We start from the raw sequence: 113,999 nt of genomic DNA, 5'->3' as shown, positions 1-113,999 counted from the left end.
GATCCCCGACGCGCGCCACTGCTTGGCCAGGTCGCGCCCGCCGGTGCCGGTGATGTCCAGGTAGTCGAAGGCGTCGGTGACGTGGAAGCCGGTGCCGAGGATGATCGCGTCCACCTCGTGCTCGACGCCCGCACTGTCCACAATGGAATTCTCGCGGACCTCGGCGACACCGTCGGTCACCACCTCGACGTTGGGGCGGGTCAGCGCTGGGTAGAAGTCGTTGGCGATCAGCACCCGTTTGCAGCCCATGACGTAGTCCGGCGTGAGCTTGCGGCGCAGTTCGGGATCGGCGACCGCGCGACGCAGGTGCGCCAGGGCGATCCGCTGCGCCAGGCGCATCAGCCCCGGCCGGCCGTTGAAGCCGATCGCCCGCGCCTCCAGCATCCAGTAGAGCAGGCTGCGGTAGAGCCGCTGCGCGCCCGGCACGCCCCGGAAGACCCGCTTGGCCCACTCCGGGATCGCGACGTCGGCCTTGGGCATGATCCACGGCGGCGTCCGCTGGAACACCGCCAGCTTCGCCACCTCCGGCGCGATCCTCGGCACGAACTGCACCGCGCTCGCCCCGGTCCCCACGACCGCGACCCGCTTGCCGGCCAGGGAGTACTCGTGGTCCCAGCGCGCGGAGTGGAACACCGTGCCGGCGAAGTCCTCCAGCCCGGGCAGTCGCGGCACGCGCGGGATGTGCAGCCCGCCGATGCCCGCCACCAGGTAGCGGCCGACGTACTCGGTGCCCCCGGCGGTGGTGACGTGCCAGCGGTGCTCGTCCTCGTCCCAGCGCGCGCCGGTCATCTCGACGCCGAAGTGGATGTGCCGGCGCAGGTCGTACTCGTCGGTCACCCGGCGCAGGTACCGCCAGATCTCCGGCTGCGCCGAGTAGGACCGCGACCAGTCCGGGTTCTGGGCGAAGGAGAACGAGTACATGTGCGACTGGATGTCGCACGCGCAGCCGGGGTAGGTGTTGTCCCGCCAGGTCCCGCCGATGTCGTCGGCCTTCTCCAGGACCACGAAGTCCTCGCGGCCGGCGCGCCGCAGTTCGATGGCCATCCCCAGACCGGAGAACCCCGTACCGACCACGATTGTGTGGAACTGCCTGGTCATCCCCATGATGGCGACCTCCGTACCGTTGCTCCGCACTACCTTACTGGGAGTAGGTTACTTCCGGTAGTGTTGACCGGTGAGCAGCACACGGCAACCCCGGCGCCGCATGCCCCGCGCCGAACGCGAACGGCAGATGATCGCCGTCGCCGAGGAGATCTTCGCCGAACGGGGCTACCAGGCGTCCTCGATGGACGAGATCGCCGAGGGGGTCGGGGTCTCCAAACCGATGCTCTACGAGTACTTCGGCTCCAAGGAGGGCCTGCTGGTCGCGTGCATCCGCCAGGCACGCGCCGAACTGCTGGCCACCACACTCGCCTCGGTCGAGGGCGTCCTCTCCGCCCGCGAGGCGCTGGAACGGGGCCTGGTGGCCTTCTTCGGCTTCATCGACTCCCACCGGCGCTCCTGGGCCCTGCTGCGCCAGGAGGCCGCCGTCGCCGGCCAGGCGGCCATGGACGAGATCGAGGCCGTCCGCCAGCAGCAGACCGAGGTGAACGCCACACTCTTCGGCTCCTACCTCGTCGGCGTGCCGGACCGCGACCTCCAGGCCTACGGCGAGATCGTGGTGGGCGCCTGTGAACGACTCGCGCAGTGGTACGTGACAAGGGAGGATGTGACCGCCGAGGACGCCGCCGAGCTGATCATGCGCATGGTTTGGCACGGCCTCGGCGGAGCAACCGGCACACACAGTCACGCGTGATCGATTACGGTATGCGGAGCGTGTCTTTCCTGGAGGAAAGACGCGGGGAGTGTGTGAGCGACCGAGGAGGGGCGGGAGCTGTGCGAGAAGCGATCGAGGTCAACTACGAGCCCGACGGCGATGACTGGAAGGTCACCGTCAACGGGAAGGGACAGCAGAAGAGGGGGAAGGCGACCGGTCTGATCGCCGCGCGGGACCGGGCCGACCAGCTGGTGGCGAAGATCGAGCCCGCCGAACAGCGCCGCACGGTCGTGCACCTGCTCAACGGCGACGCGCTGGCGTTCACGTCGGCCTACCTGTCGGCCAGGCTCGCCCGGCCCACCCGGATGCCCGACGAGCAGCCGGCACCGGCCGACGAGAAGCCGAAGGCCAGGACGTCGGGCAAGGCGGCGAAGTCCGCGAAGACCGCGCCGACCTCCGCCGCCAAACAGGCCCCCGAGGTGCCGGCGCCGACCAGAAGCGCGGACGAGCCGCAGCCCGCCTCGACTAGCTGAACAACTTCTTCAGCACCAGCAGGACGAGCAGCACCCCGGCACCGATCAGCGGAATCTTCACCTTGGGTTCGGCGAGCGTGTTCCGCGCGCTCGACCTGGCGTCGTCGACCAGCTTCTTCGGATTGGCCTTCGTGCCGAGCTGGTCGAGTGTCGAGGCGAGTGCCTCACGCGCCAGCTCGATCTCACGCTGAATGGTGTCGGGGTCGCGGGCCACTGTTCCTCCTCTGCGGCAGCTCCAGGCGACAACCGTAGATCACGGAGTTGATCAGGGCACGCGCGGCCGGTCAGTACCGGGACAGTCGCGTGTACATGCCCTCGCAGGAACGCACGACGACCCGCGCGGCGCGCCGCTGGCCGTGACCCAGGGCGTGGTTCTCGGCCTGCTCACGCCAGCGCAGCAACGCGTCGGCGACCGCGCCGTGCAGCTCCTGGCCGCTGGGCTCGCCGACCAGACCCAGCCGCGCCGGCAGCGCGGTGCCGTTACCGCCGACCAAACGGCGGGCCTCGCCGGCCAGGGGGTCGGGCAACGTCGTGCGCCCGCCGTGCAGCGCCGCCAGCAGGCGCAGCTCACGGAACTCGTGCGCGCTGGTGACCACGCCCTCCAGCGCGTCGACCAGCGCGCGGGCGGCCGGGCGGGGTTCCCGGCGCAGCACGACCTCCATCGCCAGCAACGCGGAACGGGCCTTGAGCACGTCGTGCCGGTCGGTGAAGCACTGGGCGAGCGACTCGCGCAACTCCAGCACCCCGCTGCGGGCCACCAGGTCCGTGGCGAGGTCGCCGGCACTCGCATGGCCCTGCCGCACCAGCGTGGTCGCCAACCGCACACCGAACAGTCCGAACCGGTCCAGCAACGCCACCCTGGTCCGCGCGTCGACCCGCACCGGCGCGCTCTCGCCGGCGAACCGGTCGGTGGAGAACAGACAGCTCTCCAGGTCCTGGCGCGGCGCGGCCGCCAGCTCGCGCAGCGCGTCGAACTCCTCGGCGGTCATCGTCGCGCCGGTGGCCGCCAGCAGCCCGGACACCGCGACCACGTTCTGGCACAGCGACGCCAGCGCGGGATCGCCCCGGTAGCGGCGGGCGATCCGCCTGGCCGAGGTGAGCGCGTCGATCCGGCCGCCGCCGACCTCGTCCGCGCGGGAGAGCACGACCAGCGCGTTGACCGGGGTCTCGCGGGCGATCGGATGGTCCTGGATCGACCGCAGGAAGCCCAGATCGGTCTCGTGCAGGTGCCGCATGAGGTAGAGCACGGCGTCGGCGTCCATCGACACCCGCGACCCGACGTCCGGTGTGGACTCCAGGGCGGGGGTGTCGATCAGGGTGCTGTCGCGCAGCACGCGGTTGGGCCAGTCGACCACGATCCGGTCCAGGTTCTGCGCCTGCCAGCCCTCCAGGTCGATGTGCAGCTGGTGGTCGACCTTGGCCGCCGGCACGTCCCGGGGCGGCGCCTGCGTCGGGTACAGCTGCGCCCGTGGCGAGCGCCCGGCGCGGTACCAGGTCAGCACCTGGCCGCCGTCCTCGACCAGCAGCGGCGCGATCTCCTCGCCCACCAACGCGTTGACCAGCGTCGAGCGGCCGGTCGACGCCAGCCCGACGACCGCCACCCGCAGCGGCTCGTCGAGCCGGTCGACGTGGCGGCGCAGCCAGTTGGTCGCCCGGGGGCTGTCCCGGTACAGCTCCAGCGCCTCGACCAGCATCGAACGCACCCGCCCGGCGAGCGTCACGCGGTCAGTCCCGGTCGCGGAGTCGGCGAGGTCAGCGCCTGGATCCGCTTGTCGAGGCCGACGAGCTTGTCGACCTCGGCGGCGATCTCCTGGGTGCGCCGGCGCCGGTCGGCCAGGTCGGCCTCGGCGGCCCGCTTGGCCTCCACCGCGCGTTCGGCGATCCCGGCCTGGACCCGTTCGACGACCGAGGAGAAGTGGTCACGCAGCCTGCGTTGGATGAGCCGGGCGGTGTCCCGGCTCTCCTTGCCGTAGGACAGGAAGAAGTCGTCGACGTGGCGCTGCGCGGCGGACTTCGCGGTGGCCTGCCGGCGTTTGAGCCGGCTGCCGCGCTCGTCCCACACGCTCTTGGCGCCGAACGCCGCGCCGGCGCCGATCGAGATCGGGTTGATCAGCGGCATCCCGGCCAGCGTCGTGGCCAGGCCGAACATCAGCAGCCCGCCGTAGGAGCCGCGCAGCCCGACGAACAGCTGCTGGCCGACGGTGAACTTCTCCACCCTGGGCGCCCGCAGGTCGCCGATGTGCTCGAACAGGTCCTCGGCGGCCGAGGCGTCCGGGATCGACTCCTCCAGCGCCACCTGCCGGGCGATCTTCTCCGACACCCACTGGAACCGTTCGACCAGCCAGGCGAAGTTGGCCTCGGCGGTGTCGGCGAGGCTTTCCCGCAGCCAGTCGGCGAACTCGTCCCAGGTCCTGGCCGGGTCGGCGACCTCGAAGAACTCCTCGGCCGTGCGGATGATCTGGCGGGTGCGCTCGCGCAGGTCGTACTCGACGTCCGACATCAGGTCGGCGACCTCGTCGCCGAGCATCGTCTGCCAGCGGCCGGACCGTTTGCGCAGCTCGTCGAGGTGGCCCTGGGCGGCCCGGTACTGCACCTGGGCGGCGCCGAGCGTGCCGCCGCGCGCCTGCGCGAGCTGTTCGCGCAGCGGTTCGAGCAGCTGGCGGGTGACCATCGCGGCCAGCGCGGCGGTGCACCGGCTGGCGAGAGCCTCGCCCTGGCCGAGCACGTCGCGGCGCAGCGCCGCCACCAGCTCCACGAACCCGGACTCGCGGTTGAGGTCCTGGTCGCCGGTGCGCGCGGCGGCCAGCCGCACGGACGCCGAGACCGCCACCAGCTCGACGTCCAGGCCGGCGGCGGCCAGCCGGGCGCGGTTGCGGTCGGCGACCCGGCGCCAGCGCGGCACCATGTCGATCTTCGTGAGGACGACGGTGACCGTCGGGCAGAGCGCGACGACCTGCCGGATCAGGTCCAGCTCGGCCGGGCGCAGCTCGTGGGTGGCGTCGGAGATCACCAGCACGGCGTCGGCGTTGGCCAGCGCGGCGAACGTCGCGGCGGTGCGCACCGGGCCGCCGCCCAGGCCAGGGGTGTCGATCAGCACCAGGCCGCCGGCCAGCAGCTCGCGCGGCACGCCGACCTCGGTGTGCACGTCCGTGCGGCGGGTGACCAGCGCCTTCGTGGCGACCTCGGCGAAGGGCACGGCGACCCTGGCCGGCTCGGCGCCGGCCGGGCCGATGGCGCGCCGGCCGGTGACCGGGACGTCGGCGACGACCGAGGCGGTGGGCGTCTCGGCGTGCTCGACGGTCGTCGGGATCGTGGTGGTGGCGTCGTCGCCCACGGCGCAGACCGGGGCGTTGACCAGGGCGTTGACCAGTTGGCTCTTGCCCTGGTTGAGCTCGCCGATGACCGGGACCCGCAGTTTGGGGTCGAGCAGCAGGGCGCGTCTGCGCTCCAGCTTGCCGGCCAGGTCAGCGCGGTGGTGAGCGATGCAGGCCGCGATGGTGTCGTCCAGAACGGTGAGCCAGGGCGGAGTCCTCACGCGGGTGAGTGTGCCGTGCTAACCCGTATGGGTGAAAGGGGGGCCGGGGCCCGCGATCCGACAATCGCGGGCCCCGGCCGCCTCCCGGGGATGGGGCAATCCCCTATCCAGGCCTCAGAGGCCGAGGTCCAGATCGCCGACGACCGGCAGGTTGTCGGTCACGCCGCTGACGGTGTCGGTGAGCCCGCCGACCGGGCTGTTGGACACCACGTCGCCCACCGGGCTGTTGGACACGACGCTGGTGACCGAGTCGACGCCGAGGTCGGGCAGCTCGACCGGCAGCTGGGGCAGCTGGGCCGGCAGGTCCAGGTCGCCGAGGTTGGGCACGTCGCCGATGCGGCCCTCGAGGTCGGGCAGCTCCGGCAGCTGGACGGGCAGCGAGTCGACCGTGGGCACGGCCACCGGCAGCGCGTCGACCGTCGGCACGTTGGCGACGGCACCGTTGACGGCGCCGGCGCCGGTGGCCACGACCTGGTTGACGGTGTCGGCGCCGGTCTCGACGACGTCGGCGACCGGGGCGGCCGGCGTGCCGGCGAGGAAGCCGGCGAGGGTGTCGGCGCCGGTGTCCACGGCGCTGGTCAGCGTGCCGGCACCGGTCCCGATGAGGGTGGTGGCGGTCGCCGAGACCGAGCCGGTGCCGTCGGTCAGGTCGTCGAGCAGGTCGGCCGGGTCGGCGGTGGTGACCAGGTAGTCACCGTTGCTGTTGATGCCGGCGTAGGCGACCGGGGTGGAGACGCCACCCTCGGCGAAGCCATCGTCGACCTGCGCGACGCCGGCCACGCGGCCGCCGACCGACTGGACGCCGGCCCACAGGTCGGAGCCGTCGGCGTCCTGGTTGACCAGGCCGCCGACGTAGGCGAGGTCCTCGACCGAGGCGACCCCGGTGAGGCCGGTGAGGTCACCGGAGGCGTTGGTGAGGTTGGTGACGTCCAGGTCGACCAGGTCGCTCACGAGCGGCAGGTCGGTCGGCAGGGCGTCGGTGACCAGCGGGATGACCTCTTCCACGTCCTGCGGGGTCAGGTCACCGAGGCCGGCGTCGGCGAGCGCGCCGGTCGGGTCGGCCGCGTAGGCGGCCTTGGCAACCTCGTCGTTGAGCAGATTCGTGACGAAGTCGTGCAGGGTCTGGAACGAGTACAAGAGTTCTCCTCGCGGAACGTGCGGTGTGGCGCTCTGCGGCTGGTGGTTCTGCCACGGCGCGGTGCGTTGACGACCGTAGGAACTCCGACCCCCCACCGACATCGGGGATGACTCCGAGTCGTGACAGCACCTCATAGGGCGATCAATCGTTCACCCGTTAGGGGGTTAGGGGATGGCCAACTAACCCACTCGGGGTTGCCCGATCCCGGGTCACCTTTGGTACGAACTACGAGCCTGAAGGTCACGGAGAGGACACGACCGCATGCCCTATGCCCTCGGGATCGATCTCGGCAGCGGCCGTGTCACGGCCGCGATCAGCCGAAACGACCACGAGCGCTGGCTGCCGCCGGAGGTCGTTCCCCTCGACGGCGACCCGGCCGGAGTGGCGTCGGTCCTGCACCTGACCGACGAGGGCGCGGTGGAGGTGGGGGCGGCGGCGACCGCCGTCCTCCCGACCAGGGCGGCCTGGGTGGCCCGGGGTGTCCCCGACCGGGTGGGCGACGAGATCCCCGTCACACTGGGCGGCCAGCCCTATCCCGCCGAGGTCCTGACCGCGGCGGTGGTGGGCTGGGTCGTGGACCAGGTGGAGGCGGCGGAGAGGGCTCCGGCCAGCCAGGTTGTGGTGACGCATCCGTCGAGCTGGGGTCCGCATCGGCGGGCGCTGTTGCTGGGCGCGTTGCGCGAGGTCGACCTCCCGGATCCCACACTGCTGCCCAGGCCGGTGGCGGTGGCCGAGTCACACGCGTCGACCCAACGCGTGGAGATCGGCGAGCACGTCGCGGTGTTGTCGTTGGGCGCGACCCGCTGCGGCACGGCGGTCCTGCGCCGGGGCTCGTTCGGCTTCGAACTGCGCACCCACACCGACACCGACGACGACGCCGCCGGCAACCAGTTCGACGACGTGTTGGCCGAGCACGTACTGAGCGCCCTCACCACGGCCCCGCGCACGAACGCCATGGCCACGTTGCGGGCCGCGTGCACCGCGGCGAAGGAGCGCCTGTCGACGGAGAAGTCGGTGTCGGTCTCCGGGGTTCGCGTGACCAGGGCCGAGTTCGAGGAACTCATCCGCCCGACGGTCGAGAACGCGGTCGAGTCGCTGCGCCGCACCATCCGGTCCACCCCCGACGCCCAGGTGGCGACGGTGGTGATGGCCGGCGCGAGCACCCACATCCCGCTGGTGGCCGAACTGACCGCCGCCGCCACCCGAGCCCGCGTGGTGATCGACAACCCCGAGACGTCGACCGCCCGTGGCGCCGCCGTCGCGGCGTCCCGGGTGGCCAAGCCCACGGTCCGCGCCACCGCCGTGACCATGGCCCCCGAACCCATCCCCCGATCAGCGATCACCCACACGGACCTCCTGCGCCTTGAGGACCTCCCTGAGGAGGACCTGACCGATCTGGGCCCGCCGCCCCCCAGGCCTCCCGTGGACATAGCTCCCCTGGATCCCCCCCGGCGCCGCCTCCTGGGCCTGCTCCCACCCCGCGCCCCCGCCCCTCCCGACACCGACGACGAGACCCCCGGCCCCAGGTCACGCAAACGCACCACCGACCACCTCTCCTCCTCCGACGACGAGGACCGCGGCATCTCCACCCGAGACGGCGAGTCGGACTACTTCTCCGCCCTGGGCGAGCGGGACCGCCGCACTCCGCCTCGCAGGCCCCCCACCCACGACAACCAGCCCGACCAGTTCCCCCTCCCCGACAACGAGAACCGCCGCACCCCATCACGCAGGACCTTCGCCGGGGACGACCAGGACCGTCGCCGCACCCGGTCACGTCAACGCGCGCCGTCCACCGCCGACGACCAGGACCTCCTCGCCCGCTCCCGCGACGACCGGACCATCGAGCCCGAGCTGGAACCCGAACCCCCACTGCTGACCCACAACGACTTCCCCGGCCTCGACATCGAGCCCCCCGCCGATGCCCCCGAGGGCCCGCCCCACCGGCCACGAGCCCACTACCCCGACGAACCGGACCTGGATCTCCCCGCGACCCACCCGCGCCGAAGGCGTCCCCCGATACCGGAGCCCCCCACCCCACAACGCCACCACCCCAGGTCCCAGCACCCCCACGACCCCGACCCGTGGGACCCCACCGACCCACCCGAGCCCCCACCCCTCCACCGCCGCCCCCGGGACACCTCCCCCCAACCCACGAACGAGCCCCCCATCAACACCGAAGCACCAGACCTGGCCGACACCACCGTGCACCCGTCCACCCCCCTGGACCGGCCCGCCGACCCCCCACTCCACAACGTCACCGAACCCCCCATCCCGCACCGCCGCCCCGCCCCCGACGACCCCCCGCCACGCCATCACCGAACCCCACCCACCGACCCCGCACCTCCCCATCCCCGCCACCACAGCACCAGCCCCGAACAACCACGCCACCCCACCGTCGCCGCCCGGCCAGCCGACGACAGCCCGCCCCACACCACCCGGCGACACCGAACCCACCACCGAACCGACACCGCCGCCCCCTCCGCCAACCACGCCACCGACCCCGACGCCCCCTACCCGCCCCACGCCGACCACACACCCCCTCTGGCCGACACCAACCACCCCGACATCGACAGCCCGGACCGCACCCACCACCCAGCCGACACCCACACCCCAAGCCACACCCACCACCCAGCCGACACCCACACCCCAAGCCACACCCACCACCCAACCGACGCCCACCCAACCCACCACACCGACACCCCAAGCCACACCCAGCCCAACCCACACCACCCGGCCGACACCGTCGCCCCCGACTCGGCCCACTCTGACCACCCACACCACACCCACCACCTGGCCGACGACCCGTACGGCACCCCAGCCACCGACGACCCACGCCGCGCCCGCTACCCGTCCGACGCCGGTGAGCAACGCCAGGCGCGGCGGACGGCCGGCGCGCGCGGCACCCGTCGAACCGCCGACGCCCCGGAACCGTCCCGGCACCGGCAGGTGGACGTCGACGAGGGCCGGCATGCCGTGGCCCCCGAGCCCCGGCGCCACCGGTACCGCGACCCCGAGGACACCGTCGAGCCGGCCGACCGCGACGGGGGCCACCGACGATGAACCCGATCCTCACCCCCGCCCTCGCCGAGCGGATCGCCGCGATCGCGGGTGACCGGCGGCCCGGCGCGCATCTGGGCATCGTCGCGCCCGGCGGGTACGGCAAGACGACGCTGCTGCGCCGCGTCGGGGCCGCGATCCGGGAAGCCACCGGTGTCGAACCGGTCATCGGGCTGCCGCCGTTCGACCAGGTCAGCGGCGAGGTCCTGCTCGTCGACGACGCCCACCAGCTCGACGACACCGACCTGCGGGAGCTGCGCCGGCTGGCCACGGCGTCACCGGTTCGGCTGGTGGTCGCGGCGCGGCCGTGGCCGCGGGCGTCGTCGCTGGCCGAGCTGCTCGACCTCGCCCAGGACCACCTGCTGCCGACCGCTCTCGACCCGGCGCAGGTCCGTGAGCTGCTGCCGAAACGGTTGCGCACCGACCGGCACGTCGACTTCGTGCACACGCAGACCGCCGGTGTCCCCGCCTTCGTCGCCCGGTTGGCGCGCACGCTGGACACCGATCTCGACGTGCCGGCGCCCGCGCTCGCCGAGTTCCGTCACGAGCTGAGCCGGCTCGACGAGCGGGTGCTGCGGTTCCTGCTGGCCGCCGACGCCGGGGTGGGGCTGAACCTGGATCTGCTCGCCGACCTGCTGGACACGGCCGCCGGCACGGTGAGCGAGGTCGTCGAGGCGGCCAGGGCGACCGGGCTGGTCGGCACGGCCGGCAGCCTGGTGCCGATCGCGCAGCGGGCGATCCGCGCCCAGGTCCCGGTCGAGCGCCGGGTGTGGATCAGGCAGCGGCTCGCCGAGGCGCGGCTCGCGCGCGGCGGGCAGGTCCTGCCGCTGATGCGTCCGCTGGTGAACACCGGCATCGGCGGGGACAACGCGGCGGCCGCGTTCGAGGCGGCCGCGGCGGAGGCGTTGCCGACCGATCCGGCGCTGGCGGCGAACCTGTACGCGGCGGCGGTGACCGCCGGTCGCGCGCCGGTGGCGGTCGGGGCGCGGCGGGCACACGCGCTGGCCCTGGCCGGTGACCTGGACGGGGCCCTGCGGCTGGCCGACCAGGTGCTCACCACCGAACAGGCACCCGACCGGACCACGGCCGCCACGGTCGCCGCCGCCGCGCTCGCCCACCGGGGGCAGTTGGGGCGCAGTGCCGAGCTGTACCGGTGGGCCGGGTCGAGCCAGTTCGCCGCGCTCGGCTCGACCGGTGTCGGTGAGCTGGTCGACGCCGCCGGCGAGACCGGCCCGCCGACGTCGCTGTCGAGTGCGATTTCCCTGATGGCCCAAGGACTTCACGAGTCGGTGACCGGGCAGCCGACGACCGCCCTGTCCACGGTGGTCCGTGCGGCGACGACGCTGGAGCCGGTGGGCCGGGCGGTGTTGCTGCCGGACAGTCCGGCGGCGCTCGGCGCACTGCTTGCCCTGCACTACGCGGAGCTGGGCACGGCGAAGTCGTTGCTGGAGCGGGCGATCGCCGCCGGCACCGGCGGTGCGCCGTTCGTCGTGCGGCACCGGCTGCTGCTCGCCTGGACCGCGATGGCCGGCGGCGACCTGCCCCGGGCGGCCGAGGGGCTGGCCGCCGCGTGCCGCACGCGCGGCGGTCTCGAACCGAGGGACCGGCTGTTCGCGGTCGCCATCGAGACCGGGTTGGCGCGGCGGGCCGGGGACGCCGCCGCGCTCGGGCATGCCTGGTCCCAGGCGGGGGAGGCGATCCTGCGGCACCCGGTCGACCTGTTCACGTTCCTGCCGTTGGGTGAGCTGGCGATGGCCGCCGCGAAGCTGCGCGACGAGAGCCGGCTGGTCGCGCAGCTCACCGAGGCCCGCACACTGCTCAAGTCGCTGGGTGATCCGCCGCTGTGGGCGATGCCGCTGTGGTGGAGCGGTCTGCACGCCGCGCTCATCGCCGGCCGGCCCGAGGTCGCGGCCGAGCACGCCGAGGCGATGGCCTCGGCCGCGGCCGGTGACGAGCAGTTCGCGGTGCTGGCCGGGGCCGCGCGGTGTTGGCTGGAGGTGTCCGCCGGCGCGGTCGAGCCGGACGCGGTGGAGGGGGCGGCCCGCGCGTTGCAGGGCATCGGGTTGACCTGGGACGCCGCCCGGCTGGCCGGCAACGCGGCGACCAGGACGACCGACCGCGCGGCGATGGTCCGGCTGCTGGACTGCGCGCGGATGATCCAGGGCAAGCCGGTGTCCGCCCGCCGGTCGGTCACCTCGGAACGGCCGGGTGACGAGCAGTTGGCGGTGAACCTGAGCGACCGGGAGCTGCAGGTGGCCGAGCTGGTGGTGTCCGGGCTGACCTACAAGGATGTGGGTGACAGGCTGTTCATCTCGGCCAAGACGGTGGAGCACCACGTGGCACGGATGCGTCAACGGCTCGGCGCGTCCAGTCGCAGCGAGTTGCTCTCCCAGCTGCGGAGCCTCGTGGGGAGTGCCGGTGTACGGGAGTGAGCGGGCGCGGCTGGTCGCCGCGGGACGGCGGTTGGCCGAGGGCGGGCTGGTGGTCGGGACGGCCGGGAACCTGTCGGCGCGTGTCGGTGACCACGTCATCGTCACCGGTTCGGGCACCGATCTCGGGGCGCTGACCCCCGAGCTGCTGTCGGTGGTCGACCTCGACGGCACGGTCGTCGCCGGTGACCGGCGGCCGACCTCGGAGCTGCCGCTGCACCTGGCGATCTACGAGCACACCGAGGCGCGGGCGGTCGCGCACGCGCACGCGTTGTCGTCGATCGCGGTGGGCCTGTGCCACGACGTGCTGCCGCCGGTGCACTACATGACGGTGATGGTGGGCGGCGTGGTGCGGGTCGCCCCGTACGCGACGTTCGGCACGGACGAGCTCGCCGACGGGGTGCGCGCGGCGCTGGCCGACCGGAGCGCGGCGTTGCTGCGCAACCACGGGTCGGTGGCCTACGGGGCCGGGGTGGAGCAGGCGTGCGAGCGGCTGGAGCTGGTCGAGTGGCTGGCGGAGGCGTATCGGCGGGCGGCGGCGATCGGCGAGCCCCGGCTGCTCGACGACGCTGAGTTGGCTGCCGCGCGGGCCCAGTTCACCCGGCTTGACTACGGCCGCCGGGACGGGTGAGCGGATAAGCTCGATCGTTGACCCACTCGCCAACACGACGGAGGCGACGATGGTGTCCGTGCTGATCGTCGGTGCCGGCTTCGGCGGCATCGGGGTGGCCGTCGAGCTGCGCCGGGCGGGGTTCACCGATGTCACGGTGGTGGAGAAGGCCGACGAGTTGGGCGGGGTGTGGCGGGACAACACCTATCCGGGCGCGGGGTGTGACATCCCGTCGCCGTACTACTCGTACTCCTACGCACCGAACTCCCGGTGGCCGACGCGGTACTCGGAACAGCCGGAGATCAAGGAGTACCTGGCGCGGGTCGCCGACCGGTTCGGGATCCGGCCGCGCTACGGCGTCGAGGTGACCTCGGCGGAGTTCACCGACGGCCGCTGGCTGGCGCGCACCGCGGCGGGTGGGCGGCTGGGGGCCGACGTGCTGGTGTTCGCTCTCGGTCAGCTGTCGCGCCCGGCGATGCCGGACATCCCGGGCCGGGATTCGTTCGCCGGCAGGAGTTTCCATTCGGCGCGCTGGGACCATGACTGTGATCTGACGGGCCGCCGGGTGGCGGTGGTCGGCACGGGGGCGAGCGCGGTCCAGTTCGTGCCGAAGGTGCGGGAGCGGGCGGCGACGCTGACGGTGTTCCAGCGCAGCGCGCCGTGGGTGCTGCCGAAACCGGACGTGGCCTACGGCGATCGGTGGCGTCGTTCGCGGGTGGCGCAGCGGGTGGAGCGCGGGTTCTTCTGGTCGCTCGGTGAGGTGGCGGCGTTCGGTCTGCGCGGCAACCGGGCGGTGACCAGGACGGTGGAGTGGCTGGCGGGGCGGCATCTGCGCCGTCAGGTCGCGGATCCGTGGTTGCGGGACCTGCTGGTGCCGGACTACCGGATCGGCTGCAAACGTGTGCTGTTCTCGAACGACTATCTGCCGGCGCTGCAACAGCCGAACGTGTCCCTGCGCACGGAGGCGATCACCGAGATCACCCCGGCGGGCCTGAGAACGGCCGACGGCACCGAGCACGCCGCGGACGTGATCGTCTACGGCACGGGTTTCCGCGCGACGGAGTTCCTCGCCCCGGTCGACGTGCGTGGTGCGGGCGGCCGGTCGCTGGCGCAGGCGTGGACCGGTGGGGCGCGTGCGTATCTCGGGATGACGGTGCCAGACTTCCCCAACATGTTCCTGATGTACGGGCCGAACACGAACCTCGGCTCGGGCTCGATCGTCTACATGTTGGAGCGGCAGGCGCGCTACGTCCGCCAGGCGGTGGAGCGTGTCGCCGCCGAGGGGTCCTGTCTGGATGTCCGCCCGGAGGTCGCCGACCGGTTCGACGCCGAGGTGCAGCGCCGGCTGGCGAGAAGCACGTGGTCGTTGTGCCGCAGTTGGTATCGGGAGGCCGACGGCCGGGTGTCCACGAACTGGCCCGGCCTGGTGAGCGAGTACCACCGGCGAACCAGAACCCTTGACCCGACGGACTTCCGGTGGCGGCGATGAGCGCACCCGAGCCGCGCTGGCGGCGCCTGGAACCTGACCAGCGACGCGAACAGATCCTGGCCTGCGCCACGGAGTTGTTCGGCGAACGTCCGTTCGCGTCGGTGTCGACGACGGAGTTGGCGGCGCGCGCGGGCGTGGCCCGAGGGTTGATCAACCACTATTTCGGCACCAACGGGCCCTGTACCTGGAGGTCGTCCGACGCATGGTGACGATTCCCCAGGTGGCGGTGGATCAGCTGCCCCACGGGACGGTGGAGGAGCGGATCGACGCGTCGGTGTCCTGGTTCCTCGACGGCGTGAGCCGGCACAGCAGGACGTGGTTGGCGGCGGTCGGCGCGGAGAGCGCCGACCCGGACGTGCAACGCATCCTCGCCGAGGCCGACGAACGCGCCGCCGACCGTGTTCTCGACGCGACCGGCCTGGCCGACACCGCCCCGCACCGCGACGAACTCCGCGCGACGATCCGCGCCTACGGCGGCATGGTGAAGGCGGCGGCCCGGGAGTGGCTGGTGCGCGGCTCCCTGACCCGCGACCAGGTGCATCTGCTGCTGTCCAGGACGCTGCTGTCGATCGTCCGGGACACCGCCCCGAACCTGTCCGCCCGGTGAGGCGGTACCCGAAGGAGGACCAGCGCGCCCTGGCCACCTGGTCCGCCGACTGCGCCGAACGCGTCCTTCCCCTGTTCGAACAGGCCCACCCCGACGACCGGAGACCGAGACAGGCCATCGACGCGTGCCGCGAGTGGGTACGCACCGGTGTCTTCGCGATGTCGACCATCCGCACCGCGTCCCTCAACGCCCACGCCGCCGCCCGGGCGGCCAAGCCGACGAACGAGGCCGCCTGCCTGGCCGCCCGCGCCGCCGGCCAGGCCGTGGCAACGGCCCACGTCCCACAACACGCCTTCGGCGGCTCGTACTACGCCCTCAAGGCTCTCGCCGCCGCTGCCGCCGACCGGGCCGACGCCGAGACCACCGCCCGGGCCGAGCGTGAGTGGCAGGCCAGCCAGCTCCCGGCTGACCTGAGGCAGGAGTTCCTCGAGCGCATCGTCGTGGAAGTCCGCCGCAACGGCGTCGTCGTGACCCTCCGGAAGGACGGCGACTTCTGACCAGCTCCCCCCGCCTTTCCGCACCGTCGCCCTCACACACAGCCGTCCGGCGCGAGACCCGGCCGGCTCACCCCGCCCGCGGCCCCGGATGCCCTCCGGTCCGCCACGATCACCACGCCACCCCTGGTTAACCCGGGTGCCCTCCGGGGGCGGTTGTGCGACAGTGTCCAGCGTGTTGATCAGGCGTGAGCTGGCAGATGATGTCCAGGCCGTTGATGCGATCCACCGTGCCGCTTTTGACGGCGAGGTGGAGGCGAAGCTCGTCACCGCGCTTCGCGCGGACGCCGGTTGGCTGCCGGCGCTGTCGCTGGTCGCCGTCGACGAGGGCGAGGTGGTCGGCCACGTCGTGTGTACGCGGGCGACGGTCGAGGACGTGCCGGCTCTGGGCCTGGGCCCGCTCGGCGTGCTGCCGGCGCGGCAACGCGACGGTTTCGGTTCGGCACTGATGCACGCGGTTCTCGGCGCGGCGGACGCGTTGGACGAGCAGGTCGTGGTGTTGCTCGGCCACACCGACTACTACCCGCGTTTCGGCTTCCGCCCTGCTCTCGAGCTCGGCATCACACCGCCCGACCCCACGTGGGGAGCCCATTTCCAGGCGCGACCGCTGACCGCCTACCGGCCAACGACGCGCGGTTCGTTCACCTACGCTGCTCCCTTCCAGGAATTGGACTAGGACTTTCGTCCCCACGGCTTTCTTTCCAGCGGTTTTCTTCCCAGCCGGATGAGCTGGGCGCACACCACAGCTGGCCGGGATCTCCCCGACGGCGTCGAGTTCCAGCACGCTCCGAAGACTCGGTCTTTCTGTTTCGGCTCCCGTGCGCGCGGCGGCCTGATCACCTCCTTCCAGTTTGATGTCGACGTCGCCGGCCCGCTCCGGACGCTTCGCAACGGGTCACGCGGGCCGAGTGGTCCTGTTTCTCGCCTGTTCGTCCAGAAACTAGATTGAGCGGTCGTGACCCACTCCCCTGTCGCGCCGCCCATCACTCAGGATGATCTGGCCGCGTTCGCCACGTGGTTGCTGGGCGACCTGCGCGACAACACCGACCGCGCCAAGTTCGCTGAGTGGCTGGTCGCACGTGCGCTGGGTGCGGACACCACCCACCCACGCGATCCCTGGGCCGGCTGGGACGTCCTGACGCCTGACGGCATCACCGTTGAGGTCAAGTGCACCGGCCTGCTGCAGAGCTGGTCGTCGACCACACCGAGCCCACCTGGCTACCACCGCCTGATCACCCGCGCTCCCGAGGCGTCCCAGGGCGAACCGCCCGCTGTCCGGGCCCAGGTGTACGTCTTCGGTGTGCACCTCTGCCGAGACAGCACCGCCTACAACGTCCTCGACGTGACGCAGTGGGAGTTCCGCGTGGTTCCTGGCCGTGTCGTCGCCGCCTGGAACCAGAAGAGCATCCGCCTCGCGGTCCTGCAGGAACGCGGCTACACCGCCATCACCTACGCCGACCTGGCCCAGGCGGTGACAGCCGCGGCGGCCACACCGCGCTGAACCCAGTCCGGCGGTGGCAGCAGCGAGATGCGCACCGCCGCACCGCCGCACCGCCGCACCGCCGCACCGCCGCACCGCCGCACCGCCGCACCGCCGCACCGCCGCACCGAAGTGTGTGCTGGGTGGGGGATGTGTCCGCAACGGCGGCCCTGGTCGGGGCAGGAAGGGATTCGACTGTCCGGGCAGTCGAACCGAATCCCGTCCTCATCGCGCTGAACATCGTGACCAGCCCGGTCATCCACGCCCGGTGGGGTACCAGGGCCCAGCCGGCCGAGCCCAAGCCCGGGGCCGGGGCCGCGCTCACGCGCCAAGCGTGCCCACCACGTTGCCCTTGCCTGCAGACGCGGCGCTGTTCGGTTTCGGCACCTGCGGGATGGTCGGCTCGGATGGAGGTGTTGTCGGACAGCTCTGGCCCGGGTGCGGAGGCAAGGTCACGGGGGTGGATCTCAGGCCGGTTCGGGAATCAGGGACAGTTCAGATAGACCTCCTCGGTGTGGGCGAATTCCGGTTGGGTGTGGGCAGTGCTAGCAGAACGTGGTTGTCAGGGCGGGTAACAGGTTGACCGGTGGGATCGGCAACTCGTTGGCCAGGTCCGCTCTGATGTCGTACAGGTTCAGGGCCAGCACCAGTTGGTGGTTGGCGTCCTCGGTGATCAGGGAATAGCTGTGGTAGCCGGGGCCGCCTCCGGTGTTGCCCCAGAGTGATCTCGTGGTGCCGTCCGGGCAGGGCAGGGTGCGCCGTTCGACGCCGAGTCCGTAGTCGGTCAGGGAGTTGACCGGGACTGTCGTCTTCAGCTCCCGCAGGAGATCTGGCGGTAACAACGTGCCGTCGAACAGTGCGCGGTGGAACCGTGCCAGGTCGTCCACTGTGGAGATCATGGCGCCCGCCGTCCAGTCGTAGGACGGGCTGAAGATCGTGACGTCCTTTCGTGCGAAGTCGTAGCCACGGAGGTGCCGGCCGTGGATTCGGGGGTCGGACAACGGGAACGACGTGTGCACGAGGTGCAGCGGTACCAGGATTCGCTGGTACACCTGCAACACCGCGCTGCGGCCGGTGACGTGCTCGATCAGCATGCCGGCCACCAGGTAGTTGGTGTTGGAGTAGCTGTGGCGGGTGCCGGGCGGCGCGGTCAGCGGGTGAGCCGCCGCTGCCGCCACGATGTCGCGCGGTCGGTAGACGTGGGCCGGGTCAGCCAGAACGGGCTCCCAGAACTCGGGGTTGTCCGTAGGGTCGCGGAGTCCGCTGGTGTGGTTGAGCAGTTGGCGCACGGTGATCGGGCGATCGCCGACCACACCGGGTAACCAGTGTTCGACCGGGGTGTCCAGCGTCAGGCGTTGTTCACCGACAAGTTGGAGGACGACGGCGGCGGTGAAGGCCTTGGTGTTGCTGGCGATGCGGAAGCGATGGTCCGGGGTCGCCTTCTCACCGGTGGCCAGGTCGGCGAAGCCGGCCACCTCGTGGCTGCTGTCGATACCTGATCTCGTGTAGGCGATCGCGGCCGGGAAGCCGGCGACCACCATGTCGTGGACCGCGTGCCGTAGCGGCAGGTCCGGCACCGGTGTGCCGGACACTGTCGCCAACGCGGCGAGTACGCCGACCATCGCGAGCATCTCCTTCTCCCCGCTGTGGAAAGGCCCGGGGTGGGCTTCGGTTTCCACTGTGCAGGGTTGGGGCGGCTCGGACCATGGGGTAAACCGCAGACTTGGGGTGTGGTTTACCGTAATTCTGGGGAGGGGATTTCCCTACTCCACAATGGACGATAACGGGGTTTCGGCCGCCCCTGCCCACTCCCGCGTGGCCCTCACCTGGTCGAATGAGCTCATGAACTGGCTTCTGTTCGACTATGGCGAAGTGCTCACCCGCCCGCCGTCGCCCGAGGTCGGCGCGCTGATCGCGGCCGAGTTCGACGTTCCGGTCACGCGACTGTGGCCCGCGTACTGGCACGACCGCGAACGCTACGACCGTGGTGTCGTGGACGCCGGGACCTACTGGCGTTCGGTGGCCGACCAGTTGGACACCGACGCCCCCCTCGGCGCCGACCTCGACCGGGTGGTCGACCTCGACCAGCGGGCGTGGCTCGACGTCGACCCCGACATGATCGCGCTGCTGGAGGAACTGGCCGCCGAGACCCCGCTGGCGATGTTGTCCAACGCGCCGACCGAACTGGCGGACCGGGTCGACGACGCGCCGTGGGCGGGCCTGTTCAGACACCGGTTCTTCAGCTCCCGGCTCCGCCTCACCAAGCCCGACCCCCGGATCTTCACGCAGGTCTGCGAACGGCTGGACACCACCCCGTCGGAGGTGCTGTTCGTCGACGACCGCGAGGTCAACGTGGCCGCGGCCACCGAACTCGGGATGCGCGCGGTGCGGTTCACCGGCGTCGAGCGACTGCGCGCCGACCTGCGTCGATGACCACCCGGCTCACTCGTCCCGCGGGCTGGTCGGTACGGCGGTGTCGCTGAGCGGGTTGAGCGTGGCCCGTCCGGCGCTGGTCATCCGGACGCGGGCGCCCGAGCGTGTTGACCCTGTCGCGACGTCAGGGTCTTGACTGGGCGTATGCGTATCGGGGAGTTGGCGGCGGCGGCCGGGGTGTCGGTCCGGGCGGTGCGGCACTACCACCGTCGCGGGCTGCTCCCCGAGCCGCCTCGGCGGGCGAACGGCTACCGGCGGTACGGCCTGCGGGACGTGATCACGTTGGCCAGGATCCGCCGGCTGGCCGAACTCGGCCTCAGCCTCGACGAGGTCGCCGACGCGCTCGCCGACGACACCGGCCGTGACCTGTTCGAGATGCTGGTCGAGCTCGACGGCGACCTCGCCAGGCAGCAGGAGGCTCTGGCGCTGCGCCGGTCGCGGCTCGGCGAGCTGATCGAACGCGCCCGGGAAGGCCGGCTGCACGCCGACGACACGGTGTCCGCCGAGTTGCGTTCGGTGCTGGACACGGTCGCGCCCACGCCGCTGGCGCCGAGGGAACGTGAGCTGCTGACGTTGCTGGACGGCAACCCGGACCGTGACCGGGTCGTCGCCGCGATGCCGCCGGCCGACCCTGACCTGCACCGCCGCCTGGAGGCCCTGGCCGACGCGACGGTCGACGACCCGCGCATACCGACCCTGGCCGACGACCTCGCCGCCTCGTTCCCCCCGGACCTGCGGGCGATGGTCACCGACCCGGCCAACCCCCTGGACGCCTTCGGCGACGCCGTCCTCGACTCGCTGCGGCCGGCCCAGGCCGAGGTGATCCGGCGCGCCCTGCACCAGTTGGCCCGGCCGTGATCCCGTACGGGCAACCAGCGCGCCGTGGCGGGTTGTCCGAGCCGGCAGAGCGGCCGCGGATGTGGTCCAGTCCCGAACCAGCGAGCGGTCGACCACCGAACGCGGCTCGATCGGCAGCCCGCGCCGACTCCGTCCCGCCGAAAGCCGGAGACATGCTCGCGACCCGGTTCGCCGGGCCTACCTCAACTCTGACCGCGGGCCGGGGACTTCGGTGGTGCCGGCGCCAGGGCAACCGGACCGTCCCGGGCGAAGCCGACTGCCGGCCACGTGAGCGGGACGGTGGCGTCATGAGTGGATTTCCGAGGGGTGTGACGGATGCGGATCGGCACGGTGACGGCGGCGGCGGTGCGTGTCGCGCGGTCGCAGGCGGCGTTGTGGCACTGGGTGCGTCGCCGGCGGGTCGGGGTCGGGGCGCGGGACGTCGCCATCGGGCACGCCCGGGAGCGGACGCCGATGCTGCTGGCGCTGGCCGGGGTCCTGACGCTGGAGACCGCCGTCGTCGGCATGCTGGTGCCCTGGCCGGTCGTGCATGTGCTGGATCTGGTGGCGTTGCTGCAGGTCGTGGGGATCGCGGCGGTGGGGGTCACGTATCCGCACGTTGTCGGGGGCGGAGAACTGGTGGTGCGCGACGGCGTGTCCTTCGCGTTTCGGGTGCCGCTGGAGTTGGTCGTCTCGGTGCGGGTGTCCGGCCGGTCGCACACGGGCCGGGCACGGCACGTCACCGACGGGGAACTTGTTGTGGCCGTGGACAATCGGACGGATGTGGTGGTGTGTCTGGCCGAGCCCGTCGCGGGGGTGGAGCGGGTGCGGTTCCGGGCCGACGACCCGGCTCAGGCGGTCAGCGCGATTGCGGCAGCCGTACCGAACCGCGCTTGACCGAGCGGGCTGACGGCGGCGGCACGACCGGGCCGATGTCACCGTCCGGGGCCTCGTCGAGGTCGACGATCAGCGGGGCGTGGTCGCTGGGGCCGGTGCCCTTGCGGGCGTGCCGGTCCACCCACGCGGCCCGCACCCGCCCCGCCACCGGCGACGTCGCCAGGACCAGGTCGATCCGCATGCCCAGGTCCTTGGGGAACATGCCGGCGCGGTAGTCCCAGTAGGTGAACACGCGCTCGTCGGGCCACCGGTCGCGGACGACGTCGTGCAGGCCCAGCTCACGCAGTGACGTGAGCGCCGCGCGTTCGGGCTCGGTGACGTGTGTCTGGCCGACGTAGGCCGCCGGGTCGAACACGTCGGCGTCGGTGGGGGCGATGTTCATGTCGCCGCACACGATCGTGTCGGTCGGGGCGGCGGCGACCACGTCACGCAGCGCCGCCAGCCAGGCGAGCTTGTAGCGGTAGTGGTCGGAGTCCGGTTCGCGGCCGTTGGGCACGTACAGACAGTGGATCCGCACCCCGCCGCAGGTCGCCGCCAGTGCCCTGGCCTCGGGGTCCGGGAAGCCGGGTGCGCCCTCGACACCGCGCACCACGTCGTCCAGGCCGACGCGGGACAGGATCGCCACCCCGTTCCACCGCGCCTCGCCGTACGCGGCGACCTCGTAGCCCCGGCTGGCGAGTTCGTCGTCGAGCAGGTCGGCGAAGACGTCGTCGGGGACCTTCGTCTCCTGCAGGCACAGCACGTCCGGCTGCCGCTGGTCCAGCCACGGCAGGAACCGCGGCAGCCGCTGCTTGACCGAGTTCACGTTCCACGTCACGACCCGCACCCGCCCAGGCTAGACGGGAACGGGCGTTCAGGCCGGGGCGGTCCACACCTGGTTGGGCTCGCCGTGGCAGGTCCAGATCGTGAGCTGGATACCGTCGTCGGTCTGGCTGGCCGGCACGTCAAGGCACTTGTTCGACTTGGCGTTGATGATCCAGCCCTCGGACGTGACGGTCCACTGCTGGGCCGGTGTGCCGTTGCACCCGTAGAGCTGCACCTTGGCGCCGTCGTTGGTGTCCCCGCCGGTCACGTCGAGGCATTTGCCGAGGCTCTGCATGGTGCCGTCCTGCGCGAACACCCACAGCTGCGCGTCGGTCCCGTTGCATTCGTGCAGTTGTACGGGTGTTCCGTCGGCGGGTTCGGCGCCGGCGACGTCCACGCACTTGCCCGCCAGGCCACTGACCTGCCCCGTCGGCACCGGCGGTGTGGTCGTGGTGGTGGTCGTCGTCGTGGTGGTCGTGGTGGTCGTTGTCGGTGCGACCGAGGTGGGCGGGGCGGTGGAGGGCTGCTGACTGGCCCGGATCGGCCGGTCGGGGGTCAGCGCGTTGAACATGATGATCGCGAACAGGATGGTCGCCACGACCGCGGCGCCGGAGATGACCGCCCACCGGTCCGGCTTCCAGCGTTTCGACGTGGGCTTGGACGTGGGCTTCGGTTCGGTCGGTGTGGTTCTTCGGGCGGCCGGCGCGGTGGCCTTCGGCACCCGCGAGGAGGACGGCGTCGAGAGCCGCGCCGCCGTGACCGGGGAGATACGCATCGTGGGCGACTCCGCCGGTGCCACCGGCCGCACCCCCGACTGTGACAGCGGCGAGGACACCGGCGAGGACACCGGCGAGGCGCTGGCCGCCAGCCGCGCCACCTCGGCCTTCCGTTCGCCCAGCAGCCCCTGCACCAGCGACGGCCAGCCGGCCACTCCGGGCCCGACCAGCGCCCGCAGTTCCTCGGGTGTCGGCCGTTCCCGAGGGTCCCTGGCGAAGCAGGCCGACAGGAACAGTCGCACCCGCGAGGGCAGCGACGAGGACAGCGTCGGCTGCGCGCCCAGGATGTCGGTCAGCGTGTCGGCCCGACTTTCCCCGCCGAACGCGCCGCGCCCGGTGGCGGCCGTGTGCAGCACCGCCCCCAGGGAGAACACGTCGCTGGCCGGTGTCAGTGGCCGCCCGCCGGCCTGTTCGGGTGACATGAACCCGGGGGCGGCCACCGCCTGGCTGACGTCGTGGTCGACCGCGCGGGCGACACCGAAGTCGAGCAGCCGGATGCCGTCCTCGGTGAGCCACACGTTCTCCGGTGTGAGGTCGCGGTGCACCAGCCCGGCCCGGTGCAGGGCCGACAGCCCGCTGAGCAGGCCCGCTGTCAGGCTCCACAGCGCGTCCTCGCCGAGCAGCACGCCGCGTTCCACCACTCGCCGCAGCGACACCCCCGGCGGGTGGTCCACCGCGACCCACGGCACCCCGTCGGCCTGACCTGCGTCGACGACCGCCGCGATGTGCGGGTCGACGACCGTGCGCAGCGCGGCGACCTCCCGCGCGAACCGCCGCGCGAACCCGTCGTCGGCGGCGACCAGACGCGCGCTGACCAGCTTCATCGCCGCCAGCCGCCCGTCGGGCCCGCCGGCGAGCATGACCGCGCCCATCTCGTCCACGTCCAGTTCGGCGAGCAACCGGTACGCCCCGACCTGTCTCGGGTCCGAGTCCCCGAGTGACCTCACGTTCGACCTCCTACCGCTACGCCACCTCGGGCTGGGAGCCTGCCACAATCCGTGCGCACGATTCAGGCTGTTCGCCATCGGGCCCCGTGACCCTGGTCGCCAGAGGCTAGGCCGACGCGCCACCACACCCAAGCCCTGCTTCCATCCGGACGCTTCCACTGTGGCCACCGTCACATAGAGCAACAGCCTCCTCACGCAACGAGAACCGCTACGCAACACCACCAAGATCGCGCTGGTGATCCCACCGCCAACGGGAGTCAAAGAGATAGCGACGCGTCACGTCGCCAATTCACGTACCAGGGAACGTATCTGTATTCGTCACCAACGAAGAATCTCCAACAACAAACCTGGGACCTCACCAATCGGACTCACTGCCCAGTGACCGGACGTGTTCGGCCGCGATCAGCGGGTGTCCAATCTTGCTTCCGGGGTGTAACACCGTCGTGCCGGTCGGCGACGAACAGCCGAGCAGTCACTCCGTCGAAGGTCCATCATGTCTTTCTATCTGCGCACAAGCGTCAAAGTCGGTCCGGTGCGGGTAAGCATGTCGCGCGCCGGGCTGGGAGCCTCGGTCGGTGTTCCCGGATTCCGACTCGGCTCCGGGCCCCGTGGCACCTACGTCTCACTCGGAGGCGGGGTGGTGTCATACCGAACCACCGTCCGTTCACCACAAGGAAAAACGCGCACAGACTCGCGAACACGACCTTCTGACATACCCGCACCGAGCGAGGTTGTGCTATCCGACGTATCGGGCGCCACAACCCTCGAAATGACCGCGGCGGCATCAAGTGATCTGGTCACCCAACTCAACGACTCCGCGGGTTCACCACGGTTCTGGCCGTGGTGCCTCGCACTGACGCTCGTGCTCGCTTTCGTGTCACCTCTGACGTTGCTGGCCGGGGTGTCGCTGACCGTATGGCTCTTCTGGAAGGACGAACTTCGCCGGAAGGTCGTGGCGTTCTATGACGTGCACGGCGCGGAGGAGGCACAGCGCTTCCAACGACTTGTCGACGCTTTCGAACAGGCCGGCAAGGCCCAGCGCGCCTGGCAGGTTGTCGCTTCTGGATCCGTATCCACGACCCATCAACACAAGACCAACGCGGGCGCATCGGCGCTGGTCGAGCGATTGCCGTTGACGAGGGGAATCAGCGGGCCACCGAACCTGTCGTCCAATATTTCCATTCCCTCGCTCTCCACCACCCGTCGCTCAGTATATTTCCTGCCGGACAGGATCCTGATTCGGGACGGAAAACACTACGCGGACGTCGCGTACCGCGATTCACATACAGAAGCGGCGCCGCAGAGGTTCATTGAGGACGGCGCGGTACCGTCAGACTCCGAAATCGTGGGACACACCTGGCAGTACGTCAACGTGAAAGGCGGACCGGACCGCCGCTTCAAGAACAACCGGCAACTCCCGATTCTCCGATACGGTCGGTTGACGATTGCCGGGGAAGGTAGCTTTCAGGCAATCTTCGACTTCTCAACCACGGCCGCTGGCTCGGCACTGGCCAGTGCACTCACGGACATGGCGACGACCAAGCAGACTCGTCCGTGGACCGGGGTAGCGGCGCACCATCAGGCCGCGCCGCGAGACACGTTCCGGCCGCCAGCATCGATATCACGTCCCCCCACCGCCGCAACCGACAACGACCGGAACCGACAGTCGATGACGTCGACCACGGCGCCGCTCGCCCGGCGCCGCCTCTCCGCCGAAGGTCGTGTCCAGGTTGTCGGCGAGTCGCACTACCAGCCAGCACTTCGCCGACTGGCTCATGGAATCGAGATCGGAACCGACAGCCACCACCTACCCGTGGTCGCCATCCTCGTCCCGGAGACCGAGAACGCGTACGACCACAATGCCGTTCGGGTCGATGTCGCGACCCCCGCCGGCGCGGCGACGGTCGGCTATCTCAACCGTCACCAGGCCCCCGACTATCAGTCCGCCCTTCTCTCACTCAGGAACGCGGGCTACGTGGGAACCTGCCCCGGCCGAATAACCGGCGGTGGCCTCAACCGGTTCTATGGCCTGTACCTGCATCTCGCAGGAGCCGACGCGTTGCTCCTAGAGAATCACCTGGGAGACACCGACCTACTCGATCCGGCACGCCCCGTGACGGTGACGAAGGAGGAGAACCACCAGGCGGTTCTGTCTCGCTACCACTCCCCCTCCCGCGCCTTCACCCGGGTTGCCGCGCAGCTCGTGTCATCCACGGTTTCCGGTGGGAAGCACAAGGGCACTTACGGGATCGAGGTGCGCCTGGACGGCGACCGCGTCGGCGAACTCACCGCAGCGATGAGCGCGCGCTACCAGCAGCTCGTCGTCGCCGCAGTAAAACAATCCGGCCACACGGACTGCGAAGCGCTGATCACGCACGGCACCCGAGGTTTTCAGATCGACCTCCGTCTGCCCGCGACCGACTGAGCTCGGCTCGACCCATTGACCATTGTCTGATCAGAACTGGTGGGGCCGAAGGGAGTCGAACCCTCACTGGCTGGAACCTAAATCCAGTGCCTCTGCCGTTGGGCTACGGCCCCGGGCGCCGCCGGCGCCTCGCACAGGGTATCCAGGTCGGTACACGGTTGGTCCACGACATCGTCCTTCTTGTGGTTAGGATCCGACTACAAGCAGTGGCCAACGAACGCGGGTCGGGGCATGATCTGGGTACGATTGCGGTTTTTGCTGGTGACGCTGCTCGTCGGGTCGGTACTGACAGCGACGCCGGCGGGTGCGGTGACCGAACGGGTGGGTGAACGCCCGGCGGCGGGCGCCGAACGGCAGCTGCTGTACCCGGGTGGCGCCGCCTATCCGAGAGTGATCCGGCTGGAGCACAGCGGCGCGGCCAACGGTCGGGTTCTCGCCAGCGTCGGCAGTGTCGTCGACGGGGACTCGGCGGGGATCATTCTCGAAAGTGTCGACGGGGGCGTCACTTTCCACCACGTCGGCACGATCGCGGATCCCGCCGGGGCGGACGGGAAGGGCATGTGCTGCGGGTCGCTCTACGAGTTGCCGACGCGGGTCGGGCGGCTGCCGGCGGGCACGCTGCTGTGGGCGACGACGGCCGGCTACCGGGTGACACCCGGGGAGCGGGCCACCGCGCAACGGCTCTGGCACAGTCGCGATCTCGGCCGTACCTGGACGTTCACCTCGGACATCGCCGTGTCGCCCAACCAGTACAACGCCTGGGAGCCCGAGGTCTACGTCGACGCCGAGGGCTGGCTGGTCGCCCTCTACGCCGACGAGACCGACAAACCCGCCCACGACCAGAAGATCGTCCGCGTGCGTTCGCGGGACGGGGTGCACTGGTCGGAGCCCGTCGACACCGTGAAGAACCTGGACTTCTACGTGCGCCCGGGGATGCCGGGCGTGCGCCGGCTCGCCGACGGCACGTTCTTCCTCGTCTACGAGATGTGCAACCTCGACGAACCGCTGTGCTCCACGTACTTCCGAACATCACGAAACGGGTGGGACTTCGGTAACCCCCTCGACGTCGGCACTGGCGTACGCACGGTGGACGGGAAGTATCCTCGTCACACGCCGACCATCACGGTGAGTCCGACCGGCTCGATCCTGTTGGTCAGCGAGATGCTGGTCAACGGCGACGGCAGCCACGCACCCGGTAACGGAAAGACCATCCTGGTCAACGACCACGCCGGTGCTGGCCCGTGGCGGGAGATCCCCGCTCCGGTCGAAGTCCCCGACCCGAACAACGAAGCGTGCCGCAACTTCAGTCCCGCCGTCCTCGCCTCGACCGACGGCTCCAGCGTCCTGCATCTGGCCACCGACACCGTCGACGGCGTCTGCAAGGCCTTCTACGCGACCGGTCCCATCCCACCCCCCTGATCACCGGAAAGGACACACCGATGCGCACGCCCCGGCATGCGGTCGACAAGCTCGTCGACCGTTTCGAAGCCCGCGGCGTGTACGTCCCCGACGAGGACCACAAGGCGATCTCGCCGTGGCGTGACTTCGGCTGGTTGATCGCCACCTGGCTGGTCGCCGTCGCCGTGTTCGTCCTCTTCTTCGCCCTCGCGGCCTGATCACCCGCCCCGCTGCCGCCTGACCCCGCACCGGGTGTCCCCGATCACTTTCGGTGCCACTGTGGTCACAGGTCGGCCACGGCACGACACCAGGTCCGCTTCATCGACGGTGCACCAGGTGCGCCAACGGAATAGTGCATTCAGTCGTACAAACCTCCCCCAGGAAGGGGTACCCCCGTGCAGATCGCCAGACTCGCGGTCGCCGCGTGCGCGCTGCTGGTTCTGGTCGGATGCGGGATCGGCTACTCGTCACAGAACCCGCCGTCGAGCAGCGCGTCCCCCACCGCCGCCGCCGAGCGCTCCGAGTACCGGGCCTCCGACGGCGCGCGCAAGGTGCTCGGCAACGGCATCGTGCTGACGGTCTCCTCCCCGAAGTCCTTCACCCCCACCGACACCGCCTTCCCCCGGGCGCCGCGCGCGGTGGCCTTCGAGCTGACCGTCGACAACAACAGCACGGTCGCCTATCGGCCGGCGAGCCTGTCGTTCACGGCCGCCGCCGACGGTGAGCCGACCGAGCAGGTCATCGACTCCACCCAGGGCTACAACGGTCCGTCGGGCGCCACCGAGGAGGTCGCGCCGAACGACTCGCTGCGGATCATGGTCGCGTTCGCGACCTCGGAGGCCAGGAGCCGGCTGCGGGTCACGGTCCGGGCCGACGCCACGTCCTCCGCGCCGGTGCTGCTGTTCGACGGCGTCGTGTGATCACCGTCGGTGTGGGGCGATAGCGTCCCTGCCATGACCAACCAGCAACGGCTCGCCGTGGGTGATCCCGCCCCGGACTTCCGTCTCCCGGACAGCACCGGCGCCGAGGTCTCGCTCGCCGATTTCCGCGGCCGGCACCTCGTCGTCTACTTCTACCCGGCCGCGGGCACGCCGGGCTGCACCAAGCAGGCCTGCGACTTCCGGGACAACCTGGCCGAGCTCAACGACGCCGGGTTCGCCGTGGTCGGTATTTCGCCGGACAAGCCGGCCAAGCTCGCGAAGTTCACCGCCGAGGAGGGTCTGACCTTCCCGCTGCTGTCCGACGAGAGCCGCGAGGTGATGATCGCGTGGGGCGCCTACGGCGAGAAGCAGAACTACGGCCGCACGGTCACCGGTGTGATCCGTTCGACGTTCGTCGTCGATCCGGACGGCACGATCGCCGAGGCGATGTACAACGTGCGAGCGACCGGACACGTGGCGAAACTTCGCCGGGATCTGAAGGTCTGACCATCACGACCTGGTCGCAGTGACGACCTGACGGCAACCCGACCCAGGGTTTCGGAGTACGTCACGGGCGCCCGGGAAGTTGCCGCCCTGGCCGGCCAACTTCGCTCCGCGAGTTGGCGTGGTTATGGGCATGCGTATTTTCACCCGCCTGTCGCTGATCGTCGTTCCGCTGTGCCTCACCGTTTCCTGTGGAGTCGCTTCCGGGAGCGGACCTGTCGTACTGGAGCCCGTACCCGGGTGGACCGCGCCGGCGGAACCGACCGGGGCGCAACCGACGGGGGCGGGGTCGAGACCCGGGTCGATCGACCCGGAGGCGGTGCGCCGGGCGGCGGTCGACGCGGAGCCGGACACGGTGCTCGGTGCCGTGGTCGTCGACCGGGTGACCGGCACGTTGCCGTTGGCCATCGACAGCGACCGCCAGTTCCGGTCGGCGTCGCTGGTCAAGCTGTTGATCGCGATCGATGCCGTCGAACGTGACGCGGATGAGCAGGACCGCGAGCGGCTGGCCACGATGCTCACCCTCAGCGACGACATGCTGGCGAGCGCGTTCTGGATGAGCGGCGGCGGCCCGGACATCGTGCGCCGAACCAGCGCCGCCATCGGTCTGACCGGCACCGAGCCGCCGGATGATCCCGGACGGTGGGGCGAAACCCTGCTCACCCCGGCCGATGTCGCGCGCGTCTACGACCACGTGCTGCGCCTGCCGGCCGCCGACCGGGACCTGATCGTCGACGCCCTGGCGCGGACGCCCCGGGTCGCGGCCGACGGGTTCGACCAGCACTTCGGGATTCCGGACGGGCTGGCCTCGCCGTGGGCGGTCAAGCAGGGCTGGGGCAACAACGACACGACCGAGGTGCTGCACAGCACCGGGTTGGCCGGGCCGCAGTGGCGCTACATCGTCGTGTTGCTGACCGAGCACCCGAGGGCGGCGCGGTGGTCGGACTCGGCGCGGGCGGTGACCTCGGCGGCGGCCGCGCTGCACGGGCACCTCCCCGGCATTTAAATATTGACTTATATAAGCAGTCGCTGTCACACTGTCGCGGTCCACGACACCGAGGAAGGACTCGACGAGATGCTCGATATCGCCGGCCAGCTCAAGGCCATCCACCGGGAGGTCGGCACGCGCCCGGCCGAGGACGGCGAGGAGGTGGGCGTGCTGCTGGCCCGCACCTACGACACCTCGGCCGAGGACCTGTGGAGCGCGATGACCGACCCCGAGCGGATCCGCCGGTGGTTCTACCCGGTCAGCGGCGACCTGCGGGCAGGCGGGAACTTCCAACTGGAGGGCAACGCCGGCGGACAGATCCTGACCTGCGAGCCGCCCACCCTGCTGCGCGTCACCTTCGGCGGCCCGACCAGCGTGGTCGAACTGCGCCTGACCGCCGACGGCGAGGGCACCCGCCTGGAACTCGAACACACCGTGCCGATCGCCATGGCCGGCAGCGGCGCGGGCGCGCTGTACGTCGGGCCCGGCTGGGACGGGGCCTTCCTGGGGCTGGCCCTGTTCGTCGACGGCGTGTTCACCGACGACCCGCAGGCCGCCGCGATGTCCCCGGAGGCGATCGAGTTCTCCCGCCAGTCGGTGGAGGAGTGGACATCGGTCGTGGACGGTTCGGGAACGGCCGGGTCCGAGGAGATCGCGGCGGCACGGCAGGCGTCACTGGCCCAGTTCGCACCGGGCGAGAGCTGACGGATCGCCCTCAGGCGTGGGAGAGGGCCTTGAGGTGCGGCAGGAGCAGACGTAGGGCCCGTCCCCGGTGGGAGACCGCGTCCTTCTCGGCCGCGGTCAGTTCGGCGGAGGTCCTGGTCTCCCCGTCGGGCAGGAAGATCGGGTCGTAGCCGAAACCGTTGGTGCCCCGGGGTCCGCGGACCAGCGAGCCGGGCCACTCTCCCCGGACGATGATCTCCGTGGTGTCCGGCAGGACCAGCGCCGTCGCGCAGACGAAACGGGCCGTTCGCCGCTCGTCGGGGATGTCGGTCAACTGTTCCAGGACCAGGTTGAGGTTCGCCGCGTCGTTCTTCGCGCGCCCGGCCCAGCGGGCCGACAGGACGCCGGGCATGCCGTTGAGCGCGTCCACGGAGATACCCGAGTCGTCGGCCACCGAGGGGAGACCGGTGGCCGCGACCGCCTCGCGGGCCTTGGCCACGGCGTTGTCCTCGAAGGTGGCGCCGGTCTCGGGGGACTCCGGGTAGGGCGCCACCTCGTCGAGGCCCAGGACCTCGACACCGGCGCCCGCCAGGATCCTTCTGAGCTCGGCGAGTTTCTTGGCGTTGCGGCTGGCCAGCAGGAGTTGGGTCACGGTCGCGGCTCCGGGAGTGTGCCGGGGTACGGCTCGGCGAGGGCCTGGGCCTGCCGGGTGTTGATCTCGGCGCAGCCGGCCAGGGCCAGGTCCAGCATCTTGTCCAGTGTGGACCGGGTGAACGTCGCGCCCTCGCCGGTGCCCTGGACCTCGATGATCGTGCCGGCGTCGGTCGCCACGACGTTCATGTCTACCTCGGCGCGGGCGTCCTCCTCGTAGGGGAGGTCGAGGCGGACCCGGCCGTCGACGACGCCGACGCTGATCGCGGACACCGCGCAGGACAACGGTTGCGGGTCGGCGAGGCGGCCGGCCGCGCCGAGCCAGGTCACGGCGTCGGCCAGGGCGACGTAGCCGCCGGTGATGGCCGCGGTCCGGGTGCCGCCGTCGGCCTGGACGACGTCGCAGTCGATCACGATCGTGTTCTCGCCCAGTGCCGCCAGGTCGATGCAGGCGCGCAGTGAGCGGCCGATCAGGCGGCTGATCTCGTGCGTGCGGCCGCCGACCCGGCCCTTGATCGACTCGCGGTCGCTTCGGGTGTTGGTCGAGGACGGCAGCATCGCGTACTCGGCGGTGACCCAGCCGAGGCCGGAACCCTTGCGCCAGCGCGGAACCCCCTCGGTCACGCTCGCCGCGCACAACACCCTGGTCTTGCCGAACTCGACCAGCACCGAACCGGCCGGCCATTCCTGGAAGCCCCGGGTGAGCTTGATGTCCCTGAGTTGCTCGTCGTTCCTGCCATCGCTTCGTGCCACCGGGTCACCCTACGACTGTGGTCGGTCCCGCATTGACGGGACCGGCGGGGAGGAGGAGAGTTCATCATGCGATGAAATTCGGAGGGGGTCATGGGCAGGCATGGTGCACACCGACTACTGACCCCGCTCAAGGCCGTCGCGGTGGTCGCGTTGCTGATCATCGCCTGGCTGGGCCTGCGTGACCGGCTGCCCGGCGTCACCGAGATCACCGACGCCCTCGGCGCCGCCGACCCCACCTGGCTCGCCGTCGCCCTGGCCGCCGAGGTCCTGTCGCTGGCCATGTTCGCCCGCCAGCAGCGCCGGCTGCTCACCGCCTTCGGTGTCCGGCTGACCCGCCACCGCGCGCTCGCCCTCGCCTACACCCGCTCGGCCATCGCCATCAGCCTGCCCGGCGGCTCGGCCCTCTCGGCCGCCTACGCCTTCCGCCAGTTCCGGGTCAGCGGCGCCAGCCGGCACACCGCCGCCACCGTGATGGTGCTCTCCGGGCTGCTCTCGGTCGCCGCCCTCGCCCTGCTCTACCTCACCGGCGCGCTGGCCGCCGCCGTGATCCAGCTCAACCAGGCCTGGAACCAGCACCCGGTGCTGACCAGGGTCACCGTCATGCTGGCGCTGGCCATGCTGAGCTTCGTCGGCCTGCTGGCCTGGCGTTCTGGCGCGGCCCTGCGCCCGGTCCGGCGGCGGCCGGCGCGCCGCCACCGGGTCCTCGGGCCGGTCCTGGACGCCGTCGAACGCGCCCGCGCGGTCCCCGCCCGGCACTGGGCGCCGGCCACCGGCGCGGCCCTGGCCAACTGGCTGGCCGACCTGCTCTGCCTCTACGCCGCCGCCCGCGCCTTCCACCTGCCCCTGGACCCGGTCACCCTCGGTGCCGTCTACCTGACCGTGCAGCTCGTCCGGCAGGTCCCGCTCACCCCCGGCGGCATCGGCGTCATCGAACTGAGCCTGCTCACCGGCCTGGTCGCCGCCGGCGCCGGCGAGGCCCCGGCGGCGGCGACCGTGCTGGTCTACCGGCTGCTCTCCTGCTGGCTGATCATCCCCGCCGGGTTCGCCACCTGGCTGGGTCTGCGCAGGTCACACCTCGTAGGAGCCGCCCTGGACGACCAGTTCGGCCGGTCCGGTGAACTCGGCGCGGGCCTCGGCCAGGACGGCGTCGCGGTCGGTCCACGGCGGGACGTGGGTCACCAGCAGCCGGCCCACCCCGGCGGTGGCGGCCAGGCGGCCGGCCTGGGTGCCTGACAGGTGCAGGTCCGCCGGCCGGTCCGCCGCGTCGGTCCAGGAGGCCTCGGCCAGCAGCACGTCGGCGCCGGCGGCCAGCTCGTCCAACGCGGGCGACGGGCCGGTGTCCCCGGTGTAGACCAGCGACCGTCCGTTGTGGACGATGCGGAAACTGTAGGCCTCACAAGGATGTGCCGCCGTCACGACGTCCACCGCGAACGGTCCGATGCGCACGGACCGCTCGATCCGGCGGAAGTCGAACACGTCGGACAGGTCGGTCACCGCCCGGTCCGCCTCGTCCGGGCAGTAGGCGGCGACGAACCGCGACGGCGCCTCGGCCGGCGCGAACACCGGCAGCCGGTGCACCCGAGGATCCCTGGTCGGCGCCGGGTGGTAGCGGCGCAGGACCGTCAACGCGGAGAAGTCCGCGCAGTGGTCAGGGTGCAGGTGAGAGAACACCAACGCGTCCAGGTCGAACGGGTCACGCCGGGCCTGCAACTCGGCCAGCGTGCCGTTGCCGAGGTCGACACCGAGCAGGAAGTCGTCGGCCTCCAGCAGATAACCGGACGCGGGGGCGCGCGGCCCCGGGGCGCTGCCTGAGCAGCCCAGGACGAACAGCTTCACGCGGCACACTCTGGCATATCGGCCCACTTCCCGTCTGTGTCAGGTGAGACCGACCGGCGCGAACGCGCCCAGACCCGGCCCCAGGAACCGTCTGGCGAGCCTGGCGAACGGCTCGGCCGGCCCGGTGGCGATCAGCGCGTGGTGCGGCTCCACGTTGTCCGCCAACAGATCCTGCTCGGTCAGCACCCGCACGACGTCGTTGGCGGTCTCCTCCGCGCTGGACACCAACGTCACGTCGTTGCCCATGACGATCTGGATCACCCCGGCCAGCAGCGGGTAGTGGGTGCAGCCCAGCACGACCGTGTCCACGTCGGCCTGCTGGAGCGGCTCCAGGTAGGCCTGGGCCAGGCCCAGGATCTGGCGCCCCGAGGTGATCCCCCGCTCCACGAAGTCCACGAACCGGGGACACGCCGCGCTCGTCAGCTCGATGTGCGGAGCGGCGGCGAAGGCGTCGTCGTAGGCGCGCGACCGGACCGTGCCGGCCGTGCCGATCACCCCCACCCGCCCGCTGCGGGTGCTGGCCACCGCCCGGCGCACCGCCGGCACCACGACCTCCACCACCGGGATGTCGTAGCGCTCCCTGGCGTCGCGCAGACACGCCGCCGAGGCCGTGTTGCAGGCCAGGACCAGCATCTTCACCCCACCGGCCACCAGGTCGTCGGCCACCGCCAGCGCGTGGCGCCGAACCTCGGCGATCGGCAACGGGCCGTAGGGCCCGTTGGCCGTGTCGCCGACGTAGCGCAGGCGCTCGCCGGGCAGCTGGTAGGTGATGGCGCGGGCGACGGTCAGACCGCCGACACCGGAGTCGAAGACTCCGATTTCCTGTTCGCGAGCGAGACGATCCACGCCGCCAGAATGCCACCCAACGCGCCGAAGAGGTGACCCTGCCACGAGATGCCGGGGTCACCCGGCAGGACGCCCAGCAGCGTGCTGCCCCAGTACAGGAACAACACCACGGCGACCGCCAACTGCCCGAAACTCCGCGTGAACAGACCCCTGACCAGCAGGAACGCCAGCCAGCCGAAGGCGATACCGGACGCGCCGACAGTGATGCCCTCGGCGCCGGTCAGCCACACGCCGATGCCGCTGGTCAACCAGACGGTGGCGGTCACCGCGATCCACTGGCCAAGGCCCCCGGACATCGCGAGGAAGCCGAACAGCAGGATCGGCAGGGTGTTGGAGAACAGGTGCGCCCAGCCGTGGTGCAGCAGCGGCGCGAAGAGGATCCCGTCCAGGCCGCCCACGGTGCGGGGCTCGATGCCGAACTGGTCGAGGTCGGCGGAGGTCGTGGCGTCCACGATTTCCAGGACGTAGAGCAGGGCGGTGAAGGCGGCGACTACGATCCCCGCCTGGAGCAGGTTCGGGGGAAGGACCTTCTTGACGGGTTGCGTGGTCACGCCCTCGAGGCTACGTGGGGCCCGGGGTTCCCGGGTCAGGGTTTTCCCCGGGTTTCTGAGCCGCCCTGGAGCAGGGTGGTGGTGTCAGGCCCAGAGGTGGCCGTCGAGCCTTTCGGCGGCTTCGTCCAGGGAGCCGGCGTAGGCGCCGGTCGACAGGTACTTCCAGCCGGCGTCCGCCACGAGGAAGACGATGTCCGCCGTGGTGCCCGCGGTGGTCGCCTTGTCGGCCGCCGCCAGGGCGGCGTGCAGGATGGCGCCGGTCGAGATGCCGGCGAAGATTCCCTCTGTTTCCAGGAGTTGGCGGGTTCGCCGGAGGGCGTCGTAGGAGCCCACGGAGTAGCGGCCGGTCAGGACCTCGGGGTCGTAGAGTTCCGGGACGAATCCCTCATCGAGGTTGCGCAGGCCGTAGACGAGTTCGCCGTAGCGGGGTTCGGCGGCGATCACCTGGATATCGGGCTTGTGTTCGCGCAGGTAGCGGCCGGCGCCGACGAGGGTGCCGGTGGTTCCCAGGCCGGCCACGAAATGGGTGACCGTCGGCAGATCACGCAGGATCTCCGGGCCGGTTCCGTGGTAGTGGGCGCCGGCGTTGTTGGGGTTTCCGTACTGGTAGAGCATGACCCAGTCGGGGTTCTGCTTGGCCAGTTCCTTGGCCCGCCGGACAGCCTCGTTGGAGCCGCCGGCGGCCGGCGAGTTGACGATTCTGGCGCCGTAGGCCTTGAGCAGCGCCCGCCGTTCCTCCGACGTGTTCTCCGGCATGACGCACACCAGGCCGTAGCCCTTCAGCTTCGCGGCCATGGCCAGGGAGATGCCGGTGTTGCCGGACGTGGGCTCCAGAATGGTGCTGCCGGCCCGCAGGACGCCGTCCTGCTCGGCGGCCTCGATCATTCTCAGGGCCACTCGGTCCTTCACCGAACCCGTGGGGTTGCGGTCCTCGAGTTTGGCCCACAGTCGCACCTCGGGCGACGGGGACAGCCTCGGCAGACCCACCAGCGGGGTGTTGCCGAGGGCGTCCAGGAGTGAGTCGAAGCGCGCCAACGGAGTCAGCCTCCGGCTACGGCCGGGAGGATCGTCACGTTGTCGCCGTCGGCGATCGACGCCGCGAGACCGCCGGAGAAACGGACGTCCTCGTCGTTGACGTACACGTTGACGAACCGGTGCAGCGTGCCTTCCTTGACCAACCGGGACTTGAGCCCGCCGTGGTTGGCCTCGAGGTGGTCGATCACCTCGGCCAGGGTCGCGCCCTGCGCCGACACCTGCTTCTCACCACCGGTGTGGGTGCGCAGGATCGTCGGGATCGAGACGGTGACGGCCATGTCTTACTACCTCCGCTGCTGGAACTTCCTACCTGGAGAGACGTTTTTCGGCGCGCCGGTATTTCACCCGGGCACGACCTCCACCGGCTCCTCGGTGACCTCGCCGTCGAGAATCCGGTACGACCTCAGCTCGTGCCGGTCGGGGTCACGGGTGCCGATGAGCACGTAGTGCGGCGGCGCGAGGAACTGCGCGTACTCACCCGCCCGGGCGATGTCGGTCCGCGACGGGTAGGGCTCGGTGGCCGTGTGTGAGTGGTAGATCACCACCGGCTCCTCGTCCTTGCCGCTCATCTCCCGGTACACGACGTTCCACTCGGTGGCGTCGAACTGGTAGTACGTCGGCGAGCGGGCGGCGTTGAGCATCTCGATGATCCGCTGGGGCTCGTCGGAGCCCTCCGGCCCGGCGAGGATGCCGCACGCCTCGTCCGGGTGGTCGCGGCGCGCGTGCGCGACCATCGCCGCCACCAGGTCCTCGCGTATCCGAAGCACGGCCCAATCTTAGGTCCTGGAACCGGTGTTCCCACTGGTTGAGACGTTCCAGGCGTCCCGGTAGGCGGGCAGGCCGGCCAGTGACGTGGCCGACAACACACCGTGGACCACGGCCCTCGCGAAGACCTCGGCGGCGGCCGCGCACAGGCGGTCCAGGCCGGCCGCCCGGGCCACCGGACCGAACGGGGCGTCGGCGGCGACCAGCGGGCGGGCCCTGGTCGCGGCGGCGAACACGGTGTCGCCGTCGAACATCGAGTGGGCCGGGCGGATCGCCCTGGCGAGACCGTCCTGGGCGGCGACGGCGATGCGGCGGCACTCGGTCTTCGTCAGGTCGGCGTCGACCGCCACCACGCCGACCGTGGTGTTCAGGTCGGTGCGCGGCGCGGTCGGGACGTCGCCGGGGCGGTCGGGCCACGTCACGCCGAACTCGCCGTCGACCTCGTGGTCGGCGGCCCACGGCCTGCCGGTCGAGGGGTCCACGGCCTCGCCGGCGGCGTTCACCACGGCCAGCGCGCCAACGGTGAAGCCGTCGACCTCGGCACTGGCCGTGCCCACCCCGCCCTTGAGGGACCCGACGCGCGCACCGGTCCCGGCGCCGACACAGCCCTGGGCGACCCGGCCGGACGCGGCCAGCGTGCACGCCAGGTAGCCGAAGTCGGCGTCCGGCCGGTTGCCCCAGTCCGACCGGGGCAGGTCGAAGATCACGGCGCCGGGGACGATCGGCACGACCTCGTGCTCGCCAGCGCCGATCCGCATGCCCCGGTGCCGCTCGTCGAACCAGCGCATCACGCCGTCGGCCGCCGCCAGCCCGTAGGCCGACCCGCCCGACAGGCACACCGCGTCGACCTGGTCGACCAGGTTCTCCGGCACCAGCAGGTCCGTCTCGCGGGTGCCGGGCGCCCCACCTCGGCCGTCGACCGCGCCGGAACTGCCCGGCGGCAGCAGCACGACGGTCGTGCCGGTCGCCCAGCCGTCGCCGATGCGCTGGTGGTGGCCGACCTCGACGCCGGCCACGTCGGTGATCGCGTTAGTCCGCATCCGACAGCGCCAGCACGAGGTGTTCCTGCAGCCAGGTCAGCCACTGGTAGACGCCCAGGTGCGGGCTGCGCGGGTCGTCCTCGGGCAGTTCGTCGGGCATGTCGTCGGTGACGCCGAGCGTGGTGCCCAGCGCCAGCCGCACGTCGTTGACCGCCGAGAGCCACGCCTGCGCCTGCTCCAGCGACAGCTTCACCAGGCCGCCGTCGGGCGGGCAGGTGTCCAGCACCACCCCGGCGACCCCCGACTTGTGGTCCAGCAGCTCCGGCTCGTGCAGCGAGCGCAGCGCGGCGGCGGAGTCACGCTCCTCCTGGGACGGGCCGTCGCCGTCCATGCGGTGGAAGTCGGGCAGCAGGCGGGACAGGATCGGGTCCTCCGGCGCGGTGGTGGCGCCGGTGCGGATACCGGTCAGCTCGGCCAGCTCGTCCTGCGGGGTGTCGGCCAGCCGCGCGCGCAACATGCCGTCGATCTGGGTGACCAGCCCACGAAGGACTGTCGACTCGCGACGGTCGATCTTGGTGGTGATCGTGTCGCCGACACGCTCCCAGGGGATCACGACTCGTGCTGCATGGTCGCCCACAAGCCGGCCGCGTGCAGCTTCGCGACGTCGCCCTCCACCTTCTCCTTCGAACCGGACGACACGATCGCCCTGCCCTTGTGGTGCACGTCGAGCATCAGCTTGGTCGCCTGCTCCCTGGAGTAGCCGAACAACTTCTGGAACACGTAGGTCACGTAGGACATCAGGTTGACCGGGTCGTTCCACACGATGGTCTGCCACGGCCGGTCCTCGACCGCGAACTCCGACCCGGCCGGTTCGACCTGTGTCTGCTCCTGCTCGACAGGCAGCGATGTGCGCACGGACATCCCGACCGACATACCGACCATGGTGGCATGTCTAGGCTGACCGTTCATGACCGGATCCGCCAACAGCACGGCGTTGCTCACCGACCACTACGAGCTGACGATGGTGGCCGCCGCGCTGGCCGCGGGCACCGCGGACCGTGCCTGCGTGTTCGAGACCTTCGCCAGGCGGCTGCCCGACGGCCGCCGCTACGGCATCGTCGGGGGCACCGCCAGGGTGTTGGAGGCGATCAGCCGGTTCACCTTCGGGCCCGACGAGCTGCGTGAGCTGGCCGAGCGCGAGGTCGTCGACGAGGCGACGCTGGAGTGGCTGGCCGACTACCGGTTCAGCGGCGACGTCGACGGGTATCCCGAGGGTGAGCTGTACTTCCCCGGCTCGCCGCTGTTCACCGTGCGCGGTGGTTTCGCCGAGGGCGTGCTGTTGGAGACCCTCGTGCTCTCGATCCTCAACCACGACAGCGCCATCGTGTCGGCCGGCGCGCGGATGGCCAGCGCCGCCAACGGCCGGCCGATGATCGAGATGGGCGGGCGGCGCACGCACGAGCAGGCGGCGGTCGGCGCGGCCCGCGCCGCCTACCTGGCCGGGTTCGCCACCACCTCGAACCTGGAGGCCGGCCGCACCTACGGCATCCCCACCTCGGGGACCTGCGCGCACGCGTTCACCCTGCTGCACGACTCCGAGCGCGACGCCTTCGCCGCGCAGGTCGCCCGGTTCGGGCCGGACACCACGCTGCTGGTCGACACCTACGACATCACCGCCGGCATCGAGACCGCGATCGAGGTCGCCGGACCCTCGTTGGGCGCGATCCGGATCGACTCCGGTGACGTGGGGGTGCTGGCCCGTCAGGCCCGCGCGCAGCTGGACTCCCTCGGCGCGCGCAACACCCGGATCGTGGTCTCCGGCGACCTCGACGAGTACGCCATCGCGGCGCTGCGCGCCGAGCCGGTCGACGCCTACGGGGTGGGCACGTCGCTGGTGACCGGTTCCGGGTCGCCGACGGCCGGGATGGTCTACAAACTGGTGGAGGTCGACGGTCGCCCGGTGGCCAAGCGCAGCTCGCACAAGGAGTCCCGGGCCGGCCGCAAGGCCGCGTTGCGCCGGCACAAGCCGACCGGGACGGCACTGGAGGAGGTCGTGTACGTGACCGCGGACGGGCAGCCGCAGCGGGGCGAGCACGACCGTGAGCTGGTGGTGCCGATGCTGCGCGACGGACAACCCGTGGGTGCGCCGCCCACGCTGGACGAGTGCCGCAGGCGTGTGCGCGACGGGCTGGTGAGCCTGCCGTGGGAGGGCCTGAAGCTGTCCAACGGTGACCCGGCCATCCCGACCGTGTACCAGTGAACGGAGACAGGCAATGGGTAAGGCCCTGATCGTCGTCGACGTGCAGAACGACTTCTGCGAGGGCGGTTCGCTGGCGGTGGCCGGCGGTGCCGCCGCGGCCGTCGCGATCACCGAACTGATCCGCGCGGGTGGCTACGACCAGGTCGTCGCCACCCGCGACTACCACATCGACCCTGGCGCGCACTTCAGCGAGACGCCCGACTACGTCGACTCGTGGCCGCCGCACTGCCGGGCTGGCACGGCCGGCGCGTCGTTCCATCCGGAGCTGGACGTGTCCGGGGTGTCGGCGGTGTTCTCCAAGGGCGCCTACGCGGCGGCCTACTCGGGTTTCGAGGGCGCTGACCTGGACGGCACGTCGCTGGCCGACTGGCTGCGGGCCCACGACGTGACGGCGGTCGACGTGGTCGGGGTGGCCACCGACCACTGTGTGCGGGCCACCGCGCTGGACGCGGTCCGCGAGGGTTTCACCACGGCCGTGCTGTTGGACCTGACCGCCGGGGTCGCCAGGGACACGGTCGACAAGGCGCTGCGTGACCTGACGTCCAACGCCGTCACGCTGACCGGCACCCCGGCGGTCGCACCCGGGTAACGCGCCGCCGCGCCCCCGCCAAGTAGGGGTAAAGAGCAGTGGAGGCGCGGATGGACGAGCACGACCTGGCCGGCATCGGCCAGGACCCTGACCTGTTCGAGGTGTTCTATCGCGAACACCTCGAACGGGTGCAGCGTTTCGTGGCCCGCCGGGTCGCGGACCCGCACCTGGTCGCGGACCTGACGGCCGAGGTGTTCCTGGCGGTGGTCCGCTCGGCGGACACCTACCGGCCCGACCGGGGCAGCGTCGTGGGCTGGCTCTACGGCGTCGCGCACAACGTGGTGGCCGCCGAGCGCCGGCGCCGGGCCCGCGAACACCTGGCCAACGAACGCGCCGCCGGCCGCCGTGACCTCACCGACGAGGACCTGGCCCTCCTGGACGACCGCATCGACGCCGAGTCCCGCGCGAGGGAACTGGGCGCCGCGATGGACGAGCTCACCTTCGTGGAACGTTCGGTGCTGGCGCTGGTGGCCCTCGACGGCCTCACGGTGAAGGACGCCGCGCTCGCGTTGGGCGTCACCCAGGTCGCCGCCCGTGTCCGTCTGCACCGGGCCAAACGCGTTCTCCGCGACCGCCTCACGCCCACCACCCCCACCCTGGAGGTCACGTTATGACCCAGCTGAGCCCTTTCGAGCAGAACCTGCTGGCCGAGCTGCGCCAGGCCGTGACCGAGCAGACCGGTTCCCGGGCCGCCGACGTGCCGTCCCCCCGGGGCCGGGCCAGGCCGCGCACGCGGATCGCGCTCGTCGCCGTCGGGGGCGGGCTGCTCTCCGCCGGCCTCCTGGTCGGCCCGCCGGCGTTCGAGGGTGTGCGGACCCCGGCGGCCAGCGCCGTGGAGACCAACGAGGACGGCACGGTCACCGTCATGGTCACGCGGCCGCAGGACGCCGCCGAGGTGGAGCGTGCACTGGCCGAGCGGGGCGTCGCCGCCGAGATCGACCTCGCCCCCGACGGGATGACGTGTGTGAACACGCCGCCGCGCTACGAGCGGGACCCGGCCGTCGACGAGCTGGCGGTGGGCCGGATCGTCTCGTCCGGCGACGGGTCGTTCTCCCTGACCCTGCGCCCCGACCATCTCCGGGGCAGGACGCTGGTCGTGGAGCACAGCGCGCGCGTCGAGGAGTCGGGGATGTGGACGACCACCACGGTCGGCATGAGTGTCGGTGTCGCGGTCGGGCCGGTGGCTCCCTGTGAGCTCGTGGCGGCCGGCGGGTGAGGGGGACGGATGCCTCCGCCGGGCTGACGGGGCGCAGAGGTACGGTTCCGCTGTGCCGTCCACCACCGAACTACCTGGCCTGTCCGAGCTGCTCTCGACCGCGGTGGCGGCGGTCGGCGGCACGGAACGGCCGGGCCAGGTCGAGATGGCCGAGGCGGTCGCGCGGTCCATCCGGACGGGTGATCATCTGGCGGTGCAGGCCGGCACCGGCACCGGCAAGTCGCTGGCCTATCTCGTCCCGGCGCTGCGCTACGCGGTGGAGCGGGAGGCGACGGTCGTGGTGTCCACGGCAACGATCGCCCTGCAACGCCAGCTGGTGGACCGCGATCTTCCCCGGTTGGAGAAGACACTGGCCAAGCCCCTGGGGCGCAAGCCGACGTTCGCGATCCTCAAGGGCCGGCGCAACTACCTGTGCCTGAACAAGCTCGACAGCGGCATGCAGGACGAGCCGGAGGACGAGGCGCTGTTCGACCCGTTCCAGATCTCCGCGCTGGGCCGCGAGATCACCCGCGTGCGCGAGTGGGTGTCCGACACCGAGACCGGTGACCGCGACGAGCTGGTGCCGGGGGTGAGCGAGCACGCCTGGCGGCAGGTGTCGGTGACCGCGCGGGAGTGTCTGGGGGCGGCCCGCTGCCCGATCGGCACCGACTGCTTCGCCGAGAAGGCCCGCGCGGAGGCCGGCCGGGCCGACATCGTGGTCACCAACCACGCGTTGCTGGCCATCGACGCTTTGCAGGGTTTCCAGGTGCTGCCCGAGCACGACCTGGTGATCGTCGACGAGGCGCATGACCTGGTGGACCGGGTGACCTCGGTGGCCACCGGCGAGCTGACCTCGGCGGCGGTCAGCGCGGCGGCCCGCCGGTCGGGCCGGGTGGTCGACCAGGAGATCGCCGACCGGCTGTTGGAGGCCGGCGACGGGTTCAGCGCGATCCTGGAGGACGTGCGCGACGGGCGGCTCGACGAGCTGCCCGAGCCGCTGGCCGGGGCGCTGGCGGTGGTGCGGGACGCGGCCCACGCGTGCATCACCAACCTGGGTCCGGAGCGGCCGGCCGACGCCGACGTGGCGACCGCCCGCAAGCTGGCCCTGTCCCAGCTCGACGAGGTGCACGACACGGCCGTGCGGCTGCTGCGCGCGTTCGACCAGGACGACGCCCACCGCCACGACGTCGTGTGGCGCACCGGCGACGGTGGTTTCGGGCCGTCCCGGCCGCCGGCGCTGCGGGTGGCGCCGCTGGCGGTGTCCGGGCTGCTGCGGGAGCGGCTGTTCGGCCTGCACACGACCGTGTTGACCTCGGCGACGCTGACCCTGGGCGGCACGTTCGACTCGATGGCCCGCTCGTGGGGGCTGCCGCCGGAGAACCAGGGCGCGAGTACGAAGGCCGAGGGCGCGGCGACCGACAAGTCGCCCGAGGGTCCCCGGTGGACCGGCCTGGATGTCGGTTCGCCGTTCGACCACGCCCGCTCCGGCATCCTCTACCTGGCCAAACACCTGCCGCCGCCGGGTCGCGACGGGCTCCAGCCGTCCTATCTGGACGAGCTGGCCGAGTTGATGGACGCGGCCGGCGGCCGCACGCTCGGACTGTTCTCGTCGATGCGCGCGGCCAAGCAGGCGACCGAGGCGCTGCGTTCCCGCACCGACGTCCCGATCCTGTGCCAGGGCGATGACTCGACGGCCCTGCTGGTCCGCAAGTTCGCCGAGGACGAGGCGACCTGCCTGTTCGGCACGCTGTCGTTGTGGCAGGGCGTGGACGTGCCCGGCCCGTCGCTGTCGCTGGTCGTGGTGGACCGGATCCCGTTCCCGCGCCCGGACGACCCGCTCGCCTCCGCCCGCCAGCGCGCCGTGGAAGCCCGTGGCGGCAACGGTTTCCTGTCGGTGGCCGCGACCCACGCGGCGTTGCTGCTCGCCCAGGGCACCGGCCGGCTGCTGCGTTCCAACCACGACAAGGGCGTGGTGGCGATCCTCGACCCTCGGTTGGCGACCGCGCGCTACGGCGGGTTCCTGCGTGCGTCGCTGCCCGACTACTGGACCACATCCGACCCGGAGATCGTTCGGGCGGCCCTGCGCCGGCTCGCCGCCGCGAACTGATCGAACAGGAGAAGCACCCGTGTCAACACATTCCGGTATCACCGTCGACGACGACGGCGTCCGCCGGTTACTGGCCGACGGCACCGAGGAGTCGGTGACCTGGGCCGATCTCGCCGAGGTGGCGATCAGGACCACACCGGAGGGCCCGTGGAAGGAGGACGTGTTCTTCCTGCTGGTCCGCGCTGGCGGCGGTGGCTGCGCCGTCCCGGCCGGCGACCCGTCGGCCGACGACCTGATGAACCGCCTCCAGTCCATGCCCGGTTTCGACAACGACGCCTTCGTGGAGGCCATGACCACGCCCGAGGACGGCCTTTTCGTGGTCTGGCAACGCAAGCCGTAACCAACCGGGCACACTGGCGGGGTGGCGGACCTCGACCCTGACCTCATCGCGGCCATCGTCGTTCCCGCTGGACTGGATCTGAACATCTCCTCGAGGCTGCTCGTGGCCTTGGAGCGCAACGGGATCGACATGGGTCAGCTGCTGTCCCGGAACGACCTGGCACTCCCGCTGCCTCTGGTGGCGCCGGTGGTGGAGGCTGTCCTGCGGGAATTCACCTCGATCCTGCGGCAGCTGCCGGGTAGCCCAGTGGTGCCCATCGCGGTGGCGACCGGACCGGGCACCTCGGAGGCGATCTCGTCGGCGAAGAACCTGCTCGGGGTCGAGGGCGTCGACCGGGCGGTCCTCGAGACGCCGGCGCCCTCGGTGGTGGCAGTGCTGTCCCCTGCGGTCGCCGCCTTCGTGACCGGGGGTTCGTCCCGGCGGACGATCGCCGTGGACGGAGCCTGGTTGTACACGTACATGCCGGAGGGGTGGCCTGGCATCCCGCTGACCTGCGTCACGGTCACGGCCGACGGGCACTGGGTCATCACCGGTCACCAGGACGGCTCGGTGCAGCAATGGAGTGTGCGGACCGGGTCCTGGTCCGATCGGTACCGCGACCCGTTCCCCGCCCCCGTCCGGCAGATCGTCCTGGGGCTCGACGGTGAGCTGGTCTTCGTCGTGGACGACGGCGGTGAGCACCGGGCAGTGGCCACGACCCCCGACCGCAACCGGCTGGCCCACGGACTCCGCAACGGCGAGATCCACCTGCCCGAAAACGCCGGCACGACGGTGCTGCGGGCCCACTCCCAGCCGCTGCGCGCGCTGGCGTTCACCCCCGACGGCCGCTGGTTGTTCGCCGCCGATACCGGGTCCGGGATCTTCCGCTGGCCGACCGACGACTCTGCCCGGCCGACGCCGATCGACGCCGGCTCCGTCGACGCGCTCGCGGTCACCGCCGACGGCGGGCTGCTGGTCTGGAACGACGACGTGGCGCTGCACGCCGCCGACCTGCGCACCGACCGGGTCCGCACGGTCACCGCCGGGGCCACCTGCTTCACGCTGACCCCGTTCGGGCGCCAGGTCGTCACCGGGCACCCGAACGGCCATGTGCAACGCTGGGACCTGGACACGGGCGAGCCGATCGGCGGGCCGCTCGACGCCGGCCCCGGGCCGGTCGGCGCGGTCACCACCACGCCCGACGGGCGGCTGATCATCGCCGGTGGCGAGTCCGGCGAGCCGACCCGCTGGGACGCCTACACCGGCGAGCAGGTCACCGGGCTGTTCGAGCCGGCGCCGGATCTGCTGGCCGAGGTGGTCAGCGACCTGGAGAGCGAGACCGACGCGCTGGGCATCACCGGCGACGTGCACACCCTGGCGGCCGTGCTGGCCGCGTTGTCGACCAGACCGCCGCTGTCGGTGGCGCTGCTGGGCACGTGGGGTGCGGGCAAGTCGAGCTTCATGCGTCAGCTGCGCGCCCAGCTCGACCTGCTGGCCAGGAGTTCGACCGGCGAGCGCGCGGTGTTCGCGGCGAACGTGCGGCAGGTGACGTTCAACGCCTGGCACTACAGCGACGACCACCTGTGGGTCGGCCTGATCGAGCACCTGTTCCGCGAGCTCGCCACCCCGCTGGCCCCGCCGGCCGCCGAGCTGCGCGAGCTGACCGACCAGCTCGCGGCCGACGACGACGAACGCGAGCGCCTGGAACACGACCTGCGGGACGTGGAGCGGATCGAGGCCCGCCCCGGCCTGTTCGCGCCGCTGCGCAACGCCCTGGTGTTGCGGGCGGCGCTACGTGGCCGTTGGCTGTGGCTGGCGGTGGCGTTGCTGGTCGGCGTGGGTCTGGTGGTGCTGGCTGTCCAGTTCGGCCAGGGCGTGCTGACCTGGGTCGCCGGCGCGTTGACCCTGCTCGCGCCGGTCGTGACGCTGACCCAGGGCGTCGGCCGCTACACCGAGCAGACCAGGAACGACCTGATCCGCCGCCGCGACCTGCTGGACGCGACCATCCGCGTCACCAACGAGTCGCTCGACGAGCTGGACCCGTCGCGCCGGCTGGACCGGCTGCTGGCCGAGATCAGCACGGCCGACCGCTACGCGAGTTTCCGTGGTCTGACCGGTCGCATCCACCACGACCTGCGCCGCCTGAGCGACGACCTGGCCGCGGCCCGCGCCCGCTGGGACGGCACCGGAACCCCGCCGCTGCAACGGATCGTGCTCTACGTCGACGATCTCGACCGGTGCACCCCGGCCAGGGTGGTCGACGTGCTGCAGGCGGTGAACCTGCTGCTCACCATGGACCTGTTCATGGTGGTGGTGGCCGTGGACCCCGAGTGGCTGGTCGCGGCGCTGCGCGCCCACCACGGGGACCTGCTCGACGTCGAGGGCGCCGGCCCGGTGGCGTACCTGGACAAGATCTTCCACATCCCGTTCGCGCTGCGGCCGATGGGCGATCGCGCGGCCGACCTGCTGCGTTCGCTGTTGCCCCAGGAACCCGCGCCCGCACCGGCCGTGACACCGGCCGTGGCAGCACCGGCACCCGCGCCCGAGCGACAGCCGGTGGTCACGATGGCCGACCCGCCGGCCCTGCGCGCGGCACGGGTGAGTGCCCGGTCGGAAGGTCTGCGGATGACCGCCGCCGAGCGGGATTTCCTCACCCGACTCACCCCGCTGCTGCCCACACCGAGATCGGTCAAGAAACTCGCCAACCTGTACCGGCTGCTGCGACTTTCCCTGCCGCCGGCGGCGCTGCCGGAATTCCTGGACGGCTCCTACCAGGCCGCCGCGCTGCTGCTGGCGGCGATCACCGGTACCCCGCACGAGGCCCGCGCCCTGCTCACCGGTCTCGACGGCGAAGGCGAGGACATCGTGGATGTCCTGCGCGCCAACGACCTCGGCGTCGCGACACGTCTGGCGGACCTGATCACCGCGCTGCGCGAGAAAACTTCCGTGTACGGCGACCCGCCCTCCTACCGGCGTTGGGCCGTCCAGGTCGCCCGCTACGGTTTCGGTACCCATGATCTTTTCGTCGGGCAATAATTCCGCCGGCGGAATTGTCAACCTGATCCGCGAGCACGCGTTGCCATTGCGACCAACCTGGTCAACGCCCCCGATCGGCGCTACCTCGGCTTTGTGACCACTAACTAGCGTCGTTGCCAACCAGTTCCCCCACAGGCGGAATAGGACTGTTGGAAATGACGAACAATCCGCACAAAATATCGGTACCGGACCGCCCGGGTGACGTCGCGGTCGCCGAGGACCGGGACACGAGCTACGCGGCCGGGGCGTCGGTCGAGGCGACGGCGGCCGGGACGTCGCTGCTGTCGAGCACACCGGGTCTGCACCTGGTGCGCCGGTTCTCCTTCGGCCCGACCCCGCAGCTGGTCGGCTGGACCCGGATCGTCGGCGCCACCCGGTGGTTCCACCAGCAGCTGCGCCCCGGGCGGATCCCGGACCCGCTGGCCGACCACGTGTGGCGGTCGTTCCCGCTGGCGGGGATGGACACGCGCCAGATCGCGGCCGAGACCGACGCGGGGACCACCACCGCGCAGGTCCAGTACTACACGGCGACGCTGGGGCGTCAGCTGTGGAGTACCCGCCAGGTCCTGGAGGTCATGGTCGACTTCTGGGGGAACCTGCTCAACGTGCCGATGCCGAACCCGAGTCTGTGGCATCTGGCCGGTCCGTACCACAACGAGGTGATCCGCCGGCACGCGCTGGGCCGTTTCCGCGACATGCTGCACGCCGCGATGCGGCATCCGGCGATGTTGCGCTACCTGTCCAACGACGTGTCGAAGAAGTCGTCGGTCAACGAGAACCTGGGGCGTGAGCTGCTCGAACTGCACACGGTCGGCATCAACGGCGGCTACACCGAGACCGACGTGCGCAACAGCGCCTACATCCTGACCGGCCGCACCATCGACGGCGACGGGTTGTTCCGCTACGACCCGGCCCGCCACTACACGGGCGCGGTGAAGGTCCTGGGGTTCAGTGACGCCAACGCCACCGCCGAGGGCGGCCTGGCGGTCGGCGACCGTTATCTGGCCTACCTGGCGACCCATCCGGCCACGGCCCGGTTCATCGCCCGCAAGCTGGCCGTCCGGTTCGTCGCCGACAGTCCGCCCAAGTCGCTGGTCGACCGGCTCGCCAAGGCCTACCTGGACAACGACACCGCGATCGGGCCGGTGTTGCGCGCGCTGGTCGGCTCCGAGGAGTTCGCCGGCGCGGTGGGTGCCAAGACCCGGCGTCCGCTGGAGAACACCACCGCGACGGCCCGCGCGTTGGGTGTGTGGCCCGACGGGGACACGATGACCCAGGGCCTGACCGGCCTGATGAGTCACCTGACCCAGGTGGGGCACCGCCCGCACGGCTGGCAGGGCCCGGACGGCTATCCGGATGTGGCCGCCGCGTGGAACTCGGCCGGCACGATGCTCAAGCAGTGGAACCTGCACCGCCGGTTGACCGACAACGCGCTGGCCGGGTTGCGGCATCTCGGCGCGGACCGGCTGGTTCTGTTCGTGCCGCGCGGGGTCGACGACTACCTCGACGCGTTGAGCGACCGGTTGGTGTTCCAGGCGTTGACGCCGGCTCACCGCGCCGGCCTGCGCGCCTACCTCGGTCCTGATGTCACCACCGGGGCGCAGGCGCACGAGCACGCCGCCGCGCTGGCCGCCCTGATCCTCGATTCCGCGTACTTCGCCCTGCGCTGAGAAGGCACCTGACACATGACTACTTCACCGAATCCCGCCGAGCGGGCCACCGCGAGCCCATATCCCGAGCGGGTCGCCGAGAGCCTGCATCCCGACTGCCCCGACCTGTCCCGTCTGGGGCCGACCCCCGCCGACGCGCTGCTGCGGGCCAAGGCCGCCCGGGCCGAGCACGACGACGAGCGGCGGACGTCGATCTGGAGCCGGGGTTTCACCCGCCGGCGCCTGATCGCCGGCGCCGGCATGGTCGGTGTGGCCGGCATCGGTTCCCAGCTGGTCACGACGCGGGTGTCGTTCGCCGCGCCGGACCCCGAGACCCAGGCCGCGACCAACACGCTGGTGGTGATCTTCCTGCGCGGCGGCCAGGACGGCCTGTCGATCCTCGTGCCGGGCGCCGACGAGCACCTGACCGGGGCGCGGCCCAACATCCGGGTGCCGGCCGGCGCCCTGGTCCCGCTGACCCGGGGTTTCGGCATGCACCCCGCGCTGGAGCCGCTGCGCGGGTACTGGAACGCCGGCACGTTCAGCATGGTTCCCGCACTGTCCACACCGGACTTGTCGCGCAGTCATTTCCAGGCCCAGGACTGTCTGGAGCGCGGCGGCAGGTCCAGCACGTCGATCACCTCCGGCTGGCTGGACCGCACCCTGACCGAGTTGGGGGCTGGCACGACGTTCCGCGCGATCTCCGAGTCGACGACGCTGCCCCGGGCGCTGGTCGGCCCGAGCAACGCGATCGCCATGACCGGTATCGACAGCTTCAAGCTCAGTGTCGGCGCCGCCACCCGCGCGCGGACGACCGAGGCCCTGGAGCGCCTCTACACGGGTTTCACGCATCCGCTGCGCACCCAGGCGTTGACGACGCTGCACGCCCTGGACGCGGCCGCCAGGATCCAGTCGACCCCGTACACGCCGGGTGAGGGCTATCCGAACAACTCGTTCAGCAAGTCGCTGCAGGACATCGCCCGCCTGATCAAGAGCAACGCCGGTCTCCGCGTGGCGTGCGTTGATCTCGGCGGCTGGGACATGCACACCGGCCTGGGCACCATCGACACCGGCGACATGCAACGCCTGCTGAAACCACTCGGCCAGGCCCTGGCGGCCTTCGCCAAGGATCTCGGCAGCGCCCTGGGCCGCACCACGGTCCTCACCATGACCGAGTTCGGCCGGCGCCTGCGGGAGAACGCCAGCGGCGGCCTCGACCACGGCCACGGCTCGGTGGCGATGCTGATGGGCGGCGGTCTCAAGCCGAAGTCCATCGCCGGCGCGTGGCCCGGCCTGGCACCGGACGTGCTGGTCAGCGGTGACGTACCGGGCAGCAACGACTTCCGCGACCTGCTGGGCGAGGTGCTGGTCAAGCGTTTCGGCCTGACCACGGCCAACCTCGGCCGCATCTTCCCCGACCACTCCTACCGGGCTCTGGGCGCCTTCGCCTGACCCCCGCCGGGGGCGGCCCCCAGGCCGTCCCCGGCGGGTTGGGGCGTCACGGCTCACGAGGCTCGGCGACGGGCAGGGTGGCGGCGAGGTCGCGCAGGTCGGTGAGGGTGTCGGCGAGGGCGACTTGCTCGGCGTCGGTCAGCGCGACCGCGGCGGCGCGGGTCAGGAACTCCCTGGCGCCGTCCGGATCGTCGGTCCTGACGGCGAGTTCGGCCCGGTAGGCCAGGGCGTTGACCAGGTCGACGGGCGTCGCCGTGGCGTCGTCGCGGGCGAGTGCGCCGTCGAGGATGCGCACGGCCTGGTCCGCGGTCCCGCGCGAGTCGCCCATGACCACGGCGCTGTCCAGGGACTTCCCGAGCCGGCTGCGGGCCGGTTCGGAGGCGGAGCCGGCGGGGGCGGCGTGGATCCGGATCCAGTTGCCGCCAGGGTCGATGACGGCGAAACCGGACATGTTGTCGGCGTTCTTGCGCCGGCGCGGGCGGGTCATCCGGGGGATGCCGGTGACCAGGATCTTGCCGTGGGCCGCGCGCATCCCCTCGGCGAAGGCCCGGTACAGCTCCCCGGTGTCGGGCGCGATGACCAGGCAGGACCCGTAGGAGTCCTCGGGGTTGAAGTCCGGGAGCACGAAGAAGTGCAGGTTGATGTCCTCGCGCCGCACCGACACGTGCGGGTAGGGGCGGGCCTGGTAGGAGGTCCGGGTGAACCCCAGCATCGTGTAGAACGCCTCGATCTCGTCGATGTCCGGGCAGGGCAGCAGGGGCACGGTGATCTCGTTGGCCATGCGGCCACCGTACACTGTACCGAAAGCTGTACGGTACGCTGTACGGACGCAGCAGGAAGGCACGCAGTGGCTCGACGTTCCCCGGCACCCGACCTGGCCCGCAGCATCTACCTGCTGTGGGGCCACCACCCCGGCCCTGGCCGCTCGGGCCTGACGGTGCCCGCGATCGTCGCCGCCGGGATCGAGATCGCCGACGTCGACGGCCTGGACGCGCTGTCGATGCGCAAGGTCGCCGACCGGCTGGGCGTCGGCGCGATGTCGCTCTACGGCCACGTCCCCGGCAAGGACGACCTCACCGCACTGATGGTCGACGCCGTCCACGCCGAGCTCTACGACCAGGACGTCACGGCCGCGACCCGGGTCGGCGACTGGCGGGCGGCGATGCGGTTCGTCGCCGAGCGGAACTGGGCGCTCTACCAGCGGCACCCGTGGCTGCTGGAGATCCGCTCGTCGCGGCCGACCCTCGGCCCGCACGTCAGCCGCAAGTACGAGGTGGAACTGCGCCCGCTGGACGGCATCGGCCTGTCCGACATCGAGATGGACGCCGCCCTCACCCTGGTGCTCAGCCATGTCGACAGCACGGCCCGCGCGCACCGCAAGGTCTCCCGCACCCGGACCGAGTCCGGCATGACCGACGCGCAGTGGTGGGCGGTCGTCGCCCCGGTCCTCGACCAGGTCATGACCGACGACGACCTCATCGTCTCCGCCCGCGTCGGCGGCGCGGTCGGCGCCGAGTTCGATGCCGCCCAACACCCCGAGCACGCCCTGACCTTCGGCCTCGACGTCATCCTCGACGGCATCCAGGCCCGAATCACGCCAGGCTGAGCCGCCCGGGACCGGTCAGGGCCGCTGGGCGAGAACCGTGACCGTCCCCGGTTCGACCTCGGTGAAGCCCGCGTCCCGCACGGCCACCACGCCGCGTGTGCGCCACGCGCCTTCCGGATCGTCCCCGGGATGCAGCGTCGCCCATTCGCCGGGTGTCGCCGTGCGCACCGCGCACCGGAACCCCGACTCCGCCCAGCCGGCGAGACCGGGCGTCCACAACGCGGCCAGCAGCATCGACGCGTGCCCCACCTGGGCCGCCGCCTTCCCCGCGGTCATCTCCACCGTGGGGTTCAGCCACAGCACGGGCACACCGTCGGGCGCCGGCCCTGGTTCGTCGGCCGGCAGGTCGCTGCCGGCGATCTGGAGCCGCGACACCTCCTTGGGGGTGTCCACGACCCGTCCGGGCAGCAGCGCCCGCACCGACGCCCCGGCCACGGTGACGGTCACCCCGGGCAGGTCCTGGACCGCCGTCCAGTGTGCGCCGCGGGCCCGCCGGGAGACCTTGCGGATGTGGGCCGCCACCCAGTCGGCGACCGCCTCGTGCCACTCGCCGTCCTCGGCGGCGCGCGGGTCGAGGCAGACGGCGACGGCGGCGGCGGCCGCGGCTTCCAGCAGCGCGGTTCGGCCGGGCGGTTCGGCGCGTTCGATGCGCAGGACCAGCGGCATGGCCCGCACCAGCGTCGGGTCCTCGGCGGAGACGTCGGCGGTCGCGGCGGCGGGCAGGCGCAGCCACCCGGCGTAGCGGGCGGCGAGCGGTTCGAGCACGGTCACGGGCGGGGGTGTTCCAAACCGTCGGCGGCGTCGGCGGCCTCGACCTCGGCGCGGGTGACGCCCAGGACGAACAGCACCACGTCCAGGTAGGGGTGGGACAGCGCGGTGTCGGCCACCTCCCGTAACGCGGGTTTCGCGTTGAACGCCACGCCCAGTCCGGCGGTGGACAGCATGTCGATGTCGTTGGCGCCGTCGCCGACGGCCACGCACTGGGCCAGCGGCACGTCGAACTTCTCGGCGAAGCGCCGCAGCGCCGCCGCCTTGCCGGCCCGGTCGACGATCTCGCCCCGGACCTTGCCGGTGATCACCCCGTCGACGACCTCGAGGTGGTTGGCGACGGTGAAGTCGAGGTGCAGGTCGGCGGCCAGCCGGTCGATGATCCGGCCGAACCCGCCGGACACCACGCCGCAGCGGAAGCCGAGGCGTTTGAGGGTGCGGATGGTGGTGCGGGCGCCGGGCATCAGCTCGATCGAGTCGGCGACCTCGTCGAGCACCGACTCGGGCAGACCGGTCAGGCACGCCACCCGCCGCTCCAGCGACTGGGCGAAGTCCAGTTCGCCGCGCATGGCGGCCTCGGTGATCTCGGCCACCTCGGCGCCGCAGCCGGCCCGTTCGGCCAGCATCTCGATGACCTCGCCCTGGATCAGGGTCGAGTCGACGTCGAAGACGACCAGCCGCTTCGCGCGGCGGGTCAGGCCCTCGCGTTCGACGGCGATGTCCAGGCCGACCCGCACCGACACCTCGGCCAGCGCGGTGCGCAGCGCGGTGTCGGCGTCGCGGTTGTCCTGGGCGACCGACACCCGCAGCTCAAGCCCGGTGACCGGGTAGTCGGCGACCCGCCGGATGGCGTCGATGTTCACGTCGAGGGCGGCGAGCCGGCGCGCGACCTCGGCGAAGGACCGGGCGGTGACCGGGCGCCCCAGCACGATCAGCACGTGGCTGGAGCCGACCCTGGCCGGCGACAGCGGGTCGGCGCCCACTTCGACGTCCACCCGCATGGCGACGGTCGCCATCGCCTGCTCGACGGCCTCCTGTAAACCCTCCGGGTCCTCCGGGGCGCCGACCAGCACCCCGAGCACCAGCTGACCACGGATGGTGACCTGCTCGACGTCGAGGATCTCCGCGCCGTGCCGGGTGAGCACGGCGAACAGGACCGACGAGACGCCGGGCTTGTCCGGCCCGGTGACCGTGATCAGCACCGGGGTGCTGGGCTGGAGGGCCACCGGTCAGTTCGGGTTCTTCGGGTCGTTCTTGGAGATCTCGTCCGGGTTCATCTTCTCGGCGAGCATCTCCGACGGGGCCGGCGGCGCGTCGGCGACCGCGACACCGTGCTTGGCGCTGAACAGCCCGATGTACTTCTCCTGGTGGGCCCGCTCGGCCATGTGCGGGTAGTGCAGGTCGAACGCCGGGCGCTCGGAGCGGATCCGGGGCAGTTCGGTGAAGTTGTGCCGGGGCGGCGGCGACGAGGTCGCCCACTCCAGCGAGTTGCCGTAGCCCCACGGGTCGTCGGCGGTGGTGGTCTCGCCGTAGCGGTAGCTCTTGAACACGTTCCAGATGAACGGCAGCGTGGACGCGCCGAGGATGTACGCGCCGATCGTGGAGATCGTGTTCAGCGTGGTGTAGCCGTCGCTGGCCAGGTAGTCGGCGTAGCGGCGCGGGAAGCCCTCGTTGCCCAGCCAGTGCTGGACGAGGAACGTGCCGTGGAAGCCGAGGAACGTGGTCCAGAAGTGCAGCTTGCCGAGCTTCTCGTCGAGGTAGCGCCCGGTCATCTTCGGGAACCAGAAGTAGATGCCGGCGAACGTGGCGAACGCGATGGTGCCGTAGAGCACGTAGTGGAAGTGCGCGACGACGAAGTAGGTGTCCGACACGTGGAAGTCGATGGCCGGCGCGGCCAGCAGGATGCCGGTCAGACCGCCGAACAGGAACGTGACGAGGAAGCCGACCGAGAACAGCATCGGTGTCTCGAAGGTCAGCGACCCCTTCCACATCGTGCCGATCCAGTTGAAGAACTTCACGCCGGTCGGCACCGCGATCAGGAACGTCATGAACGCGAAGAACGGCAGCAGCACGGCGCCGGTGGCGTACATGTGGTGCGCCCACACCGCGATCGACAGGGCCGCGATGCCCAGCGTCGCGTACACCAGCCCTCGGTAGCCGAACAGTGGTTTGCGGCTGAACACCGGGAAGATCTCGGACACGATGCCGAAGAACGGTAGCGCGACGATGTAGACCTCGGGATGGCCGAAGAACCAGAACAGGTGCTGCCAGAGGATCACGCCGCCGTTGGCCGGGTCGAACACGTGCGCGCCGAGCTGGCGGTCGGCGAGCAGGCCGAACAGGGCGGCGGTGAGGATCGGGAAGGCGATCAGGATCAGGATCGAGGTGATGAAGATGTTCCAGGTGAAGATCGGCATCCGGAACATCGTCATGCCGGGCGCGCGCAGGCAGACCACGGTCGTCAGCATGTTGACGCCACCGAGGATCGTGCCGAGACCGGACATGATCAGCCCGACGATCCACAGGTCCCCACCGACTCCCGGTGAGTGGATCTTGTCGGACAGTGGTGTGTAGGCGAACCAGCCGAAGTCGGCGGCACCACCCGGCGTGAGGAAGCCGGAGATCACGATCAGGCCACCGAAGAGGAACAGCCAGTAGGAGAAGGCGTTCAGCCGGGGGAAGGCGACGTCCGGGGCACCGATCTGCAGCGGCAGGATGAAGTTCGCGAAGCCGAACAGGATCGGCGTCGCGTACAGCAGCAGCATGATCGTGCCGTGCATGGTGAACAGCTGGTTGTACTGTTCCTCGGACAGGAACTGCTTGCCCGGGAACGCCAGCTCGGAGCGGATGAGCATGGCCATCGCGCCGCCGATCATGAAGAAGGCGAACGCGGTGACCAGGTACATCATGCCGATCTTCTTTGGATCGGTCTCCTTGAACAGCTGCAGCAGGTATGAACCCTTTGCGCCTGGTCGCGCCGGGTACGGCCGCGTGGCGATCGGCTTCGGGGCTACTGCCGTCACTCCATGCCTCCCTGATCCCGAACCACGCATGGCCGTGATTCGCGCCCGATCGTAGCCCGCGTGGTGTGGGCCGACGCGGCTGGGCTCACGCGCCCGGCCTGCGGGGATCGGGTCGTCGCAGCGCAATGCCAAGATCCGTGACGGCCACCACACCGGGTCTGCACCGGTCCTTGAGCCACGCGGTCATCTCAGCACGGCCACGACCAGCGCCAGGGCGACGGCGATCGCGCCGGTGAGCGGCCCGCCGACGAGCAGGAACACCAGCGCCAGCGCGCCGATGTCCGGTCCGCGCAGCGTCCTGGCGATGAGCCGCAGGGGCATGGCGCCGAACGGGGTGTCGACGGCGCCGAGGTTGTCGAAGGTCGGCGGGTTGCCGGTGACGGTGCGCACGGCGCTGGCCGCCAGCAGCGGGATCACCAGCAGCAGCCCGAGATCCCCGCTGTCACCGATCGCGACGGTACTGACACTGACGGCGATCAGCGGGCCGTCGCCGGAGGCCGGTAACGCGGTTTCCCCACCGGTTCCGGTCCCCAGGTCGGGAACCGCGCTGGTGTCCCAGAGCAGGAGGATCGGCAGTGTCCAGGCGAGCGCCACGGCGGTGAGGACAAGAAGGTGTGCGGCGCGCAGCGCGGTGTCGGTCTGTCCGAGCCAGCGGCGGCGGCCGGGCGAGCGCCACAGTTCTCCCAGCCCGCCGGCCAACGGCATCAGCGCCAGATACCCGAGCACGCCGAGCACGACCTCGCCGGGGAGGCCGGGCAGCGCACGACTGGCGGCGACGGCGGTCAGCGCCAGCAGTCCGGCCGCCGGCAGATACCGGGCGCGCGCGGCGACTCCCACGAACGCCAGCCGCAGCCCGACCGGCCGCAGCAGCGACCAGGCCCGGACGGGCCGGCCGGCGGGCAACAACATCGTCGGGTCGAGGAACCGCACGCCGACGACCCGCATCAGCCGGTCCCGCCAGCCGGCGACGAGGTCGGTCCGCCCGGCGTCGGCGATCTCGGGCCGGGCCACCGGACCGGACAGACCCAGCAGCCACCCGCCCGCCACGGCCAGGACCCCGGCGGCGACGAACAGTAGGGATGGTCCGGGCAGCGGAACCATCGCCGCCAGGGCGAGCCCGACGACCACCACGGCCTCCAGCCGCGCGTCACGACGTACCCGCCGCACCGCTCCCCATGCCAACAGTCCGCCGCCGGCCAGCACGAACGCGCCGGCCAGCACCCAGGTTCGGCTGAGTCCGGCGACCGCCGCGAGCAGCGCCAGCACGTATCCACCGGTGACGAGCCTGGCGAGCCAGCCGCCGACGAGCCGCCCGGTGATCAGCCGGCGGCGGTCGAGGTCGGCGTCACGCCAGGTCAGGGCGGCCGGTTCGAGCCAGACGAACCCGCGCGAGAGCATCGACCACCACAGCAGCGCGGCGGTGACCAGCACCAACGTCAGGTCGTCGGCGGCGCCGACGCCGACGACCTCCCGTACCCGGTCGAGCCGGAAGAAGGCCATGGTGAGCACGCCGATGCCCAGCAGGGCGCCCAGGGTGCGTTCGTCGCCGGACAGCCAGCGCGCGGCGAAGGCCCTCATCCGAGCGTGACGACCTGGTCGGCGAGGTCGACCAGCGGTGGGTGGTGGGTGGCCATGACGACGGTGCGGCCCTGCGAGCACTCGGCCTGGACGAGGTCGGCGAGCCACTCCTTGCCCTGGGTGTCGAGGGCGCGCTCGGGCTCGTCGAGAAGAAGGACGTGATGGGGTCGGGCGACGGCGCCGAGCAGCAGCAGCCGGCGCCGCTGCCCGGCGGAGAGGTGGTAGGCATGCACGTCGGCGCGCTCCCCGAGGCCCGCGCGGTCGAGCCACGGGTCCGGTTCGTCGCCGGTCCGAAAGCTGTCGAGGAGGAGTTGAAGGTGCTGTCGGGGTGACAGTTCGGCGAAGAAGTCGGAGTCGTCGAGCAGGACGGACACGTTCCGCCGGAACCCCGGGTCCCGCTCATCGGGTGCGCGCCCGTCGACGGTGACGGTGCCGTCGGTGGGCTGCCGCAGCCCGTAGAGACAGTGGAGAAGGGTGGACTTGCCGGCGCCGTTGGCGCCGGCAAGCGTGAGGCAGGTGCCGGCGGGCAGGTCGAGGGTCAGGTCACGGAACAGCCAGTGCTCGCCCGCCCGCATCCCGAGCCCATCGACCATGATCGCCATGGGCCCATTGTGCGTGTCCTAGCGATCGCGGAGGAACCGGCTCCACGAGTCGGGCGAGAAGGCCAGCTGCCCACCGGTCCGGTTCTTCGTGTCACGCACCAGAACCGCCTTGGCGGCCTGGCCGACCTCGACACACGCACTGCCGTTGCCCTGGCTTCGGCTTGACTTGCGCCAGTTCACGACGCGATCCGCTGTTGCCACTGTTGCGCACCTTCCTCAATGAGACCCAGAGACTCGTTGTCGGACAACGCTTTGGTCCGGATCGACTCCCAGACTACCCCAACCATCTCAACCATGGCCCGGTCGTAAACGGTCTGACCATCCAGAACCGTGTCCACGTACGCCACAGTCGACTGTCGAGCAACCTCCGCGATGACGAACCCCCCGCCCATCGCGTTGTGCGGACAGGCGGCCGAGAGCACCTGGATGCAGACCCTGGGACGACGGGCAAACTCGACCAGCTTCGCCAACTGCGCAGCCATCACTGGGGGACCACCGACATTTCGGTGCAGCACATGCTCGTCGATGACGGCCCAGAACCAAGGCGGATCCTCAAGTTCCAACACCGCCTGTCGATCCAGCTTCGCCGCTACCCGCGCGACCACCTCACTCTCAGTCAGGCCGGGAAATGCCTCCACAAGCATTCGGGCGTACTCCTCGGTTTGGAGTAGACCCGGTACAACCGAGTACTCAAACCACTTGAGAGCACGGGCTTCCGCTTCCGCAGCGGCGAAAGGTCGGAAACCCGGGGAGATCGGTGCCGCTCGGATGCGGGACTCCCAGCGCGTCAGGACCCCCGCCGTGTCGAGTGCCTTGTCGAGCAGGTGGGCCTGCTCCTTGGTCGGCATTCGGTAGGCCGTTTCGATGTTCTTGATCGTGGACTGACTGAACCCGATGAGTTTGGCCAACTCGTCCTGGGAGTAGCCGCGACGGGCGCGCAGCGCACGCACCTCGTCCGCGAGCAGCTGTCGTTCCACGCCAACGCCAGGTACGTCTGATGATGACACGCGGCGCACGTTACGACACGCTCCGCAGACCCGACCCCCTCGGGGTCCACATAGCCGAAAGTTTCGGAAAGCAGGCCGAGGAACTGGATCTTTCCGCCGCAAAGTCCGCTGCAACCGTGCCCGGAAGGCTCCCGCAACAAATCCGAAAATAATTGACAACATTCACAGGCGATACGGATAATTTTTGCATTCTTCCCCTGCAACGCCCTCGACGAGGAGGACGCACGCATGAGTTCGAAGAGACGCACCGGCAGGATCCTCGGCCGGCTGTTCGCCGCCGCGCTGTTCGTGGTCACGGCGACGTGGCCGGGCACGGCGGCGGCCATCGACACGAACCAGACCGGCAACCACGGCGGCTACTACTACTCGTTCTGGACCGACAGCCAGGGCACCGTCTCGATGGACCTGGGTTCGAACGGCAACTACAGCACCTCGTGGCGCAACACCGGAAACTTCGTGGCCGGCAAGGGCTGGGCGACCGGCAGTCGGCGCGCGGTGACGTACTCGGGCAGTTTCAACCCGTCCGGCAACGCGTATCTGACGCTGTACGGGTGGACGAGGAGCCCGCTGGTCGAGTACTACGTCGTCGACAACTGGGGCACGTACCGCCCGACCGGCACGTACAAGGGCACGGTCACCAGCGACGGTGGCACGTACGACATCTACCAGACGATGCGGTACAACGCGCCGTCGATCGACGGCACCCAGACCTTCCCGCAGTTCTGGAGTGTGCGGCAGTCCAAGCGCACCGGCGGCACGATCACGTCGGGCAACCACTTCGACGCGTGGGCCCGCAACGGCATGAACCTGGGCACGAACCACGCCTACATGATCATGGCCACCGAGGGCTACCAGTCCAGCGGCAACTCCAACATCACCGTCGGCGGCACCCCCGGCGGCGGCGACCCCCAACCCGGCGGCTGCACCGCGAACCTGTCGGCCGGTGACCGGTGGAGTGACCGCTACAACCTCAACGTCTCGGTCACCGGCTCCAGCAACTGGAACGTGACGATGAACGTCCCGTCCCCCGCGAAGATCATCGCCACCTGGAACGTCAACGCGACGTGGCCGACGGCCCAACAGATGGTCGGCCGCCCCAACGGGAACGGCAACAACTTCGGCGTCACCATCCAGGCCAACGGCAACTGGAACTGGCCATCGGTCTCCTGTAGTACCGGCTAGTGCCGGCGGGCACGGCGTCCTCGGCGGAGGACGCCGTGCCTGGCTACCCTGCCGCGGTGGACTGTGATCACGACCCGGACGGCGAGGGCCTGTCCGCCGGCACCCCGGACCAGGGGACGTGGGTGCGGCTGTGTCACCGCGTCGACCCGTGGAACGACGGTTCGATCGACGTCTGCGCCCAGATCGCGGCCCCCGGCCTGACCGCGACACTGCACGGCGTGACCCTGTCGGTCATGGGTGGCACCGACCTCGTCCCGTTCCTCGACGGCCTGGCCACGGACTTCACCGGCTGGGACGGCACCCGAACGTGGACCACCCTGGACGGCGACCTGCGGATCGACGCGGTGTTCGGCTCCGGGGGCCACGTGAGCCTGACCTGGACCCTCACCCCGTGGCGCCACCAGGACGGCACCTGGTCGGCGTCGACGACCGTCGTCCTGGAGGCCGGCGAGCAGTTGAGCCGTCTAGCCGCCGACGCCCACGGGTTCCTCAGCTGAGCGGGTGGTGTTCTTCTCGTCCACCACCACCCGAAGTTTGTCCGCCAGCTCGTCGCCGGTCACCGCCCCGACGAACGCCGACGCCACCCGGTGCCGCCGGTCGAGGATCAGCGTCGACGGGATCGCCACGTTCCGGTAGTCCTTCAACTCGACGAACGTCCGCATCGACGGGTCGTGGATCGACGGGTAACTGATAGACCGGTCCCGCACGAAGTCCACCGCGCTCTCCCGAATCCGGTCCCGCACGTTGATCCCGACGAACGCGACGTCCTCGTCGACGAACTCCTGGTGAACCCGCTCCAGATCCCCCGCCTCCGCCTGACACGACGGACACCAAGCCCCCCACACGTTCACCACGACGACCTGCCCGACGTAGTCGTCCACCGCGACCGTCCTCGCCGGGTCCAGCAGATCCTCGCCGCTGACCTCGCCGATCGCCACCCGTTGCCCCACCGGCACGATCGACCCGTCCCGCAACACCGCGGCCGCCTCACTCGACGAACACGACGTCACCACCAACAACACACCCACCAGCAACCCACGAATCCGCACACGAACACGGTAGCGACCCGATTCCCGCCGACACCCACGGACGCCGTCCACAGCCCGAATCACGGCGGTTCAGGAATCCGAACTCCTAGAGTCGGATCCTCTTCGGATCGACCCCAGTGGCCGGCCAGACGATACCGTCGCCATCCACGACCCAGGCCGGCTGGGACAGCAGCCCGGACAACCGGCACACCATGTTCGCGAACAGATCCTCCCAGCGGCATTCGATGTAGCACACTGTCATGTCTTCCAGATCGTCCGGCACCCCGAAATCACCACTGGGCTTGTACGATTCATCGAATCCCCCGAGATCGAATGTGCCGTCGTTGTTCGCGAACACCGTGAACAGACGTCCCTGGCCATCGGCCACCTGCACAACGGCGTCCTTCGCGAGACTGTCGGTGGACGCCGTCCCGCCCTCAACCAGGAGGAATTCTCGAACTTTGTCGAACACCCCGACATCCCGGGACACCAGGATCGCGCTCTTCATCGGGGCACCATTCCCTGGTAGCCCATCCGCGCGTGGATTGGTCGCGGCCGTTGGTGTGTCAGACTTGTGGAGCCCGATCGGTGATCGTGCCGCCGGCGCCCTCAGGTGAGGGCGAGGTAGGCGGCGATCGTGTCGTTGAGGATTTCCTGGCCGGGGCGCGACCACAGTTCGGCGTTGAAGACCTCCACCTCGATCGGGCCGGTGTAGCCGGTGGCGGCGACCGCCGTGAGGAAGCGGGGGAACTCGATGTGGCCGGTGCCGGGGAGGCCTCGGCCGACCAGGACGTCCGCCGGGAGCGGGAGGATCCAGTCGGCCAGTTGGAAGCAGGCGATGCGGCCGGCGGCGGCGGCGATCAGCTCCCACACCCGCTCGTCCCACCACACGTGGTACGTGTCCACCGTGATGCCGACGGCTTCCGGGGGGAACGGGGCGGCCAGGTCGAGCGCCGCACCAAGGGTCGCGACGACGCTGCGGTCGGCGCAGAACATGGGGTGCATCGGTTCGATGGCGAGGCGGACGCCGGCGTCCAACGCGTAGGGGGCCAACGCTTCCAGCCCGGCCGCCACTCGAGCCCGCGCCGGCTCGAGTGACCGCCCGGCCAGGCCCCCGCACACCAGCACCACCGCCGGCGCCCCCAACTCGGCCGCCTCGTCGATGGCGGCTCGGTTGTCGTCCAGCCAGTCGTCGGCGCCGAAGAAGCCGCCTCGGCACAGGGAGGTGACGGTCAGGCCGGCTTCGCGGACCAACGCGGCCGTGCGGGCCAAGCCGTAGTCGCGGACGGGCTCGCGCCACAGGCCGATGCCCGGCACTCCGGCTACCGCGCAGCCGGCGACCACCTCCGGCAGCGGCCAGAACTTCGCCGTCGCCTGGTTGAACGAGAACCGCTCCAGACCCATCAACCGACCCCCTCGTTGATCGCCGACCCGACACCCGCCACGACGTCGGGCACCGCCCTCACGCCGCCCCGCACGACACCACCAGTCACGACACGAGCTCGTGCGGCGGACGGCCGCCCAGCCTCCCGTGACGTCAGCTCGGCGGGTGGGAACCGCGGCACCTCAACGCACCTCCTGGGGCACGCCCGCCGTGGCGAAGTAGGCGCGGGCGCGGGCGGCGGCCAGGCCGGGGTCGGGCAGGAGGCCGGCCTCATCAGCCAACTCCAGCAGGCGGGCGCAGTGGGCGGGGGAACGGCCCGACTGCAACCCGCCGACCATCGTGAAGTGGGACTGGTGGCCGGCCAGCCACGACAGGAACACGATCCCCGTCTTGTAGAACTGGGTGGGGGCGGCGAACAGATGCCTGGCCAGCGGGACCGTCGGGTCCATCAACTCCCGGAACCCCGTCATGTCGCCCGCGTCGAGGCGGTGCAGCGCCGGGCCCGCGACCGGCGCCAGGGCGGCGAACACGCCCAGCAGCGCATCCGAGTACCCCTGCTCGTCCCCGGCGATCAGCGTCGGATAGTTGAAGTCGTCGCCGGTGTACAGGCGGACGCCGGGGGGTAGGCGGCGGCGCAGGGCGATCTCGAAGTCGGCGTCCAGCAGGGACACCTTGATGCCGTCGACCTTCGGTGCGTGTTCCTTGACCAGGGCCAGGACCGACTCCGCCGCCTCGTCCACGTCGGACGAGCCCCAGTAACCAGTCAAAGCGGTGTCGAACATGGGGCCCAGCCAGTGGAGCAGGACCGGGCCGGGAGCCTCCGCCAGCAACGTCGAGTAGACCGACAGGTAGTCGTGCGGGCCGTGGGCCGCCGCCACCAGGTGGCGGCTGCACATCAGGACGGGCACCGCCCCGGCCTCGGTGACGTCGGCCAGCTGCGCCCGGTAGGCATCCAGCACCGCCGGCAGGGTCGCCGGGCCGGGCGGGAGCTGGTCGGTGGCCACACCGGCGACGATGCGTCCGCCGACCGAGCGGGCCTCCGCGGCGCTGCGGCGCACCAGCTCACGCACCGCCGGGTAGTCCAGGCCCATCCCCCGCTGCGCGGTGTCCATCGCCTCCGCGACGCCGAAACCGTGGCGCCACAGGTGATGGCGGAACGCCAACGTCGCCTCCCAGTCCAGGACGGCCGGCGCGCCGGGCACGTTCTCGGCCACCGGGGAGGCCACCACGTGCGCCGCCGCGTAGGCGACGCGGCTGCGGGCCGGGGGCAGAGCCTCGACCTGGTCCGCGCCCCGCACCCGGTACACCCGACCGCCGGGCAGCACGACCTCGTCCGGGCGGCCGGTCATCGCGGCCCTTCCCCACACCCGACCGTCCCAGCAGGGCCGAAATCGCGCCATGCCGGTCCTGCGGCATCAACCACATCCGCGCGGCCGGCCACCACAACAGCACCGACATCGCGCCACCCCAGCCCCCCAGCACCAACCACATCCACACGGCCAAGCACCACGACAGGACCGGGATCCCGACGCGCCGGCCCTCCGGCATCAACGACACCCGGGCGGCCGGCCATCACGGCAGGACCGGGATTGCGCCATGCCGGTCCAACCACACGCGCGTGGCCGGCCATCACGGCAACCCCGGGATCTCGACGCGCCGGCCTTCCGAGGCCGCCACCAGCGCCAGCTCGGCCAGTTGCACGCCGCGCGCCGCCGCCCGCAGGTCCCACGGGAACGGCTCCCCCGCCACCACGTGCCGTAGGAAACGCTCCCACTGCACCCGGAAACCGTTCTCGAACACCGTGTTGTCCGGGACCGTCGACCAGTCGCCGCGCTGGTCGGTGCCGGCCGGCAGGTCCGGGTCCCACACCGGGCGCGGGGTGGCGGTCCTGGCCTGGGCGCGGCAGTGCCGCAGTCCGGCGACGGCGCTGCCGTGGGTGCCGTCGACCTGGAACTCGACGAGTTCGTCGCGGAACACCCGCACCGCCCACGACGAGTTGAACTGGGCGATCACCCCGCCGGGCAGTTCGAAGATCGCGTACGCGGCGTCCTCGGCGGTCGCCAGGTACTCGATGCCCTCCTCGTCGAAGCGGCGTGGGATGTGGGTCCTGGTCACGCACTGCACCGCGGTGACCGGGCCGAACAGGTGCTCCAGCACGTAGTGCCAGTGCGGGAACATGTCCAGCACCATCCCGCCGCCGTCGGCGGCCCGGTAGTTCCACGACGGGCGCTGCGCCGGCTGCCAGTCGCCCTCGAAGACCCAGTAGCCGAACTCGCCGCGCACCGACAGGACCTTGCCGAAGAAACCGCTGTCCACGAGCCGCTTGAGCTTCTGGAGGCCCGGCAGGAAGATCTTGTCGGCGACCACGCCGACCTTCACCCCGGCCTGGTCGGCCGCGCGGACCAGCGTCATCGCCCCGGCGAGGTCGGCGGCGACCGGCTTCTCGCTGTAGATGTGTTTGCCGGCCTCGATCGCGGCCGCGACGGCCTTCTCCCGGTGTTGGGTGGTGAGCGCGTCGAAGTAGATCTCGACGTCGTCGCGGGCCAGGGTGGCGTGCAGGTCGGTGGTCCAGTCGGTCAGCCCGTGGCGCCCGGCGATGTCGGCCAGCTTGGCCTCGTTGCGCCCGACCAGCACCGGCTCCGGCCACAGCACGGTGCCGTCGGCCAGCGGCAGGCCGCCGTCGGCGCGAATGGCCAGCAGCGAGCGGACCAGGTGCTGCCGGTAGCCCATGCGCCCGGTCACGCCGTTGAGCGCGATGCCGATCGGCCGGCGCTCGGGGCTGTTGGTCATCCGTTGCTCCCTCTTCCTGTGGGTGCTCAGTGGCTCTCGGCGGAGCCGAGCAGTTCGCGGATCTGCCTGGTGAGTGTGCCGAAGGTCGGGTCGGTCATCACCTGGGCGTAGTCCCGCGCCGCCGGCAGGTCGACGTCCAGCGAGCGGACCAGCCGGCCGGGTCGCGGGCTCATCACCACCACCCGGGTACCGAGGAACACCGCCTCGGCGATGGAGTGGGTGACCAGCAGGATCGTCGTGCCGGTCTCGCGCCAGATCCGGTTCAGTTCGGCGTTGAGCTGCTCGCGGGTCAACGCGTCCAGCGCGCCGAACGGCTCGTCCATCAACAACACCGGCGGTTCGTGCAGCAGCGCCCGGCACAGTGCCACTCGCTGCTGCATACCGCCGGACAGTTCGTGCGGCAGGGCCTCCTCGAACCCGGACAGACCGGTCAGCTCGATCAGCGCGTCGGCCCGCACACCCGCCCGCGCCTTGTTCATCCCCCGCATCTCGGCCTGCAACAGGATGTTCTTGCGCACCCCGCGCCACTCCAGCAGCGCCGCCCGCTGGAAGGCGAACCCGATGGTGCGCATCGGCCCGGTCACCGGCTCGCCCAGCAGGCTCACCGACCCGGTCGTCGGCGCCACCAGCCCGGCGATCACCTTCAGCAGCGTGGACTTCCCGCAGCCCGACGGGCCGACGATGCTGATGAACGCCCCCGGCTCGACCCGCAGCGACACGTCGTCCAGCGCGGTCGTCGACGAGCGCTTGGACCGGAACCGCACGGTCAGCCCCGCCACGTCGACGGCGGTGTCGGTCAGTGTGTCCGGCATCAGGACCCCGACCCGCCGGCGTGGCTGCCGTCCCAGTAGGCCGACGGCTCACCGGCGTTCTCCAACTCCGCGTACTGGGACATCAGCTCGATCGTGTCGGCCCACTGCTGCTCGGTGTTCACGCCCGGCGCGCCGACGCTGTCCAGTTGCAGCAGCGGCTCGGCCAGCTCCAGCTGCTGGATCAGCACCTCCAGCGGCGGCTCGTTCTCGGCGTTGTCGGCCATCGCCTGCGCGGCGGCCGGGATGTCCTTGACCGCCTCGGCCCACGACTTCTGCGTCGCCCGCACGAACCGCGACACCAGGTCCGCCTTGTCCGACAGGGTCTGCTCGCTGGCCACGATGCCGGTGCCCAGCATGTTCAGCCCGGAGTCGGCGTAGAGCAGGTAGTCGACCTGCTTGCCGGTGCGCGCCTCGATCGTCGGGCCCTGGTCGTGGAAGAAGCCCATGATCGCGTCGACCTGGCCCTCGGCCAGCTGGGCGATCTTGTTGGCGGCGTCCATGTTCACCACCGTGACGTCGGAGGCGGACAGGCCGTTGGCCTTGAGCCACGCCGGGAACGTCGCGTACATGGCGTCGCCGGGGGTGCCGCCGACGGTCTTGCCCTTGAGGTCGGCCGGGCTGGTGATCTTCTGGTCGGACAGGAACTCCAGCGACGCCGGGCCCTTCTGCAGGAACACCCCGACGCTCTTGACCGGCATGCCGGCGGCGATGCCCTTGAGCAGCGGCGGGGTGTCCGCCCAGCCGAACGTCGTCTGGTCCTGGGCCACGGCCTGGATCGTGGTGCCCGAACCGTTGCCCGGCTTGATCTCCAGGTCGATGCCCTCGTCGGCGTAGAAGCCCTGCGCGACGCCGTGGTAGAACGGCGCGTGCTCGCCGTAGGGGACCCAGTTCAGGGTCAGGGTGACCTTGTCGGCGTCGGCCGGCGCGCCGCCGCCACCGTCGCCGTCCTCCTGCGCGCCGCCCGGCGCACAGGCTCCGAGCACCAGGACCGAGGCCGCGAGGCCGAGCAGGATGCGCTTGGCGTCCATGGGAAAGCCCTTTCAGGAAGTCGTGAGCGGGGTGGCCGTGCGGCGGCTGGCGTGCCACGGGATCAGCAGCGCCTCCAGCACCTCCACCACCACGAACAGCAGAATGCCGATCAGCGACATCAGGAACAGCGCGGCGAACAGCATCGCCGAGTCCAGGTTCCCGTTGGCCAGCAACAACGTGTAGCCCAGGCCCTCGCTGGCGCCGACGAACTCGCCGACCACCGCACCGACGACGGCGAGGGTGACCGCCACCTTCTCCCCCGCCATCAGGTGCGGCAACGCGTTGGGGAACCGGATCTTGCGGAAGGTCTGCCAGCGGGACGCGCCCATCGTCGCCGACAGCTCCAGCAGTTCCGGGTCGGTCGAGCGCAGCCCGGCGACCCCCGAGACCACCACCGGGAAGAACGCGATCAGCACCGCCAGCATGATCTTGGGCGCGAGCCCGTTGCCGAACCACACCACCAGCAGCGGCGCGATCGCGATCTTCGGGATCACCTGCGCGAACAGCACGATGGGGTACAGCGCCTTGTCCATCGTGCGCGAGTAGGCGATCAGGACCGCGGTCGCCAGGCCGAGCACGCTGGCGAGCAGGAACCCGATCACCGTCTCGTAGAGCGTGACGTAGGAGTGGTACATCAGCGACGACCAGTCGCCGGCGATGGTGTCCCACACCTGGCCCGGGGTCGGCACCAGGTAGTGCGGCATCCACTCGTTCTCACTGGCGATCCACCACAGGACGAACAACGCCCCCAGCACGATCGCCGGCCGCCACAGGGCGTCCAGGAAGCGCAGCAGCCGCGCGCCGAGGTCGAACCGGCTGGCCGGCGCCGGGGGCGTCGGCCGGTCGGCTGGTTGCACGTCCTTGGACGTCACCATGCTTGACACCCTAGGTCACCACCTTCTCGACGACGAGCGCGTTGACCCGCCAGTACTGCTCGATGTCGATGCCGAACGTCACGTCGACCGTCCGGCCGGCCGTTCCACCGTCCACAGTGAACTGATCCCAGCCCCAGCGGTTGGTGCCGACGGTGACGCCGCCGTCCACCACCCGCTGCCCGTCGACGGTGACCGTGATGGGCTGGGCGGCGAACTGCGGGTCCCCGCGCAGCAGCGACACCGTGTGCTGGCCCGCCGGAACACGCAGCCGCAGGGTCGCCGGCCCGGTCGAGGTCACCATGTCCCCGCGCAGACCGTCGGGCGCGCCCCGGTCGCGGGACTCCAACCCGGTGGCCTCCACCCAGCCGAACCCGGTCGTCTCGCTGTACGCGGTGGTCGGGTCGAGGCGCTGGTAGCCCGGTTGCAGAGGGCTGTCCGGCGCGCCGGCGTCCAGCGAGTACACGGTCCGCTTGGTCGAGGGCATCAGGTACGCGGTGGCGTTGGCCCGGCTGGCGACCCGCACGCCGCCGGTCGCGGTCGCCGTGGCCGACAGCCGCGCCTCCAGCAGCGGGCCGGTGACCGCGCCCGGTTCCGGTGAGGTGAACCGGAGCCGTGCCCGCACCGTCTGGTGCCGGGGCACCTCGACCCGCACCGGCGTCTGGGTCCACTCGGCCGGCACGGCCAGCGTGACCGTGGCGGTGACCCGCCGGTTGGTGCCGTTGACCAGGTCGACCTCGGCGAAGCCGGCGTCACCGGCCGACACCGGCGTCGGCAGCGTCAGGTTCATCAACTCGACCTGCGAGCCGAACTCGAACCGGTCGAGGTTGAACAGCGTGCCGGTGGTCGCCGGGTTGGTGAACACCAGGTACAGCGCGTGCGTGCCGCCGGGATCGGTGACCGGGGCGGTCACCTCGGTCCAGGTCGTGCCGCCGCCGGTCACCGGGACCGCGACGCTGCCCAGCACCGGGCCGTCCGGCGCGTCCCGGCGGATCTCGATCGTGCCACCGTTGGCCTGGCTGGCGACCCGGAAGCTCATCGTCGGCACACCCGTGAGGTTGACCGGGGTGTAGCCGACCCAGTCGCCGTGGTGGATCTGGCCGACCAGCCCGGCGCTGACGCCGTCGGCGGTGTTGCCGGCGATCCGCACGCCGTTGGCCTCGTCGTAGTGGTCGGCCTGCTTGACCCGGGGCTGGAGCACGACCCGGTCGCTGTGGACCAGCCCACCGGTGTCCTCATAGGACGATTCGAGGTAGTACTCGACGTCCTCGGCGGTGGTGTGCAGCTCGTCGATGACCGTCTCGACCGTGCCCGCGCAGCCGGTTCGCTTGCCCATCAGATGGTCCTGGCGGGCGTGGCGCACCCCGTACTCGGTGACCACCTCGCGGCAGCCGATCGAGCCGTCCTCGGTGAACCCGTCCTCGACGTCGGCCACGTCCACCCGGATCGGCACCGGGACGCCCCAGTCGAAAACCTGACCGTCCGCGGGGGACTCCAGGGTGACCTCGGGCGCGGTGTTGCCGACGGTGACGTCGATCTCGGTGGTGTCGGTGCGCCCGGTCGGGTCGGTGACCGTCAGCGTCGCGGTGTACTCGCCGCGCTCGGTGTAGGTGTGGGTCGGGTTGACGTCGGTGGAGTCGGTGGTGCCGTCACCGTCGAAGTCCCACACGTGGCCCAGGTTCTGGTCCTCGTCGGGGTCGGCGGAGGTGTTGGCGAACTGGACCCGCAGCGGCGCGCCGCCCGAGGACGGGGTCGCGGACGCCGACGCCTTCGGCGCGCGCTCACCGGGACGCAGGTAGTCGACGCGGTACAGCGCCGAGTCGAAGTTCGGGTCACCCCGGCCCGAGCCGCCGTAGTTCGAGCCCCACTCGATGAGGTAGAGCGCGCCGTCCGGGCCGATCTCCAGGTCCATCGGCCGCAGGAACGTCTGGCCGGGCAGGAACCTGTTCAGCGACAACGCCTCCCCGTCCTGGCCCTGCTTGACCTCGAAGATCGCGTTGCGGGTCCACTCGGCGATGAACACGGTGTCGTCGTAGTAGGCCGGCAGCCTGGTCTCCGACTCCAGGTCGGGGTCGAAGTGGTACGTCGGGCCGCCGATCGCCAGCCGGCCGCCGGTGCCCAGTTCGGGCCACTGCGGGGAGGCGTCGTACGGATAGGGCAGCCACGCCGGCTGGGCCGGCGGCAGCGTCGTGAGGCCGGTGTTGTTGGGCGAGTTGTTGGTCGGCCCGTTCGCGCAGTCGTAGGGCTGGCCGGAGGCCCCGGTGGCGAAGTCGTACTCGACGTAGGGCTGGTTGTCGGCGATGCACAGCGGCCAGCCGAAGTTGCCGGCCTTCTTCGCCAGGTTGAACTCGTCGTGGCCCTTGGGGCCGCGCGCGGGGTTGTCGGCGCGGGCGTCCGGGCCGACCTCGCCCCAGTACAGCCAGTCGGTCTCGGGGTCGATGTGGATCCGGTACGGGTTGCGCAGGCCCATCACGTAGATCTCCGGCCGGGTCCTGTCCGTGCCGGGCGCGAACAGGTTGCCCTCGGGGATCGTGTACGTGCCGTCGTCCTCGGGGTGGATCCGCAGGATCTTGCCGCGCAGGTCGTTGGTGTTGGCCGAGGTGCCCTGGGCGTCCTGGTTGCGGCGCCCCGGCCGCTCGTCGATCGGCGCGTAGCCCTCGCAGCACGGGTCGGCGTTGTCGCCGGTGGCCAGGTAGAGGTTGCCGGCGCTGTCGAAGGCCATCCCGCCGCCCTCGTGGGCGTTGATCTCGCGCTGGGAGAAGAACTCGAACTGCACGACCTCGCTGGTGGGGTCGATCCGCAGGGACGACTCGTCGAAGGTGAACCGGGACAGGCGGTTCACCGGGTCGTCGGCCGGGGAGTAGAAGACGTAGAGGTAGCCGTTGTCGGCGAAGTCGGGGTGCAGCACCAGGCCGTGCATGCCGTGGGTGTGGTTGACCAGCACGTCGAGCTTGCCGGCCTCGTGGCTGTAGCCGGCCTCGGGGTCGTAGACCTTGAGCCAGCCCTGGCGCTGGATGTAGAAGACCCGGCCGCGTTCGTCGATCTCCAGGTCGAGCGGGTCGTCGGTGTCGCCTTCCAGCAGGGTCTTGGACCAGCGGTCGTTCTGGGTGGGGCCGCAGTCGCCGGGGGCCGCGCCGGCGGCCCATTCGATGCCGCCGAGCAGGTGCGACCGGAACAGCGGCTCGTCGAAGGCCGACGGGTTGTGGCCGAGGCCGGTGTACCAGGAGCGGCCGCCGTCGAAGTCCTGGCACCAGGAGATCGGGTGGTCGGCGCCCATGGTGTGGCCGGTGTAGGAGCGGGTGTCGAAGCTCGCCAGGACATGCACGTTGCCACGCGGATTGGCAACGAAGTCGTAGGGTTCCTCGGTGCGGTCCCAGATCTGCGGCAGGTCCCGTGTGGACGGGTGGACGCGGTCGTCGACCTGGATGCTGACCGGCTGGATGGCCGGGTGGACCTTGAAGAACGCGCCCATGAGTTGGCCGTACCAGGGCCAGTCGTACTCGGTGCCGCTGGCCGAGTGCACGCCGGTGTAGCCGCCGCCGGCGCGGATGTAGCGCTCGAAGGCGGCGCGTTGGGCGGGGTCGAGGATGGCGCCGTTGCGGCTGTTGGTGTTGTTGAACACGACGGCGTCGAAGGGGGCGAGGCCCTCGTCGGTGAACAACGTCGGGTCGTCGGAGACGGTGACGTCGAAGTCGTTCTCGGCGCCGAGTTCGGTGATCGCGCGCTGCCCGGCGGGGATGGAGTCGTGGTAGAAGCCGTTGACCTTGGAGTAGACCAGGACGCTGAACCGTGACTGCTGCGCGACGGCGGGTCCCGTCGTGACGAAAGTACCGATGACCAGGGACAACACGAAGACCAGGACGATGGATCTGTTGCGCACGACATCCTCCTGCCGAGGGCCACTCTGCCAGGCAAGCGCTTTCCTTGGACTCTATGGTCTGCCGAGCCCCTCAGGCAAGGGCTTTCCTACTTCTCGCCGGTCGGCGGCAGATAGGTGTCGAGCAGCCCGCACATGCCCAGCCGCCCGCGCTCGGACGGTTCGGGCAGGGCATGGACCCGCGCGGACCGCAGGTGCCCGCCGTCACCCCTGGCCAGCGCGTCGAGCTGCACGCCGGTCAGCTGCGCGGCCCGGAAGGCGCCGTTCTCCCAGCGGGTGCGCCAGGTGTCCAGGTGCGGTCGCTTGAGCGCGACGGCGGCCTCGTGCAGCCGGGCCATCGCGGCCGGCCCGTCCCGCTCGACCTCCTCGCGCAACTGGAGGAACCCCTCGATGGCCAGATCACGCCGGGTGAACGCGTGGGTCACGTCCGTGCCCGGCGCGCCACCGTTGGGCAGACCCGCGGCCTTGGCGTACCGGTCGGGGTCGGCGAGCACCTCGGGTGGGAACGTGAACACCGCGTCCCCGGCCTCCGGCAGCCCCGAGTTGCCCATGACCACGACGATGTCCAGGCCACCGAGGTTGATCAGCCGGTGGACCGTGCCCGGCGTGAACCACAGCACGGTGCCCGGCGAGAGGGCGTGCTCGGCGAAACCGGCGCCGGACAGTGTCTGGACCGCGCCCTCACCGCCGGTGACCACGTAGGCTTCGGTGCAGCAGAGGTGCAGGTGAGGGGTGCCGCCGGGGCGTCCGTCGGGGGTGACCGTGTCGTACACGCACAGTCGCGAGACGCCGACGCCTCCGGGTAACGGATCACTCATCGGGGTGCCCATCCCGGTGGGCCAAGATCACGTACACTTTCGTGCGCATAGGCCGCCTCCCGGGCGCGGGGAAAGGGCTTTCCTTGTAATCTGACGCTAGGCCCGCGAGAGCCGGGCGTCAATGTGAAGGTAGGAGCGACATGGCAACGCTCGCCGATGTCGCGCGACGCGCTGGGGTGTCCGCGGCGACCGTCTCGCGGATCGTGAACGGCAGTCCCAAGATCGTTTCCGAGGAGCTGCGCGAGCGGGTGCTGCGCGCGGTGCAGGAGTTGCAGTACGTGCCCAACGCGCACGCGCAGCTGCTCGCCCGCTCCCACCGGACCACGGTCGGCGTGATCGTGCACGACGTGTCCGACCCGTACTTCGCCGAGATCACCCGAGGTCTGCAGCGGGTGGCCAGCGAACAGGGCCGCCTGGTGATCATCTGCAACTCCTACCGTGACCCGGAGCGCGAGCTGGAGTACGTGGAGCTGCTGCGCGCCCACCAGGTCGAGGCGATCATCCTGGCGGGGTCCGGCTATCACGATCCCGCGTTCACCAAGTCACTCAACGCCAAGCTGAGCGCCTACATGGCCACCGGCGGGCGGGTGTCGGTCATCGGCCGCCACAAACTGGCCGGCGACGCGGTGATGCCCGCCAACGAGGACGGCGGGTACATGATCGGCCGCGAGGTCTTCAAGGCCGGACACCGGCACGTCGGCGTGGTCGCCGCCCCCAAACAGCTGACCACGACCACCGACCGGTTGGCCGGGCTGCGCCGGGCGGCCAGGGAGTTCCACCGCGCGCTGCCGGCCCGACGGATCGCCTACGCGGAGTTCGACCGCGACGGTGGGGCCGCGGCCACCGAGGCCCTGCTGGACGCCGAGCCCCGGCTGACCTGCATCGTGGCCCTGAACGACTCGATGGCCATCGGGGCGTTGTCGGTGCTGCGGTCCCGTGGACTGGCCGTTCCGGGGGACGTGTCGGTGGTGGGCTTCGACGACATGCCGATCGCCCGGGACGTGACACCGGCACTGACGACCGTCCGGTTGCCGTTGGTGACCATCGGGGCCCGGGCCATCGGGTTGGCACTGGAGGCCCAGCATCCCAATCCTCGGGTCGAGGAGGCCGGGGCCGAGATCGTCCACCGGGAGTCCCTGGGAGTCCCCCGGGCCTGACGGGGACGTGGCGGCCTCACGATCGTCACATCCGATTGGTTGGCGGCGAAAGGGCTGTTCTGGACAGACAGCCCTTCGCCCACCACCGAACTGCCTCAGGTCAACAGAATGTTCTTGCCCACGGTCCCCCGCTCCTCCACCATCCGATGGGCCTGCGCGACCTCCCCCAACCCCAGGGCGAACCCGGCGACGACCCGCAGTCCCGACGAGAACGCCTCGTCAAGAAACCCTTCTCGCCGCTGTCCCGAAAGATGGGTGGAGACAAACCCCCCAACCCACAGTCCCCTCTCGAAAACCTCCTGAACGGACACCGCCGAATCGCCCGCGGCACTCCCGTAGACGACCATCCGCCCGACCCCGTCCGTCAGCGCCCCGAACGACTCGCGCCCGACCGCCCCACCGACGGAGCCCAGCACCACCGTCACCTCACCCATCCCGGCGGCCCACCCCGGAACCGAGTAGTCCACCACCCGGTCGGCCCCCAACTCCTTGGCGACAGCCAACTTCTCCTCTCCCCGCGTGGCCGCGACCACCGTCGCTCCGGCCCGCTTCACCAACTGCACCAACAGACTCCCCACGCCACCGGCCGCCGCCTCGACCAGCACCACGTCCCCCGCCCGAACACCGGCGACCGACATCACCCCCAGCGCCGTGACGCCCTGCCCCACCAGACCCAACGCGTCCTGCAAGGACAGCGAATCGGGCCGCACACGCACGGCGGACACCGGCGCGACGGCCATCGACGAGTACCCGCCCCCGCCGACGATGGCCACCACGGGACGCCCGACCAACGCGGAGTCCACACCGGACCCGACGCCCACCACGACCCCGGCCACCTCGAAACCCGGGGAGAACGGCAGGGGCACGGGCATGCCCCCGGCCCGGAGCCGGACGTCGGCGAAGCTGATCCCCGCCGCCTCGACGTCGATCAGGACCTCGCCGGGGCCGGGCTCGGGGTCGGGGGCGGAGACGACCTGAAGTACGTGGGGGGAACCGAACTCGTGACATCGCACAGTACGCATGAGCCGGACGGTATCCAGAAGATACTGGTTACTTCAAAGATACTGGACTACCCTCCGGATACCGTGGACCCCCTGAACCCGGACATGTTCCATCCCGACTGCCCCAGCAGCGTCATGCCGCTGCGCATCGGCGACAAGTGGTCGGCGATGATCATCGTGTGCCTGGAGGACGGACCCCGGCGGTTCTCCGAGATCCGTGTCCCCCTGCGACGCACCACACCGAAGGTGCTCACCCAGACGCTGCGGGCCCTCGAACGCGACGGCATGATCACGCGCACCGTCTACGCCGAGGTCCCGCCCCGCGTCGAGTACGAACTCACCGAGCTCGGCCGCACGCTGCTCGACCTGATCGCGGTCTGCCGGCGGTGGGCCGACGAGCACCTGCCGGCCGTGCTGGCCGCGCGTGAGCTACCGGGAGTGGGTGTCGGTCCAGAAGGCTGACCAGTCGGCCTTCTCCGCGTCCTCGGCCTTCGGCTCCTCCTGGTCCCGCGCGGTCGCCTTGTCGGGGATGGCGTCCAGGATCGCCTGGGACACCTGGTGGACCTTGCCACCCGTGGCCAGGAAGGCGAGGAAACCGGGCTCCCTCGGGTTGGGAACGCGGGTCCGCACGGCGATCGACCCGAACTCGTGGTCGTACTCGACCTTGAAGACCACGTCACCGTAGGTGTTGTCGGAGCCGGGAATCGGGGTGTTGCTGTCGCCCTTCAGGAAGCGAGCCATGTCCTCCTCGTCCTCTCCAGGTATGTCGCCGACCGGAATACCGCCGGCGAGCAGGTTGATGCGGCCGATCACGGCCATCGCGTTGCGGCCGGGGCACGCGGTCTGCGCGCCCGGCGCCTGCTGGTGACCGCCGTCCAAACGCTGGTTGCGCCACCAGCCGTGGCGTCGCCCGTGCTGCAACAGCGCGGCGATCGCGTGGATCTGCGCGTCGGTGACGCGCTGCTCGTCGTAGTTCCCGACCAACACGATCGCCCGGGCGATCGAGTTGCGGTTGGCGGTGTGCGCACCTTCGCGATCGACACCGTGCCCCTCGTACACCCGACCCGACGGCATGACGGCGAAGGTGTAGGAGATCCCACCGCCGAACCGATCCTGGCCGATGTCCTCGAGCACGTGCATCGCCGCGATCTCGCGCGCGGAGTCGTCCGGCGGAGCGGCGGTCACCGAGTGGTGCAGCCACACCTCCTGTGCCGGCAACGGCGCCGGTCCGAAGCCGCGCGCGTAGCGCGCTCCCCACTGCGCCCTGCTGACGATCGTCAGGGGAGCCATGCTGATTTACCCCCTTTTACGGAGACGCTGAGTAGTCCTTCGACTACCTACGTTGCACCATAGCCCCCGGTTCACATGATCACGACCGGGTGACCGAGACAACAGCATCACCGAGAAACCAGGAGAAACGGACTCCCGATCGGGGGAACAATGGGAAATCCAGAGCCAACCGGAAGAAACCCACGACGGTCACTCTCGGTACCGACCGTCCGGCGGCCAGCCGCCAGGTCCGTGTCACTCTCGGTGGTGAGTTCGCGCTCCGCGACACCCAACTCGCCGAGCACCGCCCGCGGCGCGGCCAGCGCGCCGGACAGTCAGCGGGCTCGGCCACCGTCTCCAGTTCGAGGAGCGGTCAGCCCCGGCGGGGCAGGATCGCGTACTGGCGCAGGCACAGGTCCGGGTAGGTGACCGGGCCGCGCGGGCCGGGGACCTTGTCGATGTTGATGCCGGTCTCCGGGACGCCGAGCAGTTTGAAGCCGTCGAGCAGGCGGGTCGGGGCGTTCCAGAACACGCCGGTGCCGGCGTAGGCGGCGATGAACTCCTCGGCCGTCGCCTCGTCCTCGGTGACGATGGCGGCGGCCAGGCCGGAGGTCTCGTCGTTGGCGACGCGGGCGGCGTCGGCGGCGTCGTCGACCGGCAGGACGGTGACGGTGGCCTCGCTGGCGGCGTCCAGCGCCCACTCGTAGCCGATGGCGTGCTCGTGCGGCGGCAGCGACGGCGTGACGTCCAGTTCGGACAGTACCGTTCGGACGCGGGGTAGCAGCGACTCGTAGCGGTCCCGGTGCACCAGCAGCAGGTTGAGCCGGTTGCACACGCCGAGCCGGTCGAGGCTGGCGCGGATCAGGTCGCACGCCAGGTCGGCGTCGGCGGCCCGGTCGACGTACAGGACGCCGCCGCCGTCGGCATGGGCCAGGGTGCGCACGCCGTGCTGGGCGGCGCGCAGACCCAGTTCGCGGGTGCTCTCGCCGCTGCCGCGCAGGATCACCAGCGGCACCAGCGTCGGCAGGCTGACCAGGGCGCCGGCCGCCGCCCGGTCGGCGGAGGGCACCAGCTGGATCGCGTCGGGGTCGATGCCGGCGTCGGCCAGCGCCGGCGCGATGACCTCGCTGACCAGGGTCATCGCCGAGTGCAGGGCGGCCGAGCCGGTGCGCAGCACCCCGGCGTTGCGCGACTTGACCAGCTGGGACGCCACGTCGACGGTCACGTTCGGGCGGGCCTCGTAGTTCGCGCCGATCACGCCGACCGGACGGCGGCGTTCGACCAGCCGCAGACCGTCGGGCAGCTCACCCAGTTCCACCGAGCGCGCCGGGTGCGGCGTGCCGGCCAGCAGGGTCAGCGCCTGCGCCATCGCGGTGAGGCGTTCGTCGGTGATGCGCAGCCGGTCGAGCAGGCCCGCGCTCATGCCGGCGGCCACGGCCGCATCGACGTCGGCCTGGTTGGCGGCCAGCACAGTCGCCCTGGCCGCGCTCAGCCGCTCGGCCATCGCGGCGAGCGCGCCGTCGATCGCCTGGTCGGTGGCCCTGGCCAACGCCGGGGCGGCCTTCTTCGCGGCCGTGGCGCAGGCGGCGACCGTCTCGGTGACAGCGGAGGGTTCGACATCCAGGACCGACATGCCCCTAGTCTGCCTCACCCCAGCAGCCAGCCCGCCGCGAGCACCAGGCACGCGAGGTCGACCAGCAGGAAGATCCCCACCCAGAACAGGCCGGGGGCGCCGGTGAGCCGCGCGAGCTGGTCGGCGTCGGAGTCGCGGGCCCGGCCTCGGCGGCGCTTGGTCTGGAGCTCACCGACCGCGCGCAGCCCGCCGAGCAGCAGCAACCAGGTGATGACGTGCGCGAACACCGCCTGCACCTGATCGGTGGCCCAGTAGGCGACGCCGAGCAGGACCGCGCCGGTGACCAGCACGGTGAACACGCCGTACACGTTGCGCACCATCACCAGCACGCCCAGCAACAGCAACGCGCACGCCACCAGCAGCCCGGTGACCCGGTTGGCCCCCAGCAGCGCCGCGAACCCCAGCCCGAGCAGCGACGGCGCGACGTAGCCGGCGAACCCGGTCAGCACCATCCCCGGCCCGTAGGGCTTGCCCCGGCTCACCGTCAGCCCGGAGGTGTCCGAGTGCAGCCGGATCCCGGACAGCCGCCGCCCCGACAGCACCGCCACGAGCGCGTGGCCGGCCTCGTGCACGATCGTGATCACGTGACGGGCAGGGCGCCACAGCACCGACACCGCCACGACCACCAACGCCACACCAGCGGTGACCAGCACCATCGTGTTCGGCGAGTCGAGCTGGCCACCGAAGAGGTCGTCCCACACGCGCCCTACCCGATCACACCCCCGGTCTGGTCCGTGTCAGCCCGTCCGGGCCGGGGGCGGACGCGGTGGCTCACAGGGCCCTGGCCTCGTCGGGAGTGGGCGGTGCCCAGTCGAGCATCGCGGTGGAGCCGCGGACGAAAACCGAGGTGGGGAGCAGGCGCAGGGCCAGGTTGCGGGCCGTGCGGGCGGCGGACGAGTTCAGCATGACCGCCCTGGCGGCCAGACCGGCGCGGGTGGCCAGCTGCTGGGTGCGGGGGCGGCGCAGCGTGTCGTACCGGCGCAGCGCGGTGTCGAGGTCGGCCGCACCGTTCGCCAGGACGGCCAGGGTCGCGGCGTCCTCCAGGGCCTGGCAGCCGCCCTGGCCGAGGTTGGGGGTCATGGCGTGGGCGGCGTCGCCGAGCAGGACGACCCGGCCGCGGACGTAGGTGGGCAGCGGGGGCAGCCGGTGGACGTCGTTGCGCAGGACCTGGTCCGGGCGGGCCGTGGCGAGCAGCGCGGGGATCGGGTCGTGCCAGTCGCCGAAGCGCTGACGCAGGCCGGCGAGTTCGTCGGGGGCGTGGCCGCCGGCGGGGACGCGGGCGGAGGCGTAGCAGTAGACCCGGTCGCCGGGCATGGGGAAGGCGCCGAACACCGCGCCCGGACCCCAGGTCTCGGTGCCTTCCACGCCTTCCACGCCTTCCACGCCGGGGCGCGTCGGCAGGACCAGGCGCCAGGCGGTCGCGCCCGCGTAGGCCGCCGGTTCCGCGTCGGGGAACACCGCCTGGCGCACGACGCTGTGCACGCCGTCGGCGCCGATGACCAGGTCGGCGGGGATCTCACCGTGGTCGTGCTCGACGACCGGGCGTGGGCCGTCGGTGCGCACGCCGGTGACGCGGACGCCGGAGCGGCGCGCCTGGGCCGGCAGGCCGGCCAGCAACGCGGCCAGCAGGTCGGCGCGGTGGCTGACGACGGCCGAGGTCGCCACGTCGCCGACGTCGTGGCGGCCGGTCAGGCGGACCAGCCACGAGCCCCGCCAGTCGCGGACGCCACCGAGACCGCCGATGCGTCCGACGTCCAGCCGGTCCAGGGCACCGACCGTCTCCAGGGCACGGAAAGCGTTGGGCCACAACGAGATTCCCGCACCGACCTCGCTGAACTCGGGCGCCTTCTCCAGCACGTGCACGGTCCAGCCGCCCCGGACCAGTCCCGCGGCGACGGCGAGCCCGCCGATTCCCCCGCCGACCACGACCGCTGTTCGTTCCATGATCAACCCTCCTCTACAGCTGTAGTAACTCTACACCCGTAGAGTGGGCTCATGACACCCGACCGGCGGACGCTCATCGCGGACACGGCCATCGCCACCCTCGCCGCCGAGGGCATGCGCGGCCTCACCCACCGCGCGGTCGACCGGGCCGCCGGCCTGGCCGAGGGCTCCACCTCCTACTACTTCCGCACCCGCGAGGCGCTGATCGTCGCCGCCCTGGACCGGATGGCCGAACAGGACGGCACCGACATCGGCGACCTGGGCGGCGTCCCGACCCGCGAGGGCCTGGCCGCGCTGATGGCCGGACTGCTGCGCCGCTGGCTCACCGACGGGCGGACCAGGACCCTCGCGCGTTTCGAACTGACCCTGGAGTCCACCCGCCGGCCCGAACTACGGGCACGCCTGGTCGAACACGGCACCGGATTCGTCGGCCTCGCCGAGAAACTTCTGGCCGCCGCCGGCGCCGACCACCCCCGGCGGCGCGCCCACGAACTCACCGCGTTCGTCGACGGATTGCTGTACCACCAACTGGTCGGCGTCGGCGCCGACGCGTTCGACGACGCGGAACTGCTGGCGGTGTGCCGGGACGCCATCGGGCTGGTCCTGCCGTAGCGTGCCGGTGTGGAGACCATCGCCTACGAGACCGCCGACGGGATCGCGACCATCACCCTCGACCGCCCGGACGCACGAAACGGTTACACCGTGCGGATGTCCGACGAACTGGTCGAGGCCTTCACCCGCGCCGACGACGACCCCGCGGTGCGCGTGGTCGTCCTCACCGGGCGGGGCAAGGACTTCTGTGTCGGCGCCGACCTGTCCGGCGGCGGACTCGACCTGGAAGGAGCCGGCGAGGACTGGGTCGAACCGGCCAGCCGCTGCTCACTGCGGATCTACACGATGAACAAGCCGGTGATCGCGGCGCTGCGCGGGGCGGCGGTGGGAGCCGGGTCGACCATCGTCCTGCCGGCCGACTACCGGTTGGCGGCCACCGACTCCCGGTTCGGGTTCGTGTTCGTCCGGCGCGGCCTGTACCCGGAAGGCGCGTCGACCTGGTTCCTTCCCCGGCTGGTGGGGATGGGGCGGGCGATGGACTGGATGGTCAGTGGGCGGGTCTTCGACTCCACGGAGGCGTTGGCTGCCGGGCTGGTGCATTCGGTGCACGCACCCGAGGACGTGGCGGCGGCGGCCTACGAGCTGGCACGCTCGTTGATCGCCGACTGCGCGCCGGTGTCGATGGCTGTCGTTCGCCAGCAGCTGTATCGGATGTCGGGAATGGATTCACCGTTCCCGGCCGGGCGGTTGGACTCCCGACTGATCGCCGACGCTGTTTCCCGGGGAGATACCGCGGAGGGGGTCCTGTCGTTCCTGGAGAAACGGAAGCCGGTGTGGGGACAGAAGGTTCCCGCCGATCTGCCTCCGTTTCTTCCTTGGGCTTGAGGGGTGAGTTCGGCCGAGGTGCGGGAACGTCTTTCGCGCGGAGAGATTGTGGGCGGCGCTTCGGTCGGGATCGCGGGTGGTGCGCTCACTGCCCTGGTTCGACCGAGGTCCACTGCTGGCGGGTGTCCTCCTCGTCGCACGGTGCCTCGAACAGGGGCGCCCCCGGCCTGAGGTCGACTGCGGTGATGCACGTGTCGGTGGCGACGTTCTGGAACCGCCAGCTGTCGAAGCCCGCGTCCGCCGCGACGTAGTACCAGGTCTGCTGGTCGGTGCCGTCGCACTCGGCTTGGACCACCGGACGCGGGAGCACAGGGGCATCGGCGAACGTCAGGCATTTGCCGGTGCCGATGTTGCGCAGATCGGTGATGTCGTTCTCGCCCAGCTCCCAGCGCTGCTCGGGTGCCCCGGTGAGTGGCGCCAGCTCCGCACGCGCCCCCACCTCGGAGGGGTCGTTCTCGATGCTGAGCGCGAGATCGGGTGCGTGCGCGGACACCACGTAGGAGTCGACCAGCACTCTCGCCGGGCCGGCCGACGCGGCGGCGGGCGTGGCGACGCCGACCAGCAGCACCGAGGTGGCCGCGACGGCGAGGAGAACTGGACGACGCATGAAAACCTCCGTAGGAGAGCAACTCTCGCAACAGACTGCATGCGCCCGGTTGTTCCTGGCAATTACACGACAAGGTGACCTTGTCAGCCGTTGGGGGATTTCCTCGGGGACACCGCGGAGGGGGTCATGTCGTTCCTGGAGAAACGGAAGCCGGCGTGGGTAACGCAGGTCCCCGCCGATCTGCCTCCGTTCCTCCCCTGGGTTGACGGCCCGCCGCCAACCCCCGAACCCGCCCCTCTCACACGCTCATGACCCCGTCGGGTGGGGAGTCGGCGAACAGGGTGTCGATCTCGTGGCGGTACTTCTCGGCGATGGGCTTGCGACGCAGTTTCAGCGTCAGGGTCAGCTCCACGCCGCCCGGGTCCCACGAGCCGGGGAGGATGACTACCCGCTTCAACTGTTCGACCCGCGCGAGTTTCTCGTTCCCGGCGCGGACGCCGGCCAACACCGCCGCCCGGACGCTCGCGTCCTCGGCCAGCTCGGCCGAGGAGGCGGTGGGCTTCCCGGCGAAGGCCGCCGCCGCTTCCTGGTCCAGCACGATCAGCGCCGCCACGTAGGACCGGTCGTCGCCGATGGCCACCACCTGGCCGACCAGGGACGTCGCGGCCTTGATGGCGTTCTCGATGTTGGACGGGGACATGTTCTTGCCGGCCGCGTTGATGATCAGTTCCTTCTTGCGGTCGACCAGCTTCACGTAACCGTCGGCGTCGATCTCGGCGATGTCGCCGGTGCGTAGCCAGCCGTCCTCGCTGATCGTCTCGGCGGTGCGCTCCGGCTCGTTGCGGTAGCCGCGCATGATCGTGGGGCCACGGGTCAACAGCTCGCCGTCCTCGGCGAGCTTGACCTCCATGTTCAGCACCGGGCGGCCCACCGTGCCCAGCTTCGTGTGGCCGGGGGCGTTCGCCGTGGTGGCGCCGCCGGTTTCCGACATCCCCCACACCTCGTAGATGCGGATTCCCAAACCCCAGAAGAACTCCAGGATGTCCGGCGAGATCGCCGACGCACCCGACGCCGGGCCTCGCGCCTGGTCGAGGCCGAGTTTGTCGCGGAGCTTGCTCAGAACCAGTTTGTCGGCCAGGCGGTGCTGGAAGCCCAGCGCGGCGGGCAGAGGGCGCCCGGCCAGCTCCAGCCGCGCCGCCTTGATGCCGGTGTCGATCGCCCACGCGGCGATCTTGCGCTTCACCGGGCTCGGCTCGGCCGCCAGGCCCGTGTCGATCGCCGCCTTGAACTTCTGCCAGACCCTCGGGACGGCGAAGAACGAGTGCGGGCGGCAGTCCGCCAAGCCCTCCGCGATCTTCGCCAGGTCCGCCACGCACGTCACCTGGATGGCGAACATGATGGCGAAGTACTGCGCGGTCACCCGGTCGGCGATGTGCGCCGCCGGCAGGTACGACAACACCCGGTCGCCGTTCTGGACCTCCAGCAGGATCCGGACCGCGTCCGCCTCGGCGATCACGTTGGCGTGGGTCAACTCCACGCCCTTGGGCGGGCCCGTGGTGCCGGACGTGTAGATGATCGTCGCCAGGTCCTCGGGAGAGACGGCCTTCCAGGCGGCGTCGAAGTCGAAGTCGTCGGCGCCCCTGGCCTCCACGTCGGCGATGGTCAGCGCACCCTCGGCCGGACCGTCCACACACACCACGTGCTCGACGCCACCCGCCTCCCGCACCCGCGACAGGAACTGCTCGTCACAGAAGACGACCTTGTTGCCGGCGTTGCCGAACAGGTAGCCGATCTGGTCGGGCGTCGAGGAGTTGTAGATCGAGAACGGGGTCGCGCCCAGATGCAGCACGGCCGCGTCCACCACGTGGTACTCGGGCCGGTTGGTCATCATCAGGCCCACCGTGTCGCCCCGCGCGACACCCATCGCGGCGAGGCCGGCGGCGATCGAGCGCACCCGCTCGTTCCACTGGCGCCAGGTGATCGCGACCCGGTTCCCCGGAGTCCGCAGAACCACGGCATCCGGGGTCCGGCGCACATGCTCCTGGAAGGCCGCGCACAACGTGGCGTTGGCCGAGTTCGACGGGGTCTCGTTCGTCATGTGCACGCTCCGCTGCGGCTTCTGGGGCACCCGTGGATCGCGTGATCGTAGAGGTCCCCCACCCGAGCCGTCCATGATATCAGGGCATTTACGACAAACGGACGCGTCGAACTCAGCTGGCGTGCGGCAACGTGGTGGTCCGGGCCAGCCGACGGAACCCCTGGCCCAGGTACACGAGCGGATCGTGCGGGCCGGTCCGCGCGCGCACGACCTCACCGATCAGGATCACGTGGTCACCCGCCGGCATCTGCTGCACCGGCCGGCACTCCAGACGCACCGCGACGTCGTCGAGCAGCGGCACGTCCTCGAACCCGGTGCCCACGACCAGGTCGTCGAAACCGTCGGCCGCGCCGCCGGCGAACCGGTCCGCCAACTCCTCCTGACCGGTGCGCAGCACATGCACGGCGTAGGCGTCGGCGGCCGTGAACACCGGCCGGCAGTGCGCGTCCCGGTCGATGCACACCGAGATCATCGGCGGACGCGCCGACACCTGACTGACCGAACTCGCCGTGAACCCCCACCGCCAGCCATCGCGATCAGCCGTCGTGATCACCGCCATGCCGGTCGGCCAGTTCGCCATCGCGTCACTGACCGAACACGGGTACACCGTCGACGTCCTGATCATGACGCCACCGCCCGCACCGCCCGGTCACCGTCGCGCCACACGTGCGTCGCCCGGTGGGCCGCCGCCTCCCGCAACGCGGTCGCCGGATCCGGGTTGTTCCACAGGACCTGGGTGGCGCCCGCGACCAGCGCGGCCCCGAGATCATCGGGATGGAACGAGGAGGTCGTGTTGAGCACCACCGAGCCGGGGTCCAACACACCGGCCCGGGCCAACGCGGCGGCCTTCACCGCGTAGTGGCTGCGGCCGGCGGCGGCCTCCGCGTGCTCGGCCCGGTCGGTGGGGTCGACGGTCAGGATGCCCCGGGTGGAGAGCTCGGCGCAGGTCAGCTGACCGGCCTCGGCGGGCGCGTCGAGCAGCAGCACATGCTCAAGTACGTGGCCAAGCGCGCGATCAGGCGCGGCGCCGGGCCTGCGGGGGCCCCCCGCATTCCAGCCTACTGCGGGGGACCGACGATTCTCACCGGCGAACGAGTCGCCTGTGGACAACCCGGCACCCGACAATCCGGCACCGGGTGGCAGGACCCGGCGGACCCGTTCGTACATGACCCTGCCGAGCATGGCGACCCGGGCGCCGCTGTCGGCCAGTAGTCCGGCGAAGGTCTCGGCCGGCATTCTCGGGTTCGCCGGTATCGCGACGTTGCCGCTGCGCACGACCGCGTAGTACGCGGTGGGGAAGTCCAGGCCGAGGGTGGCCGACACGATGACCGGCAGCCCGTCGCCGCCGATGAGGTGGCGTAGGCCGAAGGCGAGGCGGGACACGTCGCGGTCCAGTTCGCCGAAGGTGACGGTGCGGGTGCCGGTGCGCAGGGCCGCTCGGTGTGGCCACGCGCGGGCGGCCAGCCTGGGTAACACGTCGGCCGAACCGACCGGCACCTCCATTTCCGGCCGTGACGGCCGGGACGGCCGTGCTGGCCGTGATGCGCCGCTCATGTCAGCTCACTCCCTCCAGGCCCCGGACGGCGTCCGACAGCGGGAACCACATCTCGTAGGCGTCGCCGCCCTGGGTGACCTGGCGCAGCGATTCCAGCATCGCGGTGGCGGATCGGGCGACGACCCGCTCCAGGTGTTGGCCCGCGGCGTCGTTGTCGTCGACGACGCGGAAGTAGTGGTCGAGCACGACCTCGGCGCCCGCGCCCCGGGGGGTGACCAGCCAGCGCCCGCCGAGTGAGGCCAGTGGCGCGGTGGAGCGTTCCTGCCGGAACCGGACCCGCATCCGTTTGGGGTTGACCTCGCGCACCGACACCCAGCTGCCCCGGTGGTCGCCGAAGGTCCCCCAGAACCGCACTCGTTCGTTGGTTCCGTCGTGGCCGAGGCGTTCGACGGCGATGACCGAGTCGAACATCTTCGGATAGTTCTCGATGTTGGCGATCAGCTGGTAGGCCTGGCCAGGGGTCACCGGCACCCTGACGTTGTGTCGTGCGGTCCAGATCCGCTGTTCCATGACATCGCCCCCTCCGGGCAAAGGAACACCTACCTGTGAGTTTCCTCACCGGCACTGGAACGCTGGTCGAGCCACGCTGAACAACCGGACATTCGCGACGTCGGGTGTGCTATTGGAGTGAGGCTCGTTCCTCGTTCCACCGACACTTGAGCCGAGGTTCACATGCTGGAGCGATGGAGGGCAGAACCGACGTACCGAGGCAGCGCCGGCCTGCGGTGGTCATCGCGCAGGCCCGCGAGGACGATCCGCCCCGCTTCCAGAACCTGGTCGTGCGGGCGTTCCGCGAGTGGTCGCGGGAGCCGGACGAGCCGCCGGTGGTCTACCGCGCCGCCTAGGTGACCGTCCAGGTGTCGGCGCCGTCGAGCAGGCGCTGAAGGTCGGGCGGTCGGGTCCCGGCGGCGCTGTCCACCTGCTGTCGTGCTTGGTCGTCGTAGGTGGGGCGGGTGGTGTCGCGGTAGATGCCGGTGACGACGTGGTCGAGGTTCTGGGTGGAGAGTCGGGTGAGGGCGAAGGCGTAGGACGGGTCGTCGATGGTGGCGTCGTGCACCACGATGTCGGAGTCCGACACCTGGTCGGCCGCGGCGATGCCCAGCCCGTGCTCGGTCCGGATGACGGCCTGGTCGCCGAACACGATCGGTTTCCCGTGTTCGAGCGGGATCAGCCGAGCCTGCCCCGGCTCCTTCAACACGTCGAACGCGCCGTCGTTGAAGATCGGGCAGTTCTGGTAGATCTCCACCAGTGCCGAGCCGCGGTGTTGGGCGGCGGCGGTGAGGATGCTGGTCAGCTGCGCCCGGTCGTTGTCCAACGTCCGCGCCACGAACGTCGCTTCCGCGCCGATCGCCAGAGACAGCGGGTTGAACGGGTGGTCCAGCGATCCGACGGGCGTCGACTTCGTGACCTTCCCCGGTTCACTGGTCGGCGAGTACTGCCCCTTGGTCAACCCGTAGATCCGGTTGTTGAACAACAAGATCTTCAGGTTCACGTTCCGGCGCAGGGCGTGAATCAGGTGGTTCCCCCCGATCGACAACGCGTCCCCGTCACCGGTCACCACCCACACCGACAGATCCGGCCGCGTCACCGCCAAGCCCGTCGCGATCGCCGGCGCCCGGCCGTGGATGGAGTGCATGCCGTAGGTGTTCATGTAGTACGGGAACCGCGACGAACACCCGATCCCCGAGATGAACACGATGTTCTCCCGTCGCAAACCCAGCGACGGCAGGAACGACTGCATGGCGTTCAACACCACGTAGTCACCACAGCCAGGACACCACCGGACCTCCTGGTCCGACTTGAAGTCCTTGGCCTTCTGCGGGCCCTCAGCGCCCGGGACACCGTCCAGACCACCCAACGACGGCAGCCCAAGATCGATCGTCATGCCGCCTCCGACAGCCAGGTCCCGCCGGCGACGTCCTCGACGTGCCGCGACACCACCTCGACCAACTCCTCCTCGGTGAACGGCAACCCGGCGACCTTCGTGTAGGGCACCGCGTCCACCAGGAACCGGGAACGCACCAGCATCGCCAACTGCCCCAGGTTCAGCTCCGGGACGATCACCCGCTCGTAGGAGCCCAGCACCTGGGCCAGGTTCGCCGGGAACGGGTTGAGGTACCGCAGGTGCGCCCGCGCCACCCGCTGTCCCCGCTGGCGCAGCACCCGGCACGCGGCGCCGATCGGCCCGAACGTCGAACCCCAGCCCAGCACCAGCACGTCGGCCTGGCCCGACGGGTCGTCGACCTCCAGGTCCGGCACGGTGATCCCGTCGACCTTGGCCTGGCGCAGGCGGGTCATCCGGTCGTGGTTGTCGGGGTCGTAGGAGATGCTGCCCTTGCCGTCGGCCTTCTCCAGCCCGCCGATGCGGTGGGTCAGGCCGGGGGCGCCGGGCAGTGCCCAGTCCCTGGCCAGGGTTCGCGGGTCCCGCACGTAGGGCCAGTGCTCACCGGACCCGTCCGGCGCGTTCGGCTCGGTGGCGAACGTGACCCGCAGGTCGGGCAGGTCGTCGGCGTCCGGGATCAGCCACGGTTCGGAGCCGTTGGCGATCGCGCCGTCGGACAGCAGCAGCACCGGCGTCCGGTAGGCCAGCGCGATCCGCGCCGCCTCCAGCGCCAGGGTGAAGCAGTCCCCCGGTGACCGGGGCGCCAGCACCGGCACCGGCGACTCACCGTTGCGCCCGAACATGGCCTGCAACAGGTCGGCCTGCTCGGTCTTGGTCGGCAGCCCGGTCGACGGACCGCCGCGCTGCACGTCGATCACCAGCAGCGGCAGCTCGGCCATCACCCCCAGGCCGATGGTCTCCGACTTGAGCGCGATGCCCGGCCCGGACGTGGTCGTCACGCCCAGCGCGCCGCCGTAGGCCGCGCCCAGCGCCGCCCCCACCCCGGCGATCTCGTCCTCGGCCTGCATGGTCGTGACGCCGAAGTTCTTGTGTTTGGCCAGCTCGTGCAGGATGTCGGACGCGGGCGTGATCGGGTAGCTGCCCAGGAACACCGGCAGCCGCGCGCGCTGCCCGGCGGCCACGATCCCGTACGCCAGCGCCGTGTTCCCGGTGATCTGCCGGTAGCGCCCCGGCGGGAAGTCCGAGGCCGGCGCGACCTCGTAGGTCGTCGCGAACGCCTCGGTGGTCTCCCCGTAGTTCCAGCCCGACCGGAACGCCAGCACGTTCGCCTCGGCGATGTCGGGTTTGCGGGCGAACTTCTCCCGCAGGAACCGCTCGGTCCCCTCGGTCGGCCGGTGGTACATCCAGCACAGCAGACCGAGCGCGAACATGTTCTTGCAGCGCTCGGCGTCCTTCTTCGACAGCCCGGTCTCCTTGAGCGCACCCTGGGTCAGCGTCGCCATGGCGACCGCGTGCACCACGAACCGGTCCAGCGAGCCGTCCTCCAGCGGACTGACCGCGTACCCGACCTTCGACAGGTTCCGCTTCGAGAACTCGTCGGTGTTCACGATGACCGTGCCGCCGGCCGGCAGGTCGCCGACGTTGGCCTTCAACGCCGCCGGGTTCATCGCGACCAGCACGTCCGGCCGGTCACCCGGCGTGAGGATGTCGTAGTCCGCGAAATGCAGCTGGAACGACGACACCCCCGGCAGGGTGCCTGCTGGCGCGCGGATCTCGGCCGGGAAGTTCGGCAACGTCGCCAGGTCGTTCCCGAACGCCGCCGCCTCCGAGGTGAACCGGTCACCGGTCAACTGCATACCGTCACCGGAGTCCCCGGCGAACCTGATCACGACCCGGTCCAGCTTGACCGGCGGCGGCGTACGTTCAGCTCCGGTGGTCACCGCCCCAGTGTCGGCGGCGGTGGCGGAAGACCGGACGAGACCTGCTGGAGCCGGTCAGCCGTTGCTCACCGGCAGGCCACGCTTGACCGATTCGAGCAGCATCTGCGACACGTCGCGGACCTTGACGTCGGTGCCCTTGTCCTCGCTCTGCCGCTGCACCAGCCCGTCGGTGATCATCACCCGGCAGAACGGGCACCCGGTGACGACCTCCTTGGCGTTGGTGTCCAGCGCCTCGTCGACCCGCTCCAGGTTGATCCGCTTGCCGATGTGCTCCTCCATCCACATCCGCGCGCCGCCCGCGCCGCAGCACAGCGAACGGTCGGCGTGGCGGGGCATCTCGGTGAGCGTGGCGCCGGCCGCGCCGACCAGCTCACGCGGCGGCTCGTAGACCTTGTTGTGGCGGCCCAGATAGCACGGGTCGTGGTAGGTGACCGGCGCGGCGCCGTCGTTGTCGGCGGGCTTGACCGGCGTGAGCCGGCCCTCGCGCACCAGGCGGTTGAGCACCTGGGTGTGGTGGAGCACCTCGTAGTGGCCGTTGGTGCCGGAGAACGACGGGATCATGCCCTCCAGCTGCGGATACTCCCTGGCCAGGGTGTTCATGCAGTGCGGGCAGGTGGTGATGATCTTGCGTTTGACCGGTTCGCGGCCCTCGAACACGGTGTTGAGCATCTCGGCGGTCTGCTGGGCCATCATCTGGAACAGGAACTCGTTGCCGGCGCGGCGCGCCGGGTCACCGGTGCAGGTCTCCTCCTTGCCGAGCACCACGTACTTGACGCCCGCGATGTGCAGCAGCTCGGCGGTGGCCCGCACGGTCTTCTTGGCGTTGTCGTCGAACGCGCCCGCGCAGCCGATCCAGTACACGTACTCGACGTCCTCGGCGAGTTCACCGTCGAACACCGGCACCTCGAAGTCGAGGTCCTTGGCCCAGTCCATCCGCTCGGAGTTGTTCTGGCCCCAGGGGTTGCCCTTGTTCTCCAGGTTGCGGAACAGCGTCCCCAGCTCCGACGGGAACTCGGACTCGATCATGACCTGGTAGCGGCGCATGTCGACGATGTGGTCGACGTGCTCGATGTCCACCGGGCACTGCTCGACGCACGCGCCGCAGGTGGTGCACGACCACAGCACGTCCGGGTCGATGACGCCGCCGACCTCGGCGGTGCCGACCAGCGGGCGGGTGGCCTGCGCGGGGCTGTCCTCCGGGACGCGCGCGTAGCCGGACTCCGGGACGCCGTGGTGGCCGTTGCCCTCGGCGAGCGCCAGCACGTCGACGCCGCTGTGGTCGGGCATGTCCTGGCCGCCGATGAGGTACGGGGCCTTCGCGAACAGGTGATCGCGCAGGTCCATGATCACCAGTTTGGGTGACAGCGGCTTGCCGGTGTTCCACGCCGGGCACTGGCTCTGGCATCGCCCGCACTCGGTGCAGGTGGCGAAGTCGAGCATGCCCTTCCAGGTGAAGTCCTCGATCTTGCCGCGACCGAACACGTCGTCGTCGTCGGGCTCCTCGAAGTCGATCGGCTGGCCGCCGGACTCCATCGGCAGCAGCGGGCCCAGGCCGTCGGGCAGGCGCTTGGTGGAGACGTTGATCGGCGCGATGAACACGTGCAGGTGCTTGGAGTGCAGGATGATGATGGTGAACGAGAGCATCACGCCGATGTGCGCGAGCAGCGCGATCGACTCGATCCACTCGTTGGCGGTGTGCCCGAGGGGTTCGAGCAGCTCACCGACGCCGAGCGAGACCCACGCGCCGGACTCGTAGGGGAAGTAGCCCAGCGCCGAGGCGGCCCCCCGGAACACGAACATCGTCCAGACGACGTTGAAGATCATGAACAGGATCAGCCAGGCGCCGCCGGTGTGCGAGCCGTAGAAGCGGGAGGCGCGCTGGCGCACCTCCGGGTTCTGCCGCAGCCGGATGATCGCGAAGGCGCCCAGCGAGAGCGCCACCATCACCGCGATGAAGTCCTGGACGAAGCCCAGCGCCGACCAGCGGCCGATGATCGGGATGTGGAAGTCGTGGTCGAACAGCACGCCGTAGGCCTCGATGTAGACCGACAGCAGGATGACGAAGCCCCAGAAGGTGAAGGCGTGGGCGGCGCCCGGGATGGACCACTTCAGCAGCTTGCGCTGGCCGAAGACCTCCTTGACCTGCGCCCACAGCCGCGCCCGGAGGTCGTCGAACCGGTCGACGGGTTGGCCGGAGCGGATCAGGTCGAACAGGTACTTCGCCCGGCGCCCGGCCAGGCCCAGCACCACGAAGGTGATCAGCAGACCCAGGATCAAACGAACGACCACGAACGCCTCCGCCTCCGACGACCACATTGACGGCTGTCAGCTTTGCTTATTACCGGCCAGTATTTCCGATGTCGGCGCCCGACGCGCAACGGGGTTGTGACCTACCCCGCTAGTCGCCTTGACCGGTCAGGACCCTTTCGCGGGCGCGCCGGTTCATCGCGTAGGCCAGTACACCCGCAGGTAGGAAGCTCAGGATGCCGTAGACGGCGGGCGGCACGGCCATCTCCGGGTTGTCCAACAGGGCCGGGCTGAGCGCGATCGTGATCGCGAGGGTGCTGTTGTGCACCCCGATCTCGAACGAGGAGGCCACGGCCTGTCCCCGAGGCACCCGGAAGGCACGCGGCACCAGGTACCCGACCGTGAGACTCACCACGCAGAGCAACAAGGCGACGAGCCCGACGGCCTGCATGTAGTCCAGGACGTTGTCCCGCTCCTGGTAGACCGCCGCCCCGATCACCGACACCAGGACCAGCACGGAAGCGATCTTGACGGGCCGTTGCAGCCGGGCCGTGGCGCGCGGGGCGCGGGCCCGCACGACCATCCCGATCGCGACCGGCACGAGCACGATCGCGAACACCTGGACGAGCTTGTCGGGTTGCAGCCCGATCGCCGCGTCCCCCGACATGAACCCGTCCAACGCCAGGTTGGCGACGATCGGCAACGTGACCACGGCGAGCACGGAGTTGATGGCCGTCAACGTGATGTTGAGCGCGACGTCCCCGCCGGCGAGGTGGCTGAACAGGTTCGCCGTCGTCCCGCCAGGTGAGGCGGCCAGCAACATCATCCCCACCGCCAGCGCCGGCGCGAGATCGAAGAGAAGAACGAGCCCCAGACACAGCCCCGGCAGGATCAGGATCTGACACCCCAGGGCGACGGCCGCGGCCCTCGGATACCGCACGACCCGCCTGAAGTCGGCGGTGGTCAGCGACAACCCCAGCCCCAGCATGACGACGCCGAGAGCGATCGGCAGGAAGACCGTGGTCGCGGTCGACGAGTTCATCAGCGGACATTCGCAACAAAACGGGTGGATGGCAATAGCCCGGACGGCCGCTCATGCCCGGTCAACGGTCGACTTTCGGTCCTGCCGTCGTGACGGCCGTCAGGGAAGATGCGGGCGTGACCGACACCAGCGAGGCCGACGCCTGGTTTCGGCGGTGGATGCGGAACAACCTTGACCGCACCGCGCACCACTTCGACGTGGCCCTGACGGGAGAGCCGGTCTTCGGGTGGCGGTTGCGCTCGATCAGCGCCCCGGCCGTGGGGGCCGACGGCGACCGGTGGCTGCGGGTCGTCTCGCAGGAGCCGGAGTGGGCGTCCGGCGAGCACTGGACCGGCACCGCCGACGCCGACGCGGTCACCGGCCTCCGCAAACCTCAGGTGATCGACATCTACGAGTGGTCCGACGGGCGCCGCCAACGCGCGGAGCTGATGACCCACTTGTCCGGTGAACGGTGCTCACCCACCGACGCCCTCCGCGACCAGGTAGAACTCCCCGCACAGTGGTGGACCGACCTCAGAAGTGCCGTGGCGACGCTGGCGTCGACACCGACGGAGCGGGTCAACGCCGATCAGGAGAAGGTCACCCGACGTGTCCGCGAGCGGTTCGGCGACGTCGACACGACCGTCACGCAGTGGTCAACCGTGCACGGTGACCTGCACTGGGCGAACCTCCTGCGTCCACGGTTCGGCCTGGTCGACTGGGAACTGTGGGGAGTTGGCCCGGCTGGCCTGGACGAGGCCACCCTGTACTGCTACAGCCTGCTGGTCCCCTCGGTCGCCGAGCGCGTTCACGCCGAGTTCGCCGAGGCGCTGGACACACCGTCAGGGCGGGTAGCGCAGCTGTACGTCCTCGCGCGGCTGTTCCGTCGCATCGACGGAGACGAGTACCCCGACCTCTTCGGGCCACTGACGAACCATGCGAACGGCCTTCTCGGCGGCTAACGGCTCCAGCGACCGGCTTTCACGCCCCGAACCAGCTCCCGCAGAGCCGGCACCGTCAGAAGCGGCCCGCTCACGTCCTTGCTGTCCCGCAAGGCAGCCAGGTCGCCCCGCACCTGAACACAGTTGATGTCGTCCGAGTACGAAGAACTACGCCACGTCATGAGACCTCCTCCGTCGCCACACCCAGTGTGACCGACTCTCCCCACAGGAAGAAGCCCTCCAGCCAGCGGCCGGAGGGCTTCTGTCACGCTCGGTCAGCGATCGAAGCGACCGGCCTTCACATCCCGGACCAGTTCCCGGAGGGCAGGCGCGGCCAGAAGCGGCCCACCCACCTCCTTGCTGTCCCGCACAGCAGCCAGGTCACCCCGCACCTGAACACAGTTGCCGTTCGGACCCGAGTAGGAAGAACTACGCCACTTCATGAAACCTCCTTCAAGACTGCCTTGAGCATAGCCCCGGTTTCGGATCTTGAAGTGGCAAGCTCATCAAGCATCTCCAGTTGGCGCGTATAGGGCTCGACTCGGTCATCTTGTAGGTAGAACCCTCCGTCGTAGACCTCGACGTTGAGGATGGGAGTGACACTCGGGAAACCCATGTAGTGCCAGCTGTGCAGCAAAGCGCCGTTCGGTTGCCGTCCGCGCACCAGTCGAACGTCAACACCCCGGTCTCGAACCTCGATCAGGTGCTTCACCTGTGCACGAAGAGTTCTCGGCCCACCGAACGGGGTTCGGATCGCCTCTTCGTGGATGAACGCCGTGTAGTCCACCCGACCGAGGATCCGTTGCCGTCGCGCGCGGGCCACCCATCGCATGTCGGCATCGTCCATCGAGAACCCACACGTCGTCCAGACGGCCCGTGCGTACTCCTCGATCTGCAACAGTCCGGGGACGATGAACAGGGCGAAGTCGACCAACTCGTTGGCCTCGGCCTCATAGCTGGCAAGCAAGCCCATCTCCGCCGGGATACCAGGGAGGGGTTGGTCCCACCAGCCGCCGCTGTCGCCGGTGACGACGAAGTCCATGAGTCTTTCGCGTTCCGCGATCGGGACCTTGAGTGCCGTCGTGACCATCGCGACCTCCTCGCGGGTGACCGCGCGCTTGCCTGTCTCCATGCGACTCAAGGTCGCCTCGCTCAGTCCCGATGTCTGCGCCAGGCGTGCCAGGGTGAAGCCACTTTCGTCGCGGAGAACCCGCAACCGTGCCCCCACCTGGCGGTCCCGCGCCGTCGGCTGCGCCTTACCAGCCATGCTCGTTCCTTTCAGCTTCTGAAACGGCCAGCACGCTTCAGAACATTACTTTAATCTGGCTCCACGACATGAGGAGCCTGGAGAGCCAATGAGCGTTTCCGTAGACCGCTGGACACCAGGCGTGGACGACGCGCTACTCGTCGAACTGCGCCACCGGGGATTCACATTGTATCGCTGGGGTCCGGCCGACAACCCGGCACTCCTCGCCGCCTCTTTTGCATGGCCTGCAAACGCAGGATTGCACGACACCGTCACCGACGTAGTACAGCTTTACCCCAGCGGAAGGGCATTGGCCTACCGCGCACCCCACGACGAGGAACTGTTCGACCCCACCCGCGTGCACTGGGAGTACCACGCCCCGACCCGGTGCGCCCGCTGGTGTCTCCGCGCCCTGTTCAAGCTCCCCACACCGACCCGTGACATGCCGACACACACCCCTTTCGGGCGCTGCGCACCACCGGACGGACTCCCGTCACCGTTGGTGATGCGCCTCCTGCACTGATGCCACCGGCACCGACACATTCACTTTCACCAGAAACCGGAGAGTTCTCGTGGACATCGTCCCCTTCACCCTGTCGGCCGTCGAGGACCGGCCGAACCGCGTCTATGCGGCGTGCATGTGGGTCCAGTCGGACAACGACGACTCGGCGGTCGTCGTCTTCCGCCGCGGCCCCAACGGCCAGCACCTGCTGGGAGTGTCCGACACCCCGGAAAGCGCCCTTTCACTGTACAGCCGCATAATGCCACTTCGCATCGAATGGTGCGACGAAGAGAACTGACGCCCTCACTTTCTGGAACACCGTGCCAAAATTAGACCGTGACCGTATTCGCACGTGGCTGCACGAGCACAACTGGTCCATCACCCGCCTCGCGGAGGAATGCAGCGCACTCGACGGGACCAGATTCCCGGTGGGCACGATGCGCAACGCCGTGAGCGGCCTGGACCCGATCAACCCCGGCCGCATCAACCTCATCCGCCGAGTAACCGAGAAATACGGCGACGGCATCCCGTACCGGGAACTCGTCGAGGGCACACGGCGCCCCGAGAGCGAGTGCATCTGCGGATGCGGTTGTTGCTGAGACGTCAAGCGCACCGGCTCACCGAAGGAAGTCACCTCCGGAGAGCCGCTCGTGTTCCGCGACGGCGGGTGACCGGATGAGGTCCGACCATCTGGTGTACTACGACACGGAGGGCCACGCCTTCCTGGTCACGGCCTCTCCGGACGCGCCTTTCGTGGTCAGCGCCTACCTGGAGTGCGACTCGCGCGCCGGCTGGCGTTTCGGTTATACCCGGCAGGAACAGCGGGCGATAGCCGATCTGATCAGGACCACCACGTTTCTGAGCCGCGCCATCCTGTTCGTCTGGTTCGACGCCGTCGACCCGTACCTGGAGGGCCGCGAGCCTGCCGTTTCGCTGGACCTGATCGTCACCGGAGACACCGGGTGGGCCAGATTTACCACCGACGAACGCGAGGACCGCGCACCAGTGGCCCTGCTCACCGTGGACGAGCACAACTCCGCACCAGGCCGAGTGCGTTTCGGCAGGCAGATCTACGCCGACCGCCCCTTCCTCCCCGCCGATCAGATACGCCGAGCGGGAGCCGAGTACGTCAACACAGGCCACCTTCCACAGTCGGTCACCTGGCAACGCCCGGCAACGATGGTGCCGCGAGGACCGTTCGGGAAACGGGTGGTCGCCGAGGAGGATCTACCTCCACAGTTGGAGTGGAGCTATCCCCGACAGGCCCAACCGTGGGCGCATGACCCGCCCCCGACCAGGTTCGTACACCCTGCCTCCAGCACCCATCCGCCCGAGCCATGAACCCCCGGCTGGCATCGGCAGTCGTCTGACGGTCAGCGGGAGGCGGTGAGGGCGGCCACGCGTCGAGCAGTCGGGCCAAGCCGAACTCGAAACCCTGGTCGGACACTCCGGTCGCCGGTTCGGTGCTGGCGGCCTCGACGACCGTGTTGGCCGCGCCCTGGACGTACACCGCCAGCATCGTGACGACCAATTCCATTTCGAGGTCGGTGAGGCCGAGGCCGTCGACGGTGCGCAGGTCGCGGTCGTAGTTGGCGACACTGTTGGGGCCCAGCGGCGGCACGGAGTTCGCCATGACCGACAGCGTCCACGGATGCCAGCGGTACATCCCCAGGGTCAACCGGGCGATCCATTCCAGCTGCTCCCTCCACTCGTCCACCACGGACCGCCCCGGAATGCCGTAGTAGGTCCCGTTCGGACAGTGCTCGGCACTCGGCGGGCCGCCGTCCGACAACGACGACTCGACCGTCGTGGTTCCGCCGCGAACCCAACGGCCGAACCACGCCGGGGATCTCCGGCACCACCGCCAGGCACTGACGACGCACGGCCGAGTAGTACCACTGCGCATCGAGTGGTGCGATCGGGAGAGCTGACACTCTCCTCTTCGCGAAACTGAGCATTCGCTTGTGATTGAAAACCGCAGCCGGCCCGTTGTGGCGTCTCATGGAGAGAAATGCCGTGGATGTGGTGACGCCGGAACCAGTCCGGTCAGTCGGTGTTGGGCGAGGAGTCGGACGTGGTCCGGAGCCGGGCGAGCGCCTGGGGTGTGAGGTGCCGGGCGAGCGTGTCCAACGCGGCCACGACCTCGGCGATCCGCCGCGGGTCATCGGTACCCAGCGCCGCGGCGAGGGCGCCGTCGATCGGCGCCGAGCGGACGTGTGCGACGCGGGGGGAGATCCGCTCCGCCGGCCACACCATCAGTCGGCGGCGGTCGGCGGGGTCGACGGTGGTGTCGATCGCGCCCGCTTCGCGGAGTCGGGCGACGCAGGCGGACACCTTGCTCTGCGGGAACCCGGTGCGCTCGGCGATCTGCCCGACCGAGCCGCCGGGGTGCGCGCGGATGTCGCTGGCCACGATGAGCACCGACCGGTCACTGGTGGAGTGCTGGCCGACGCCGTCGGTCGGGATGGCCTCCTCGCCGATCTTCATCAGCGTGCGCCCCAGCAGGAACAACTCGATTCCGTTCACGTGACCGACAATACATCAGATCAGATACATCAGACTAGATACATCTGATCTGATGGATTACCGTGGTCCCGGCAGCCTGACCACCGACCCGAGGACTCAACGATGACCAGCACCACCACCGCGACGACCGGGACACTGCCGGTCCCCGGCGCCACCCTCCACTACGAGGTCCGCGGCACCGGACCGCTCCTGCTGATCAGCCAGAGCGGCGAAGGGGACGCCAACCGCAGCACCGACCTGGTCGACCACCTCGCCGACGACCACACCGTGCTCACCTACGACCGCCGCGGTCTGTCCCGCAGCACCCCCACCCGGCCGGCCACCCTGCCCGACCACGCCGACGACGTGCACCACCTGCTCGCCGCCCTCACCGACAAGCCGGCCCTCATGCTCGGGTGCAGCCTCGGCGCCGTCATCGGACTCCACCTGGCCGTCCGCCACCCCGGCCAGATCAGCACCCTCATCGCCCACGAACCCGTCGCGCCCTGGCTGCTGCCCGCCGCCGAACGCGCCCACCACGAACGCGAACTGCTCGACCTCCAGCACACCTACCGCGACGGCGGGCTACCCGCCGCCCTCCCACAGATCGCCGCGGTCCTCGGCATCGACCCCACCAACCAGGACACCGAGCCCAACCTGACCCCGCAACCCATGACCCCGCAACGCATCGCCAACTTCGACCACTTCATCCAGCACGACTTCACCGCTGTCGTGCACGACGCCCTGGACGAGGCCGACATCGCCGCACTGACCGACGTCCGCATCGTCCCCGCCGCCGGACGCACCACCCCGCGCACCGTCTTCGATCACCGCTGCGCCCAGCGACTCGCCACCCTCCTCGACACCGACCTGACCGAGTTCCCCGGCGGCCACAACGGCAACACCACCCACCCCAGGGCCTACGCCGCCCAACTACGCCACACCCTGCACAACGCGACCTGACCCGAGCCCCACGGATCCCCCGGCCAACCGACGCGATCCCGACGAACGGACGAAGCAACGTCCACAACCCGTTCCGCCCTGCCACACCGCTCAGCAAGAGCAGGTCACCAGGCTGAGGCCCCCACCGCCGAACCACGGCCACGACGTGGCGACGAACCGGTGAGCCATCGCGTCACCCGCCGCCGGCCGGCGACCACGACACGCGCGACCACCCTTCCGGCGGGGAGCGTCAGCGGGAGGCGATGAGGGCGGCCACGCCGTCGAGCAGCCGGGCCAGGCCGAACTCGAAACCGAGGTCCGGGTCGTAGGCGGACTGGTAGGTCTCCCCCGGCCACGGCGCCGATGCGCGCCGCCGTCGGGTACTTCTCCGCGTCGAAGACCTTCGCGAGCAGGGGACCGTAGGTCTCCCACCATTAGTGCCGGTCCTCCGGCCTGTCGGATCGTTTCGCCACAGCGCACCTAGTGGGCGGGATTCGGCACGTGCACCCTGCCGTCATCGGTCAGGTCCCAGGCCAGGCCGTTGATCGGCAACCATTCCACGGAGGTCGGCCGTTGGCCGGTGCGGACCCACTCCAAGATCACTTCTCGTAGCTCGCCCAGCGGCATCACACACCGTGGGGGAAACAGGGTGCCGGTGGGCTGGTCGTAGTAGATCGGGGGCGGGTCTTCGATGGGGGTGGGACGTAGCGCCCCCCAGCACCAGTCCGAACCCTCTGGCGTGGTCTCGTCGACGAACAGGGCGGCGCCGAACTTGGCGTAGAAGCCGACGGTCAGCCACTTGTTGGTGTCGTCCGCACGGCGGTTCCGCACGGAGAAGTTCACGCTGGCGTGAACACGAGCGTAGACACCCTCATAACCGGGATCACGCAAGAGCAGGTCCACCAGCTTGACGCGCTGGTGCGGATGGTCCGCGACCACCCTCGGCCAGATGTCACCGTTGCCCTGGCCGACGACCACATGCTCGCTCGATTCGGTCATGGTGCTGCCCCCTCGATCACGCGGGGTCGTCCTTCCTCAACGTACGGCGGCGCCCACACGATCAGCCGCGCTCCAACCGGCAGCACCGACGATAGAACCTCGCTGCAACTCAACCCGTAGCCAGCGGAGCAGACGCCCCCAGGATGGTTGATCACCAACACCATTTCGCTGATGGCGTTCTCCCTCATCAAGGCGGCCACCTTGACCTCGACATGCGACGCGGATGGATACGTGCCGCCTCGCGACGGCTTGGCACCTACTTCTCGCAGGACCTTGACCGCACGCTGGTAGTGGTCATCTTTCTCACCGCTGGTGTAGCTGTGCTCGGTACCGTCCTGGTCGTACGCGAGACCTGTCGTGACCTTCTTGTCCGCGATCGACTCCAACCGAGCGGCGGCCCACCCGGCATCCGTCGCGGCTCCACTGAGGCTATCCGGACAAGCCTCACCACTGTCAGCCGAGGCTCGCGGCCACCAGGATGGTTCGTAGCCGCACGCGAACCGACCGCAGCTCGGCGCGTACACGAAGTTGAGCAGGAACCAGAGCACAGCGGCCATGACCGCGATGCCGGTCAGGGACGAGAGGGTCTTGCCAGCTGGCTTCAGTGCCATCTTCGGATGCCCCCGAGCCCAGTTGTCAGGTTGTGGCTTCCCTGTCGTGAGCGCCGAGTCAGGTCGTGCTTCACCCGACCGCCGGCTCCTGGGCGAATCCTATCGAGGCGCACGTCGAAACCTGTGCGATCACACGCCAGTTCGCCGGTCGGGAGATCAGCGGGAGGCGATGAGGGCGGCCACGCCGTCGAGCAGGCGGGTCAGGCCGAACTCGAAACCGTGGTCGGGGTCGTAGGCGGACTGGTAGGTCTCCCCCGCCACGGCGCCGATGCGCGCCGCCGTCGGGTACTTCTCCGCGTCGAAGACCTTCGCCAGCAGGGGGCCGTAGGTCTCCCACCATTCCTGGTCGGACACTCCGGTCGCCGGTTCGGTGCTGGCGGCCTCGACGACGGTGTTGGCCGCGCCCTGGACGTATACCGCGAGCATCGTGACCACCGAGTCCATCTCCAGGTCGGTGAGGCCCAGGCCGTCGACGGCGCGCAGGTCGCGGTCGTAGTTGGCGATGCTGTTGGGGCCCAGCGGCGGCCGGGAGTTCGCCATGACCGACAGCATCCACGGGTGCCGGCGGTACATCCCCAGGGTCGACCGGGCGATCAGCTCCAGGCGCTCCCGCCAGTCCTCCGCCCACGGGATCGGGTCCTGCTCGCCGCACACGGTGTCGAACATGACGTCGATCAGTTCGGCCTTGCCGGGGACGTACGTGTACAGGGACATGGTTCCGACGCCGAGACGCTGGGCCACGCGGCGCATCGACAGGGCGGGCAGGCCCTCCGCGTCGGCCAGGTCGATCGCGGCCGTGACGATCCGTTCGACGGTCAGGCCGGGTTTGGGGCCTCGGCCGCGCGCCGGCGCCGACCGGTCGCGCCAGAGCAGCTCCATGCTGCGGACCGGGTCGCCCCGGCCGCCGTAGTGCCGGTCGTCCGGCTTGTCGGATCGTTTCGCCATGATGCGTAACATCCTAGTTTCTCCGTACGATGTACGGTAGCGTCGTCTCCGTACGCCGTACGATATTGGAGGACAACGGGTGACCACCCCAGCGATCGTGACCGAGGGGTTACGCAAACGGTTCGGCGAGCGCACCGCGCTCGACGGCATCGACCTGACCGTCGGCGCCGGTACCGTCCTCGGCCTGCTCGGACCCAACGGCGCCGGCAAGACCACCGCCGTGCGCATCCTGACCACCCTGCTCCGCCCCGACGGCGGCACCGCCCACGTCGCCGGGTTCGACGTCGTCCGCCAGCCCCAGCGGGTCCGGACGGCCATCGGGCTCGTCGGGCAGAACGCCGCCGTCGACGAGGCCCTCTCGGCACGCCAGAACCTCGAACTGTTCGGTCGGCTCTACCACCTGCCGACCCCCACCACCCGGACCCGCGCGGCCGAACTGCTCGACCAGTTCGACCTCGCCGACACCGGGAACAAACCCGTCAAACGGTTCTCCGGCGGCATGCGCCGGCGCCTGGACCTGGCCGCCAGCCTGATCCTCGCCCCCACGGTCCTGTTCCTCGACGAACCGACCACTGGGCTGGACCCGCGCGGGCGCACCGAGGTCTGGAACGCCGTGCGCGCCCTGGTCAGCGCCGGCACCACGGTCCTGCTCACCACCCAGTACCTCGACGAGGCCGACCAGCTCGCCGGGCACATCGCGGTGATCGACAGCGGCCGGGTCATCGCCGAGGGCACCCCGGAGGACCTCAAGACCCGCCTCGGCGGCGACCGGCTCGACGTCATCGTGCACGACACCGCCGAGCTGGGCCGGGCCGCCGGCATCGTCGAGGCCGCCACCGGCGGGCAGCCCGAGACCGACCCGGACGCCCGGCGGGTCAGCGCCCCGGTGCGCGACCGGGTCGGCGCACTCACCGACACCGTCCGCGCCCTGGCCGACGCCGGGGTCGGCGTCGAGGACATCGCGCTGCGCCGGCCGACCCTCGACGAGGTCTTCCTGCACCTGACCCACACCGACAAGGAGGTCCCCGCATGACCAGCCTGCGCTGGGCGATCGCCGACGGCTGGACCATCACCCGCCGCGACCTCCTGCACTGGGCCCGCGAACCCACGCCGGTGATCATCGGCCTGCTGTTCCCGGTGATGCTGGTGCTGACCTTCGGCTACCTGTTCGGCGGCGCGATGGCCCTGCCCGGCGGCGCCGACTACACCGACTTCCTGCTGCCCGGCATGTTCGCCATGACCATGCTGTTCGGCATGGAGGCGACGATGCTCGCCGTCAACACCGACGCCGCCCGGGGCGTCACCGACCGGTTCCGGTCCATGCCGATGGCGCCCTCGGCCGTGGTCGTCGGCCGCTGCGGGGCCGACATGCTCAACTCCGCCGCCAGCCTCACCGTGATCATGGTCTGCGGGGTGGCGATGGGCTGGCGGGCCACCGGCTCGGTCGGCGCCACGGTCGCCGGCATCGGACTGCTGCTCCTGCTGCGGTTCTCCATGCTGTGGATCGGCGTGTTCCTCGGCCTGACCATCCGTAACCCGGAGGCGATCGGTGCGCTACAGATCGTGATCTGGCCGTTCACCTTCCTGTCCAACGCCTTTGTCGCACCCGGCACAATGCCCGGTTGGCTGGGCACTATCGCGGAGTGGAATCCGTTGTCCTCGACGGCGGCCGGGGTGCGGGAGTTGTTCGGCAACCCGAGCTGGGCCGGGAATTCGTGGATCGCGCAGAACGCTGTGCTGATGGCGGTGGTGTGGCCACTGCTGATCGTGGCGGTGTTCTTCCCGCTGTCCGTACGTCGATATCAGCGGCTGGGCCGCTGACGAGGAGGGTCGTTGCCCCACACACCGGATGACCTCGCCGGGTGGTCGGTCGCCCTGAAGGCGGCCGACCCGCCCCGGCGGGGACGGGTGGTGTTCACCGGGGACGGGCGCAGCCACGACCTGCCCGTCGCCGACGCCGTGGCACTGCTGCTGGACGCGCACGCCACCCAGCCGTACTGGTCGGCCGCCGCGCACACCGCGCTGCGGCTGGTCGCCGGCGGGCGGCTGCTGCCCACGGTCACCGACGCCGGCCACGACGCCTGGGTCGTCAGCCCGACCGCACCGTCCGATGTGGAGCTTCAACCGTTCTTCGACGCGGTGGCCGACACGCTGACCCGTGTGCCGGACGGCCCGGCGTTCGTCGGCGACGACATCCACCACGTCCCGCACCTGCGCGAGTGGGCGACCCGGCTGCGCACCGAACCCGCCACCCGGCTCTCGCTGCGCCTGGAGGTCCCCGGCGGCGACTACGGCACCGGGCCGTTCACCGCCGTCGCCCAGGTGCACCGGGGCGCCACGGTCACCGACCTCGCCCAGGTGTGGGGCGGTGACCCGGAGGCCCTGCTGGCGTTGCGGCACGCCGCCGGGGTGTGGGCGCCGCTGCTGCGGCTGCTCGACCTGGCCGTGCCCGACCGGCTGGTCCTCGACGACGCCGAGGTCCTCGACCTGGCCGGCGGGGCCGGCGCGCGCCTGGCCGAGGCCGGGGTGGAGGTGCACTGGCCACGGGAACTGTCCCGGGACCTCACCGCGAGCGCCACCGTCAGCTCGGCGATGGGCGACGCCTCCGACGCCGGGTCACCGTCGTTCTTCGGCGGCGGGCAGCTGTTCGAGTTCAACTGGGAACTGGCGACCGGCGGCGAGGTGCTCACCGGCGAGGAACTCGACCAGCTCGCCAGCACCCACCGCCCGGTCGTGCGGCTGCGGGACCGGTGGACGCTGGTCGAACCCGACCTGGTGCGCCGCGCCCGCGAACGCGACCTCAAACCGTTGACCGCCATCGACGCGCTGGGCGCCGCGCTGACCGGCACCGCGCACGTCGACGGCGAGTGGGTGCCGGTCGCACCGAGCCGTCCGCTGGAGCGGCTGCGGGAACGGCTCGACGAGCCGCCGATCGACCCGCCGCCCGCACTGCGCGCGACCCTGCGCGACTACCAGCTGCGCGGCCTGCGCTGGCTGGCCAGGATGACCTCACTGGGCCTTGGCGGGTGCCTGGCCGACGACATGGGGCTGGGCAAGACGATCACGCTCATCGCGTTGCACCTGCACCGCGCCGCCGGCCCGACCCTGGTGGTGTGCCCGGCGTCGCTGCTGGGCAACTGGGAACGCGAGATCGCCCGGTTCGCCCCCGGCACCCCGGTGTCACGTTTCCACGGCGCCGGCAGGGAACTGGCCAGCGAGGGCATCGTGCTGACCACCTACGGCACCATGCGCCTGGACGCGGAACGCCTCGCCGAGGCCGACTGGGACCTGGTGGTCGCCGACGAGGCACAGCACGTGAAGAACCCTCGCTCGGAGACCGCGCGGGCGCTGCGCCGCATCCCCGCCACCGCCCGGGTCGCGCTCACCGGCACCCCGGTCGAGAACAACCTCGGTGAGCTGTGGGCCATTCTGGACTGGACGACCCCCGGCCTGCTCGGTTCGTACGCCACGTTCCGCTCCCGCTGGGCCCGGCCGATCGAGGAGGGCGACCGGACCGTCGCCGCCGAGGCACTGTCCCGCCTGCTGCGGCCGTTCCTGTTGCGCCGCCGCAAGTCCGACCCCGGCATCGCCCCCGAACTGCCGCCCAAGACCGAGACCGACCGGCCGGTGGCGCTGACCACCGAGCAGGCCGGGCTCTACCAGGCGGCGGTCACCGAGACGATGGCCGAGATCCGCGCGGCGACCGGGATGCGCCGACGCGGGCTGGTGCTCAAGCTGCTGACCTCGCTCAAACAGATCTGCAACCACCCCGCGCAGTACCTCGGCGAGACCGACCGGCTGGCCGGGCGCTCCGGCAAACTCGAACTGCTCGACGAGCTGATCGACACGATCCGCGCCGAGGACGGCGCGCTGCTGGTGTTCACCCAGTACGTCGCCATGGCACGACTGCTGGAGTCGCACCTGGCCGAACGGGGTGTTCCGGTGGCGCTGCTGCACGGCGGCACCCCCGTCGCCCGGCGCGACGAACTGGTCGCCCGGTTCCAGGACAGCGCGACACCGCCGGTGTTCCTGTTGTCGCTCAAGGCCGCCGGCACCGGACTGAACCTGACCCGCGCCGACCACGTCGTGCACTACGACCGCTGGTGGAACCCGGCCGTCGAGGCGCAGGCAACCGACCGCGCGCACCGGATCGGCCAGCAGCGCCCGGTCCAGGTGCACCGGCTGATCGCCGAAGGCACCGTGGAGGACCGGATCGCCGCGATGCTGGAGTCCAAGAAGGACCTCGCCGAGGCGGTGCTCGGTCCACAGCAGACCGACGTCTCCGAACTGACCGAGCTGACCGACGCCCAACTGTCCGAACTGGTCGCCCTGCGAGGTGAACGATGAGCGACGCCATCGGTTTCCCGGCCTTCCCCGCGACCAAGCGGCGCCCCGGCCACTTCGCCCGCACCTGGTGGGGCCGCGAGTGGTTGCGCGCGATGACCGAGACCGCGCTGGACGCCGAACCGCTCAAGGCCGGTCGCCGCCTCGCCTACGCCGGGCGGGTCGGCCCGATCACCGTGAGCCATGGCCGGCTCACCGCCCAGGTCACCGACGCGGAAGCGGTGCACCACACGGTGGTGGTGGTCGACCGGCTCGACGACGCGCAGTGGCAGCGTTTCCTCGACGAGGTCGCCGCCAAGGCCGGGCACATCGCCGCGCTGCTCGACCGGGACATGCCCCACGAACTGGTCGAGGCGGCGGCCGACGCCGACGTGCCGCTGCTGCCAGGACTCGGTGACCTGCGCGGCGAGTGCGACTGCCCGGACTGGGAGATGTGCCAGCACGCGGCGGCGGTCTGCTTCCAGACCTCGTGGCTGCTCGACGCCGACCCGTTCCTGCTGCTGCTCCTGCGCGGGCGCGCGCAGCAGGCGCTCACCGACGAGTTGCGTGAGCGCACGGTGACACCCGAGCCACCGACACCGAACGCGCACGACCGCACACGCCACGTGTTCCCACCGGTGTTCCCGCAAGCGCCCGGAATCGATCCGGCGGCACTCACCGAGGCCGCCGCGCTGGCGATGAGCCGCGCCCGGGAATTGCTTCTGCGCGACGAATCAGGCGCGGAGAGTGATCTCGCCACCCGGCTCAGCGCGTTGCTGACAACGGAGGAACGGCAACCGCACGTGACCGGTTGAATCCCGTCCGTGCCTGTCTGAATAACCGGGAACACTGGGAAAAAGCGTTAATCGCCTTTGCAAAACCCGCATTCACCTGGTAGTGCGGCAAAGTTCAGAAGATCTTTGGGAGCGGCCGGAAGGCTCACGGGGTGGTGTGTCCCGCAGGCCTGATGTCAGGATTCCCGGCGTCGGGAGTTCCCCGGTTTCATCGGCCGGAGGGGCCGCGAGGGGCCGTTGGTGCCCACCGGCACGCAACGGCGCGACGCTGCGACTTGGCGCTCGCCGAACCGGTGGGCCGATCAGAAAGGTGCCGCATGACCTGGGCAAGACACGCCAGCCCGACGATCGAGCAAGGCCGCTTCGCCGAGGCCCGGGCGAGCGAGAGAATGCACTACGCGGTCCAGAACCGTAAGGCAGCGCGCACCGTCGCCTACCACTCCAGTGACGCCGCGGACTGCGCGAACCTGTTGGCGATGCTCGGCCTGGACACCATGGACGAGTCCGGCCAGACCCGGTCCACCGAGGACTGACGGGTTCGTCACACGGAATACTCGACCACGCCGTCCACTGTGGATGAGCGAAGCCGGCCGCGTACCACGAGAACGTCGAGGTGTGCCGCCGTTTCGCCGGCCGCGAGGGTCTGGTTGAACAGGTCGAGTTCGTCGAAGCGGCGCTGCCGGCGGGTCCACCCCAGCCGCTGCGCCGCTTCGTAGGCCGTCCCCGCGCCGTCCCGCACGGCCTGCTCGGTGGCGTCGAGCCGTTCCTCGTGGTGGGCCAGCAGTTCGTCCACCCGCGCGTGCACGCTCGGCGCGACCGGCCCATGCGCCGGCAACAACCGCAGGTCAGGGTAGGTGCGCAGCAGGTTGAGGCTGTCCAGGTAGTCCCCGAGCGGCAGCCGCGCCGGCTCCGACTCGAACCCGATCGACGGCGTGATGTGCGGCAGCACGTGGTCGCCGGCGAACAGCACCCCCGCCTGCTCGTCGACGAACACCACGTGCCCCTGGGTGTGCCCGGGGGTCGGCACCGCGACCAGCGTGCGGTCACCGACCTCGACCTTGGTCAGCCCGTCGATCCACTCGTCGGGCTCCTCGAAGATCGACCGCGCCCGGGACCTGTCGGTGCGCACGCCCAACTCGTCGGCCCACAACGACATCAGCGGCGCCGCGCCCCAGCGGACCATCTGCCGCGCCTGGCCGTCCATCCGCCCGGTCATGATCCGCCGCAGCGACGGCTGCTCGCCGATCCCCAACGCCACCCGGGACCCGAACTCGCGGCGCAGCGTGATCGCCAGCGTGTAGTGGTCGCGGTGGACGTGGGTGACCAGAAACCGGCTGATGTCGCCGAAGTCGCGGCCGATGCCGCCCAGTGCCCGCTCGAACACCTCGCGGGCCACGTCCAGCGCCCAGCCGGAGTCGATGAGCACCAGCCCGTCGTCGGCCTCGATCGCGTAGACGTTGACCGCCCGCAGCCCGTCGGTCGGCAGCGGCAGCGGAATGCGCCACACGCCCTTGCCGACCTCGAAGGCACCGGGTTCGGTCCAGGCCTGGTCCGCCATGCGGGACACCCCCGTAGTCGTTAGTTCGCTGAACTTAGCAAACCGTCACGACGGCGGCGGTCAGGCCGGATGTGAGGTCAGATAACCGCCCATCCGGCGGAAGTACTCCGGCGCGGTCAGCTCCGTCCCGTCGTCCAGGCGCACCCGGCGCACCAGCAGCGCGTGGTTGCGGCCGAAGCGGGCGTCCGCGCCGGCCACGACCGCAACGCCGTCCCCCTCGCGGATGAAGATCCGGCCGGGGGTGCCGCCGTAGCGCTTGGCCGACACCGCCGCCTCGATGATCCGCAGCCGGGTGCTCCCGTGGTAGCAGAAGGCGTTCGGGTACGGGTCGGACTGGGCGCGCACGAAGCGTTCCAGGTCCGCCGCCGGCCACGTGAGGTCCAGCCGACTGTCCTCGATGGACCGCTTGTGGAAGAAACTCGCCCGCGACGGGTCCTGGACGAGGAAGTCGCGCTGCCCGGCGGCGATCAGCGCCAGCGCGTCCACCACGATCGGTCCGATGAGGTCGACCGTGCGGTGGAACAGGTCGGTCGCGGTGTCGGTCGGGCCGACCGCGACCGCGCGCTGCAACACGATGTCGCCGGCGTCGAGGGTCTCGTTCATCAGGTGCGCGGTCACGCCGACCTCGGCCTCGCCGTTGATCAGCGCCCAGATCACCGGCGCGAAGCCGGCGTAGGCGGGCAGCAGCGAGTCGTGCACGTTCAGCGTGCCGTGCCGGGGAAGGTCGTAGAGGTGCGGCGGGATCCAGGTGCGCCAGTTGTTCGCGACGATGATGTCCGGTTCGGCGTTCTTCACCGCGGCCACCACGTCCTCGTCCGGCCGGTTGCGCAGCACGACCGGAATTCCGTTGTCCCGCGCCAGATCCGCCACCGAGTCGCTCCAGATCGACTCGTAGGCGTGGTCGGAGGCCGGGTGGCTCACCGCGAGCACGACCTCGTGCTCGGAGGCCAGTAACGCCTCGAGTGTGCGGTACCCCCAGGTCTGGTACCCGAACAGGACCACGCGCATGTCAGTACCCCTTCGACGACGCCGACTGTGAGCCGTAACTCAGGCGAAGCGAGCCTACCCTTACCGTAATCGATTAGGTTAGGCTTACCTCCATTGAAGTCGAGGAGAGGATGGTTGATGCCGGAGCACACCACCGACGCGACACCGGTCCTCGACGTCGTCGGCGTCGGGTTCGGACCGTCGAACCTCGCCCTGGCGATCGCCGTCCACGAACACAACCAGCGGTCCGCCGCCCCGGTCAACGCCCTGTTCCTCGAACGCCAGCAACGGTTCGGCTGGCACCGGGGCATGCTCATCGAGGACGCGACGATGCAGGTCTCGTTCCTCAAGGACCTGGTCACCATGCGCAACCCGACCAGCGAGTTCAGCTTCCTGTCCTATCTGCACGGCGCCGGCCGGCTCGTCGAGTTCATCAACCAGAAATCCCTGTTCCCACTGCGGATCGAGTTCCACGACTACCTCGAATGGGCGGCCGGACGCCTGGCCGACTCCGTGCGCTACGACCGTGAGGTCATCGCCGTCGAGCCGGTGACCGAGGCCGGCACCGTCCGCGCCCTGGACGTCATCGCCCGCCACGGCACCACCGTCACCACCTACCGCACCCGCAACGTGGTCCTCGGCCTCGGCCTGGAACCCCGCCTGCCCGACGGCGCGCGACTGTCGACCAGGGTGTGGCACAACCGCGACCTGCTCACCCACGTCGAACGGCTGGGCGGCGACCCGCGCCGGGTGGCGGTCGTCGGCGCCGGCCAGAGCGCCGCCGAGGTCACCAAGTTCCTGCACGACCGCTTCCCGCGCGCCGAGGTCTACGGGGTGTTCTCCCGCTACGGCTACAGCCCCGCCGACGACACCCCGCTGGCCAACCGCGTGTTCGACCCGGAGGCCATCGACCACTTCCACGGCGCGCCCGAGCAGGTCAAGGAGATGATCCTCGGCTACCACGCCAACACGAACTACTCGGTCGTGGACACCGACCTCATCGAGGAACTGTCCCGCCGGCTCTACCAGGAACGGCTGCGCGGCCCGCGTCGGCTGCGGCTGCTCAACGTCTCCCGCGTGCTGCGCGCCGAGGAGAACGCCGAGACCGTGCGGGTCACCGTCGAGTCACTGGCCACCCAGCAGCGCACCGTGCTCGACTGCGACCTGCTCGTCTACGCCACCGGCTACCGCCCGGCCGACCCGCTGCGCCTGCTCGGCGACCTGGCCGCGCTGTGCCGCCACGACGACCAGGGCCGCCCGATGGTCGCCCGCGACTACCGCCTCGACACCGACGACGAACTCCGTGCCGGGCTGTACCTCCAGGGCAGCACCGAACACTCCCACGGGATCTCCTCGTCCCTGCTGTCCACGACCGCGGTGCGCGTCGGACAGATCCTGCGGTCGATCACCGCCGAGCGCGCCGCCCCCCTCGCCAGTCCCCTGGCCTCCGCCGGTTGGAGCACACCATGAGCCAGTCCTACACGCTGTTCCGTGCCGAGGTGGTCGCCCTGCGGCGGCTCACCCCGCACCAGGTCCGGGTCACCTTCGGCGGGCCGGACCTCGCCGGCACCGTCAGCGCCGGGCTCGACCAGCGGATCAAGCTGTTCTTCCCACTGCCCGGCCAGACCGACCCGGTCGTGCCGGAGGGCGAGAACTGGTACACCGAGTACCGCGCGATGCCCGAGGGCCGGCGGCCGTTCATGCGCACCTACACCGTGCGCCACTTCCGGCCCGAGATCCCCGAACTGGACGTCGACATGGTGCTGCACGGCGACACCGGTCCCGGCTCGACCTGGGCCGGCGCCGCCCGGCCGGGCGACCGGGTGGCGATCCTCGCGCCCGACGCCGACCACGAGGAGATCCTCGGCTACGAGTTCGCCCCGCCGGCCGACACCGAGTGGCTGCTGCTCGCCGGCGACGACACGGCGCTGCCGGCCATCGCGTCGATCATCGAGTCGCTGCCCGCCGGGATGCCGGTGCACGCCTTCGTCGAGGTCGACTCGGCCGCCGAGATGATGCCGCTGGACACCGAGGCCGACCTGCGGATCACCTGGCTGTGCCGCGCCGGGCGACCGGCGACCAGCGGCGGGCTGCTGTGCGACGCCATCCGGGCCACCACCCTGCCCACCGGGCGCCCCTACCTGTGGCTGGCCGGCGAGTCCAGCGCCATCAAGGACCTGCGCCGGCACCTGGTCACCGAGCGGGACATCGACAAGGAGCTGATCTACTTCGCGGGGTACTGGCTGCTCGGGAGTGCCCTGGAGTAAGCATGGGGTGGTGTATGACTACTCCACTCAGTACGCCAGCCTGCGCTTCGCCGACCTCGGCGACGGGATCCTGGAAATCAGCATGTCCGCGCCGGGACGGCTCAACGCCGTCGGGCACGAGGGCCACCGCGACCTCGCCTCGGTGTGGCAGACCGTCGACCGCGACCCCGACGTGCGGGTGGCGATCATCCGCGGCACCGACGGGGTGTTCTCCGCCGGCGGCGACCTTGACCTGGTCACCGACATGGCGCAGGACTTCGCCGTGCGCCTGCGGGTGCTGCGCGAGGCACGCGACCTCGTCTACAACGTGATCAACTGCTCGAAGCCGGTGGTGTCGGCGATCGAAGGGCCGGCCGTGGGCGCCGGGCTGGTCGCCGGGCTGCTCGCCGACGTGTCGATCGCCGCGCGCGACGCCCGGCTCATCGACGGGCACACCAAGCTCGGGGTGGCCGCCGGCGACCACGCGGCGATCGTCTGGCCGCTGCTGTGCGGGATGGCCAAGGCCAAGTACCACCTGCTGACGTGTGAGCCGCTCTCCGGCGAGGAGGCCGAGCGGATCGGCCTGGTGTCGCTGTGCGTCGAGCAGGCCGACCTGCACGACACGGCGCGCAAGGTCGCCCGGCGGCTCGCGTCCGGGTCCCAGTCGGCGATCCGGTTCACCAAGTACGCGCTCAACAACTGGCTGCGCCAGGCCGGGCCGATCTTCGACGCGTCGCTGGGCCTGGAGTTCCTCGGCTTCGACGGCCCGGACGTGGCCGAAGGCGTCGCGGCCATCCGGGAGAAGCGGCGGCCCACGTTCTCCGGCCCAACCTCGGAGTAGGGCCGCGTCAATATGTAGTACACCTGCTATCGTTCAACCGACACGTTCGATAGGAGGTGGGGTGTGGCCGTGGTGGACGAGGCGCCGGCGCGGGACGTGCGCCGGCCCGAGGATGACCTCGTGCTCGACGTTCGTGACCTACGGATGCGATACGGGACGACAGACGTCCTCACAGGGGTGAACTTCACGGCCCGTCCGGGGGAGGTCGTCGCCCTGCTCGGTCCCAACGGGGCCGGCAAGACGACGACCATCGAGATCCTGGAGGGGTTCCGGATGCGCTCGGCCGGGGAGGTCACCGTCCTGGCGACCGACCCGGCGCACGGGAACGAGAACTGGCGGGCACGGCTGGGCGTGGTGCTCCAGTCCTGGCGCGACCACGGGCCGTGGAAGGTCCGGGAACTGCTGGCGCACCTCGGCGACTACTACCTGCCGTACTCCAGCGGGCGAATCACCCGCCCGTGGCCGGTGGACGAGCTGATCGAGGTCGTCGGCCTGACCGAGCACGCCGACAAGAAGATCATGAAACTGTCCGGCGGCCAGCGCCGGCGGCTCGACGTCGCCATCGGCATCGTCGGCCGCCCGGAACTGCTGTTCCTGGACGAGCCGACCGCCGGGTTCGACCCGGAGGCCCGCCGCGAGTTCCACGACCTGGTGCACCGGCTGGCCGACGAGCAGACCACGATCCTGCTCACCACCCACGACCTCGACGAGGCCGAGAAACTCGCCGACCGGATCCTCATCCTGGCCGGCGGCCGGATCATCGCCAACGGCTCGGCCGACGAACTGGCCCGCCAACTGGCGACCGAGACCGAGATCCGCTGGACGGTCGACGGCCAGCGGTTCGTGCACTCCACGGTCGACGCGACCGGCTACGTGCGGGAGCTGTTCCGCAAGCACGACGAGCGGGTCGCCGACCTGGAGGTGCGCCGGGGAAGCCTGGAGGACGTCTACATGACGCTGGTGCGCCAGTTCGAGGCCGGCGAACACGACGCGGCGGTCCGCGACTTCACGGAGGTGGCGCGGTGAACACCATGACCCACGCCCTGCGGGTCGGGCTGCGGCGCGGCGGCCTGGAGGTGCGGCACACGTTCACCAACTCCCAGGACCTGTGGAACTACCTGTTCCCGACGCTGATCTTCCTGGTCGTCATGTTCTTCATGCGCGACGCGGCGGTGCCCGGCACCGACTTCTCGCTCGGCACCCGCACACTGCCCAGCCTGATCGGGATGAACGTCGTGTTCAGCGGCATGGTGACGTTGATGATGTCGCTGGCCCTGGAACGCGAGGACGGCACGCTGCTGCGCGCCAAGGCCGTGCCCAACGGCATGCTCGGCTACCTGGTCGGCAAGATCGTGCTGGTCGCCGGGATGATGCTGGTCAGCGTGGCGATCGTGATGATCCCCAGCGTGTTCATGCTCGACGGGCTGGCGCTCGACAGCGTCACCGCGTGGCTGACCCTGGTGTGGGTGATGGTGCTCGGGCTGGTGGCGACACTCCCACTGGGCGCGGTGTTCGGGTCACTGTTCACCAACCCGCGCAACGCGGGTGTGATCATGTTGCCGGTGATGGGCCTGGTGGCGATCTCGGGGATCTTCTACCCGATCTCGTCGTTCCCGGACTGGTTGCAGGGGGTGGCGCAGGTCTTCCCGGTGTACTGGCTGGGGCTGGGCATGCGGTCGGCGATGCTGCCGGCCGACCTGGCGGCGGTGGAGATCGGGGAGTCGTGGCGGCATCTGGAGATGGTCGG

Annotated in this window: 111 protein-coding genes, 1 tRNA gene and 4 pseudogenes (2 of these 116 only partly in view); 54 read left to right on the top strand and 62 right to left on the bottom strand. The window is 70.6% G+C overall.

Annotated features, from left to right (window positions below):
- Nucleotides 1-1,104 carry the 5' portion of a flavin-containing monooxygenase gene (locus tag BLA60_RS11265; RefSeq protein ID WP_425427049.1) on the bottom strand. Its footprint begins 381 nt before the window's first position, so only the first 1,104 of its 1,485 coding nucleotides appear in the window; its start codon is at nt 1,102-1,104; the stop codon falls past the left edge of the window.
- A gap of 70 nt (nt 1,105-1,174) precedes the next feature.
- Between BLA60_RS11265 and BLA60_RS11260 the strand changes: the two genes are divergently transcribed.
- Together BLA60_RS11260 and BLA60_RS11255 are read left to right on the top strand one after the other, a co-directional pair.
- Nucleotides 1,175-1,795, top strand: a complete 621-nt coding sequence (locus BLA60_RS11260; protein WP_245811935.1) for a TetR/AcrR family transcriptional regulator — start codon at nt 1,175-1,177, stop codon at nt 1,793-1,795.
- Between the two features lie 80 nt (nt 1,796-1,875).
- Entirely contained in the window at nt 1,876-2,289 is a 414-nt protein-coding gene (locus BLA60_RS11255) for a hypothetical protein (protein ID WP_075132768.1), read from the top strand.
- On the opposite strand, the gene BLA60_RS11250 is transcribed toward BLA60_RS11255, so the two are convergent.
- The 4 genes from BLA60_RS11250 to BLA60_RS11235 form a co-directional block, all read right to left on the bottom strand.
- Nucleotides 2,282-2,503, bottom strand: a complete 222-nt coding sequence (locus BLA60_RS11250; protein ID WP_075132767.1) for a DUF3618 domain-containing protein — start codon at nt 2,501-2,503, stop codon at nt 2,282-2,284. The genes BLA60_RS11255 and BLA60_RS11250 overlap by 8 nt on opposite strands.
- Nucleotides 2,504-2,573: 70 nt before the next feature.
- On the bottom strand, nt 2,574-4,010 hold the full coding sequence (locus BLA60_RS11245; protein WP_084734829.1) for a hypothetical protein: 1,437 nt from the start codon (nt 4,008-4,010) through the stop codon (nt 2,574-2,576).
- Nucleotides 4,007-5,824 (bottom strand): dynamin family protein, encoded by a 1,818-nt coding sequence (locus tag BLA60_RS11240; protein WP_075132766.1) that lies wholly within the window; start codon nt 5,822-5,824, stop codon nt 4,007-4,009. The genes BLA60_RS11245 and BLA60_RS11240 overlap by 4 nt, the downstream gene beginning before the upstream one ends.
- A 114-nt stretch (nt 5,825-5,938) precedes the next feature.
- Nucleotides 5,939-6,961: an IniB N-terminal domain-containing protein gene (locus BLA60_RS11235; protein WP_075132765.1), complete on the bottom strand. Its 1,023-nt coding sequence runs from the start codon at nt 6,959-6,961 to the stop codon at nt 5,939-5,941.
- A gap of 262 nt (nt 6,962-7,223) precedes the next feature.
- Here BLA60_RS11235 and BLA60_RS11230 point away from each other — a divergent pair, with 262 nt between their 5' ends.
- From BLA60_RS11230 to BLA60_RS11195, 8 genes and pseudogenes are all read left to right on the top strand, one after another.
- A complete protein-coding gene (locus BLA60_RS11230) occupies nt 7,224-10,022 on the top strand; it encodes an Hsp70 family protein (protein WP_075132764.1) in 2,799 nt (932 codons plus the stop codon).
- Nucleotides 10,019-12,451 carry a helix-turn-helix transcriptional regulator gene (locus tag BLA60_RS11225; protein WP_075132763.1) on the top strand — a complete coding sequence of 811 codons (2,433 nt, stop codon included), beginning with the start codon at nt 10,019-10,021 and terminating at the stop codon, nt 12,449-12,451. Before BLA60_RS11230 ends, BLA60_RS11225 begins: the two co-directional genes overlap by 4 nt.
- Nucleotides 12,438-13,079 (top strand): class II aldolase/adducin family protein, encoded by a 642-nt coding sequence (locus BLA60_RS11220; RefSeq protein WP_075132981.1) that lies wholly within the window; start codon nt 12,438-12,440, stop codon nt 13,077-13,079. The genes BLA60_RS11225 and BLA60_RS11220 overlap by 14 nt, the downstream gene beginning before the upstream one ends.
- A 49-nt stretch (nt 13,080-13,128) precedes the next feature.
- Nucleotides 13,129-14,547, top strand: a complete 1,419-nt coding sequence (locus tag BLA60_RS11215) for a flavin-containing monooxygenase (protein WP_075132762.1) — start codon at nt 13,129-13,131, stop codon at nt 14,545-14,547.
- Nucleotides 14,544-15,154, top strand: a pseudogene (locus tag BLA60_RS11210) (TetR/AcrR family transcriptional regulator). The gene BLA60_RS11215 and the pseudogene BLA60_RS11210 overlap by 4 nt, the downstream one beginning before the upstream one ends.
- The gene (locus BLA60_RS46190) at nt 15,151-15,651 is read left to right on the top strand and encodes a putative immunity protein (protein ID WP_075132761.1); all 501 of its coding nucleotides are present in this window, start codon (nt 15,151-15,153) and stop codon (nt 15,649-15,651) included. Before BLA60_RS11210 ends, BLA60_RS46190 begins: the two are co-directional and overlap by 4 nt.
- Nucleotides 15,652-15,823: 172 nt before the next feature.
- The gene (locus BLA60_RS11200) at nt 15,824-16,324 is read left to right on the top strand and encodes a GNAT family N-acetyltransferase (RefSeq protein WP_075132980.1); all 501 of its coding nucleotides are present in this window, start codon (nt 15,824-15,826) and stop codon (nt 16,322-16,324) included.
- Nucleotides 16,325-16,603: 279 nt separating this feature from the next.
- Nucleotides 16,604-17,149, top strand: a complete 546-nt coding sequence (locus BLA60_RS11195) for a hypothetical protein (RefSeq protein WP_075132760.1) — start codon at nt 16,604-16,606, stop codon at nt 17,147-17,149.
- Nucleotides 17,150-17,673: 524 nt separating this feature from the next.
- On the opposite strand, the gene BLA60_RS11185 is transcribed toward BLA60_RS11195, so the two are convergent.
- Complete coding sequence (locus BLA60_RS11185; RefSeq protein ID WP_075132759.1) at nt 17,674-18,759, bottom strand: serine hydrolase domain-containing protein; 1,086 nt, start codon at nt 18,757-18,759, stop codon at nt 17,674-17,676.
- 211 nt (nt 18,760-18,970) lie between these two features.
- Between BLA60_RS11185 and BLA60_RS11180 the strand changes: the two genes are divergently transcribed.
- The 3 genes from BLA60_RS11180 (at nt 18,971) to BLA60_RS11170 (ending at nt 21,295) form a co-directional block, all read left to right on the top strand.
- Nucleotides 18,971-19,561, top strand: a complete 591-nt coding sequence (locus BLA60_RS11180) for an HAD family hydrolase (RefSeq protein WP_075132758.1) — start codon at nt 18,971-18,973, stop codon at nt 19,559-19,561.
- 144 nt (nt 19,562-19,705) lie between these two features.
- A complete protein-coding gene (locus BLA60_RS11175) occupies nt 19,706-20,419 on the top strand; it encodes a MerR family transcriptional regulator (RefSeq protein WP_075132757.1) in 714 nt (237 codons plus the stop codon).
- Nucleotides 20,420-20,734: 315 nt separating this feature from the next.
- The gene (locus BLA60_RS11170) at nt 20,735-21,295 is read left to right on the top strand and encodes a hypothetical protein (protein WP_075132756.1); all 561 of its coding nucleotides are present in this window, start codon (nt 20,735-20,737) and stop codon (nt 21,293-21,295) included.
- Here BLA60_RS11170 and BLA60_RS11165 read toward each other — a convergent pair.
- On the bottom strand, nt 21,258-22,121 hold the full coding sequence (locus tag BLA60_RS11165) for an exodeoxyribonuclease III (protein WP_075132755.1): 864 nt from the start codon (nt 22,119-22,121) through the stop codon (nt 21,258-21,260). The genes BLA60_RS11170 and BLA60_RS11165 overlap by 38 nt on opposite strands.
- A gap of 27 nt (nt 22,122-22,148) precedes the next feature.
- Entirely contained in the window at nt 22,149-23,822 is a 1,674-nt protein-coding gene (locus BLA60_RS11160) for a serine/threonine-protein kinase (protein WP_075132754.1), read from the bottom strand.
- Between the two features lie 493 nt (nt 23,823-24,315).
- Between BLA60_RS11160 and BLA60_RS46525 the strand changes: the two are divergent.
- Nucleotides 24,316-24,444: pseudogene (locus BLA60_RS46525) on the top strand (DUF4236 domain-containing protein); the annotation flags it as partial.
- 147 nt (nt 24,445-24,591) lie between these two features.
- Entirely contained in the window at nt 24,592-26,247 is a 1,656-nt protein-coding gene (locus tag BLA60_RS11155; RefSeq protein WP_245811934.1) for an HIRAN domain-containing protein, read from the top strand.
- Between the two features lie 37 nt (nt 26,248-26,284).
- Here the strand turns inward: BLA60_RS11155 and BLA60_RS11150 are convergent.
- A tRNA-Leu gene (locus BLA60_RS11150) sits at nt 26,285-26,360 on the bottom strand.
- 118 nt (nt 26,361-26,478) lie between these two features.
- On the opposite strand from BLA60_RS11150, the gene BLA60_RS11145 reads away from it, so the two are divergent.
- The 6 genes from BLA60_RS11145 to BLA60_RS11120 all read left to right on the top strand — a co-directional run bounded on the left by BLA60_RS11145 (nt 26,479) and on the right by BLA60_RS11120 (nt 30,762).
- On the top strand, nt 26,479-27,666 hold the full coding sequence (locus BLA60_RS11145; protein ID WP_075132752.1) for an exo-alpha-sialidase: 1,188 nt from the start codon (nt 26,479-26,481) through the stop codon (nt 27,664-27,666).
- Nucleotides 27,667-27,686: 20 nt separating this feature from the next.
- Nucleotides 27,687-27,863, top strand: coding sequence for a hypothetical protein (locus tag BLA60_RS44535; protein ID WP_170108393.1), 177 nt, complete (start codon nt 27,687-27,689; stop codon nt 27,861-27,863).
- Between the two features lie 177 nt (nt 27,864-28,040).
- Nucleotides 28,041-28,565 carry a hypothetical protein gene (locus tag BLA60_RS11135; protein ID WP_075132751.1) on the top strand — a complete coding sequence of 175 codons (525 nt, stop codon included), beginning with the start codon at nt 28,041-28,043 and terminating at the stop codon, nt 28,563-28,565.
- A 33-nt stretch (nt 28,566-28,598) separates the two neighbouring features.
- Nucleotides 28,599-29,072 (top strand): thioredoxin-dependent thiol peroxidase, encoded by a 474-nt coding sequence (gene bcp / locus BLA60_RS11130; protein WP_075132750.1) that lies wholly within the window; start codon nt 28,599-28,601, stop codon nt 29,070-29,072.
- 130 nt (nt 29,073-29,202) lie between these two features.
- Nucleotides 29,203-30,075: a serine hydrolase gene (locus BLA60_RS11125; RefSeq protein WP_075132749.1), complete on the top strand. Its 873-nt coding sequence runs from the start codon at nt 29,203-29,205 to the stop codon at nt 30,073-30,075.
- A gap of 69 nt (nt 30,076-30,144) precedes the next feature.
- Nucleotides 30,145-30,762, top strand: a complete 618-nt coding sequence (locus tag BLA60_RS11120) for an SRPBCC family protein (RefSeq protein ID WP_075132748.1) — start codon at nt 30,145-30,147, stop codon at nt 30,760-30,762.
- 10 nt (nt 30,763-30,772) lie between these two features.
- Here BLA60_RS11120 and rdgB read toward each other — a convergent pair whose 3' ends face one another.
- Nucleotides 30,773-31,372 carry an RdgB/HAM1 family non-canonical purine NTP pyrophosphatase gene (gene rdgB / locus BLA60_RS11115; RefSeq protein WP_075132747.1) on the bottom strand — a complete coding sequence of 200 codons (600 nt, stop codon included), beginning with the start codon at nt 31,370-31,372 and terminating at the stop codon, nt 30,773-30,775.
- Complete coding sequence (gene rph / locus BLA60_RS11110; protein WP_075132746.1) at nt 31,369-32,124, bottom strand: ribonuclease PH; 756 nt, start codon at nt 32,122-32,124, stop codon at nt 31,369-31,371. The genes rdgB and rph overlap by 4 nt, the downstream gene beginning before the upstream one ends.
- Before the next feature lie 90 nt (nt 32,125-32,214).
- Here rph and BLA60_RS45445 point away from each other — a divergent pair.
- Nucleotides 32,215-33,159: pseudogene (locus BLA60_RS45445) on the top strand (lysylphosphatidylglycerol synthase transmembrane domain-containing protein); the annotation flags it as partial.
- Between the two features lie 33 nt (nt 33,160-33,192).
- Here BLA60_RS45445 and BLA60_RS11100 read toward each other — a convergent pair.
- The 9 genes from BLA60_RS11100 to clpS form a co-directional block, all read right to left on the bottom strand.
- The gene (locus BLA60_RS11100) at nt 33,193-33,960 is read right to left on the bottom strand and encodes an MBL fold metallo-hydrolase (RefSeq protein WP_075132744.1); all 768 of its coding nucleotides are present in this window, start codon (nt 33,958-33,960) and stop codon (nt 33,193-33,195) included.
- Nucleotides 33,961-33,999: 39 nt separating this feature from the next.
- Nucleotides 34,000-34,806, bottom strand: coding sequence for a glutamate racemase (gene murI / locus BLA60_RS11095; protein WP_075132743.1), 807 nt, complete (start codon nt 34,804-34,806; stop codon nt 34,000-34,002).
- Nucleotides 34,746-35,357, bottom strand: coding sequence for a rhomboid family intramembrane serine protease (locus BLA60_RS11090; protein ID WP_075132742.1), 612 nt, complete (start codon nt 35,355-35,357; stop codon nt 34,746-34,748). The genes murI and BLA60_RS11090 overlap by 61 nt, the downstream gene beginning before the upstream one ends.
- 84 nt (nt 35,358-35,441) lie before the next feature.
- Nucleotides 35,442-36,392, bottom strand: a complete 951-nt coding sequence (locus tag BLA60_RS11085) for a PLP-dependent cysteine synthase family protein (protein WP_075132741.1) — start codon at nt 36,390-36,392, stop codon at nt 35,442-35,444.
- Between the two features lie 5 nt (nt 36,393-36,397).
- Nucleotides 36,398-36,670, bottom strand: coding sequence for a MoaD family protein (locus BLA60_RS11080; RefSeq protein ID WP_075132740.1), 273 nt, complete (start codon nt 36,668-36,670; stop codon nt 36,398-36,400).
- Nucleotides 36,671-36,733: 63 nt separating this feature from the next.
- Entirely contained in the window at nt 36,734-37,159 is a 426-nt protein-coding gene (locus tag BLA60_RS11075) for a M67 family metallopeptidase (RefSeq protein WP_075132739.1), read from the bottom strand.
- A 9-nt stretch (nt 37,160-37,168) separates the two neighbouring features.
- Entirely contained in the window at nt 37,169-38,197 is a 1,029-nt protein-coding gene (locus BLA60_RS11070) for a P1 family peptidase (RefSeq protein WP_075132738.1), read from the bottom strand.
- Complete coding sequence (locus tag BLA60_RS11065; protein WP_075132737.1) at nt 38,187-38,750, bottom strand: DUF2017 domain-containing protein; 564 nt, start codon at nt 38,748-38,750, stop codon at nt 38,187-38,189. Before BLA60_RS11065 ends, BLA60_RS11070 begins: the two co-directional genes overlap by 11 nt.
- Complete coding sequence (gene clpS / locus BLA60_RS11060) at nt 38,747-39,070, bottom strand: ATP-dependent Clp protease adapter ClpS (RefSeq protein WP_245811933.1); 324 nt, start codon at nt 39,068-39,070, stop codon at nt 38,747-38,749. Before clpS ends, BLA60_RS11065 begins: the two co-directional genes overlap by 4 nt.
- A gap of 34 nt (nt 39,071-39,104) precedes the next feature.
- Here clpS and BLA60_RS11055 point away from each other — a divergent pair, with 34 nt between their 5' ends.
- From BLA60_RS11055 to BLA60_RS11015, 9 genes are all read left to right on the top strand, one after another.
- Entirely contained in the window at nt 39,105-40,397 is a 1,293-nt protein-coding gene (locus BLA60_RS11055; protein ID WP_075132736.1) for a nicotinate phosphoribosyltransferase, read from the top strand.
- 13 nt (nt 40,398-40,410) lie between these two features.
- Nucleotides 40,411-40,986 (top strand): isochorismatase family protein, encoded by a 576-nt coding sequence (locus BLA60_RS11050; protein WP_075132735.1) that lies wholly within the window; start codon nt 40,411-40,413, stop codon nt 40,984-40,986.
- Between the two features lie 50 nt (nt 40,987-41,036).
- Nucleotides 41,037-41,600 (top strand): RNA polymerase sigma factor, encoded by a 564-nt coding sequence (locus BLA60_RS11045; protein ID WP_075132734.1) that lies wholly within the window; start codon nt 41,037-41,039, stop codon nt 41,598-41,600.
- A complete protein-coding gene (locus tag BLA60_RS11040) occupies nt 41,597-42,202 on the top strand; it encodes a hypothetical protein (RefSeq protein WP_075132733.1) in 606 nt (201 codons plus the stop codon). The genes BLA60_RS11045 and BLA60_RS11040 overlap by 4 nt, the downstream gene beginning before the upstream one ends.
- 52 nt (nt 42,203-42,254) lie before the next feature.
- Nucleotides 42,255-44,288 (top strand): ATP-dependent DNA helicase, encoded by a 2,034-nt coding sequence (locus BLA60_RS11035; protein WP_075132732.1) that lies wholly within the window; start codon nt 42,255-42,257, stop codon nt 44,286-44,288.
- A gap of 19 nt (nt 44,289-44,307) precedes the next feature.
- Nucleotides 44,308-44,628: a hypothetical protein gene (locus BLA60_RS11030; RefSeq protein ID WP_075132731.1), complete on the top strand. Its 321-nt coding sequence runs from the start codon at nt 44,308-44,310 to the stop codon at nt 44,626-44,628.
- 21 nt (nt 44,629-44,649) lie between these two features.
- The gene (locus tag BLA60_RS11025; protein WP_075132730.1) at nt 44,650-47,643 is read left to right on the top strand and encodes a P-loop NTPase fold protein; all 2,994 of its coding nucleotides are present in this window, start codon (nt 44,650-44,652) and stop codon (nt 47,641-47,643) included.
- A gap of 155 nt (nt 47,644-47,798) precedes the next feature.
- The gene (locus BLA60_RS11020) at nt 47,799-49,313 is read left to right on the top strand and encodes a DUF1800 domain-containing protein (RefSeq protein WP_084734825.1); all 1,515 of its coding nucleotides are present in this window, start codon (nt 47,799-47,801) and stop codon (nt 49,311-49,313) included.
- Nucleotides 49,314-49,328: 15 nt separating this feature from the next.
- Nucleotides 49,329-50,744 carry a DUF1501 domain-containing protein gene (locus BLA60_RS11015; RefSeq protein ID WP_075132729.1) on the top strand — a complete coding sequence of 472 codons (1,416 nt, stop codon included), beginning with the start codon at nt 49,329-49,331 and terminating at the stop codon, nt 50,742-50,744.
- A gap of 46 nt (nt 50,745-50,790) precedes the next feature.
- On the opposite strand, the gene BLA60_RS45440 is transcribed toward BLA60_RS11015, so the two are convergent.
- Entirely contained in the window at nt 50,791-51,525 is a 735-nt protein-coding gene (locus BLA60_RS45440; RefSeq protein WP_075132728.1) for a VOC family protein, read from the bottom strand.
- Between the two features lie 66 nt (nt 51,526-51,591).
- On the opposite strand from BLA60_RS45440, the gene BLA60_RS11005 reads away from it, so the two are divergent.
- Complete coding sequence (locus BLA60_RS11005; protein ID WP_075132727.1) at nt 51,592-52,350, top strand: TetR/AcrR family transcriptional regulator; 759 nt, start codon at nt 51,592-51,594, stop codon at nt 52,348-52,350.
- A 15-nt stretch (nt 52,351-52,365) separates the two neighbouring features.
- Here BLA60_RS11005 and BLA60_RS11000 read toward each other — a convergent pair whose 3' ends face one another.
- The 7 genes from BLA60_RS11000 to BLA60_RS10970 form a co-directional block, all read right to left on the bottom strand.
- Entirely contained in the window at nt 52,366-53,121 is a 756-nt protein-coding gene (locus BLA60_RS11000; protein ID WP_075132726.1) for a peptidyl-tRNA hydrolase, read from the bottom strand.
- Complete coding sequence (gene serB / locus BLA60_RS10995) at nt 53,118-54,344, bottom strand: phosphoserine phosphatase SerB (protein ID WP_075132725.1); 1,227 nt, start codon at nt 54,342-54,344, stop codon at nt 53,118-53,120. The genes BLA60_RS11000 and serB overlap by 4 nt, the downstream gene beginning before the upstream one ends.
- Nucleotides 54,345-54,347: 3 nt before the next feature.
- Nucleotides 54,348-56,141, bottom strand: a complete 1,794-nt coding sequence (ctaD, locus tag BLA60_RS10990) for an aa3-type cytochrome oxidase subunit I (RefSeq protein ID WP_075132724.1) — start codon at nt 56,139-56,141, stop codon at nt 54,348-54,350.
- A 183-nt stretch (nt 56,142-56,324) separates the two neighbouring features.
- Nucleotides 56,325-57,719: a hypothetical protein gene (locus BLA60_RS10985; protein WP_075132723.1), complete on the bottom strand. Its 1,395-nt coding sequence runs from the start codon at nt 57,717-57,719 to the stop codon at nt 56,325-56,327.
- Nucleotides 57,716-58,321, bottom strand: a complete 606-nt coding sequence (locus tag BLA60_RS10980; protein ID WP_075132722.1) for an ABC transporter ATP-binding protein — start codon at nt 58,319-58,321, stop codon at nt 57,716-57,718. Before BLA60_RS10980 ends, BLA60_RS10985 begins: the two co-directional genes overlap by 4 nt.
- A gap of 18 nt (nt 58,322-58,339) precedes the next feature.
- The gene (locus BLA60_RS10975) at nt 58,340-58,501 is read right to left on the bottom strand and encodes a DUF397 domain-containing protein (protein ID WP_342744724.1); all 162 of its coding nucleotides are present in this window, start codon (nt 58,499-58,501) and stop codon (nt 58,340-58,342) included.
- Complete coding sequence (locus BLA60_RS10970; RefSeq protein ID WP_075132720.1) at nt 58,498-59,298, bottom strand: helix-turn-helix domain-containing protein; 801 nt, start codon at nt 59,296-59,298, stop codon at nt 58,498-58,500. The genes BLA60_RS10975 and BLA60_RS10970 overlap by 4 nt, the downstream gene beginning before the upstream one ends.
- Before the next feature lie 258 nt (nt 59,299-59,556).
- On the opposite strand from BLA60_RS10970, the gene BLA60_RS10965 reads away from it, so the two are divergent.
- Nucleotides 59,557-60,510 (top strand): glycoside hydrolase family 11 protein, encoded by a 954-nt coding sequence (locus BLA60_RS10965; protein ID WP_075132719.1) that lies wholly within the window; start codon nt 59,557-59,559, stop codon nt 60,508-60,510.
- Between the two features lie 56 nt (nt 60,511-60,566).
- Nucleotides 60,567-61,007 carry a DUF6228 family protein gene (locus tag BLA60_RS10960; protein ID WP_211288688.1) on the top strand — a complete coding sequence of 147 codons (441 nt, stop codon included), beginning with the start codon at nt 60,567-60,569 and terminating at the stop codon, nt 61,005-61,007.
- Here the strand turns inward: BLA60_RS10960 and BLA60_RS10955 are convergent.
- The 10 genes from BLA60_RS10955 to BLA60_RS10910 all read right to left on the bottom strand — a co-directional run bounded on the left by BLA60_RS10955 (nt 60,975) and on the right by BLA60_RS10910 (nt 73,120).
- On the bottom strand, nt 60,975-61,559 hold the full coding sequence (locus tag BLA60_RS10955; RefSeq protein WP_162292940.1) for a TlpA disulfide reductase family protein: 585 nt from the start codon (nt 61,557-61,559) through the stop codon (nt 60,975-60,977). The two genes, BLA60_RS10960 and BLA60_RS10955, sit on opposite strands and share 33 nt — an antisense overlap.
- A gap of 85 nt (nt 61,560-61,644) precedes the next feature.
- Entirely contained in the window at nt 61,645-62,046 is a 402-nt protein-coding gene (locus BLA60_RS10950; protein WP_075132717.1) for a hypothetical protein, read from the bottom strand.
- A gap of 101 nt (nt 62,047-62,147) precedes the next feature.
- A complete protein-coding gene (locus BLA60_RS10945) occupies nt 62,148-62,942 on the bottom strand; it encodes a sugar phosphate isomerase/epimerase family protein (protein WP_075132716.1) in 795 nt (264 codons plus the stop codon).
- Between the two features lie 162 nt (nt 62,943-63,104).
- On the bottom strand, nt 63,105-64,271 hold the full coding sequence (locus tag BLA60_RS10940) for a dihydrodipicolinate synthase family protein (protein WP_075132715.1): 1,167 nt from the start codon (nt 64,269-64,271) through the stop codon (nt 63,105-63,107).
- A gap of 280 nt (nt 64,272-64,551) precedes the next feature.
- Entirely contained in the window at nt 64,552-65,712 is a 1,161-nt protein-coding gene (locus BLA60_RS10935; RefSeq protein WP_075132714.1) for a Gfo/Idh/MocA family protein, read from the bottom strand.
- Between the two features lie 26 nt (nt 65,713-65,738).
- Nucleotides 65,739-66,524, bottom strand: a complete 786-nt coding sequence (locus BLA60_RS10930; RefSeq protein WP_075132713.1) for an ABC transporter ATP-binding protein — start codon at nt 66,522-66,524, stop codon at nt 65,739-65,741.
- Nucleotides 66,524-67,552: an ABC transporter substrate-binding protein gene (locus BLA60_RS10925; protein ID WP_075132712.1), complete on the bottom strand. Its 1,029-nt coding sequence runs from the start codon at nt 67,550-67,552 to the stop codon at nt 66,524-66,526. The genes BLA60_RS10930 and BLA60_RS10925 overlap by 1 nt, the downstream gene beginning before the upstream one ends.
- 12 nt (nt 67,553-67,564) lie before the next feature.
- Nucleotides 67,565-68,428 (bottom strand): ABC transporter permease, encoded by an 864-nt coding sequence (locus tag BLA60_RS10920; RefSeq protein WP_075132711.1) that lies wholly within the window; start codon nt 68,426-68,428, stop codon nt 67,565-67,567.
- A gap of 10 nt (nt 68,429-68,438) precedes the next feature.
- Complete coding sequence (locus BLA60_RS10915; protein WP_075132710.1) at nt 68,439-72,305, bottom strand: ThuA domain-containing protein; 3,867 nt, start codon at nt 72,303-72,305, stop codon at nt 68,439-68,441.
- A gap of 86 nt (nt 72,306-72,391) precedes the next feature.
- The gene (locus BLA60_RS10910; protein ID WP_075132975.1) at nt 72,392-73,120 is read right to left on the bottom strand and encodes a cupin domain-containing protein; all 729 of its coding nucleotides are present in this window, start codon (nt 73,118-73,120) and stop codon (nt 72,392-72,394) included.
- Between the two features lie 140 nt (nt 73,121-73,260).
- Here BLA60_RS10910 and BLA60_RS10905 point away from each other — a divergent pair, with 140 nt between their 5' ends.
- Nucleotides 73,261-74,277 carry a LacI family DNA-binding transcriptional regulator gene (locus tag BLA60_RS10905; protein ID WP_075132709.1) on the top strand — a complete coding sequence of 339 codons (1,017 nt, stop codon included), beginning with the start codon at nt 73,261-73,263 and terminating at the stop codon, nt 74,275-74,277.
- A gap of 95 nt (nt 74,278-74,372) precedes the next feature.
- Here the strand turns inward: BLA60_RS10905 and BLA60_RS10900 are convergent, their stop codons facing one another.
- Nucleotides 74,373-75,299, bottom strand: coding sequence for a zinc-binding dehydrogenase (locus tag BLA60_RS10900; protein WP_075132708.1), 927 nt, complete (start codon nt 75,297-75,299; stop codon nt 74,373-74,375).
- An 84-nt stretch (nt 75,300-75,383) separates the two neighbouring features.
- Here BLA60_RS10900 and BLA60_RS10895 point away from each other — a divergent pair, with 84 nt between their 5' ends.
- Nucleotides 75,384-75,740 carry a winged helix-turn-helix transcriptional regulator gene (locus tag BLA60_RS10895; RefSeq protein WP_075132974.1) on the top strand — a complete coding sequence of 119 codons (357 nt, stop codon included), beginning with the start codon at nt 75,384-75,386 and terminating at the stop codon, nt 75,738-75,740.
- Here the strand turns inward: BLA60_RS10895 and BLA60_RS44765 are convergent.
- From BLA60_RS44765 to BLA60_RS10875, 4 genes are all read right to left on the bottom strand, one after another.
- Nucleotides 75,708-76,568: an N-acetylmuramoyl-L-alanine amidase gene (locus BLA60_RS44765; RefSeq protein WP_075132707.1), complete on the bottom strand. Its 861-nt coding sequence runs from the start codon at nt 76,566-76,568 to the stop codon at nt 75,708-75,710. The genes BLA60_RS10895 and BLA60_RS44765 overlap by 33 nt on opposite strands.
- Before the next feature lie 352 nt (nt 76,569-76,920).
- Nucleotides 76,921-78,180 (bottom strand): aldehyde dehydrogenase family protein, encoded by a 1,260-nt coding sequence (locus tag BLA60_RS10885; RefSeq protein ID WP_075132706.1) that lies wholly within the window; start codon nt 78,178-78,180, stop codon nt 76,921-76,923.
- 14 nt (nt 78,181-78,194) lie between these two features.
- The gene (locus tag BLA60_RS10880; RefSeq protein ID WP_084734873.1) at nt 78,195-78,836 is read right to left on the bottom strand and encodes a M50 family metallopeptidase; all 642 of its coding nucleotides are present in this window, start codon (nt 78,834-78,836) and stop codon (nt 78,195-78,197) included.
- A 115-nt stretch (nt 78,837-78,951) separates the two neighbouring features.
- Nucleotides 78,952-80,124 carry an FAD-dependent monooxygenase gene (locus BLA60_RS10875; RefSeq protein ID WP_075132704.1) on the bottom strand — a complete coding sequence of 391 codons (1,173 nt, stop codon included), beginning with the start codon at nt 80,122-80,124 and terminating at the stop codon, nt 78,952-78,954.
- Nucleotides 80,125-80,175: 51 nt separating this feature from the next.
- Between BLA60_RS10875 and BLA60_RS10870 the strand changes: the two genes are divergently transcribed.
- Nucleotides 80,176-80,736: a TetR/AcrR family transcriptional regulator gene (locus BLA60_RS10870; RefSeq protein WP_075132703.1), complete on the top strand. Its 561-nt coding sequence runs from the start codon at nt 80,176-80,178 to the stop codon at nt 80,734-80,736.
- A gap of 9 nt (nt 80,737-80,745) precedes the next feature.
- Nucleotides 80,746-81,561 carry an enoyl-CoA hydratase-related protein gene (locus tag BLA60_RS10865; protein WP_075132702.1) on the top strand — a complete coding sequence of 272 codons (816 nt, stop codon included), beginning with the start codon at nt 80,746-80,748 and terminating at the stop codon, nt 81,559-81,561.
- Nucleotides 81,562-81,646: 85 nt separating this feature from the next.
- On the opposite strand, the gene BLA60_RS10860 is transcribed toward BLA60_RS10865, so the two are convergent.
- The 5 genes from BLA60_RS10860 to BLA60_RS10840 all read right to left on the bottom strand — a co-directional run bounded on the left by BLA60_RS10860 (nt 81,647) and on the right by BLA60_RS10840 (nt 86,271).
- Nucleotides 81,647-82,168, bottom strand: a complete 522-nt coding sequence (locus BLA60_RS10860) for an RICIN domain-containing protein (RefSeq protein WP_075132701.1) — start codon at nt 82,166-82,168, stop codon at nt 81,647-81,649.
- Nucleotides 82,169-82,406: 238 nt separating this feature from the next.
- A complete protein-coding gene (locus tag BLA60_RS10855) occupies nt 82,407-84,206 on the bottom strand; it encodes an AMP-dependent synthetase/ligase (RefSeq protein ID WP_075132700.1) in 1,800 nt (599 codons plus the stop codon).
- Between the two features lie 112 nt (nt 84,207-84,318).
- A complete protein-coding gene (locus tag BLA60_RS10850) occupies nt 84,319-84,831 on the bottom strand; it encodes a flavin reductase family protein (protein WP_075132699.1) in 513 nt (170 codons plus the stop codon).
- Nucleotides 84,828-85,760, bottom strand: a complete 933-nt coding sequence (locus BLA60_RS10845) for an AMP-binding protein (protein WP_084734822.1) — start codon at nt 85,758-85,760, stop codon at nt 84,828-84,830. The genes BLA60_RS10850 and BLA60_RS10845 overlap by 4 nt, the downstream gene beginning before the upstream one ends.
- A gap of 1 nt (nt 85,761) precedes the next feature.
- The gene (locus tag BLA60_RS10840) at nt 85,762-86,271 is read right to left on the bottom strand and encodes an aromatase/cyclase (protein ID WP_075132697.1); all 510 of its coding nucleotides are present in this window, start codon (nt 86,269-86,271) and stop codon (nt 85,762-85,764) included.
- 173 nt (nt 86,272-86,444) lie between these two features.
- On the opposite strand from BLA60_RS10840, the gene BLA60_RS43120 reads away from it, so the two are divergent.
- The gene (locus tag BLA60_RS43120; RefSeq protein ID WP_154814270.1) at nt 86,445-86,606 is read left to right on the top strand and encodes a hypothetical protein; all 162 of its coding nucleotides are present in this window, start codon (nt 86,445-86,447) and stop codon (nt 86,604-86,606) included.
- Here the strand turns inward: BLA60_RS43120 and BLA60_RS10835 are convergent.
- From BLA60_RS10835 to BLA60_RS10820, 4 genes are all read right to left on the bottom strand, one after another.
- Nucleotides 86,603-87,646 carry a 2-oxoacid:ferredoxin oxidoreductase subunit beta gene (locus tag BLA60_RS10835; protein ID WP_075132696.1) on the bottom strand — a complete coding sequence of 348 codons (1,044 nt, stop codon included), beginning with the start codon at nt 87,644-87,646 and terminating at the stop codon, nt 86,603-86,605. The genes BLA60_RS43120 and BLA60_RS10835 overlap by 4 nt on opposite strands.
- A complete protein-coding gene (locus BLA60_RS10830; RefSeq protein WP_075132695.1) occupies nt 87,643-89,544 on the bottom strand; it encodes a 2-oxoacid:acceptor oxidoreductase subunit alpha in 1,902 nt (633 codons plus the stop codon). The genes BLA60_RS10835 and BLA60_RS10830 overlap by 4 nt, the downstream gene beginning before the upstream one ends.
- A 54-nt stretch (nt 89,545-89,598) precedes the next feature.
- On the bottom strand, nt 89,599-91,833 hold the full coding sequence (locus BLA60_RS10825) for a (Fe-S)-binding protein (protein WP_075132973.1): 2,235 nt from the start codon (nt 91,831-91,833) through the stop codon (nt 89,599-89,601).
- Between the two features lie 109 nt (nt 91,834-91,942).
- Nucleotides 91,943-92,833: a bile acid:sodium symporter family protein gene (locus BLA60_RS10820; protein ID WP_075132694.1), complete on the bottom strand. Its 891-nt coding sequence runs from the start codon at nt 92,831-92,833 to the stop codon at nt 91,943-91,945.
- Between the two features lie 116 nt (nt 92,834-92,949).
- On the opposite strand from BLA60_RS10820, the gene BLA60_RS10815 reads away from it, so the two are divergent.
- Entirely contained in the window at nt 92,950-93,774 is an 825-nt protein-coding gene (locus BLA60_RS10815) for a phosphotransferase (protein WP_245811932.1), read from the top strand.
- Here the strand turns inward: BLA60_RS10815 and BLA60_RS10810 are convergent.
- The 3 genes from BLA60_RS10810 to BLA60_RS10800 all read right to left on the bottom strand — a co-directional run bounded on the left by BLA60_RS10810 (nt 93,771) and on the right by BLA60_RS10800 (nt 95,020).
- A complete protein-coding gene (locus BLA60_RS10810; protein ID WP_075132693.1) occupies nt 93,771-93,935 on the bottom strand; it encodes a DUF397 domain-containing protein in 165 nt (54 codons plus the stop codon). The genes BLA60_RS10815 and BLA60_RS10810 overlap by 4 nt on opposite strands.
- A 93-nt stretch (nt 93,936-94,028) precedes the next feature.
- The gene (locus BLA60_RS10805) at nt 94,029-94,196 is read right to left on the bottom strand and encodes a DUF397 domain-containing protein (protein ID WP_075132692.1); all 168 of its coding nucleotides are present in this window, start codon (nt 94,194-94,196) and stop codon (nt 94,029-94,031) included.
- Nucleotides 94,193-95,020: a helix-turn-helix domain-containing protein gene (locus tag BLA60_RS10800; RefSeq protein ID WP_075132691.1), complete on the bottom strand. Its 828-nt coding sequence runs from the start codon at nt 95,018-95,020 to the stop codon at nt 94,193-94,195. Before BLA60_RS10800 ends, BLA60_RS10805 begins: the two co-directional genes overlap by 4 nt.
- Nucleotides 95,021-95,571: 551 nt before the next feature.
- On the opposite strand from BLA60_RS10800, the gene BLA60_RS10790 reads away from it, so the two are divergent.
- The 3 genes from BLA60_RS10790 to BLA60_RS45435 all read left to right on the top strand — a co-directional run bounded on the left by BLA60_RS10790 (nt 95,572) and on the right by BLA60_RS45435 (nt 96,842).
- Nucleotides 95,572-95,799, top strand: a complete 228-nt coding sequence (locus BLA60_RS10790; protein ID WP_075132689.1) for a hypothetical protein — start codon at nt 95,572-95,574, stop codon at nt 95,797-95,799.
- A 139-nt stretch (nt 95,800-95,938) separates the two neighbouring features.
- Nucleotides 95,939-96,100 carry a hypothetical protein gene (locus BLA60_RS43115; RefSeq protein WP_154814269.1) on the top strand — a complete coding sequence of 54 codons (162 nt, stop codon included), beginning with the start codon at nt 95,939-95,941 and terminating at the stop codon, nt 96,098-96,100.
- Between the two features lie 76 nt (nt 96,101-96,176).
- On the top strand, nt 96,177-96,842 hold the full coding sequence (locus tag BLA60_RS45435) for a hypothetical protein (protein WP_245811931.1): 666 nt from the start codon (nt 96,177-96,179) through the stop codon (nt 96,840-96,842).
- A 136-nt stretch (nt 96,843-96,978) separates the two neighbouring features.
- Here the strand turns inward: BLA60_RS45435 and BLA60_RS46520 are convergent.
- Nucleotides 96,979-97,407: pseudogene (locus tag BLA60_RS46520) on the bottom strand (TetR/AcrR family transcriptional regulator C-terminal domain-containing protein); the annotation flags it as partial.
- A gap of 140 nt (nt 97,408-97,547) precedes the next feature.
- Entirely contained in the window at nt 97,548-98,027 is a 480-nt protein-coding gene (locus BLA60_RS10780; RefSeq protein WP_211288686.1) for a MarR family transcriptional regulator, read from the bottom strand.
- Between the two features lie 102 nt (nt 98,028-98,129).
- On the opposite strand from BLA60_RS10780, the gene BLA60_RS10775 reads away from it, so the two are divergent.
- A complete protein-coding gene (locus tag BLA60_RS10775) occupies nt 98,130-98,969 on the top strand; it encodes an alpha/beta fold hydrolase (RefSeq protein ID WP_075132687.1) in 840 nt (279 codons plus the stop codon).
- A gap of 459 nt (nt 98,970-99,428) precedes the next feature.
- On the opposite strand, the gene BLA60_RS10770 is transcribed toward BLA60_RS10775, so the two are convergent.
- The 3 genes from BLA60_RS10770 to BLA60_RS10760 all read right to left on the bottom strand — a co-directional run bounded on the left by BLA60_RS10770 (nt 99,429) and on the right by BLA60_RS10760 (nt 101,503).
- On the bottom strand, nt 99,429-99,947 hold the full coding sequence (locus BLA60_RS10770) for an Imm1 family immunity protein (RefSeq protein ID WP_075132686.1): 519 nt from the start codon (nt 99,945-99,947) through the stop codon (nt 99,429-99,431).
- Nucleotides 99,944-100,558, bottom strand: coding sequence for a DddA-like double-stranded DNA deaminase toxin (locus BLA60_RS10765; RefSeq protein WP_075132685.1), 615 nt, complete (start codon nt 100,556-100,558; stop codon nt 99,944-99,946). Before BLA60_RS10765 ends, BLA60_RS10770 begins: the two co-directional genes overlap by 4 nt.
- 156 nt (nt 100,559-100,714) lie before the next feature.
- Nucleotides 100,715-101,503: a TetR/AcrR family transcriptional regulator gene (locus tag BLA60_RS10760; protein WP_075132684.1), complete on the bottom strand. Its 789-nt coding sequence runs from the start codon at nt 101,501-101,503 to the stop codon at nt 100,715-100,717.
- Nucleotides 101,504-101,582: 79 nt separating this feature from the next.
- Between BLA60_RS10760 and BLA60_RS10755 the strand changes: the two genes are divergently transcribed.
- The 5 genes from BLA60_RS10755 to BLA60_RS10735 all read left to right on the top strand — a co-directional run bounded on the left by BLA60_RS10755 (nt 101,583) and on the right by BLA60_RS10735 (nt 107,153).
- Entirely contained in the window at nt 101,583-102,536 is a 954-nt protein-coding gene (locus tag BLA60_RS10755; protein ID WP_075132683.1) for an ATP-binding cassette domain-containing protein, read from the top strand.
- Nucleotides 102,533-103,324, top strand: a complete 792-nt coding sequence (locus BLA60_RS10750; protein WP_075132682.1) for an ABC transporter permease — start codon at nt 102,533-102,535, stop codon at nt 103,322-103,324. Before BLA60_RS10755 ends, BLA60_RS10750 begins: the two co-directional genes overlap by 4 nt.
- A gap of 87 nt (nt 103,325-103,411) precedes the next feature.
- A complete protein-coding gene (locus BLA60_RS10745) occupies nt 103,412-105,850 on the top strand; it encodes a DEAD/DEAH box helicase (RefSeq protein WP_425427053.1) in 2,439 nt (812 codons plus the stop codon).
- Nucleotides 105,847-106,641 (top strand): SWIM zinc finger family protein, encoded by a 795-nt coding sequence (locus BLA60_RS10740; RefSeq protein ID WP_075132681.1) that lies wholly within the window; start codon nt 105,847-105,849, stop codon nt 106,639-106,641. Before BLA60_RS10745 ends, BLA60_RS10740 begins: the two co-directional genes overlap by 4 nt.
- A gap of 296 nt (nt 106,642-106,937) precedes the next feature.
- Entirely contained in the window at nt 106,938-107,153 is a 216-nt protein-coding gene (locus BLA60_RS10735) for a hypothetical protein (RefSeq protein WP_075132680.1), read from the top strand.
- An 8-nt stretch (nt 107,154-107,161) separates the two neighbouring features.
- On the opposite strand, the gene BLA60_RS10730 is transcribed toward BLA60_RS10735, so the two are convergent.
- Both BLA60_RS10730 and BLA60_RS10725 read right to left on the bottom strand, forming a co-directional pair.
- The gene (locus tag BLA60_RS10730) at nt 107,162-108,178 is read right to left on the bottom strand and encodes an MBL fold metallo-hydrolase (protein WP_075132679.1); all 1,017 of its coding nucleotides are present in this window, start codon (nt 108,176-108,178) and stop codon (nt 107,162-107,164) included.
- 60 nt (nt 108,179-108,238) lie between these two features.
- Nucleotides 108,239-109,186, bottom strand: coding sequence for a methionyl-tRNA formyltransferase (locus tag BLA60_RS10725; RefSeq protein ID WP_075132678.1), 948 nt, complete (start codon nt 109,184-109,186; stop codon nt 108,239-108,241).
- A gap of 117 nt (nt 109,187-109,303) precedes the next feature.
- On the opposite strand from BLA60_RS10725, the gene BLA60_RS10720 reads away from it, so the two are divergent.
- From BLA60_RS10720 to BLA60_RS10700, 5 genes are all read left to right on the top strand, one after another.
- On the top strand, nt 109,304-110,635 hold the full coding sequence (locus BLA60_RS10720; protein WP_075132677.1) for a lysine N(6)-hydroxylase/L-ornithine N(5)-oxygenase family protein: 1,332 nt from the start codon (nt 109,304-109,306) through the stop codon (nt 110,633-110,635).
- On the top strand, nt 110,632-111,432 hold the full coding sequence (locus tag BLA60_RS10715; RefSeq protein WP_075132676.1) for a siderophore-interacting protein: 801 nt from the start codon (nt 110,632-110,634) through the stop codon (nt 111,430-111,432). Before BLA60_RS10720 ends, BLA60_RS10715 begins: the two co-directional genes overlap by 4 nt.
- Nucleotides 111,433-111,442: 10 nt before the next feature.
- Nucleotides 111,443-112,252 (top strand): enoyl-CoA hydratase/isomerase family protein, encoded by an 810-nt coding sequence (locus tag BLA60_RS10710; RefSeq protein ID WP_211288684.1) that lies wholly within the window; start codon nt 111,443-111,445, stop codon nt 112,250-112,252.
- A 144-nt stretch (nt 112,253-112,396) separates the two neighbouring features.
- Nucleotides 112,397-113,278, top strand: coding sequence for an ABC transporter ATP-binding protein (locus BLA60_RS10705; protein WP_075132969.1), 882 nt, complete (start codon nt 112,397-112,399; stop codon nt 113,276-113,278).
- Nucleotides 113,275-113,999, top strand: partial view of an ABC transporter permease gene (locus BLA60_RS10700; RefSeq protein ID WP_075132674.1) — the 5' portion only. 127 nt of this gene lie beyond the right edge of the window; only the first 725 of its 852 coding nucleotides appear in the window; it begins with the start codon at nt 113,275-113,277; its stop codon lies off the right edge, out of view. Before BLA60_RS10705 ends, BLA60_RS10700 begins: the two co-directional genes overlap by 4 nt.

The organism is Actinophytocola xinjiangensis (assembly GCF_001921215.1).
Classification (GTDB): domain Bacteria; phylum Actinomycetota; class Actinomycetes; order Mycobacteriales; family Pseudonocardiaceae; genus Actinophytocola; species Actinophytocola xinjiangensis.
Note: the sequence above shows the minus strand (reverse complement) of the source record. Positions and strands in the feature narration are given on the sequence as shown.

Coding starts and splice junctions, on each gene's coding strand:
- BLA60_RS11230 (WP_075132764.1), top strand. CDS start 7,224: ATGCCCTATGCCCTCGGGATCGATCTCGGCAGCGGCCGTGTCACGGCC.
- BLA60_RS11225 (WP_075132763.1), top strand. CDS start 10,019: ATGAACCCGATCCTCACCCCCGCCCTCGCCGAGCGGATCGCCGCGATC.
- BLA60_RS11215 (WP_075132762.1), top strand. CDS start 13,129: ATGGTGTCCGTGCTGATCGTCGGTGCCGGCTTCGGCGGCATCGGGGTG.
- BLA60_RS11185 (WP_075132759.1), bottom strand. CDS start 18,759: ATGCTCGCGATGGTCGGCGTACTCGCCGCGTTGGCGACAGTGTCCGGC.
- BLA60_RS11180 (WP_075132758.1), top strand. CDS start 18,971: ATGAACTGGCTTCTGTTCGACTATGGCGAAGTGCTCACCCGCCCGCCG.
- BLA60_RS11175 (WP_075132757.1), top strand. CDS start 19,706: ATGCGTATCGGGGAGTTGGCGGCGGCGGCCGGGGTGTCGGTCCGGGCG.
- BLA60_RS11170 (WP_075132756.1), top strand. CDS start 20,735: ATGCGGATCGGCACGGTGACGGCGGCGGCGGTGCGTGTCGCGCGGTCG.
- BLA60_RS11155 (WP_245811934.1), top strand. CDS start 24,592: ATGACCGCGGCGGCATCAAGTGATCTGGTCACCCAACTCAACGACTCC.
- BLA60_RS11145 (WP_075132752.1), top strand. CDS start 26,479: ATGATCTGGGTACGATTGCGGTTTTTGCTGGTGACGCTGCTCGTCGGG.
- BLA60_RS44535 (WP_170108393.1), top strand. CDS start 27,687: ATGCGCACGCCCCGGCATGCGGTCGACAAGCTCGTCGACCGTTTCGAA.
- bcp (WP_075132750.1), top strand. CDS start 28,599: ATGACCAACCAGCAACGGCTCGCCGTGGGTGATCCCGCCCCGGACTTC.
- BLA60_RS11125 (WP_075132749.1), top strand. CDS start 29,203: ATGCGTATTTTCACCCGCCTGTCGCTGATCGTCGTTCCGCTGTGCCTC.
- BLA60_RS11120 (WP_075132748.1), top strand. CDS start 30,145: ATGCTCGATATCGCCGGCCAGCTCAAGGCCATCCACCGGGAGGTCGGC.
- BLA60_RS11080 (WP_075132740.1), bottom strand. CDS start 36,670: ATGGCCGTCACCGTCTCGATCCCGACGATCCTGCGCACCCACACCGGT.
- BLA60_RS11070 (WP_075132738.1), bottom strand. CDS start 38,197: ATGCGGACTAACGCGATCACCGACGTGGCCGGCGTCGAGGTCGGCCAC.
- clpS (WP_245811933.1), bottom strand. CDS start 39,070: ATGTCGGTCGGGATGTCCGTGCGCACATCGCTGCCTGTCGAGCAGGAG.
- BLA60_RS11055 (WP_075132736.1), top strand. CDS start 39,105: ATGACCGGATCCGCCAACAGCACGGCGTTGCTCACCGACCACTACGAG.
- BLA60_RS11050 (WP_075132735.1), top strand. CDS start 40,411: ATGGGTAAGGCCCTGATCGTCGTCGACGTGCAGAACGACTTCTGCGAG.
- BLA60_RS11045 (WP_075132734.1), top strand. CDS start 41,037: ATGGACGAGCACGACCTGGCCGGCATCGGCCAGGACCCTGACCTGTTC.
- BLA60_RS11040 (WP_075132733.1), top strand. CDS start 41,597: ATGACCCAGCTGAGCCCTTTCGAGCAGAACCTGCTGGCCGAGCTGCGC.
- BLA60_RS11020 (WP_084734825.1), top strand. CDS start 47,799: ATGACGAACAATCCGCACAAAATATCGGTACCGGACCGCCCGGGTGAC.
- BLA60_RS11015 (WP_075132729.1), top strand. CDS start 49,329: ATGACTACTTCACCGAATCCCGCCGAGCGGGCCACCGCGAGCCCATAT.
- BLA60_RS45440 (WP_075132728.1), bottom strand. CDS start 51,525: ATGGCCAACGAGATCACCGTGCCCCTGCTGCCCTGCCCGGACATCGAC.
- BLA60_RS10985 (WP_075132723.1), bottom strand. CDS start 57,719: ATGAGGGCCTTCGCCGCGCGCTGGCTGTCCGGCGACGAACGCACCCTG.
- BLA60_RS10980 (WP_075132722.1), bottom strand. CDS start 58,321: ATGGCGATCATGGTCGATGGGCTCGGGATGCGGGCGGGCGAGCACTGG.
- BLA60_RS10965 (WP_075132719.1), top strand. CDS start 59,557: ATGAGTTCGAAGAGACGCACCGGCAGGATCCTCGGCCGGCTGTTCGCC.
- BLA60_RS10950 (WP_075132717.1), bottom strand. CDS start 62,046: ATGAAGAGCGCGATCCTGGTGTCCCGGGATGTCGGGGTGTTCGACAAA.
- BLA60_RS10945 (WP_075132716.1), bottom strand. CDS start 62,942: ATGGGTCTGGAGCGGTTCTCGTTCAACCAGGCGACGGCGAAGTTCTGG.
- BLA60_RS10940 (WP_075132715.1), bottom strand. CDS start 64,271: ATGACCGGCCGCCCGGACGAGGTCGTGCTGCCCGGCGGTCGGGTGTAC.
- BLA60_RS10935 (WP_075132714.1), bottom strand. CDS start 65,712: ATGACCAACAGCCCCGAGCGCCGGCCGATCGGCATCGCGCTCAACGGC.
- BLA60_RS10930 (WP_075132713.1), bottom strand. CDS start 66,524: ATGCCGGACACACTGACCGACACCGCCGTCGACGTGGCGGGGCTGACC.
- BLA60_RS10925 (WP_075132712.1), bottom strand. CDS start 67,552: ATGGACGCCAAGCGCATCCTGCTCGGCCTCGCGGCCTCGGTCCTGGTG.
- BLA60_RS10920 (WP_075132711.1), bottom strand. CDS start 68,428: ATGGTGACGTCCAAGGACGTGCAACCAGCCGACCGGCCGACGCCCCCG.
- BLA60_RS10910 (WP_075132975.1), bottom strand. CDS start 73,120: ATGAGTGATCCGTTACCCGGAGGCGTCGGCGTCTCGCGACTGTGCGTG.
- BLA60_RS10905 (WP_075132709.1), top strand. CDS start 73,261: ATGGCAACGCTCGCCGATGTCGCGCGACGCGCTGGGGTGTCCGCGGCG.
- BLA60_RS10900 (WP_075132708.1), bottom strand. CDS start 75,299: ATGCGTACTGTGCGATGTCACGAGTTCGGTTCCCCCCACGTACTTCAG.
- BLA60_RS10895 (WP_075132974.1), top strand. CDS start 75,384: ATGTTCCATCCCGACTGCCCCAGCAGCGTCATGCCGCTGCGCATCGGC.
- BLA60_RS44765 (WP_075132707.1), bottom strand. CDS start 76,568: ATGGCTCCCCTGACGATCGTCAGCAGGGCGCAGTGGGGAGCGCGCTAC.
- BLA60_RS10885 (WP_075132706.1), bottom strand. CDS start 78,180: ATGTCGGTCCTGGATGTCGAACCCTCCGCTGTCACCGAGACGGTCGCC.
- BLA60_RS10880 (WP_084734873.1), bottom strand. CDS start 78,836: ATGGTGCTGGTCACCGCTGGTGTGGCGTTGGTGGTCGTGGCGGTGTCG.
- BLA60_RS10875 (WP_075132704.1), bottom strand. CDS start 80,124: ATGGAACGAACAGCGGTCGTGGTCGGCGGGGGAATCGGCGGGCTCGCC.
- BLA60_RS10870 (WP_075132703.1), top strand. CDS start 80,176: ATGACACCCGACCGGCGGACGCTCATCGCGGACACGGCCATCGCCACC.
- BLA60_RS10860 (WP_075132701.1), bottom strand. CDS start 82,168: ATGCGTCGTCCAGTTCTCCTCGCCGTCGCGGCCACCTCGGTGCTGCTG.
- BLA60_RS10855 (WP_075132700.1), bottom strand. CDS start 84,206: ATGACGAACGAGACCCCGTCGAACTCGGCCAACGCCACGTTGTGCGCG.
- BLA60_RS10850 (WP_075132699.1), bottom strand. CDS start 84,831: ATGATCAGGACGTCGACGGTGTACCCGTGTTCGGTCAGTGACGCGATG.
- BLA60_RS10845 (WP_084734822.1), bottom strand. CDS start 85,760: ATGAGCGGCGCATCACGGCCAGCACGGCCGTCCCGGCCGTCACGGCCG.
- BLA60_RS10840 (WP_075132697.1), bottom strand. CDS start 86,271: ATGGAACAGCGGATCTGGACCGCACGACACAACGTCAGGGTGCCGGTG.
- BLA60_RS43120 (WP_154814270.1), top strand. CDS start 86,445: ATGGAGGGCAGAACCGACGTACCGAGGCAGCGCCGGCCTGCGGTGGTC.
- BLA60_RS10835 (WP_075132696.1), bottom strand. CDS start 87,646: ATGACGATCGATCTTGGGCTGCCGTCGTTGGGTGGTCTGGACGGTGTC.
- BLA60_RS10820 (WP_075132694.1), bottom strand. CDS start 92,833: ATGAACTCGTCGACCGCGACCACGGTCTTCCTGCCGATCGCTCTCGGC.
- BLA60_RS10810 (WP_075132693.1), bottom strand. CDS start 93,935: ATGACGTGGCGTAGTTCTTCGTACTCGGACGACATCAACTGTGTTCAG.
- BLA60_RS10805 (WP_075132692.1), bottom strand. CDS start 94,196: ATGAAGTGGCGTAGTTCTTCCTACTCGGGTCCGAACGGCAACTGTGTT.
- BLA60_RS10800 (WP_075132691.1), bottom strand. CDS start 95,020: ATGGCTGGTAAGGCGCAGCCGACGGCGCGGGACCGCCAGGTGGGGGCA.
- BLA60_RS43115 (WP_154814269.1), top strand. CDS start 95,939: ATGCGCAACGCCGTGAGCGGCCTGGACCCGATCAACCCCGGCCGCATC.
- BLA60_RS45435 (WP_245811931.1), top strand. CDS start 96,177: ATGAGGTCCGACCATCTGGTGTACTACGACACGGAGGGCCACGCCTTC.
- BLA60_RS10775 (WP_075132687.1), top strand. CDS start 98,130: ATGACCAGCACCACCACCGCGACGACCGGGACACTGCCGGTCCCCGGC.
- BLA60_RS10770 (WP_075132686.1), bottom strand. CDS start 99,947: ATGACCGAATCGAGCGAGCATGTGGTCGTCGGCCAGGGCAACGGTGAC.
- BLA60_RS10765 (WP_075132685.1), bottom strand. CDS start 100,558: ATGGCACTGAAGCCAGCTGGCAAGACCCTCTCGTCCCTGACCGGCATC.
- BLA60_RS10760 (WP_075132684.1), bottom strand. CDS start 101,503: ATGGCGAAACGATCCGACAAGCCGGACGACCGGCACTACGGCGGCCGG.
- BLA60_RS10750 (WP_075132682.1), top strand. CDS start 102,533: ATGACCAGCCTGCGCTGGGCGATCGCCGACGGCTGGACCATCACCCGC.
- BLA60_RS10740 (WP_075132681.1), top strand. CDS start 105,847: ATGAGCGACGCCATCGGTTTCCCGGCCTTCCCCGCGACCAAGCGGCGC.
- BLA60_RS10735 (WP_075132680.1), top strand. CDS start 106,938: ATGACCTGGGCAAGACACGCCAGCCCGACGATCGAGCAAGGCCGCTTC.
- BLA60_RS10730 (WP_075132679.1), bottom strand. CDS start 108,178: ATGGCGGACCAGGCCTGGACCGAACCCGGTGCCTTCGAGGTCGGCAAG.
- BLA60_RS10725 (WP_075132678.1), bottom strand. CDS start 109,186: ATGCGCGTGGTCCTGTTCGGGTACCAGACCTGGGGGTACCGCACACTC.
- BLA60_RS10720 (WP_075132677.1), top strand. CDS start 109,304: ATGCCGGAGCACACCACCGACGCGACACCGGTCCTCGACGTCGTCGGC.
- BLA60_RS10715 (WP_075132676.1), top strand. CDS start 110,632: ATGAGCCAGTCCTACACGCTGTTCCGTGCCGAGGTGGTCGCCCTGCGG.
- BLA60_RS10705 (WP_075132969.1), top strand. CDS start 112,397: ATGCGATACGGGACGACAGACGTCCTCACAGGGGTGAACTTCACGGCC.